The organism is Sphaerospermopsis sp. FACHB-1194 (assembly GCF_014696235.1).
In the GTDB taxonomy this organism is placed as follows: domain Bacteria; phylum Cyanobacteriota; class Cyanobacteriia; order Cyanobacteriales; family Nostocaceae; genus Sphaerospermopsis; species Sphaerospermopsis kisseleviana.
The window spans coordinates 55,687-142,555 of sequence record NZ_JACJPU010000008.1 but is presented as its reverse complement, the minus strand read 5'-3'; the positions used below and the strand labels follow the sequence as shown (position 1 = coordinate 142,555).

General features: G+C 38.2%; 90 protein-coding genes, 1 tRNA gene, 2 pseudogenes and 1 riboswitch (1 of these 94 cut by a window edge). Of the genes and pseudogenes, 45 read left to right on the top strand and 48 right to left on the bottom strand.

Features of this window, described 5'->3' with window-relative positions; all coding sequences use genetic code 11:
• Positions 1-784 (top strand): RNA-guided endonuclease TnpB family protein (locus tag H6F45_RS07415; protein ID WP_190346863.1); only part of this gene is annotated, 784 nt, incomplete at its 5' end.
• On the top strand, positions 778-960 hold the full coding sequence (locus H6F45_RS26180) for a hypothetical protein (RefSeq protein ID WP_199291127.1): 183 nt from the start codon (positions 778-780) through the stop codon (positions 958-960). The genes H6F45_RS07415 and H6F45_RS26180, both read left to right, overlap by 7 nt.
• Before the next feature lie 69 nt (positions 961-1,029).
• Here H6F45_RS26180 and H6F45_RS07405 read toward each other — a convergent pair whose 3' ends face one another.
• Positions 1,030-1,560: a hypothetical protein gene (locus H6F45_RS07405; RefSeq protein WP_137666522.1), complete on the bottom strand. Its 531-nt coding sequence runs from the start codon at positions 1,558-1,560 to the stop codon at positions 1,030-1,032.
• A gap of 106 nt (positions 1,561-1,666) precedes the next feature.
• Here H6F45_RS07405 and H6F45_RS07400 point away from each other — a divergent pair, with 106 nt between their 5' ends.
• From H6F45_RS07400 to H6F45_RS07385, 4 genes are all read left to right on the top strand, one after another.
• Positions 1,667-1,903, top strand: a complete 237-nt coding sequence (locus tag H6F45_RS07400; protein ID WP_096570468.1) for a DNA-directed RNA polymerase subunit omega — start codon at positions 1,667-1,669, stop codon at positions 1,901-1,903.
• A 67-nt stretch (positions 1,904-1,970) separates the two neighbouring features.
• Positions 1,971-2,462: a hypothetical protein gene (locus tag H6F45_RS07395; protein ID WP_190346862.1), complete on the top strand. Its 492-nt coding sequence runs from the start codon at positions 1,971-1,973 to the stop codon at positions 2,460-2,462.
• A 41-nt stretch (positions 2,463-2,503) separates the two neighbouring features.
• Positions 2,504-2,869, top strand: a complete 366-nt coding sequence (locus H6F45_RS07390; protein WP_190346861.1) for a DUF1818 family protein — start codon at positions 2,504-2,506, stop codon at positions 2,867-2,869.
• 141 nt (positions 2,870-3,010) lie between these two features.
• A tRNA-Pro gene (locus tag H6F45_RS07385) sits at positions 3,011-3,084 on the top strand.
• 2 nt (positions 3,085-3,086) lie between these two features.
• Here the strand turns inward: H6F45_RS07385 and H6F45_RS07380 are convergent.
• The 5 genes from H6F45_RS07380 to H6F45_RS07360 form a co-directional block, all read right to left on the bottom strand.
• Positions 3,087-3,659, bottom strand: a complete 573-nt coding sequence (locus H6F45_RS07380; RefSeq protein WP_190346860.1) for a 5-formyltetrahydrofolate cyclo-ligase — start codon at positions 3,657-3,659, stop codon at positions 3,087-3,089.
• Between the two features lie 169 nt (positions 3,660-3,828).
• Entirely contained in the window at positions 3,829-4,773 is a 945-nt protein-coding gene (locus tag H6F45_RS07375; RefSeq protein ID WP_190346859.1) for a GDP-L-fucose synthase, read from the bottom strand.
• 126 nt (positions 4,774-4,899) lie between these two features.
• A complete protein-coding gene (gene gmd / locus H6F45_RS07370; RefSeq protein ID WP_190346858.1) occupies positions 4,900-5,979 on the bottom strand; it encodes a GDP-mannose 4,6-dehydratase in 1,080 nt (359 codons plus the stop codon).
• Positions 5,980-6,419: 440 nt separating this feature from the next.
• A complete protein-coding gene (locus H6F45_RS07365) occupies positions 6,420-7,178 on the bottom strand; it encodes a sugar transferase (protein ID WP_137666546.1) in 759 nt (252 codons plus the stop codon).
• A gap of 112 nt (positions 7,179-7,290) precedes the next feature.
• On the bottom strand, positions 7,291-8,433 hold the full coding sequence (locus H6F45_RS07360; RefSeq protein WP_190346857.1) for a glycosyltransferase: 1,143 nt from the start codon (positions 8,431-8,433) through the stop codon (positions 7,291-7,293).
• 272 nt (positions 8,434-8,705) lie between these two features.
• Between H6F45_RS07360 and H6F45_RS07355 the strand changes: the two genes are divergently transcribed.
• Together H6F45_RS07355 and H6F45_RS07350 are read left to right on the top strand one after the other, a co-directional pair.
• Positions 8,706-8,864, top strand: coding sequence for a hypothetical protein (locus H6F45_RS07355; protein ID WP_190346856.1), 159 nt, complete (start codon positions 8,706-8,708; stop codon positions 8,862-8,864).
• A 55-nt stretch (positions 8,865-8,919) separates the two neighbouring features.
• On the top strand, positions 8,920-9,852 hold the full coding sequence (locus H6F45_RS07350; RefSeq protein WP_190346870.1) for an NAD-dependent epimerase/dehydratase family protein: 933 nt from the start codon (positions 8,920-8,922) through the stop codon (positions 9,850-9,852).
• A 79-nt stretch (positions 9,853-9,931) separates the two neighbouring features.
• Here the strand turns inward: H6F45_RS07350 and H6F45_RS07345 are convergent, their stop codons facing one another.
• The 3 genes from H6F45_RS07345 to H6F45_RS07335 all read right to left on the bottom strand — a co-directional run bounded on the left by H6F45_RS07345 (position 9,932) and on the right by H6F45_RS07335 (position 12,049).
• On the bottom strand, positions 9,932-10,666 hold the full coding sequence (locus H6F45_RS07345; protein WP_137666527.1) for a Uma2 family endonuclease: 735 nt from the start codon (positions 10,664-10,666) through the stop codon (positions 9,932-9,934).
• Between the two features lie 26 nt (positions 10,667-10,692).
• Positions 10,693-11,205, bottom strand: a complete 513-nt coding sequence (gene pgsA / locus H6F45_RS07340) for a CDP-diacylglycerol--glycerol-3-phosphate 3-phosphatidyltransferase (protein WP_137666528.1) — start codon at positions 11,203-11,205, stop codon at positions 10,693-10,695.
• Positions 11,206-11,482: 277 nt separating this feature from the next.
• Entirely contained in the window at positions 11,483-12,049 is a 567-nt protein-coding gene (locus tag H6F45_RS07335) for a Uma2 family endonuclease (protein ID WP_137666529.1), read from the bottom strand.
• Between the two features lie 119 nt (positions 12,050-12,168).
• On the opposite strand from H6F45_RS07335, the gene H6F45_RS07330 reads away from it, so the two are divergent.
• On the top strand, positions 12,169-13,575 hold the full coding sequence (locus H6F45_RS07330; protein ID WP_137666530.1) for an aspartate ammonia-lyase: 1,407 nt from the start codon (positions 12,169-12,171) through the stop codon (positions 13,573-13,575).
• A gap of 193 nt (positions 13,576-13,768) precedes the next feature.
• On the opposite strand, the gene H6F45_RS07325 is transcribed toward H6F45_RS07330, so the two are convergent.
• Positions 13,769-14,482, bottom strand: coding sequence for a hypothetical protein (locus tag H6F45_RS07325; RefSeq protein ID WP_190346855.1), 714 nt, complete (start codon positions 14,480-14,482; stop codon positions 13,769-13,771).
• Between the two features lie 300 nt (positions 14,483-14,782).
• On the opposite strand from H6F45_RS07325, the gene H6F45_RS07320 reads away from it, so the two are divergent.
• From H6F45_RS07320 to H6F45_RS07305, 5 genes are all read left to right on the top strand, one after another.
• Entirely contained in the window at positions 14,783-15,754 is a 972-nt protein-coding gene (locus H6F45_RS07320) for a DUF362 domain-containing protein (RefSeq protein WP_190346854.1), read from the top strand.
• Between the two features lie 456 nt (positions 15,755-16,210).
• A complete protein-coding gene (locus H6F45_RS26440; RefSeq protein ID WP_096570494.1) occupies positions 16,211-16,402 on the top strand; it encodes a hypothetical protein in 192 nt (63 codons plus the stop codon).
• A gap of 202 nt (positions 16,403-16,604) precedes the next feature.
• Positions 16,605-17,117: an inorganic diphosphatase gene (locus H6F45_RS07315; RefSeq protein ID WP_096570496.1), complete on the top strand. Its 513-nt coding sequence runs from the start codon at positions 16,605-16,607 to the stop codon at positions 17,115-17,117.
• A gap of 163 nt (positions 17,118-17,280) precedes the next feature.
• Entirely contained in the window at positions 17,281-17,664 is a 384-nt protein-coding gene (gene panD / locus H6F45_RS07310; protein ID WP_137666533.1) for an aspartate 1-decarboxylase, read from the top strand.
• A gap of 11 nt (positions 17,665-17,675) precedes the next feature.
• On the top strand, positions 17,676-18,596 hold the full coding sequence (locus H6F45_RS07305; RefSeq protein WP_190346853.1) for an MBL fold metallo-hydrolase: 921 nt from the start codon (positions 17,676-17,678) through the stop codon (positions 18,594-18,596).
• Positions 18,597-18,645: 49 nt separating this feature from the next.
• Here the strand turns inward: H6F45_RS07305 and H6F45_RS07300 are convergent, their stop codons facing one another.
• The 7 genes from H6F45_RS07300 to H6F45_RS07270 form a co-directional block, all read right to left on the bottom strand.
• Complete coding sequence (locus H6F45_RS07300; protein WP_187040169.1) at positions 18,646-19,680, bottom strand: anthranilate phosphoribosyltransferase family protein; 1,035 nt, start codon at positions 19,678-19,680, stop codon at positions 18,646-18,648.
• Positions 19,681-19,780: 100 nt separating this feature from the next.
• Positions 19,781-20,722, bottom strand: a complete 942-nt coding sequence (locus H6F45_RS07295) for a LysR family transcriptional regulator (protein WP_096570503.1) — start codon at positions 20,720-20,722, stop codon at positions 19,781-19,783.
• A 194-nt stretch (positions 20,723-20,916) separates the two neighbouring features.
• Entirely contained in the window at positions 20,917-21,360 is a 444-nt protein-coding gene (locus H6F45_RS07290) for a Rieske (2Fe-2S) protein (protein ID WP_137666536.1), read from the bottom strand.
• 72 nt (positions 21,361-21,432) lie between these two features.
• Entirely contained in the window at positions 21,433-21,639 is a 207-nt protein-coding gene (locus H6F45_RS07285) for a type II toxin-antitoxin system HicA family toxin (RefSeq protein WP_137666537.1), read from the bottom strand.
• The gene (locus H6F45_RS07280) at positions 21,636-21,839 is read right to left on the bottom strand and encodes a type II toxin-antitoxin system HicB family antitoxin (protein ID WP_137666538.1); all 204 of its coding nucleotides are present in this window, start codon (positions 21,837-21,839) and stop codon (positions 21,636-21,638) included. The genes H6F45_RS07285 and H6F45_RS07280 overlap by 4 nt, the downstream gene beginning before the upstream one ends.
• Positions 21,840-22,108: 269 nt before the next feature.
• Complete coding sequence (locus H6F45_RS07275) at positions 22,109-22,570, bottom strand: DUF29 domain-containing protein (RefSeq protein ID WP_137666539.1); 462 nt, start codon at positions 22,568-22,570, stop codon at positions 22,109-22,111.
• 43 nt (positions 22,571-22,613) lie between these two features.
• Positions 22,614-22,883, bottom strand: coding sequence for a hypothetical protein (locus tag H6F45_RS07270; protein WP_190346852.1), 270 nt, complete (start codon positions 22,881-22,883; stop codon positions 22,614-22,616).
• 321 nt (positions 22,884-23,204) lie between these two features.
• Here H6F45_RS07270 and H6F45_RS07265 point away from each other — a divergent pair, with 321 nt between their 5' ends.
• The 10 genes from H6F45_RS07265 (at position 23,205) to H6F45_RS07225 (ending at position 35,342) form a co-directional block, all read left to right on the top strand.
• Positions 23,205-24,755: a ferredoxin--nitrite reductase gene (locus H6F45_RS07265; RefSeq protein ID WP_137666540.1), complete on the top strand. Its 1,551-nt coding sequence runs from the start codon at positions 23,205-23,207 to the stop codon at positions 24,753-24,755.
• A 113-nt stretch (positions 24,756-24,868) separates the two neighbouring features.
• Positions 24,869-26,194 (top strand): CmpA/NrtA family ABC transporter substrate-binding protein, encoded by a 1,326-nt coding sequence (locus tag H6F45_RS07260; protein WP_190346851.1) that lies wholly within the window; start codon positions 24,869-24,871, stop codon positions 26,192-26,194.
• Between the two features lie 108 nt (positions 26,195-26,302).
• A complete protein-coding gene (gene ntrB, locus H6F45_RS07255) occupies positions 26,303-27,145 on the top strand; it encodes a nitrate ABC transporter permease (RefSeq protein WP_137666542.1) in 843 nt (280 codons plus the stop codon).
• Positions 27,146-27,245: 100 nt separating this feature from the next.
• Positions 27,246-29,192 (top strand): nitrate ABC transporter ATP-binding protein, encoded by a 1,947-nt coding sequence (locus H6F45_RS07250; protein WP_190346850.1) that lies wholly within the window; start codon positions 27,246-27,248, stop codon positions 29,190-29,192.
• Positions 29,193-29,387: 195 nt separating this feature from the next.
• Entirely contained in the window at positions 29,388-30,230 is an 843-nt protein-coding gene (locus H6F45_RS07245; protein ID WP_137667142.1) for a nitrate ABC transporter ATP-binding protein, read from the top strand.
• Between the two features lie 121 nt (positions 30,231-30,351).
• A complete protein-coding gene (locus H6F45_RS07240) occupies positions 30,352-32,532 on the top strand; it encodes a nitrate reductase (RefSeq protein WP_190346849.1) in 2,181 nt (726 codons plus the stop codon).
• 130 nt (positions 32,533-32,662) lie between these two features.
• Positions 32,663-33,121: a phosphate-starvation-inducible PsiE family protein gene (locus H6F45_RS07235; protein WP_096570529.1), complete on the top strand. Its 459-nt coding sequence runs from the start codon at positions 32,663-32,665 to the stop codon at positions 33,119-33,121.
• Positions 33,122-33,314: 193 nt separating this feature from the next.
• Positions 33,315-33,770, top strand: coding sequence for a nitrate reductase associated protein (locus H6F45_RS07230; protein WP_137667144.1), 456 nt, complete (start codon positions 33,315-33,317; stop codon positions 33,768-33,770).
• Positions 33,771-33,818: 48 nt separating this feature from the next.
• On the top strand, positions 33,819-33,944 hold the full coding sequence (locus H6F45_RS26955; RefSeq protein WP_265586215.1) for a hypothetical protein: 126 nt from the start codon (positions 33,819-33,821) through the stop codon (positions 33,942-33,944).
• Positions 33,945-33,971: 27 nt separating this feature from the next.
• Entirely contained in the window at positions 33,972-35,342 is a 1,371-nt protein-coding gene (locus H6F45_RS07225) for a PrsW family glutamic-type intramembrane protease (protein WP_096570533.1), read from the top strand.
• Positions 35,343-35,777: 435 nt separating this feature from the next.
• Here the strand turns inward: H6F45_RS07225 and H6F45_RS07220 are convergent, their stop codons facing one another.
• From H6F45_RS07220 to H6F45_RS07205, 4 genes are all read right to left on the bottom strand, one after another.
• The gene (locus H6F45_RS07220) at positions 35,778-36,419 is read right to left on the bottom strand and encodes a hypothetical protein (RefSeq protein WP_096570535.1); all 642 of its coding nucleotides are present in this window, start codon (positions 36,417-36,419) and stop codon (positions 35,778-35,780) included.
• Between the two features lie 123 nt (positions 36,420-36,542).
• Entirely contained in the window at positions 36,543-38,132 is a 1,590-nt protein-coding gene (locus H6F45_RS07215) for a CHAT domain-containing protein (protein WP_096570537.1), read from the bottom strand.
• Between the two features lie 191 nt (positions 38,133-38,323).
• Positions 38,324-40,261, bottom strand: coding sequence for a protein phosphatase 2C domain-containing protein (locus tag H6F45_RS07210; RefSeq protein ID WP_190346848.1), 1,938 nt, complete (start codon positions 40,259-40,261; stop codon positions 38,324-38,326).
• A gap of 308 nt (positions 40,262-40,569) precedes the next feature.
• Entirely contained in the window at positions 40,570-40,926 is a 357-nt protein-coding gene (locus tag H6F45_RS07205) for an NAD(P)H-quinone oxidoreductase subunit M (RefSeq protein ID WP_096570541.1), read from the bottom strand.
• Between the two features lie 704 nt (positions 40,927-41,630).
• Here H6F45_RS07205 and H6F45_RS07200 point away from each other — a divergent pair.
• The gene (locus tag H6F45_RS07200; protein WP_096570543.1) at positions 41,631-41,912 is read left to right on the top strand and encodes an Npun_R1517 family heterocyst differentiation transcriptional regulator; all 282 of its coding nucleotides are present in this window, start codon (positions 41,631-41,633) and stop codon (positions 41,910-41,912) included.
• Between the two features lie 362 nt (positions 41,913-42,274).
• Here the strand turns inward: H6F45_RS07200 and H6F45_RS07195 are convergent, their stop codons facing one another.
• Together H6F45_RS07195 and ctpB are read right to left on the bottom strand one after the other, a co-directional pair.
• Positions 42,275-42,970 (bottom strand): response regulator transcription factor, encoded by a 696-nt coding sequence (locus H6F45_RS07195; RefSeq protein WP_137667147.1) that lies wholly within the window; start codon positions 42,968-42,970, stop codon positions 42,275-42,277.
• 846 nt (positions 42,971-43,816) lie between these two features.
• Positions 43,817-45,166, bottom strand: a complete 1,350-nt coding sequence (ctpB, locus tag H6F45_RS07190; protein ID WP_096570547.1) for a carboxyl-terminal processing protease CtpB — start codon at positions 45,164-45,166, stop codon at positions 43,817-43,819.
• 333 nt (positions 45,167-45,499) lie between these two features.
• Here ctpB and H6F45_RS26435 point away from each other — a divergent pair.
• The 5 genes and pseudogenes from H6F45_RS26435 to H6F45_RS07170 all read left to right on the top strand — a co-directional run.
• Positions 45,500-45,706 (top strand): annotated as a pseudogene (locus H6F45_RS26435) (YdcF family protein); the annotation flags it as partial.
• Positions 45,707-45,903: 197 nt separating this feature from the next.
• Positions 45,904-46,045, top strand: a riboswitch (cobalamin riboswitch).
• 21 nt (positions 46,046-46,066) lie between these two features.
• Complete coding sequence (locus H6F45_RS07185; RefSeq protein WP_137667148.1) at positions 46,067-46,846, top strand: energy-coupling factor ABC transporter permease; 780 nt, start codon at positions 46,067-46,069, stop codon at positions 46,844-46,846.
• The gene (locus H6F45_RS07180) at positions 46,833-47,135 is read left to right on the top strand and encodes an energy-coupling factor ABC transporter substrate-binding protein (protein WP_137667149.1); all 303 of its coding nucleotides are present in this window, start codon (positions 46,833-46,835) and stop codon (positions 47,133-47,135) included. Before H6F45_RS07185 ends, H6F45_RS07180 begins: the two co-directional genes overlap by 14 nt.
• Before the next feature lie 9 nt (positions 47,136-47,144).
• The gene (gene cbiQ, locus H6F45_RS07175) at positions 47,145-47,957 is read left to right on the top strand and encodes a cobalt ECF transporter T component CbiQ (RefSeq protein ID WP_137667150.1); all 813 of its coding nucleotides are present in this window, start codon (positions 47,145-47,147) and stop codon (positions 47,955-47,957) included.
• A complete protein-coding gene (locus H6F45_RS07170) occupies positions 47,932-48,753 on the top strand; it encodes an ABC transporter ATP-binding protein (protein ID WP_096570555.1) in 822 nt (273 codons plus the stop codon). Before cbiQ ends, H6F45_RS07170 begins: the two co-directional genes overlap by 26 nt.
• On the opposite strand, the gene H6F45_RS07165 is transcribed toward H6F45_RS07170, so the two are convergent.
• The 9 genes from H6F45_RS07165 to H6F45_RS07125 form a co-directional block, all read right to left on the bottom strand.
• Positions 48,741-49,454 carry a Uma2 family endonuclease gene (locus tag H6F45_RS07165; RefSeq protein ID WP_137667151.1) on the bottom strand — a complete coding sequence of 238 codons (714 nt, stop codon included), beginning with the start codon at positions 49,452-49,454 and terminating at the stop codon, positions 48,741-48,743. The two genes, H6F45_RS07170 and H6F45_RS07165, sit on opposite strands and share 13 nt — an antisense overlap.
• Before the next feature lie 49 nt (positions 49,455-49,503).
• A complete protein-coding gene (gene recJ, locus H6F45_RS07160) occupies positions 49,504-51,822 on the bottom strand; it encodes a single-stranded-DNA-specific exonuclease RecJ (protein WP_190346846.1) in 2,319 nt (772 codons plus the stop codon).
• Positions 51,823-52,097: 275 nt separating this feature from the next.
• Positions 52,098-52,739: a GNAT family N-acetyltransferase gene (locus H6F45_RS07155; RefSeq protein ID WP_096570561.1), complete on the bottom strand. Its 642-nt coding sequence runs from the start codon at positions 52,737-52,739 to the stop codon at positions 52,098-52,100.
• A gap of 122 nt (positions 52,740-52,861) precedes the next feature.
• Positions 52,862-53,686 carry a PD-(D/E)XK nuclease family protein gene (locus H6F45_RS07150; protein ID WP_137667153.1) on the bottom strand — a complete coding sequence of 275 codons (825 nt, stop codon included), beginning with the start codon at positions 53,684-53,686 and terminating at the stop codon, positions 52,862-52,864.
• Positions 53,687-54,051: 365 nt separating this feature from the next.
• Positions 54,052-54,255, bottom strand: a complete 204-nt coding sequence (locus H6F45_RS07145; protein WP_096570563.1) for a hypothetical protein — start codon at positions 54,253-54,255, stop codon at positions 54,052-54,054.
• A gap of 12 nt (positions 54,256-54,267) precedes the next feature.
• Positions 54,268-54,831: a peptide deformylase gene (def, locus tag H6F45_RS07140; protein WP_096570565.1), complete on the bottom strand. Its 564-nt coding sequence runs from the start codon at positions 54,829-54,831 to the stop codon at positions 54,268-54,270.
• Positions 54,832-54,844: 13 nt separating this feature from the next.
• Positions 54,845-55,024, bottom strand: a complete 180-nt coding sequence (locus tag H6F45_RS07135; RefSeq protein ID WP_190346845.1) for a hypothetical protein — start codon at positions 55,022-55,024, stop codon at positions 54,845-54,847.
• 43 nt (positions 55,025-55,067) lie between these two features.
• Complete coding sequence (gene aat, locus H6F45_RS07130) at positions 55,068-55,643, bottom strand: leucyl/phenylalanyl-tRNA--protein transferase (RefSeq protein ID WP_096570567.1); 576 nt, start codon at positions 55,641-55,643, stop codon at positions 55,068-55,070.
• A gap of 12 nt (positions 55,644-55,655) precedes the next feature.
• A complete protein-coding gene (locus H6F45_RS07125; RefSeq protein WP_190346844.1) occupies positions 55,656-55,874 on the bottom strand; it encodes a hypothetical protein in 219 nt (72 codons plus the stop codon).
• A gap of 24 nt (positions 55,875-55,898) precedes the next feature.
• Here H6F45_RS07125 and H6F45_RS07120 point away from each other — a divergent pair, with 24 nt between their 5' ends.
• Entirely contained in the window at positions 55,899-56,228 is a 330-nt protein-coding gene (locus H6F45_RS07120) for a hypothetical protein (RefSeq protein ID WP_096570569.1), read from the top strand.
• Here H6F45_RS07120 and H6F45_RS26950 read toward each other — a convergent pair.
• The 4 genes from H6F45_RS26950 to H6F45_RS07105 all read right to left on the bottom strand — a co-directional run bounded on the left by H6F45_RS26950 (position 56,176) and on the right by H6F45_RS07105 (position 57,950).
• Positions 56,176-56,310 carry a hypothetical protein gene (locus tag H6F45_RS26950; RefSeq protein ID WP_277876965.1) on the bottom strand — a complete coding sequence of 45 codons (135 nt, stop codon included), beginning with the start codon at positions 56,308-56,310 and terminating at the stop codon, positions 56,176-56,178. The genes H6F45_RS07120 and H6F45_RS26950 overlap by 53 nt on opposite strands.
• 33 nt (positions 56,311-56,343) lie before the next feature.
• Entirely contained in the window at positions 56,344-56,646 is a 303-nt protein-coding gene (rpsN, locus tag H6F45_RS07115; RefSeq protein WP_096570571.1) for a 30S ribosomal protein S14, read from the bottom strand.
• A 578-nt stretch (positions 56,647-57,224) separates the two neighbouring features.
• A complete protein-coding gene (locus H6F45_RS07110) occupies positions 57,225-57,707 on the bottom strand; it encodes a DUF3368 domain-containing protein (protein WP_190346843.1) in 483 nt (160 codons plus the stop codon).
• Positions 57,708-57,782: 75 nt separating this feature from the next.
• Positions 57,783-57,950 carry a UPF0175 family protein gene (locus H6F45_RS07105; RefSeq protein ID WP_236104224.1) on the bottom strand — a complete coding sequence of 56 codons (168 nt, stop codon included), beginning with the start codon at positions 57,948-57,950 and terminating at the stop codon, positions 57,783-57,785.
• Between the two features lie 946 nt (positions 57,951-58,896).
• Between H6F45_RS07105 and H6F45_RS07100 the strand changes: the two genes are divergently transcribed.
• The 3 genes from H6F45_RS07100 to H6F45_RS07090 all read left to right on the top strand — a co-directional run bounded on the left by H6F45_RS07100 (position 58,897) and on the right by H6F45_RS07090 (position 60,244).
• On the top strand, positions 58,897-59,094 hold the full coding sequence (locus H6F45_RS07100) for a hypothetical protein (RefSeq protein WP_096570581.1): 198 nt from the start codon (positions 58,897-58,899) through the stop codon (positions 59,092-59,094).
• Between the two features lie 138 nt (positions 59,095-59,232).
• The gene (locus H6F45_RS07095) at positions 59,233-59,694 is read left to right on the top strand and encodes a DUF29 domain-containing protein (RefSeq protein WP_096570583.1); all 462 of its coding nucleotides are present in this window, start codon (positions 59,233-59,235) and stop codon (positions 59,692-59,694) included.
• 70 nt (positions 59,695-59,764) lie between these two features.
• The gene (locus tag H6F45_RS07090; RefSeq protein WP_190346842.1) at positions 59,765-60,244 is read left to right on the top strand and encodes a hypothetical protein; all 480 of its coding nucleotides are present in this window, start codon (positions 59,765-59,767) and stop codon (positions 60,242-60,244) included.
• Between the two features lie 138 nt (positions 60,245-60,382).
• Here H6F45_RS07090 and H6F45_RS07085 read toward each other — a convergent pair whose 3' ends face one another.
• A complete protein-coding gene (locus tag H6F45_RS07085) occupies positions 60,383-62,404 on the bottom strand; it encodes an elongation factor G (RefSeq protein ID WP_190346841.1) in 2,022 nt (673 codons plus the stop codon).
• A 425-nt stretch (positions 62,405-62,829) separates the two neighbouring features.
• Between H6F45_RS07085 and H6F45_RS07080 the strand changes: the two genes are divergently transcribed.
• The 3 genes from H6F45_RS07080 (at position 62,830) to H6F45_RS07070 (ending at position 65,001) form a co-directional block, all read left to right on the top strand.
• Positions 62,830-63,795: a tetratricopeptide repeat protein gene (locus H6F45_RS07080; protein WP_137668942.1), complete on the top strand. Its 966-nt coding sequence runs from the start codon at positions 62,830-62,832 to the stop codon at positions 63,793-63,795.
• Positions 63,796-64,002: 207 nt separating this feature from the next.
• The gene (locus H6F45_RS07075) at positions 64,003-64,554 is read left to right on the top strand and encodes a phosphate-starvation-inducible PsiE family protein (protein ID WP_096570591.1); all 552 of its coding nucleotides are present in this window, start codon (positions 64,003-64,005) and stop codon (positions 64,552-64,554) included.
• Positions 64,555-64,761: 207 nt separating this feature from the next.
• Complete coding sequence (locus H6F45_RS07070; protein WP_096570593.1) at positions 64,762-65,001, top strand: hypothetical protein; 240 nt, start codon at positions 64,762-64,764, stop codon at positions 64,999-65,001.
• Positions 65,002-65,267: 266 nt separating this feature from the next.
• Here the strand turns inward: H6F45_RS07070 and H6F45_RS07065 are convergent, their stop codons facing one another.
• The 3 genes from H6F45_RS07065 to H6F45_RS07055 all read right to left on the bottom strand — a co-directional run bounded on the left by H6F45_RS07065 (position 65,268) and on the right by H6F45_RS07055 (position 69,499).
• Positions 65,268-67,334 carry an NAD(P)H-quinone oxidoreductase subunit 5 gene (locus H6F45_RS07065; RefSeq protein WP_190346840.1) on the bottom strand — a complete coding sequence of 689 codons (2,067 nt, stop codon included), beginning with the start codon at positions 67,332-67,334 and terminating at the stop codon, positions 65,268-65,270.
• 740 nt (positions 67,335-68,074) lie between these two features.
• Positions 68,075-68,461 carry a thioredoxin family protein gene (locus H6F45_RS07060; RefSeq protein WP_096570599.1) on the bottom strand — a complete coding sequence of 129 codons (387 nt, stop codon included), beginning with the start codon at positions 68,459-68,461 and terminating at the stop codon, positions 68,075-68,077.
• A 321-nt stretch (positions 68,462-68,782) separates the two neighbouring features.
• Positions 68,783-69,499 carry an NnrU family protein gene (locus H6F45_RS07055; protein WP_190346869.1) on the bottom strand — a complete coding sequence of 239 codons (717 nt, stop codon included), beginning with the start codon at positions 69,497-69,499 and terminating at the stop codon, positions 68,783-68,785.
• 398 nt (positions 69,500-69,897) lie between these two features.
• Between H6F45_RS07055 and H6F45_RS07050 the strand changes: the two genes are divergently transcribed.
• The 5 genes and pseudogenes from H6F45_RS07050 to H6F45_RS07030 all read left to right on the top strand — a co-directional run.
• Complete coding sequence (locus H6F45_RS07050; RefSeq protein WP_137667102.1) at positions 69,898-70,917, top strand: LysR family transcriptional regulator; 1,020 nt, start codon at positions 69,898-69,900, stop codon at positions 70,915-70,917.
• Positions 70,918-71,009: 92 nt separating this feature from the next.
• Entirely contained in the window at positions 71,010-72,449 is a 1,440-nt protein-coding gene (locus H6F45_RS07045) for a serine/threonine-protein kinase (RefSeq protein WP_190346839.1), read from the top strand.
• 45 nt (positions 72,450-72,494) lie between these two features.
• Positions 72,495-72,743 (top strand): hypothetical protein, encoded by a 249-nt coding sequence (locus H6F45_RS26430; RefSeq protein WP_190346838.1) that lies wholly within the window; start codon positions 72,495-72,497, stop codon positions 72,741-72,743.
• 125 nt (positions 72,744-72,868) lie between these two features.
• Entirely contained in the window at positions 72,869-73,921 is a 1,053-nt protein-coding gene (locus H6F45_RS07035; RefSeq protein ID WP_347237716.1) for an ABC transporter substrate-binding protein, read from the top strand.
• A pseudogene (locus H6F45_RS07030) lies at positions 73,918-74,571 on the top strand (substrate-binding domain-containing protein); the annotation flags it as partial. The gene H6F45_RS07035 and the pseudogene H6F45_RS07030, both read left to right, overlap by 4 nt.
• 71 nt (positions 74,572-74,642) lie before the next feature.
• Here H6F45_RS07030 and H6F45_RS07025 read toward each other — a convergent pair.
• On the bottom strand, positions 74,643-75,362 hold the full coding sequence (locus H6F45_RS07025; protein WP_096572776.1) for a Crp/Fnr family transcriptional regulator: 720 nt from the start codon (positions 75,360-75,362) through the stop codon (positions 74,643-74,645).
• Between the two features lie 296 nt (positions 75,363-75,658).
• Between H6F45_RS07025 and H6F45_RS07020 the strand changes: the two genes are divergently transcribed.
• Positions 75,659-76,546, top strand: a complete 888-nt coding sequence (locus tag H6F45_RS07020) for a DALR anticodon-binding domain-containing protein (protein ID WP_199291090.1) — start codon at positions 75,659-75,661, stop codon at positions 76,544-76,546.
• 570 nt (positions 76,547-77,116) lie between these two features.
• On the opposite strand, the gene H6F45_RS07015 is transcribed toward H6F45_RS07020, so the two are convergent.
• Entirely contained in the window at positions 77,117-77,968 is an 852-nt protein-coding gene (locus tag H6F45_RS07015) for a Cof-type HAD-IIB family hydrolase (RefSeq protein ID WP_190346837.1), read from the bottom strand.
• Between the two features lie 76 nt (positions 77,969-78,044).
• Here H6F45_RS07015 and polA point away from each other — a divergent pair, with 76 nt between their 5' ends.
• Complete coding sequence (polA, locus tag H6F45_RS07010; protein ID WP_190346836.1) at positions 78,045-81,020, top strand: DNA polymerase I; 2,976 nt, start codon at positions 78,045-78,047, stop codon at positions 81,018-81,020.
• Positions 81,021-81,069: 49 nt separating this feature from the next.
• Here polA and H6F45_RS26425 read toward each other — a convergent pair whose 3' ends face one another.
• From H6F45_RS26425 to cofH, 6 genes are all read right to left on the bottom strand, one after another.
• On the bottom strand, positions 81,070-81,174 hold the full coding sequence (locus H6F45_RS26425) for a hypothetical protein (protein WP_242052565.1): 105 nt from the start codon (positions 81,172-81,174) through the stop codon (positions 81,070-81,072).
• A 176-nt stretch (positions 81,175-81,350) separates the two neighbouring features.
• Positions 81,351-81,626, bottom strand: coding sequence for a toxin TumE (gene tumE / locus H6F45_RS07005; RefSeq protein WP_242052564.1), 276 nt, complete (start codon positions 81,624-81,626; stop codon positions 81,351-81,353).
• On the bottom strand, positions 81,616-81,846 hold the full coding sequence (gene tumA, locus H6F45_RS07000; RefSeq protein WP_027401476.1) for an antitoxin TumA: 231 nt from the start codon (positions 81,844-81,846) through the stop codon (positions 81,616-81,618). The genes tumE and tumA overlap by 11 nt, the downstream gene beginning before the upstream one ends.
• Positions 81,847-82,213: 367 nt before the next feature.
• On the bottom strand, positions 82,214-83,713 hold the full coding sequence (locus tag H6F45_RS06995) for a family 10 glycosylhydrolase (protein WP_190346835.1): 1,500 nt from the start codon (positions 83,711-83,713) through the stop codon (positions 82,214-82,216).
• Between the two features lie 392 nt (positions 83,714-84,105).
• The gene (psb27, locus tag H6F45_RS06990; RefSeq protein ID WP_190346867.1) at positions 84,106-84,504 is read right to left on the bottom strand and encodes a photosystem II protein Psb27; all 399 of its coding nucleotides are present in this window, start codon (positions 84,502-84,504) and stop codon (positions 84,106-84,108) included.
• Between the two features lie 124 nt (positions 84,505-84,628).
• A complete protein-coding gene (cofH, locus tag H6F45_RS06985; RefSeq protein ID WP_190346834.1) occupies positions 84,629-85,768 on the bottom strand; it encodes a 7,8-didemethyl-8-hydroxy-5-deazariboflavin synthase subunit CofH in 1,140 nt (379 codons plus the stop codon).
• 410 nt (positions 85,769-86,178) lie between these two features.
• Here cofH and H6F45_RS06980 point away from each other — a divergent pair, with 410 nt between their 5' ends.
• Positions 86,179-86,869: the 5' portion of a glycosyltransferase gene (locus H6F45_RS06980; RefSeq protein ID WP_190346833.1), read on the top strand. Its footprint extends 554 nt past the window's final position; only the first 691 of its 1,245 coding nucleotides appear in the window; the start codon lies at positions 86,179-86,181; its stop codon lies beyond the right edge, outside the window.

Here is an 86,869-nt window from a genome sequence, read left to right as displayed (position 1 = left end):
GGTAAAAGTACCCGTAATTGGTTGGATAAAAACTTATGAAATTCTCCCTACAGGATATAAACCGAAATCTGTCACCATCAGTAAACAAGCTGACAAGTGGTTTATCTCTTGGAAAATAGAAATAGAAACGACTCAAACCCAGAAAAATCAAGAGTTTGTAGGAGTTGATTTAGGAATAAATCATCTAGCAATATTATCAACAGGAGAAGTATTTGATGGAGTAAAAAGTTATAAAAAGTATGAGAAAAAGTTAGCAAGAATGCAATATTTGAACCGTCATAAAAAAGTAGGTTCAAATAACTATAGAAAAGCACAAATCAAAATAGCGAGATTACACCAAAAAATAGCCAATATCAGAAAAGATACATTACACAAAATTACTACCTATATTAGCAAAAACCACGCGGTGATAGGGATAGAAGATTTGAATGTATCTGGGATGTTAGCAAATGGGAAATTATCAAAAGCTATAGCTGATATGGGCTTTTATCAATTCAGAAGGCAGCTAGAATATAAAACACAACTGTATGGTAGTAAGTTAGTAATTGTGGATAGATATTATCCCAGTAGCAAGACTTGCTCAACTTGTGGAGAAAAGAAATCATCACTCTCATTATCTCAAAGAGTGTTTAAATGTGATAGTTGTGGCTTTGAGATTGACAGAGATTTAAACGCTGCGATTAATTTAAAACAAGAAGCGGTCAGATTGATCGTGTTAGCCTGTGGACTAGATAGTGCCGACACTGCTAGGGTGAAACAGGAAGAAAAAGCCAACTTTTGTTAGCATTAGTTAGCTTTTTTGTATCGGTTATTCAAAGTTTATTAGAAGCAGGCGATCGCACTACCTATGCTCAAAGACTCAAAGAAGCAGCAGTAAAACTGGGTAAATCAGTGCGAACAGGAAGGCTTAAAAGCTTACACTTTTTGAACGTTAAAATAGCTAAAACCCTTTGCCTGTAAAGTTTTCAGAGTTATATGGCTAACGCCACGCTACGCTATCAGCAACCCCTAATTATCAATTCTTAATTCTCAATTCTCAATTGGTAAACCCAACTTACTTTGATTGGTCATTTGGATATTACATAGGTCTGGATTTAAATCCAGTTTACAGGTGTAAGTTGCTAACATTTCTTTTTGATAATTGAAAACGCGGATGTTATAACCCAAATTACGAGTATAATTACCCAGACTATGCACAAATCGGTAGCGTTCTAGATAATCTAATAAACTCCAAATTTGCTGATTTACGATCAAGTCTACACGGGCTGATTCATTTTCAGACGCTGGATATGCTATCCAGTTATCTAAAAGTTTATTTTCAGAAATTTCCTTAGCCCACCACAAACTAGGGATCGTTAAACTTTTGGAGTTAATAGTGTTAGCTGTGATGACAGAACCTTGGGGAGTAGTCAATAAATTTAGTTCTAGTGGTGCATCGGAAGGACGGGGTATATTTCCCGCTTGTGAGGGTCGGATGGATAAACTAAAAAAAGTAGTTAGACTCGCGCCGAGTATGAATAACAGAGATTTTTGGGAAGTGATAAAATTCTTTTTAGACATAAGTACAGATCAAAAATTTTTGTGTTATTTATAATATATACAATTCCAATTTCTCAGTTTCTTTTGGTACTGCTAAACTGGGTGAGAATCCTAACAAACACAAATTATGCTCAAGCGTTCCAAGTTCGAGACAACCCAATCTCAAATTATGCACCGTGCCGAGGATCTTATTAGCGCCGCTTCAAATCGCTATCGGATTACTGTGCAAGTAGCTAATCGTGCCAAGCGTCGGCGTTACGAAGATTTTGAAAATAATGAAGATAGCATGATGAAACCTGTACTTAGAGCCATTATTGAGATGTCTGATGAACTAACTCAGCCGGAAATTATCGGCGATTTGTAATTGACATGATGCTGGGAATGGGTCATTAGTTCCCTATTCCCAGTTTTTTTTATCGTAAAATCAATCAATGAAAAAGAAAAAACTTTTATTTTTGCGGTTTCAATCAGGACTGATAATTACAATAATAACTCTGAGTGTATTGATTTTCGGTTCAGGAAACTTCGATTTTCTGAGCATCTCACCTGCTGTAGCCCAGAGAATCAGCCCTAGTGATATTTGGCAGTTAGTGTATCAGCAATTACCCGACCTGTCAAAAGAAAATCAATATATCAGTAAAGAAACTGGCAAGGTGGCTGAAAATAACACCTTAGCTAGTCGGTTGATTCGTTATCACATTTATGTAAAAGGTAGAGTGCCTATATATCGTTTCGATTGGAAACTAACTTTAGCTGACTATTTGAATGCAAATGAAGTTATATATGAAGCTTCCTATCCGGGTAATGATTCCTTAAAGCAAAATCCATTAGAGGGCGATCGCACTGCTATAGCTAAACTCACCCGCAACCAACGTAATAAGCTAGTACAAGTCCTGGTTGATATTTTTAATACTCCAAGGTAGGGGGTGGGGACTGGTGACTGGTGACTAATAACTAATGACTAATGCAAAAGGTAATTAAAAGCGGAACTGGTTGGCGTATAGGTTGGAATCCAGACGCACCAGAATTTAAAGGTTTAGTTGGTACAGATAATTGGGCGGTTGAATTAACCAAGGTTGAATTAGATGATTTTTGTCGCTTATTAAACCAGCTTGTGGATACTATGAAGCATTTAGCGACAGAATTAATGGATGAAGAAAAAATTGCCTGTGAAGCCGAAAGCGATTTATTATGGATGGAGGTAGAAGGTTATCCCCACTCCTATAGTTTACGCTTGATCCTCAACACTGGGCGATGTGCAGAAGGACAATGGGATGCTGATGCAGTACCGGGTTTGGTGGCAGCAGCAGCGATACTGAAAGTTTTTTGAAAAACCCCCTTGCGTTTTCCTTCGACTTTTGATATATTTAGGAAAGTGACTTAATAAAGGTTAGATTCACAATCTAAATTCACAAATTTGGAAAAATCCCCAATCCAAAATCTAAGATCAAGAATCTAAAAGTTAAGTTAACGGGGCGTAGCGCAGCTTGGTAGCGCGCCACTTTGGGGTAGTGGAGGTCGTGGGTTCGAATCCCGCCGCTCCGATTTTATCGGATGTAAATTTGCGATTCAGTAATAACACCTTGTAAACATTTATCCCAATTATCAAAGGGGAGTTGATGGAAATAGGCAAAATCAAAAACTACGCCTATTGTGGGTATGTTAGCCCAAATGGGAGAACTCAACAAACGGTCATAATATCCACCACCATAACCTAAACGATATCCTTGGCGATCGCAAGCTACACTAGGGACAAGAATTAAATCGACTTCTGTAGGATCTATAGTTGGTGCTTCCGGGTGTGGTTCAGTAATACCATAATTACCGGTTTGCAGTATATCATCTGGTTGCCACAAGTGCCAGGATAGAGACTCACCAACACAACGAGGAAAACCCCAACTACGCTGCGAGTCCGTAAACAGTGGACTTAAATCAGGTTCTTGACGAAAGCTGAAATAGGCGAGGATGGTGGTTGCTTGGGTAAATAAAGGCGAACTTTGCAGTTGTGAAGAAATGCGATCGCTCTTTTTTTGCCAATCTTGAACAGTCATAGATTGACGTTTTCTTAGCAAACTACGTCTAAGTTCTGTTTTGTTTAGCTGTGAATCAATGTTTAGCAATGTGCGAACAGGTGACAGGTGACAGGTGAATTGATAATTGATAATTGATAATTGACAATTGTTTCATTCAAGGGTAATTGTCAATTGTCCATTGTTAATTGTCAATTGATGGCATTCCCAGTCAGAGACTGGGAACGAGATAAACGAGATAAAACTGCTAGATTTTTACCTATGCAGCATTTTTGCGCCACCACTCAATCGTATTTTTTAGCCCTTCTTCAAAGCTGAATTGAGCAGTGAAACCAAACGCTTCCTTGGCTTTTTCCGTATCTAAACAACGTCTTGGTTGTCCGTTGGGTTTGTCAGTTTCCCAAACAATCTCCCCTTCATATTCCATTAACTCACAAATCAGAGTAATCAAATCTTTAATAGAGATTTCATAACCTGTACCCAAGTTAACAGGATCAGATTCATTGTAAAACTGAGTACCCATAACAATACCCCGTGCTGCATCTGTAGAATACAAAAATTCACGGGTAGGAGAACCATCACCCCAAACAGGAAGCTGTTTTTCTCCCTTGGTTTGCGCTTCGTGAACTTTGCGGATCAAAGCTGGAATAACATGAGAACTTCTAGGATCAAAGTTATCTTCAGGTCCATATAAGTTCACAGGGAGTAGGTAAATACCATTAAACCCATACTGCTGACGGTAAGATTGCAGTTGGACTAAAAGCGCCTTCTTAGCTACTCCATAAGGTGCGTTAGTCTCTTCTGGATAGCCATTCCACAAGTCTTCTTCTTTAAAAGGGACTGGGGTAAATTTAGGATAAGCGCAGATAGTACCCACACAAACGAACTTTTCTAAACCTGCTTGATAGGCCGCATGAATTAGCTGAGTACCCATGATCAAGTTATCGTAAAATAACTCACCTGGTTTTTCGCGGTTGAGGCCAATTCCACCGACATGAGCAGCTAAGTGAATAACAATATCCTGTTGATTAACTGCGCGTTGGCAATTTTCCCAAACTCGCAAATCACAATCACGCGATCGCGGTACTGTAATTTTCTCACGGTCAGCCCCAGCTTGACACAGTTGGTTTATCACTTGACGGCCTAGAAAACCGGAACCACCAGTGACAAGAATACGTTTATTGTTTAGTTCTAAGCCAGTCATTCAATTTTGGATTTTAGATTTTGGAATAAACAGGGGTTTAGGAGTCAGGAGTTCAGAAGTTCAGGATTTCAGGATTTCAGGATTTCAGAAAAAATATTCCCCAGTCACCTGTCACCTGTCACCTAATTAAAAATGCAGAGATCCTAATTCTTGACGGATAGTAGCAATATCTTGGTTTTTTTGTGACCCATTGCCATTAGGGGAAGTATGCCCAAGGGCTTGTAAGTCAGCTTCTACCATTAAAGAAACAAGTTCTTTGAAGGTTACAGAAGGTTGCCAACCTAACTTTTGTCGTGCTTTTGTAGGATCACCAATTAACAAATCTACTTCTGCTGGTCTGAGATAGCGTTGATCAAATTCAACATAATCTTGCCAGTTGAGATTAACATAACCAAATGCTAATTCCAAAAATTCCCGTACTGAGTGAGTTTCCCCTGTAGCAATAACGTAATCATCGGGCTGATCTTGTTGCAACATCAGCCACATTGCTCTTACGTAATCTTTGGCATAACCCCAATCACGTTTAGCATCTAAATTACCCATATATAAGACTTTTTGCTTATCAGCGACAATACGGGCAACAGCTCTAGTTATTTTTCTAGTAACAAATGTTTCACCCCGACGAGGTGATTCATGGTTAAAAAGAATACCGTTACAAGCAAACAAGTTATAAGATTCTCGATAATTTACAGTTTGCCAGTGAGCATAAACTTTTGCACAAGCGTAGGGACTGCGGGGATAAAAAGGTGTTGTTTCACTTTGGGGGACTGCTTGCACCAAGCCATACATTTCCGAAGAACCGGCTTGATAGAACCGTACTTGAATCCCTGTGCGGTGTTGGTAGTCGCGGATGGCTTCTAATAAACGAAGAGTTCCCATCCCTACAGCATCTACTGTATATTCAGGAGAATCAAAACTAACTCTAACGTGAGATTGAGCGCCTAAATTATAAATTTCTGTGGGTTTAACTTCTTCTAAAATGCGGCGCAGGGTAGTACCATCAGTTAAATCGCCGTAGTGTAGAAATAATCTTACACCTTCTTTATGTGGATCTTCGTAAATATGATCAATGCGATCTGTGTTAAAGGTGGAGGTACGGCGGATAATTCCGTGAACTTCATAACCTTGTTCTAGTAAAAATTCGCTCAAGTAAGAACCATCTTGACCTGTGATACCAGTGATCAACGCTCGTTTTTTTTCTGTCATGCCCAATTATCTCTTGTTATTGAAATTGTAAAATTTACAGGCAATACTAGATGAATTAGCAACTCATTGCTAAAATTGCCTGATTTTAAACATACAAGTCTTAATTGCTATTAAAGCTCGAATGTTAACTACTATACTTAAGAAAAACCATTTTAACAAGTTAGGTTTCCATTATCTATAAAAACAAAGCGGTTAAGTTTGTCTGCCAAGATCCAAAACTTGACCTGAAGGGGTTTCAGGCTTTTTTCTAATAATTTTTCTGAGATTTGCAAAAACCAAATAAACTATAGATTTATCTGAAGAATTAATCAAGTTAACAATAAAAGTTGTAGCATTTTTTGATTAAGCCAGTGGTTTTATTAGGCTGCTGAACTGCTGAGGTGCGGGGCTTGGCATTAGCCATACTCCTGATAGGGGAGTGTGGCGTTAGCCATAGGGCGTTAATAAGCCCCGTTATTTTTAGGCATGATTACCACATTAATGGTTTTCAAGATGATCCATAAATCTAGCCAAAAATTTCTGAATTTAACATAGTGTAGGTCTATTTGGACTCGCCGGGGGTAAGGTATATCATTACGTCCAGATACTTGCCATAATCCAGTAATGCCTGGACGAATGGTTAAAACTTCATTAATATGAGAGCCATATTTGGACAATTCTTCCGCTACTAGGGGGCGAGGACCTACTACACTCATATCTCCTTTTAAAACGTTCCAAAATTGGGGAAATTCATCTAAGCTGGTAATTCGCAGTAAGTGACCAATTTTGGTAATCCGGGGGTCTTTTTTCAGTTTAAAAGTGCTGGTAAATTCTTGACGTAACTCTGGGGAAGTTTCCATCATTTGGGCGAGTATTTCATCCGCATTTGTTACCATTGTGCGGAATTTGATACATTTAAAGGGACGATAGTTTTTACCAACTCGTTCTTGGATATAAAAAATTGGACCTTGTGAGCTTACAGCAATCAGTAAGGCCAAGATTATGTATATCGGGAAAAACAAGATCAAAACCGACAAAGAAAATGCAATATCGAACAGTCGTTTGGCTAACTCTCCGTTTAAACCCTGATCAGATAAACCTCTGGGTTTGATCTTGGGCGGTTTTGATTTTTGACCACGTTTGACTAAAGTATGCGTCGAGGCATTAGCATCTTTACGTGGGTATCGCTTGCCGGAGAGAAGTGAACTCTGGGCAGTCATCATACTCCTTAATAATCCACACCACACATAGTCCCAATCTTAAAGCTAAAAGGCAGTGATTCTGGGGGGAAATTCCCAAAAGCTTGGAAAATAAATACAAAAATCCTGAATATTATTTCAGGGAAGGTCTTTTTTCTTGACACTGATTCAGGAAATCGAGATAACGATCTGCAAAAACCTGTCTCGAAAACTGACTGGCGTGTAATTTTATATACTCAGATTTTAAAAAATCCTGATCGGCTTCAAACTTTTCTACGGCCTCCACCAAAGCTGCTACTGTTTGTTCTTTAAAGAATATACCTGTTCCGGTGTCCATACAAGTGCGAATATCTCGCACGGTTTCTAAAGCACCACCAGCACCATAAGCAATAACAGGAGTACCACAAGCTTGTGCTTCTACTAAGGCAATGCCAAAATCTTCACAAGCTGCATATACAAAAGCTTTGGCACGAGCCATATAGGTTTTTACCATATCCTCAGGTTGCCATCCGAGTATTTGGATATGAGGACTGGCGATCGCTTGCAGTTGTTTCATTTGCGGTCCTGTACCAATCACCACCAATGGTCGTTTGAGTTGATTAAAAGCCTGAACAATCAAGGATACTTGTTTATAAGTCACCAATCGGGAAACGATCAGATAAAAATCCTCTTTTTCAGCGCAGAAGGGCAAGTTTTCGATGTTTACTGGTGGGTAAATGACTTTTGCTTCTCGGCGATAGCAACGCCAAATCCTGCGGGCTGTATGCTGGGAGTTGGCGATGAAGTAATCAACGCGGTTGGCACTCAATACATCCCATTGACGTAAACTATGCAATAAGTATTTTGTGATCCATCCAATTCCACCTTTTCCTAGTTTGCTTTGGTTGAGATAATCAAAGGTCAAGTCCCAAGCATAACGCATTGGACTATGGCAATAACAAATGTGCAGTTGATCTGGAGTGGTGAGGACTCCTTTAGCTACTGCATGGGATGAAGATAAAATTGCCTCATATTGACGCAAATCTAACTGTTCGATTGCTAATGGTAACAATGGTAAATATTTTTGTACCCCTTGACGGGCTAAGGGTAAATGTTGCAGAAAGGTTTTGCCTATCTGACGCTGGTAAAGATAACTTTCTGGGTTGGTAGATTCAAAATCTATTAAGGCATATAAATCAGCATCTACATAATTTAATATTTCCTTGACTACGAGTTCTGAACCTCCTGTGGCTTTGGGTGTTAGCCACTCATGAACTAAGGCATATTTTGAAGACATATTAATTGGGGACTGGGGACTGGGGACTGGGGACTGGTGACTGGGGACTGGTGACTGGGGACTGGTGACTGGGAAAAATATAATTAATTACCTATAGCAATTCGGTTTGATTTATGAATTTACTCGTAGAGACGGGGAAAAGGAAATAGGGAACAGAAAAGAAGTAATAAAGGTTTACTGAGTTTGTTCAAAAATCAAATAGGAGTCCTATATTAGCTATGACCTATTTACAGCAGATTTCATATAAGTGAAGTACGCCAGTAGCGGGCAAGATGCCCGCACCACAAGAGTTTTATGATTCATCGCTTGTTAGACACCGTAAGGGATCTCAGCTAAGTGGACTCGTTGAACTAAGAATCTGCGCTCCTTTAGGAGCGCAGAGTGTCAATACCCAGTCCCCAATTACCAATCACCAGTCACCAATTACCTGATAATCTCAACAATAGGGGTGTTTTGTCACCTGTGTTTATAAGGATTTGGGATTTTATGCGTATTCTGGTTATTGGTGGGACTCGGTTTATCGGTGTCTACTTGACTCAACTGCTGGTAAAAGCTGGCCATGAGGTGGTTTTGTTTAATCGTGGTAATCATCCCGCACCTGATGGTGTAGGACAGATTATAGGCGATCGCACTGACCCAACTCAGTTAAAGGATAAGTTATCACAGGAAAGTTTTGATGTCATTTTTGACAATAATGGTCGGGAACTGGCTGATACTCAACCGTTAGCGGAAATTTTTCATGGTAGGGTGAAGCATTTTGTTTATATGAGTTCGGCTGGGGTATATTTAAAGTCTGATCAAATGCCCCACATTGAAGGTGATGCTGTTGATCCGAAAAGTCGTCACAAAGGTAAGCATGAAACGGAAGCTTACTTACAACAGTTAGGCATTCCTTTTACTTCCATTCGTCCAACTTATATTTACGGACCTCAGAATTATAACCCTTTGGAAAGCTGGTTTTTTGATAGAATTGTCCGCGATCGCCCGATTCCTATTCCTGGAAATGGGATGCACATTACCCAGTTAGGTCATGTTAAGGATCTGGCACAGGCGATGTTACAGGTGATTGGTAATGAAAAAGCCATTGGTGAGATTTATAATGTGTCAGGCGATCGCTTTGTCACTTTTGATGGTTTAGCCCGTGCTTGTGCGATCGCTGCTGGTAAATCTGCCGCTGATCTTAAAATAGTACATTACGATCCCAAAAAGTTTGATTTTGGTAAACGTAAAGCTTTCCCCATGCGGGTACAACACTTTTTTGCATCGGTAAATAAAGCGATGACTGAATTAAATTGGCAACCAGAATATGATTTAATTTCTGGTTTACAAGATTCTTTAAACAATGATTATTTAGCCAGTGGACAAGATAAAACAGAACTTGATTTTTCTGTAGATGATGAGATTTTGAAAGCTGTTTAATTAGGTAATGGGTAATGGGTAATCAATTTCATTTTTACCAATTACCAATTACCAATTACCAATTACCAATTACCTTTCATTACAAATCATCAGGATTAATTCCCAATTCTCGCAACTTCGCTGCTAATTTATCAGACTTTTGTTTTTCCTGTTTCAGAAGTTCCACAGGGGTAGGAATCCATTTTCCTGAGCTATCATACCAGCGTAACCATAAACGTTCAATACCTTCAAAGCTGCCTTGCCAAAGTCCCAAACCTAACTCTATTCCTGGCATCCAAATTTTACCAGAACTCACATCTATTTCTTCATAGCGATCCGCCACTAATTGAAATGCTTGTAATTTATCAGTGTATCTATCAAAAATAATATAATAAGGTACTCTGACAATTCTTTCATACACTTCCCATTTTGTAGGCGGTTGGTTAACTTCTCTCAAAGTTCTGCCTAAATCTTCTTTCTCTGTTTTTGGTGATAATAATTCTACCATGACAAGAGGAGCAATGATTTCTTGCCACATTACATAACTTAAACGTAATTCTCGTTGATCAAACAAACGAGAAACACCAACCACCGCAAACCAATCAGGTCTTTTATACCATAATGGATTACGAGTATCATAATAAAGATTTAAATCTGACGCTACAAATACCTGATCTGGGGGATAATTAGGAGGTAAAAAGGTATCTGTTAACAGTCTCGGTTGTAAAAGATGAAATTCGTCAGGCAACCCTGAATCCTCCACGTACTCACTAGGAAGATCATACATGGTGGGGAGGGTTTCTTGAGCAGGAATTGGTGGATCTGTTTGATACATATTATTTATCCTTGATTTGTTCTTGTTTAGTGTTCTTGTTTTGCTGGTATTAGATAAATTATTCCCGAAATTACTGTTAATATTATAGATACCCAAAAGGCAATCAAAGCCGGAATTTGCCAAGCTGCTGATAAAGGTGCTATGAGTAAAGCTATGGCGATAATTTGACTGACTGTTTTTAATTTACCCCAAATATTCGCACCGCTGATAGTGGTTTGATTAACACGCCAACCTGCTATGGCTAATTCTCTTGCTAATATTATAAATACTCCCCAAGCTGGGATTTTTCCTAGTTCTACTAATACTAATAATGGTGCAAGTACCAAGAGTTTATCTACTAATGGATCTAAGAATTTCCCTAAGTCTGTAATTTGATTTAATTTTCTAGCTAAATATCCATCTAACCAGTCTGTTAATGCTGCTATTAAAAAGATGGTTAAACAGACCCATTTAGCTTGGGGTGTGGGTATATATAATCCGTATAATAAAAATGGTATTCCTAACAGTCTAGAAAAAGTAATTGTGTTTGGTATGTTCATGATTTTTAAAGTTTGTTATTTTTTATTTTTTGGGAGTATCCCAAATGTGTAAGTTTATTTTTCGTTTGAGTTCAAGACTTGAAATAAACGAACCACGAAGGACACGAAAGACACGAAGGTAAGAGGTAAGAAGAGAGTTTTTGGTGTTGCTGCGGTTATTTTTTCAAAATTGGGATGCTCCCTATTTTTTAGTTTTATTACAGGTCTTTTATTAACGAACCGCAAAGTACGCAAAGAACACAAAAAGGTTTTATAAGAAGTCGGGAATATTTTTTATCTATTTTAATTTTAAGCATTCAAATAATTCTCCTAATGTTAAATGTAAATCTTTCATTATTTCGGGAACTGGTAATATGTCTGTTTCATTTTCTAAATAAATTGGTTGTTGGTTTTGGGGATAAATTATGATATTATATTCTTGGGGAATAATTAACCAACCTAAGCTAGTACCATGATTTAAACAATGTAAAATATTTTTGGTGGGTTTGGCTATACTTTGTTCTGGAGAAAGAATTTCAATTGTCCAGTCTGGATGGGTATTAAAAGCATTTTCAATGTTACCTTTTTCATCTACGGGTATTCTATCCCATGCAAATACCGCTATGTCAGGAACTATGGAAAGTCCCCCAAATGTACATCTTAACTCTGGAAATGCTAAAGCAATTTTAGCATCTTCAACTACATTGTTAATCGCATTAACTGTTTTCCCTTGTAATCTGCTATGTTTACCTTGTGGCATGGTTTTTTGAATTATTTCTCCGTTAATATATTCGCTTGCTGGTTTGGTTTCTGGTAGTTGTAAAAATTCTGCTAAAGTTAATTTACGAGTGGGTGTTGTTACCATAATATTTTTACCTTTTAGTATTTAACCCAAGTTTATCCTAAAAAAGATTGCTAAATTAGGCTTTTAGCATCCTCACGTGGGATGATCTGTATTTTCAGATAACCTACGACACACTCACTATGACTAACAATACAGATTTTCGCATTGAACGGGACTCGATGGGCGATCGCCAAATTGCCAACAACGTCTATTATGGTATTCAAACCCAACGCGCTGTTGAAAATTTTCCCATCAGTGGTTTAAAACCTCTACACACCTACGTCAACGCAGGTTTATATATCAAAAAAGCTACCGCTATCGTCAATGGTGAATTAAATTGTATTCCCGCAGATATTAGCAAAGCTATCATTCAAGCAGTTGATGAAATTTTAGCCGGTAAACTCCGTGATCAGTTCGTAGTTGATGTTTACCAAGCAGGTGCAGGAACATCTCACCACATGAACATTAACGAAGTTCTCGCAAACCGCGCTTTAGAAATTTTGGGAGATGAAAAGGGTAATTATAAACGAGTTAGTCCTAATGATCATGTTAACTATGGTCAGTCTACCAACGATGTCATCCCTACCGCTATCCGCATCGGTGGTTTATTAGCACTTTCCCAAACTCTACACCCTGCTTTGGAAATAGCAATTTCTACCTTAGAAGCAAAAGCGGTGGAATTTCACGATATCGTTAAATCAGGAAGAACTCATTTACAGGATGCAGTACCCGTGCGTTTGGGTGAAAACTTCCGCGCTTGGGCGCACATTCTCAGCGAACATCAAAACCGATTATACACCGCTTCCGGTGATTTGATGGTTTTGGGTTTAGGTGGAAGTGCTGCGGGTACAGGAATGAATACCCATCCTGAATACCGGAAACGGGTAGTAGAGACACTTTCCCAACTATTAGAAATACCTTTAGAACCAGCACCCCATTTAATGGCCGCGATGCAAAGTATGGGTGCGTTTGTGAATGTTTCCGGTGCTGTGCGAAATTTAGCTCAGGATCTAGTTAAAATCTCCCATGACCTGCGTTTGATGGACTCTGGACCCAAAACCGGGTTTAAGGAAATTCAACTACCTCCAGTGCAACCAGGTTCTTCCATTATGCCAGGTAAGTATAATCCCGTAATGGCAGAGATGACATCAATGGTATGTTTTCAGGTGATGGGTTATGATCAGGCGATCGCTCTTGGATCACAAGCAGGACAATTAGAATTAAATGTGATGATGCCTCTTATTGCCTATAATTTAATTCACAGCATTGAAATTTTAGGTAATACAATTGCGGCTTTAACTAACAGTTGTATTCAAGGAATTACTGCCAACAAAGAAAGATGTTTAGGTTATGCTGAGGGTAGTTTGGCTTTAGTTACTGCTTTAAATACTCACATCGGTTATCTTAATGCTGCTGCTGTCGCTAAGGAGTCTTTGGAAACAGGAAAGTCTCTCCGTCAAATAGTTTTAGAAAAGGGTTTAATGACTGAGGAAGAATTAGCTGCTGTTTTAGATTTGGAACAAATGAGTGCGATTATACCTTTATAACCAGGTTGGGTTTACCGTGTGGAAACCCAACAAACCCTTGTAAATGTTGGGTTTCGTTCCTCAACCCAACCTACGTTATTTCGTTGTTTTGGGCTTAACCGAAAAGTATTGGGTAGGGGTTTAGCAGTGCTAAACCCCCATATAAGTTGAAGTTTATCATCATTTGTGGGAATCATTTGATATACTCAGCTACCTACTGACCCGCCATCATTTCCAGAACTTGAGGAGGAAGTTCTCGGACTATGCGAAATGGGAAAAGACGAGTTGAGGCGATTTGAGCATATTCAGACGTGAGAAAAGGCGCATATTGACTAGCTTCAGGGGTTAATTGTGCAGCCATGGCGAGGGTAATAGCACAGAGAAATTTACGCACATCTTTAGCTTGTTCGCCAGTAATGTCTCGGCTCAAGATGGGAGTATCGGGAATGTAACTTTGATCTACGGTAAAATCAGGGTCTTTGACACTTAAATGACTAGCCCCAATTACACCCACTAACCATTTTGGGGAACGAATTTTAGCAAAACTCAGGACTTGTTCTGTTAAGGCGGGGGTGGTTTTATCTGCGGAACTGGCGAAAACTAATGTGGGGATTTGTATTTTGGCTAAACCACTATCACCAAACATCAGAGATGATATGGGATTAAGAGCGATCGCCTGTTTCACCCTCCCATCTCGCAATTGATAGGTTTTTTCTGGTAATTCTTGGGCTACACATTGCACCACCTCACCTAAACTCCCTTTGACCAAGTTCCGCTGACACTTTTGTTTGAGGTGATCAATTTGTAACTCACCTCCTGCTAATGCCAAAGCAGTGCCACCTCCAAATGAATGACCCACAACCATGACATTATTAGTTACCAGCTTACCTTGTAAGGGATTATTAGGTGATTGATTGAGTTTTTCCAATTCATCTAGGATAAAACTAATATCACGGGGGCGGTCTAAAAATTCTTGGGGTTCAACTAGTCGTTTTTTACCTTGGTAAGCTGCATTGCTACTAGCTTCATTACTTCCAGGATGTTCTGTGACAAAGCTCGAACTCTAACGATAGCAATACCATCATTACTGACGGTAAAGGCGGAATCTCTCAAAGTACCAATATCAGTAATTATAGTTCACATAGTGTTATATATTGTTTCCCTCTTACCTGAATTTTAGCTAAAAATAGTCTATATTGTGATATAATAAGGCAATTATTAATGAAATATGCAGACACCAAAACCAGCCGTTAGTTTAATTCGGGCTAAATCTTACGAACAAGAGGCTTTAAGAGAATCCTTAACCACGCTATTAGAACCTTTGGGGGGAATAGCAGCTTTTGTGAAAAGGGGCGATCGCGTACTTTTAAAACCTAATTTACTCACCGGTTCTCGTCCTACTAAAGAATGTACCACACGCCCAGAATTAGTCCGCGCTGTGGCTGAAATGGTGATGGAAGTGGGAGGTAAACCATTTTTGGGAGATAGTCCCGCTTTTGGTAGTGCTAAAGGTGTCGCTACAGCTAATGGTTTATTACCAATTTTAGAAGAGTTGAATATTCCTATTGTGGAATTTCACGGTAAACGTTATCAAACTGTGAATGATGATTTTAATCATCTGCTATTATCAAAAGAAGCCATGGAAGCAGATGTTATTATTAACTTACCCAAAGTTAAATCTCATATGCAATTAACTGTAACTTTGGGTGTGAAAAATCTCTTTGGTTGTGTGCCTGGAAAAATGAAAGCTTGGTGGCATTTTGAGGCGGGAAAAGATACCACAAGGTTTGGAGAAATGTTGGTAGAAACTGCTAGGGCAATTAACCCCAATTTAACAATTTTAGATGGTATTGTTGGTCATGAAGGTAATGGTCCTAGTGGTGGTGAACCTCGTGATTTAGGTGTTTTAGCAGCATCGGATAATGTGTTTGCTTTAGATCGGGCAATGTTAGAAATTCTCAAGGTTGATCCTTTACAAGTTCCCACTATCGCAGCTTCTCAAAGATTGGGTATTTGTCCAGAATTAAGTGAAATTGATTTTCCTAATTTAACTCCTGAACTTTTGCAAATAGAAGATTGGCGTTTACCTGATAACTTAATGCCAATTGATTTTGCTATGCCTCGTGTAATTAAATCCACTTTTAGGCATCTTTATATCCGGTTTATTAAAGAACCAATGGATGCTTATGCTAAAGGATAAAAGCTCAAACATATCCTAAATTTTCTCGCTTCTCGTTCCCATACTCTCTATGGGAATGAATTTTCAAAGGCTCTGCCTTTGGTAAAATCAGAGGCCGAGCCTCTATATTGCATTCCCAGTCTGAGACTGGGAACGAGAAAATCTAAAATCTAAAATCTAAAATTGCTGTAAATGCACAATAAAATTAATAATTCTGTGACTACGATCACTAAATCAAGTGATTTTGATGTAGTTAAACGAATTTCCGGAAAATATTAATTACTCCATGAAGAAGCAGATATTTGATATTTCATTTGTAACAAAAATGCCATGTATAAAAAGCTCCTATGCCATTTTTGCAACAGGATAAGTTTCTTTAAAGTTAGCAGCTTGACTTGAGAAAAATAGCTAAAATAGAAATGAAACTCTCTGAAAAAGAGTATAACTACAAGTGATAGGAACAAAAAAATTTTTTGTATGAATTCAAATAGCCAGTCTGCCAAACCTCCCGACACATATTCCCAACGTGTGGCAGACATTGTGGGAACGGCGATCGCACTCGTGACCCTGACCCTACCTGTATTTATCATTTCCCACTATTCTTCACCTATTGTTCCCAATCATCATCCGTCAACCCTGACATACGATTTAGCCAGAAGCAATAAATAACTGTTTCTACATCCAGTTTAGTTGTGCTGTAGCAATTTTAATTTAACCATACATTAGCAGATCCCTGATTTCTCCCAGAAGTCGGGGATCTGTATTTTTTGCCTAAAGCCTTGGGAACAGATGCACAATTGTCCTAAAATCTAACACGGGGAGCCAAACTGCGTGCTACCTGGATTCTCACTATAAGCGAAGGAGTTTTGTTGTGGATTTATCTCTTATTCCTGCCCAACCTAAACCGGGTGTGATTAATGTTTTGATTGAAATAGCAGGTGGGAGTAAAAATAAATACGAATTTGACAAGGATTTAAACGCTTTTGCCCTAGACCGGGTGCTTTATTCTTCGGTAAAATACCCTTATGACTATGGCTTTATACCCAACACCTTAGCTGATGATGGTGATCCTCTGGATGGGATGGTCATAATGGATGAACCAACTTTTCCAGGTTGTATAATTCCTGCAAGACCAATTGGTTTTTTGGAAATGATTGATGGTGGCGATCGCGATGAAAAAATTCTTTGTGTTCCTGCCAAAGATCCACGTTATGCCAATGTAAACTCCCTCAAAGACATCCATCCCCACCGTTTAGAAGAAATTGCTGAATTTTTCCGTTCTTACAAAAATTTGGAGAAAAAGGTAACAGAAATTCTCGGTTGGCAGGATGTAGACAGGGTTGCACCCTTAGTCGAAAAGTGCATCGCTGCTGCTAAAAAATAATAAATGATGGTTAATGGGTAATGGGTAATGGGTAATGGGTAATGGGTAATAAATTCATTCTTCCCAATCACCAATCACCAATTACCAATCACCCATTACCAACCACAAACCTGTTTAATAGAATAAAACTACTCCCGGTTGTTGCGGAACAACCCAAAACGAAATGCAGCGCACTCTCCTTTTGGCTAAAATTCATAACTGTACCCTCACAGGGGCAAATATTAACTATGTGGGTAGTATCAGTATCGATCAAGTTCTTTTAGATAAAGCTGGTATTTTACCCTATGAACAAGTACAAGTAGTGAATAATGCTAATGGCCAGCGTTTTATTACTTATGCAATTTCGGCTCCAGCTAACTCAGGAATCATTGAGTTAAATGGAGCGGCCGCAAGGCTAGGCATTATAGGCGATCGCTTGATTATAATGGCTTACGGGCAGTTTACACTAGAGGAGTTAAAACATTACTCTCCTACGGTTGTCATTGTGGACGAAAAAAACCGGATGTTAGAAGTAAGAAACTACGATGATCTGCTCAGTAAGCTCTAAGTTCAAGGAAAATGTCAAATCTTGAGCGTCCTGATTCCCAAAACTACGTCAATGATCAATTAACTCCTCCGCTCAATCACCCTGCTGGGGAGTTTTGGGTTAAATTTTGGGGTGTACGAGGTTTAATTCCTACCCCAAACAGTCACACCTGCCGCTATGGTAGTAATACTGCTTGTGTAGAAATATACGTAGCAGGAAAACGCTTGATTTTTGATGGAGGTACTGGTTTACGCATTTTGGGAAAAACTTGGCAACAACAACAACAGGTACTAGAAGCCCATTTATTTTTTACCAACTCCCAATCAAATCGTATCCAAGGATTTCCCTTTTTTGCCCCCGCATTTGTTACAGACAACTGCTTCCACATTTACGGTACAGCTGCTTCCAATGGTGCATCAATTAAACAATGCCTCTGTGATCAGATGCTCCAACCTCACTTTCCCTACCCTTTACAAATGATGCAATCAGAGTTGTTGTTTTATAACTTGACTCCTGGTAATGCTGTGGAGTTAGGTGAGGTAAAAATTACAACCGCACTAATTAATAAAACTCAGAGATCAATTGGTTACAGGGTAAATTGGGCAAACCACAGTATTGCCTACGCTACAGATTTACATAATAGTCTTGATATAGAAGAGCAAAACCAGATTTTGCCCATTATTCAAGGTGTTGATTTATTGGTTACTAATGCTACTTATACTCCGCCTACCAATAAAAATCATGAATATGCTGAATTACTCTGGAAAACTCCAGTAGATTTAGCGCAAAGTGCTAATGTGAAAAAATTGATTATATCTCACCATCACCCAGATGATGATGATTATTTTCTGGATAAAATTCAGGATGAAGTTAAGTCTGCTTTTTCTAATGTTTTATTAGCTTGTGAAGGAATGGTGTTATCTGTAGGTGACAGGTTACAGGTTACAGAATAAATATTACTTGTTCCCCATTCTTCATTCTTCATTCTTCATTCTTCATTCTTCATTCAATTACCTCTTGTAGTTTAGCTGCGACTACACCACTGCTAAATAATTCTTTGGCTTTGTCTATACCTGTTTGCATATCTGGAGAAATGCCACAGTGCCATAGGTAAAAGCCTCCATTCCATAAAGTTGTTTGCATCAGTTCGCTGTCATTTCCAGCTAGAACAGACTGCATATCTTTGATGAGTTCTTCGGTTGTACCCAGGGGGACGTTTTTGGGGGTAAAACCATATTCACGGGGTGCAAGGTGTAACCTTTCTATTTCTTGTGTTGTGGAAGATGACACGCCAATAATGGCTGTGCGATCGCGTGGTAAGTCACAACTACCTTCTAAACCTTTGACAAAGGTATATTTTTTTACGCCTTGTAAATCTAAAGCAGTTTGAAACATGGCTTCAGTGGGTGGATGGACAAAACCGGCGATAATGTGAGCATCACCAGCATAAGGACACCAAATTAATTCCATTGTCGCTAATGGTGGCCGTTTTCCTAATTGTTCTCGATATTCCCAAAGAGCGTTAGTGAGGGGAAAGTGGTTAGGTGTGTAAATAAAACCAAGATGAGTTTTATTAAATATTTCTTGGATTTTTTCTAGAGATAAATTAGTCCAATTTAATCCTAAATTTTGCCAAATTTCTATTAAAGGTAAACCGTATTTTGTGGGATAGCGAATTCCTCCGTGCATAATTACAGGTTGTCCCGCAGATGCTAATAATAAAGCTGTAATAATATTAATTGGTGCAGTGCGAGTTCTACCATCATAGGGAATACCTAGTACAATGGGAATTTTATTATTATTAATTGGTTGTAATTTTGGTCCTAGTTCATAATAAGCATCTAACATTCCTGCTAATTCTTCACCTGTGGGACGTTTCATACGGTGAGCAATTAAAAAAGCTCCAATTTGTGCAGGTTTAGCTTCAGCTAATAACATCATTTTCATGGCGGTATAAGCTTCAGTGCGAGTTAAATTTTCTGAAGTATGACTACCGCTACCGACTTTTTGGATAAATTCTTTAAATGTATTAGTCATTAGTTAGGGAATAGGGAATGGGGAATAGGGATTATATTTTGGATTTTGGATTTTCTTCAGTTATTTCCAATCTAAAATCTAAAATCTAAAATCTAAAATATTAAGATGCTGTGCGCTGTTGTTCTAATTTTGGGGGAATGTTATCACTTACTAATTGCCAAAAATGTTGAATAGGAGGAATTTGTAAACGGTCTTGAGTTGTTACCATGACTACGCGACGAGTCAAACTAGAATTATCACCTAAATTACTATTATTGGCTAGGGGACGGACGGCAAGACTAGGATCAAACTTTGCTTCTATTAATGCTGAATAAGGTAATAAAGCTATTAGTTCTCCTTGACGAACTACTCCGCGAAAAGCATCTAAAGTGTTTACTTCTAAAGCTGCGGGTAATTTGATTCCTAGTTTATCAAATCTATCTTGAATTAAACGCTGCATTCCATAACCATCTTTAAATACTACCTGGGGATATTTAATTAATTCATTCCAGGGTATAGATGCAAATTTCGCCAGGGGATGATTTGCTGCTATTAATACTTCTATGGGTTCATCATATAATGTTTGTACGACCATTTCTTTACCAGTGATCAAAAAGCGATTGTGCATGACTATTGCTAAATCTACAAGTCCATCTTTGAGGACTTTGAGAGAGCGATCACTTCCTAATGATGTTACTCTTAATTGCACTTCTGGATAATCATGACAAAACTGTTGTAAAATTGGCGGTAGGTAAGAAGCACAAAGAGAATGAATTGCAGCAATACATAATTCTGGCTGTTTTCCTGCCATTAAATCAGTTAATTCTGAAATTGCTGTATCCCATTCTTGGCAAATTTTCCGCACACGGGGAAGTAAACGTTCACCTCCCAATGTGAGTTTAGCGTGGGTGGTTCTGTGAAACAGTTCTACACCTAAATCTGCTTCTAAACCTTGAATTTGTCTGCTAATTGTAGATTGGGTGACACCACATTTTTTAGCAGCTTGTTGAAAACTGCCAGTTTGGGCGATCGCCAAAAAAGCTTGTAACTGCTCTAAACGCATAGGTAGCAGGAATTACATTCTCAATTTTAATAAACTTAACAAAGTTAACAAGTTGATTACATTATTTTAGTAGATTATGATACAAAATTTTGTAAAAATTTCTGATATTGCAGTCAAAATTCAGTAGGAGTTTAGCATTGCTAAACCCGTACAGAATAAAATCATCTTGATGCTTGATTGAGTAATAAAAATCTTTAGTAAGCTGGTTTAACAAACACAGAATCGTTTTCAATTTTAGCCAGGTAGGTTCTTAGTGGTTTTTCGGCTGGTGCTGCTTGCACTTTACCATCACGGGCAAATTTTGCATCATGACAGGGACAGACAAACTGATTTTTATCTGTTTTCCATGCAACAGTACAACCTTGATGAGTGCAGGTAGGGTTAACAGCAATTAAATTTTTTGCAGCTTTAGATGTACCAACTACCAACACTGCACCTACTGGTGACTCTGGTACTAATAATTGCCCTGTTTTGTCTAAGTCTGCTACAGTACCGATTTTTTGCCAGTCTTTAGCAGCACCCTGAGAAGGGGAAGATGCAGTTGTGGTTGTATCTGTGGTACAAGCTGCGATCGCTACAGGTAAAGAACTTGCTAATAAACCTAAACCTACCCAGTTGAAAAATTCACGACGTTTCATAGATGCTGTAATTTATGGTTTGATTTTTGACTATTGTTTATTATTACTCATAAATTAATTTTTGTCGTGAATTTAATCAAGATAATCAAATAATTCCGCTTGTTTTAATAAATGTCTTAGTAATCCTATTTTAATATCTTTATTGCCATGAATAGGCACAGATATTTTTACATTCATACCCAGTTTACCATAAATATGATGACCTCCTTGGATTCTAATTAATACCCAATCATGTTTTTCCAAGATTTTAGCTAATTCCTTACCCGTCATTGATTTCATATAGCTATTTCTAAAACCTTAGCATTATCTTGTAGTTGAATATCATTGATATCTACTGATAAATAGCCTTCAATAGCTTCATATAAATTTTGTAAAAGTTCCTCAAAAGAATCTCCTTGAGTAGCACAACCTGGAAGAGAAGGAACTTCCGCCCAATATCCGCCTTCTTCTGCTTGATGTACAATGATTTTTAGTTTCATGATTTTACCGTTAATTGATTTGATTATGATTATAGCACAATGTAGTTAAGTTAATTGTAACAGTTAATTTTGATGATAATTTCTCACATATTGCTTAAACATAGGCAACATTGAAAACAATATTTTCTCACCTTTGGTTTTCTCAACTAAATATCTTTTCTGCCAGGATTCTCAACCATTAATAAAATCAGTATAATATCCCCAGCAATTTGTAATTACCAGGGTGGGAAATTAGATAATCTTTGAAAACTCGCCCATTTTAATCATCTTCACTGAAACCAGTTTTCATCTAAGATTTGTTCTAAAGAGCCGATGGGAATAACAGGGAATTTATCAAGGGGAAGTTGAGAACGATCTGATGCTTCTTTTCTAGCATCTTGATAACATTCATCAAATATTTCCAAAATGTAAGGTTTTAAACTAGGACTATCTTTGATTTCATCTTTTATTTGTATTCTAAATGTTCTAATTTCACCTTTCCAATGTCCTTGATTTTGTTCTCTTTCCTGTTCCCAGTATTTGAGTCTTAGTAAATGTACAAGAAGCTTAATTAATAAACTTTTAATTGTTCGCTTCTGACTTCTACCCATAGTTTCTAATTCTTCTAGCAAGTTTTCTAAATCAACAGCAGAAAATTGTCCTGTGCGAAGTTGGTTGATAGTTGTTTTTATCCACAGGTAATAATCTTGATCGTATAGGGTTTGAGTTTTGGGTTGTGTTGATGTAACCATATATTGGTGAGGATTTTGCTATTTATTTTATTGTAGCCTTAATTTAACGACTCAGTTCGGGGGTTAATTCATTTAATGTCCCTGCTACTGCTTCTGTCACCATAATTCCACTACAACGGGACTTCAATTGCTGATAATACATACTATTAAACTCCTCAATTGGTAAGTTTTGCTGAAATAAATTACATAACTCTTTCACCATTTCCTCTGCATTCAATTCTTCCTTAAATAACGAACGTTCTTCCATCAAAATCTTCACAACTTTCTCAATTCTTTCGTTCATAGATTCTTGTTGATTTTGAGTTAATAACATAATCTTTCCTCCATTGAAATCATCATTTATTCCTATTCTATCAAATTTTTAAAGATTACTCTTTATCCTCACTTACACCTATAGAAACCAAGAAGTTATGCAAAAAACGCAACCCCAATATCCGGTTTCTGCATAATTTTAGAAATTTCGTAACACACTATACGAATTGTGATGAAAATTCACCTTAACTTATCAATATCGAATTGCTACAACCACCAACCAGGAAACTACTATCAGTTGTTTTCTTAAAAGTGGAAAGTACAGCACCGATAAGAACACGGATAAACAATTAACTCAGTCCTGTTCCCAAAAAACAACATAATGACAGAAACAGCAACTACCACCGAAAAACTGAATAAATTCGAGAAATTCAAAGCTGAAAAAGACGGACTTGCAGTTAAAGACGAAATCAGCGAATTTGTGAAAATTGGTTGGGAAGCAATGGACGAAAACGACCTCAACCATCGCCTAAAATGGTTAGGTGTATTTTTTCGCCCAGTGACACCCGGAAAATTCATGATGCGGATGCGGATACCTAACGGTATTCTCACCAGCAGTCAAATGTATGTTTTAGCAGAAGTGATACAGCGTTACGGTGACGACGGCAGCGCAGATATCACGACCAGACAAAATATACAACTTCGCGGGATCAATTTTTCAGATATTCCTGACATCTTTAATAAATTTAACACCGTTGGCTTGACCGCCATCCAATCCGGTATGGATAATATCCGTAATATTACAGGTGATCCTGTAGCTGGTTTAGATGCTAACGAGTTGTATGATACCAGAGAATTAGTACAGCAAATTCAAGATATGCTGACTAATAAAGGTGAAGGAAACCCAGAATTTACCAATCTTCCTCGTAAATTTAACATTGCTGTAACTGGAGGAAAAGATAATTCAGTTCACGCAGAAATCAATGATTTAGCATTTGTACCAGCATTTAAAGAAGGATTTGGTTTTAATGTTTTAGTCGGTGGTTTTTTCTCCGGTAAACGTTGTGAAGCAGCTATTCCTTTAAATGCTTGGGTGAAACCCGAAGAAGTAGTTAGTTTATGTAAAGCCATTGTTGAAATATTCCGGGATCATGGTTTACGTCTTAACCGTCAAAAAGCCCGGTTAATGTGGTTAATTGATGAATGGGGTTTAGAAAAATTCCGTTCAGAAGTAGAAAAACGCTGGGGAAAAACATTCACACCCGCAGCACCAAAAGACGAAATTGATTGGGAAAAACGGGATCATATTGGGATTTATCCCCAAAAACAACCAGGATTAAATTATGCAGGTTTAAACATTCCTGTCGGTAGATTATCTGCTGATGATATGTTTCAACTTGCCCGGTTAGCTGAAGTTTATGGCAGTGGCGAAATTAGATTTACAGTTGAACAAAATGCGATTATTCCTAATATTCCCGATTCAGCTTTAAACACATTTTTAACTGAACCATTGTTAAATAAATTTGGTGTTAATCCTGGTTTATTAATGCGAGCAGTGGTATCTTGTACAGGCGCACAATTTTGTAACTTCGCATTAATAGAAACAAAAAATCGTGCCGTTGCCATGAGTAAAGCATTAGAACGGGAATTAATATTATCAAAACCCGTCCGTATTCATTGGACAGGATGCCCAAATTCTTGCGGACAACCCCAAGTAGCAGATATTGGCTTAATGGGTACAAAAGTCCGTAAAAATGGGCAAACAGTAGAAGGTGTTGACATTTATATGGGTGGAAAAGTTGGTAAAGATGCTAAACTAGGAACTTGTGTACAAAAAAGCGTTCCTTGTGAAGATGTACAACCCATATTAAAAGAAATACTCATTCAAAACTTCGGTGCAAAAGTTCGGGAAGAAGCCTTAATTTCCCATTAAATAAACCGAAAAATATAGACATCATTGAAAACCCCAATCAAACCTGGGCAATGATTTTCTATTAGCATAAATCTAAAATCCAAAATCTAAAATCGAACAACTGAGAGTTGAAAATGAGCAATATTTCCCGCAGAAAATTTATTATTACTTCCAGTTTAGCGGCAGCGACTTCCATCATAGCGCACGGTTGTTCATCTAATAACTCTCAGTCAGCAACAACAGATAGTGCAGCTTCTTCCACTGCCCAACTTGCTAACAATTCCACAGTTAGTAATGCTGCAAAAGTAGAAACAACCAAAGCTAAATTAGGATTTATTGCTTTAACTGATGCTGCACCTTTAATTATTGCCAAAGAAAAAGGTTTTTTTGCTAAATATGGCATGACTGATGTAGAAGTTAGCAAACAAAAATCCTGGCCAGTAACACGCGATAACCTGAAAATTGGCTCATCTGGTGGTGGTATTGATGGCGCACATATTCTTACCCCCATGCCTTATTTAATGACCATTAATGATAAAGTCCCAATGTATATATTGGCGCGGCTAAATGTTAATGGTCAAGCGATTTCAGTTGCAGAAAAATTCAAAGATTTAAAAGTTGGTTTACAAAGTAAATCACTCAAAGACGCAGTAAATAAAGCCAAAGCCGATAAAAAATCCATCAAAGTTGCCATAACTTTTCCCGGTGGTACTCATGATTTATGGATTCGTTATTGGTTAGCTGCGGGTGGTATTAATCCTGATCAAGATGTGGTTTTAGAAGCAGTTCCACCACCACAAATGGTAGCTAATATGAAAGTAGGAACTGTTGATACTTTTTGTGTAGGAGAACCTTGGAACGCTCAATTAGTGAGCCAAAAATTAGGTTATACTGCTTTAGTTACAGGTGAATTATGGAATGATCATCCCGAAAAAGCTTTTGCTATGCGAAAAGATTGGGTTGACAAAAATCCTAACGCAGCACAAGCATTATTAATGGCAATTATGGAAGCACAACAATGGTGTGAAAAGCCAGAAAATAAAGAGGAAATGTGTAAAATTTGTGCTGACAGAAAATACTTTAATGTGGCTGTGGCTGACATTTTAGAACGGTCTAAAGGTAATATTGATTATGGTGATGGACGCAAGGAAGAAAACTTTGCCTATCGGATGAAATTCTGGGCTGATAATGCTTCTTATCCTTATAAAAGTCATGATACTTGGTTCTTAACTGAAGAAATTCGTTGGGGTTATTTACCTAAAGATACAAAAATCAAAGAAATGGTTGATCAGGTAAATAGAGAAGATTTATGGAAACAAGCAGCTAAAGCTTTGGGTGTATCTGCTGCGGAAATTCCTACGAGTTCTTCCCGTGGTGTGGAAACATTTTTTGATGGGGTAAAATTTGATCCAGAAAAACCGGAGGAATATTTAAAGAGTTTACAACTTAAGAAAGTTTAAGTAGTAGGGGTAATTCATGAATTACCCCTACCCGTTACCTTTGGTATATTTATTCAATTTTTCAGGTTCACCCAGAGGCGCAGAGAAAAGAGAATTAAGGAGTAAGAAATGGCTGCTAGTGTTGGAAGTCGTAGAGTTAGTAGTAAACAGCAGAAGGTAATTAATAAGTTTTTAGTAAATAAAGTAATACCACCAATCTTTGGTTTATTGATTTTTCTGGTTTTGTGGGAATTACTTTGTTTAATTCCTGGTTTTCAGTTACCTGGTCCGATTGAAACATTTTCTGAAACTTGGGACCCTTTTATTATTCAGCCTTTTTTTGATAATGGTGGCAGTGATAAGGGTTTAGGTTGGCAAATATTGACCAGTTTAGGACGGGTAGCTTTAGGTTTTTCTTTAGCAGCAGTTGTAGGGGTGGTTTTAGGAATATTTATTGGGGTGAATAAGTTTTTATATAATGCTGTAGATCCAATTTTTCAAGTATTAAGAACTATTCCTCCTTTGGCTTGGTTGCCTATTTCTCTCGCTGCTTTTCAACAAGCCAACCCTTCGGCAATTTTCGTAATTTTTATTACTTCAATTTGGCCGATTTTAATTAATACAACTGTGGGTGTACAAAATATTCCCCAAGATTATGTAAATGTGGCTCGCGTTTTACGTTTACGTAAGGACAAATATTTCTTGAGAATTGTGTTTCCGGCAACTGTTCCTTATATTTTCACAGGTTTGAGAATTGGTATTGGTTTATCTTGGTTGGCAATTGTCGCAGCAGAAATGTTAGTTGGTGGTGTGGGTATTGGTTCGTTTATTTGGGATGCCTACAACACGAGTACAGAAACTAATTTGAGTGAGATTATTATTGCGTTAGTTTATGTTGGTTTTGTGGGTTTATTGTTAGATAGAATGGTGGCTTTTATTGCTGATAAAGTTGTGCAAACAGAACACAAATAATTCTCATATCCCCGACTTCTAACATCTATTTATAATTTAATTACACCATGAAAAAGAAGTCGGGGATCTAAATAAACACCAATTACCCATTACTAAACCTATGAAGACTTTTTTAGAAATTGACCACGTAGACAGAATATTTAACCTCCCTAATGGTGGTAAATATATCGCTTTAAAAAATATAGAGTTGAAAATTCGCCAGGGTGAATTTATTTCTTTAATTGGTCATTCTGGTTGTGGTAAGTCCACTTTACTTAATATTATTGCTGGCTTAGATAGAGCTAGTATTGGTGGGGTGACTTTGGAGGGTAGAGAAGTTAGAGAACCTGGTCCAGATCGGATGGTAGTTTTTCAAAATTATTCCTTACTTCCTTGGTTAACTGTAAGAGAAAATATTGCTTTAGCTGTTGATGAAGTACATCAAAATTTACCTTTAAGAGAACGTCGAGAAATAATAGAAGAACATATTGATCTGGTGGGTTTACGACGTGCAGCTAACAAACATCCTAGTGAGTTATCTGGGGGGATGAAACAACGAGTTGCGATCGCCCGTGCTTTAGCTACTCGTCCGAAATTGTTGTTATTAGATGAACCTTTTGGTGCTTTGGATGCGTTAACCAGAGGTAATTTACAAGAACAATTAATGCAAATCTGTAATGAACACAAAATTACCTGTGTAATGGTGACACATGATGTTGATGAAGCTTTATTATTGAGCGATCGCATTATTATGTTAACCAATGGACCAGAAGCACATATTGGGCAAATTTTAGAAGTTCCTATCCCCCGTCCCCGTCAACGTCTGGAAGTAGTTAACCATCCCAGTTATTACAACTTGCGGAACGAAATGATCTACTTCCTCAACCAACAAAAACAAGCAAAAAAACGCCAAAAACAACCCACAGCCCCAGCAATTATTTCTAACAAAAATTTAGAAAAAGTACATTTAGAAATTGGCTATATTCCCCTCACCCAAGCCGCACCTTTAATAATTGCCAAAGAAAAAGGTTTCTTTGCACAATACGGTTTAGAAGTCAACCTTCAAGCCGAAAATAGCTGGAAAGAAATTGCTAAAGGTGTAGCTACAGGTAAACTTGATGCAGCCCAAATGGTAGCAGGAATGCCCCTAGCAATGACATTAGGTGCAGGTGGTAAAACGCCCATTTCAATGGTTACAGCCATGACCCTTTCTCGCAATGGTAGCGCCATTACCTTCAGCAAAGAATTATTTAATAATGGGGTTACAAATTTAGCTGAATTTCACAAAATTATCAACGCTGATCTAGACAAAACCAATACCTTGGGAATTGTTCATCCTGCATCAATGCAGAACTTATTATTACGCTATTGGTTAGCGGCAGGAGGAATTGAACCAGATATAGATGTCAGTTTAATGACAATTTCACCAGAAGAAATGGTGAATGCTTTAAAAGATAAAAAAATTGATGGTTACTGTGTTGGAGAACCTTGGAACACACACGCAATTGCAAAAAATATAGGTTCTATTATTGCCATCACATCAGAACTTTGGAATGGACATCCTGATAAAATTTTAGGAGTGCGAGAAGACTGGGCGCAAGAAAATCCACAAACACATTTAGCATTAATAAAAGCCCTATTAGCAGCCTGTGAATATTGTGACGACACTCGCAACCGGGAAGAAGTTCTCACATTAACTAATTTAGATTTAGATTCTGGTTTAATAGATAATTACCCACAAAATAATCACCATCAAAAACAAACTTCCCATCAATTTTATTTCCATAAAGCCAACTATCCCGACCGTAATGAAATGCTATGGATATTAACCCAATTAGCCCGATGGGGCTTAGTAGCTTTCCCCAAAAACTGGGTAGAAGTCATTGATAGAGTTTGTCGTCCAGATATATTTGGTGCAGCCGCAAGAGAAATGGGCATTTTAGATATTGGACGAGAAGAAACAATTCAACTATTTGATGGCAAAATCTTTAACCCTTCCGAACCAATTGAATATCTCAAAAGTTCGGAAATTAAACGCCAGCTTCGCGTTGAAGAGGTGTTTATGTAAAGAGTACGGGCGAAGCATTCGGAAAATAGGGACACAAATTGATAATTAGTCGCCTAAATGCTGATGCTTCCAGCACGCTTCGCGAACGCCCGTACAGGAGTCAGAATAATTTTATATTTTAGATTGGAGTTGACAAAAATAATCCAAAATCCAAAATCCAAAATTGAATTACCCATTACCTATTAGTAAAAAACCATGACAATATTAAACTTCAATAACAAAACCAACAAACAATCACGACCCCAGAAACAAGAAGACTTTTTAGTAATTGAAGGAGTCAACAAAATTTACCCCACTGCCGAAGGTCCATATACCGTCCTAGATGACATTAACCTGAAAGTACGTGAAGGCGAATTTATTTGTTTAATAGGACATTCCGGTTGTGGAAAATCCACACTTCTCAATATGGTTTCTGGATTTAATAAACCTACAAACGGTGTAATAAGGTTACAAGGTCAACCCATCACTGAACCAGGACCCGACCGGATGATGGTATTTCAAAACTATTGTTTACTACCTTGGTTGAATGTTTTTGATAACGTTTATCTCGCTGTTGATTCCGTATTTCCTAATAAAACCCAAGTCGAAAAACGGGCAATAGTTAGAGAACATTTAGCAATGGTAGGACTAACAGAAGCAGCCCAAAAGAAACCCAATCAAATATCAGGAGGAATGAAACAAAGAGTAGCCATAGCCCGCGCTTTAGCTATTCGTCCCCAAGTCCTGATTTTAGATGAACCATTCGGTGCTTTAGATGCCATCACCAAAGAAGAATTACAAGAAGAACTACTGCAAATTTGGTCAGATCATCAAGTCACAGTTTTAATGATTACCCATGACATTGATGAGGCACTTTTTCTAGCAGATAAATTAGTCATGATGACCAACGGACCAGCAGCAAATATTGGCGAAGTTTTAGAAATTCCCTTCTCTCGTCCTCGTAACCGTCGCCTCATCATGGAAAACCCAGAATATTATCATTTGAGAAATTACGCTTTAGACTTTCTCTATCGTCGTTGCGCCCACATTGAAGAGTAAATTCTTAAATAACTCACGCAAAGACGCAATCTCAGTCAGGAGATCCCGCAGGGTAGAACGCAAAGAAAATGCAAAAACCTCTCTCTGCGTCTCTGCGTGCAATAAAAAAATCCCAAATATTATGAATGAAATTACAAAAACACTTTGCCCTTATTGCGGAGTTGGTTGTGGGTTAGAAGTCACCCCGCCAGCACAACATGGAAAACCTACAAATAGAGACAGCGAAGGAACACCAACTTGGCGAGTTAGAGGAGACAAAAATCATCCGTCAAGTCAAGGAATGGTATGTGTAAAAGGTGCAACAATTACCGAAGCAATTCACAAAAATAGATTACATTATCCCATGTTTAGAAAATCATTAAATCAAGATTTTCAACGCATTACCTGGGACGAAGCCTTGAATATTATCACCCAAAATATTCAAAAAACATTAGTTAATCACGGTGCAGAATCAATCTGTATGTATGGTTCTGGACAATTTCAAACAGAAGATTATTATATTGCCCAAAAATTACTCAAAGGTTGTTTAGGAACTAATAACTTCGATGCTAATTCCCGTCTCTGTATGTCTAGTGCGGTATCTGGGTATATACAAAGTTTTGGCTCTGATGGACCTCCTTGTTGTTATGATGATTTAGAATTAACAGACTGTGCTTTTTTAATAGGAACAAATACCGCAGAATGTCACCCTATTGTATTTAATAGATTAGCTAAATATCATAAAAAAAATCGTCATGTAAAAATGGTAGTTGTAGATCCCCGTCGCACTCCTACCGCCCAAGCAGCAGATTTACATTTAGCTATTCGTCCCGGTACTGATATTGATTTGTTAAATGGAATTGCCCATTTATTAATGAAATGGAATTATTTAGACACAGCTTTTATTGATGATTGTACTAGCAATTTTCCAGATTATGCAGAAGTAATTCGTCATTATTCTCCTGATATTGTTGCCCGTCAATGTGGTATTTATATTGAAGATTTAGAAACGGCTGCAAAATATTGGGGTAAATCAAAATCTGTACTTTCTTTATGGTCAATGGGTGTTAATCAATCTTCTGAAGGTACTGCAAAAGTTAGAACTATTATTAATTTACATTTAATGACTGGACAAGTCGGTAAACCCGGTGCTGGTCCTTTTTCTTTAACAGGTCAACCTAATGCAATGGGAGGTAGAGAAGCAGGAGGTTTATCGCATTTATTACCAGGATATCGGTTAGTAAAAAATGCAGAACATCGCCAAGAAGTTGAGGACTTTTGGTGTTTAGAAAGGGGTAAAATTTCACCTATTCCTGGTTTAACTGCTTGGGATATGATTACAGGTTTAGAATCTGGAAATGTCCAATTATTATGGATAGCTGCAACTAACCCTGCTGTGAGTATGCCAGATTTAGAACGGACTAAAAAAGCGTTATTAAAATCTCCTTTTACTATTTATCAAGATGCTTATTATCCTACGGAAACTGCTAGTTATGCCCATCTTTTATTACCAGCAGCGCAGTGGGGTGAAAAAACTGGAATTATGACTAATTCTGAAAGAAGAGTAACGTTATGTTCAGCTTTTCAAACACCACCAAAAGAAGCAAAACCAGACTGGGAAATTTTCGCAGAAGTGGGCAGAAGATTAGGTTTTCAAGATAAGTTTAACTTTCAAAATTCCGCCGAAGTTTATCACGAATTTGTTCAATTAACTTGTGATCGTCCTTGTGATATGTCTGGTTTAAGTCATGAGTTGTTATCAATAAATGGTCCAACTCATTGGCCTTTTTCTCAGGGTAACAATTCAGAAACTCAACGTTTATATACAAATTTACGTTTTCATACTTCAGATGGTCGCGCTAAGTTTGGTGCATATTATTCTAAAGGTTTAGCTGAACCACCTGATCCTAATTATCCTTTTATCTTAACTACTGGCAGATTATACGGGCATTGGCACACCCAAACCCGCACCGGAAGAATTGATAAAATTAAACAAATGCACCCCGAACCGTTTCTAGAAACTCATCCCCGTGATGCAGAAAAATTAGGTATTGTTGATGGTCAGGTGGTGGAAGTGCGATCGCGTCGTGGTTCAGCTAAGTTTCCTGCTAAAATCACTCAAGCTATATCCCCCGGTACTGTTTTTGTCCCCATGCACTGGGGTAAGCTATGGGCAGATGATGCTGAAGCTAACGCTTTAACTCATTCTGAATCATGTCCTGATTCTTTGCAACCAGAATTAAAAGCTTGTGCTGTGCAGTTAGTTCCAATTTCTGTAGAAATTACCACCAAAAATTATCAGCTTCAGTCTTCACAATGGTAAGCTTCACAATGGTAAACTTCTAAGTAAATTCCTCAAGAACGGCTAATATAGTCCATAATCTATAGTAACGATTATTCTTGATGATTCTTGAAGATTTATTTTGGAGTATCAATTGGAGTGTGAGAAACTAATGAAGAGATTATTTAAGCAAATTAAAGCTTGGACTAGCGACGATAACTTCATGCACGTCATTGAAAACATCGAAGTAATAGTTTCTAAGATTCTCTCCATTTTGATGGTAATAGTTATTTTTGTGGCAATTTCAGATTTAAGTATTTTTCTGTTCAACGAATTATTTAATGCGCCCTATGGTGAATTTAAGAAAGTTGTATTTAAGGTATTTGGTTTATTTTTAAATATTCTCATTGCTTTAGAAATTTTAGAAAATATCACAGCTTATCTCAAAAAGCACGTTTTTCAAGTTGAATTAGTAATTGTTACTTCTTTAATTGCTGTTGCCCGAAAAATTATTATTCTAGATTTAGAAAAAGTCACAGGAATTGATATTATTGGTTTAGGAATTGCTGTACTTGCTCTTTCAATTAGTTATTTAATAATTCGTTCTAGTAGGTCTAATGATCAAAATTAGCTTTCAGCATTTGGCTGTAAGCTAATGCCTAACGGCACGCTACGATAACAGCAGTCAGCAAGATACTAAAAAACACAAATTTCATCTGCAAAATTTTCCTAATCCACACTTATAGGTAAAAGCTGATTACTGATAGCTGATTACTTACATAAAATCCAAAATCCAAAATCTAAAATCCAAAATCTAAAATCCCATGACAGCCGAATTTTTTGAATTTGAAGCAGATTTTGTTGACTCTCTCCGTTGTATACCGATGCAAGTCCGTTACAAATTGGATACCTGTGGTATTAAATTGAAATTGTCTGATTGGCATCAGATGACTACATTAGAACGTGCTAATTTAGTAGAATTACCTTGTGCCAAAGAAACAGAAATTCAATTTTACCAAGATTACCTACAAAAATTAATTTTAGAACATACAGGCAACCAAGCTACTAAATTACCCATTGAACCTCATCCCCCTTGGATGGACATTGCAACTATACCACCCAGTGTTCAGGAAAAAGCACAAGCAATAGGTGTGACTATTACCTTACAAAAGTGGGAAAAGTTAACTCAATTACAAAGGTTCGCTCTCATTAAACTCAGCCGTTCTGGACATGAAAACAACAACTTTCCCAAAGCAATAGCAGAATGTCAGATAACTTAGCCTCCTGACTTCTGACTCCTGACTGCTGTTAATTCAACATTTTGTATTTTGAACTGGAGCAAAGCATCGGTTAGTGAAGCTATAGTTGTATTTATCGGAGGTGCTGCCGTTTCTCAGGCTAAGATTAAGTCTACTACCCAAACATTTGATCGCGTAGCATGGCATAAGCCATGAATTTGTTTAGACACACTCACTAACTCGATGACAGGCAAAAACGCAAGACAGAATGCATTTCTGCGGCTAGTGTCTAGTAATGAAGTAGCTTCCCAGTCAGAATCTCGCTACTCACTGCTTCCGAATCAAGAAATGGTCATTGGACGTGATCCTAGCTGCCAAGTTGTCTTGGATGCCATGATGTACAGGATGGTGTCTCGTCGTCATGCAGTGGTTCGTCCCCTCTCCCTATCACCAGATGGCAGATTTAGCTGGGTGATTTGCGATTTAAACAGTGCCAATGGTACTTTTTTAAATGGTCAACTTTTGGTAGGTTCTCAGGAATTACACCACGGCGATCGCATTTCTTTGGGTGCTGATGGTCCACAATTCATATTTGAGCATGAATTTGTTTCCCAACCAACCGTAATCACAACTAACCAAGGTACAGCAAGAGCCTCTACCAAAAATGGAAAACTGCACTCACAGCATGACTCTGTTAGTTTCACACAGCTATTTCCCATCATTTCCACCGGTAAAGATTTAACTCGCAAAGCTTACCTCATACCAGGAATATTAACAGTAATCTTTGTAGTGTTAATGTTCGGTACTGTAGGTCATCCCCAAGCAAATCAAGTAATTGTTGGCTCTTATATCGCCTCAGCTGCTTATTACTTTGTTTACCAACTTTGCGGTAAACAAAAGCCTTGGTGGGTACTCATAGCTATGGCAGTGAGTACAATGCTAATTTTAGTCAGTCCTTTATTAGATTTTTTTATCTTTGTATTTCGCGTGATTTTGCCTGGTAGTTTACCCTCATCTCAAGATTCTATTACCTTCACCGAATTACTGATCAGAATGTTCTTTGGTGCAGGTTTAATGGAGGAATTACTCAAGGCATTACCAATATTAGCTGCATATTTCATCGGTGATTCAGTACCATCACCTTGGAAAGAACGGATCGGAGTTTGGGAACCACTAGATGGCATTCTTCTGGGAACTGCTTCTGCTGTGGGTTTTACTTTGCTGGAAACTCTTGGCCAATATGTACCAATGATTACACAAAATGTCACTCAACAATCAGGAGTAGGCGCAGGTCAACTGGTGGGTTTACAACTATTAATTCCCCGCATTTTAGGTTCTGTCGCTGGACACATGGCTTATAGCGGCTATTTAGGCTATTTTATCGGGTTAGCTGTCCTCAAACCTTTGATGGGTTGGCAAATTCTCACTGTTGGTTATTTAAGCGCCTCCGCTCTCCATGCTTTATGGAATGCTACTGGTTCTATTAATGCTTTGCTGTTGGTGGTTGTCGGTGTTTTATCTTATGCATTTTTGATGGCCGCAATTCTCAAAGCACGAGCATTATCACCCACGCGATCGCAAAATTTCGCTACTCGCTTCCTCGAACACAAGTAGGGTTTGCGGTTCGCGTAGCGTGCTGTCAGGCATCAAAGTCTTGTCGTGGACGCAGGGAACAGGGAACACTTCGACACTTCGACAAGTTCTGTTACCGCAAGCCCTAGCTAGGGTTTGCTGAAAAAGTTATCTGTGAAGAACCAGTGACAGGTGACAGGTGCTACGCCACGGTGACAGTTTCAAGAGTTGGATAGGAACGATTTTTTCTTTAAGTAGGGTTTGCTGAATAAATGTAAAACCCAGACATAACAAAGGTTACAGGCTGATAAAGAGGAAAAAAGTGCAAGGCTTTTCAAGGGTATACCTGAAAAAGTGTGCATTTTTTTGGATTTCTAGAGATAGTAAAGAAATTTTCAAACCTCCTCCTGACTCCTGACTCCTAACGGAAAGACTTTTTCAGCAAACCCTAGTTAGCTTTTTTGTATCGGCAGAAATTTACGATTCATCTTGTAAATTAGAAAGTTCTTTGAAGGCATAATCAGCAATTGCTAAACTAACTTTCGCCTGTTCTATTTCTGATAAACCTGTCCAATCTCGATTTTCAATATTGCTGATTATAACTGCCAATTTTTGTTGGTCATTACTTCGCATAGCAGGTTCAAAACGACGGGCTAAAACAAATAAGTCTTCTGTGAGCAAATTTGGCAGTAAAGTTTGCACACATTCTACTAATTTCTCACTTGTAGATTGTTCTACATTATTGATAATTTCCGATGCTTTTTGAGCGATAGTATTTAGCCAACTTAAAGGAACAGAAGGAGCAAAAACACTGTGTAAAGCTGATTTTATACATTTAGATGGTTGTTCATCACGGTCAGTTTTAGAATGGTAAACTTGATCCCAAATTTTGTCTAAATTCTGATAAAAATCCTGCGATCGCCTAGTCAGGTCTTCTCCTAGTAAATCATCATATTCAAATTGCTGTTCTAGTTGATGAAAATAAGGTTCTGATTCTTGATCAGCCAGATCCCACGGATAAGTCTCATCTTCAGGTTGTAGTAGTGCTGCTAATAATTCTAAATCTACTGTCGATGGTAAAAATTGACAAGTATCTAACTCATGGATTTTATTAATCATGTTTCACCTCACAATTAATTAGCATTAATTTATTCTTGTTGTCAGCTACAACTGGAATATTCAAATTTCCGCAAAAAATAATTCATTAGTCATGAGTCATTAGTTACTCTTCCCAATCACCAATCACCAATCACTGTTCATATCTTCAATCACAAATTCCCATGTTTCGCCTTTAGCACTGCCAAACTTTAATTTCATACCTGATGTCAGAAGTATTTCTTCACGGAGAATTTGTTGCCAACCATTTGGACTTAAACACCAAGTTGTACCGTAAGTAGAAAAATCTTGCAGGTAATAAGTGGGAACTGATTGAGAACCAGCGATAATATTCCGGCAGAGAATTTCGGCATGGCGTTTAGAAACATAGAGTTCAGGGATAACAATATCATTATCTTTAGTGCGACCAATACGAGTGACACCAGAACGTAGTAACCAAGTTTTACCTTCTGGTGAAAGCGATCGCAAAGAAGCCGTAGGTATTGGGGAATTTATACCAGAAACAGCAGTATCTGGTAATTCCGTAATTCCTTCATCCACACTTTTGATCAAATCACCATGAAAATCTGGATGCAGGTAGAGAACTGGTAAAGTCCAAGCTGGTTGATTAAACTTATATACTGTTAACAGTTCTTGTCTAGCTGCTGCCACTGCTTCATCAATTGGTTTACGAGATCGCAAAGCTTCGGCAAAAGCTTGAATAAAACTGTGACTTTCTTGGTCTGCAATTTCATCCCGCATCGCTAGTACTGCAGGGACACCATGACGAATCAGGACTTCCGCTAAACTACTTGCAGGTATAGCTTGTTGATTAATTGCTGCTGGTTGCGCTCCCCAACAGGCATTAAACACCCCTAATTTTACACCTGTGCGGGTTAATACTTGGGCTAATTCGATGCCATTGAGGGTCAGATCAGGCCCCAAAAATAATAAACCACCATCAGGGTCTGGCATACCATGACCAGCGTAAAAAAAGACGTTGTAGCTTTGGGTTTCTAACTCTTGAATTAACTGTTGTGAAGTGGGTTGCAAGAGTGTCTTCACCAGACAAGCTGATACAGAATTTTTCTGAGATGGACTACATTCTGACAAAATTTTTTCCAGAATAGCAGCTTCTTTTTCCAATTCTAATTTATCATCATGCCCCAAAACCAACAGGACTTTTAAAGCTGGATCTGTTCGTAAATTTGGCAGAGGTTCAACTTCACTAATAGTCCGACTAAATAAAATATCTTGGGAAAGAGATATTGCTGATTGGCCGGGTTCGCGCTGCATAATTTCCCAAGGTAGCGCAATTAGATCAGGGTCACGAATTTCCAATCGCAAGCGCAACCGTTTATTTTGACCCATAGCCATACCGCGACTACGTTCTAGACTACCAAGAATTTGTCCATCGAATACCCAACGCCATAAACTGATGCCTAAATATTGCATCAACCGACTACTGTAGGGACTGGTAGTTTGACCGACCTGGGGTAAATTCAAATCAATTGTCATGTACTTAGCCCCTGGAGATGTCGAAGCCAAAGCAATATCCAGGGGACTATGACCAGCAAACATTTGCTGCCATTCTTGCCAAATTTGACTCAGTTCAGGAGAAAAAACACAGTCACGCAAAACATAACCACTGGGATAGGGAGCTTTAACGACCCAAATGGCGAAATTATCATTTCCAGTATTTACTAGACGAGCGATCGCCAGATTTAGGCAGGACATGGATTTGTGGAAACTAAACTCTAAGAACTAATAATTGACAACAAGTTTTGACAACAAGTTTTGTCTGGAAAGTGAATTTTAATTTTAGTGATCACCAGCATTATGATATCCCATGATGGTGATGAGAATCACTAAGGCGCGGGAGTTTGGTCATCATTTGATGGCGATAAATCTTGTGGGTTTTCTGAGTTTTATGGTGTTGGTGTTTTCGTTGTTGTTGGTTGTGGGGTTGCAGACGGAGTTGATGGGGTAATTGTCGATTGTGGTTCTCGTTGGATTTTGAGCCAATATCCCAGTCCACCGGCTCCTAAAAGCACACCTAAAATAATTAACAACTGTAGCGGTAGTTTGGCAGTACGCCCAGGCTTGGTTTCTGAAATTATTTGAGTTTGCTGGTACTCATTGCCTAAAGCAGTTACATTTGTGGTTCTTGGTGTCAAATCTACTGTTTTGCTGGCTGAACTTGTACTGAGCGAAGTCGAAGTAATAGTCGGAATGTCCGCTTGGAGAATGATATCTGGTTCACAGTATTTGACTTGGTAATGTACTAAAGCGATGGTGACATTATCATGTCCATTTTTAGTGTTGGCAATTTCTATGAGTCGGGCTGCAACATCTTCTATATTTGTATTGCCGCCAAGAATTGGTAAAATTTCCGTTTCCCACAACTCTTCTACTCGATCAAAATCACTCAATCCATCGGAGGTGAGCAAGAAAACAGCATCTTCATCAATGATAAATCGTTGGGACGTAGGATGCAATGAGGCACTCTTGCTCATGCCTAAAGCTTGGATCAAGGAGCCAGAACCACTATGTTGTAATGCTTCGCGATAAATAGCATAGCCCAATCGTACTTCACGAGAAGCTACATCATCATCTAAGGTAACTTGATAGCAACCGTGGCGCGTAATCCAATAAGCACGACTATCACCAATATGAGTAATGTACATTTCATGGCCAATCGGTAAGGCTAGAACTAGAGTAGTTCCCATCCTTTGCCGTCCTTGGCGATGTTCCGTATCATTACGCTGACTAATTTTATCGTTTGCAAGTGCTACTGCTTGTTCTAAATTATTGATGATTCTGAAGGGATCTATGTTTTCATCAGCAACAGAAGTGAGTTGCATCACCTCTTGCTCAATAGTTTCAATGGCTAAATTTGATGCTATGTTGCCTCCCTCATGTCCACCGATACCATCACAAACAATAGCTAAGGCGGTTTGCTGGGGAGGTTTACTCACGAGAACGCCACTAGGTGGGTAACAAGCATCTTCGTTGCGTTGACGAGAAGGTCCTTTATCTGTTTGGGTAATAATTTTAATGTTAGTGCTTGGGATTGGCGAGTTTCGTCCACAGGAGGCGATCCCCAATCCTGTCAGTCCTTGATCTAAAACCGTAATTAATTGTTCAGATGAGTGGATTTCACCATCAATTAAAGCATCAATAATTTGCTTGAGGAATTCAGCTATGGCTGGCTTGGCATTTTTGAGGAGTTGTTGCCAAAATACTCCTAATTGTGACAATGTTGGTGCTGTTTGCTGATCAAAACGCAATTCTAATAACCGCACTAAACCCCCTTCCACTCTGATTAAATAGGGGTCTAATAAGCTAGAACCGACTCCTTCAGTCAAAAGCGGTTGCCACAAATGCGCTATCTGCCACAGCCAATTCATTTGCCGCATTGATGAGGCATCATCCCACGCTGCTGTTAGCTGGCTGCACAGATGTACTTGAGTATATGTACTATCAACTGACAGGGGCGGTTTTTCTAGAACTAAGATTTCTGGTTGAGATTTTCCTTCATGGAGAGAGATGATCCCATACACTTGTGGTATATGCAAGCGGTAAGGTATGAGTCTTAGATAAGCTTTAATGTGGTATAAATTATCTAATTCAGGTATTTGGGGTAGTAAACCAGGTTTGAGATCAAGAATGATTGATTGACCAATGACCAAATAGCGATCGGCTAAAATTTCTCCAGGACTACCCAGGCTCACACTATCTGCCACTGCCCACAGGTAACGCTTGGGTAAGGGTGTGGAGCATCGCTGGCAATACTTGTGGGTCAAGGGATTGGCAGCTTGACAATATTCATTTGGGCAGTAAAGCGTTGCCGCGTCATTTTCCATATTTGTCGAACCGATCAGCGATTGGCAATTTATTCAACAGCATGAGTAGCGGTAATTTAGTCCGCTGATGTTTTTGTACTCAATGATAATAGGAGATTGGGACTGGGGATTGGGGATTGGGAATTATTAACTGGGAACTTTGAACTTTTTCCCTACACCCTGCACCCTGCACCCTTGCCTTTTCTCCTCTTTTTCCAGGATAGCTACCTCTTTGGGGGTAGTTTTGCCATACACCTAATTTGTTGGTGAGTTATAGAGTTATAAATGTAGTTATAAATCTTGTAACTCATCAACAACCACTCTCCATCTTATTTATTGGCGTTAGATGCAACCTGGGGTAGTCCCATGCTGTAGTTAGTAACGCGACTAGAGAGATTGTAGCTAATTTCACCTTTTTGTAGGAGCGATCGCAAAAAATGCTCTAGGTCTGACCCAATCCGACGTAAGTTATAATCTGTTAGGTCTACACCACTGGAAGCTTCTACTAGTTCATCGAACTTACGATAAACTTTTTGTAGTGTGTCTTCATTCCAGTTAAATTCGTTGTCTGGGTCAACATCTAACGTCAAGACGTGATTGCTAGGAACTAGTTCATCTTTTTCCATTTCCGCCGCAAAAATGCGAATATGACGGGTTGTGGACTTGAGCAGCATCGGGTTATCCATAAAAAGGTGTAAGATTTCGGCTAATTACACTGCAACTATTTTAACTGCTCTCCCTCAGCTTAATTGTTTTAACTTACAAGCTTTGAGTTGAAAATATCTTTTTCGACATAGCCAGTAATATTTAGAACCAGTAAGAATTGGAAAAAATTCTGGGCTAAAATAATTTAGTTCAGTGTATATGTGATGATCTACAACCGAATTTCTACAGTTGACAAACTTACTATCTTACCCATTAAATTTTTACAGATCAAAAAGAACACATTGTTGATTTAACCTAAATTGCCTAAAATGTTAACTGGCGGATAACAAAGGGAAAATAATCACCAATTTCCATAAGTAACCTCACTATGATTAGCGTAAAAAGTTGCACAGTTATTGACGTTTCCATAAAGTTGATGTAAAAACTTTGAAAAAGGTTGGACAAGTTCTTACAGAAACTTTATTGTATAGAATCTTAAAAACTGAATAATAGTGTATGAATTAGATATGCCAAAACTACCACGGGAATATCAAAACCTAGACAGTAAAAAACCACTTGGAATAAAAATAGGGGGGAGTGAGAAATTGAACGCAAATTTGATGGATGAGAAAAGCCTCTTACATTCAATCAGTTCTTTGTATTTAAAGGAAATATAAAGAATTTTTTTTCTGGATATTTTAGTTTCTCACCTGTATAAACACCCAGTAAAGGAATCCTCAAAACTATGAACTCCAAAGCATTACCGCGTCAAATCAATAATCTCGAAGTAGGTGTCTATGAGTGCGAAATACATCTCAAGTTCCGTTTGATTGAGGAAAAGAGTCTGTTAGGCGATCGCGAACAGCTTTTGCAGGTGCTACTAGACGCACTCACTGAGGGATCTGATGACTTTTTGGAAACACTACAAGCGTCTGTAAAGGCGCAGGAGGTTTCTGAGTTCAAAGCCTCACCTCAAATGAGACGACAACTGATGCGCTTAAGAAACTTTGTTGATAACAGCCAATAGACAATAGAGAGAAATAAAGTCACTCTACAACACAACCAAGAAGATTATCTATAAGTTCAATTCAGCATCTACATTAACCCCTTGCCAGTTGCACTACCTCAAAACCTGGATGTCTGTTGATTCGCTCATCCCTTGCTCAAATTTTTGGTTAGGGTGGTTGAAAATTTATACTCAGGGAAATTTCACAAAAACTTAGGGTTTCATTTCTATCACAAGAACCCATTTACATTTAGTAGAGTTTGATAGCAAACTCAACCAGGTGCATTGTACCAATCTTACCAATCGTTTTCATTCAATTTGAATCAGAAAGCTGTCTCTGTAAATCCTCTTGATCATGGTGATATTCTTTTTTAGTTTGGCTACTACTGAGCTAGTCCATGTTCTAAAGCAAATCTTACCAATTCTGTACGGCTATTAGTACCTGTTTTACTAAATAACCGGCTGACATATTTTTCGACGTTGCGGACGCTGGTTTCTAAGCGGCGAGCAATTTCTTTGTTCATCAACCCTTGTGCTACTAGGTTTAATACACTTTGCTCTCTGGGGGTTAAATCAATTTTAAATGGAGGTGGAGTCTGGGCAATGGCAGTTCTGGGACTTAACAAATCTTTGATTTTGGAAATTTCATGGGCTAATTTGGCAATGTCCATGTTTTCACTATCTTCTCCTATCGCTGGGGCTTGAGCAGTGCGACGGGTGAGTAAATTTTCTACAATGGCTATTAATTCATCAGGATCAAATGGTTTGGGTAGATAAGCGTCAACACCCGCTTGATATCCTTGAATGCGATCGCCTGTCATGCCTTTAGCAGTTAAAAATACTACTGGTAATGCATGAAACCGTGGATCCTCTCGCAGTTGTTTGAGAAACTGATAGCCATCCACCTGGGGCATCATAATATCAGAAATCACCAAATCAGGTGTATTTTGTTGCATCAATTCCCAACCTTCACGGGCGTTACTGGCAACTTGAACACTAAAGCCGCTTTCTTGTAAATAGTCTTTCACGGCTTCCCGTAACCCTGGTTCATCATCTACCAGTAACAGTTGTGCTGACATTGAAAATTCCCTTAGATTTGCTGTTGATTTACCTTTCTCTAATTTAGCGAAAGTTGGTTAAGATTGGGTACTGGGGATGAGGAAGATTTGAGGCAAGTTATGTTCTAATTGTCTGGTAAATCTGCTTCTCCATTTTGGCACTCTGCGTCCTAAAGGAGCAGATATTCTTGATTCAACGAGTCCACTTAGACTAGATCCCTTGCAGTTTCTCATCCAGAGGTGGTTCTCTCCCCAAGCGTTACTTAGGGAATGCCCTTCCCTAGTTGGATGATGCCAAATTTTGTTTGAGTTTAAATTCTGTGTCGTGTTTCGACTACTTCGACTTACTTCGACTGCGCCCTTCGACACCGCCCTTCGACACCGCCCTTCGACACCGCCCTTCGACACCGCCCTTCGACACCGCTCAGGACAGGCTCAGGACAGGCTCAGGACAGGCTCAGGACAGGCTCAGGACAGGCTCAGTACAAGTGCGCTCAACACAAGTCCAGCTCCCATGTAGACGCGAAGCGCCTTCCCGAAGGGTAGATTTTACCTATTCCTCGCAAGAAACTAGAACTATGGAATAGAACCCACCAATCTTCAGTTGTCAAAGTACAGATTGCCGTTAGGCAGTTAGGTTTTTATACAGGTTGATTACCATTCCTGTTAAAAACAATCTACCATGACTGCCCCTGAAGGGGCAATCCGTTTTATTCAGCAACCCCTATTTATAGTATAAATAATAGCAGATCCCCGACATCTTCAAGAAATCGGGGATCTTATTTTTCAAGTCTTTACTCTTGACTTCTGTAAGTGCAACCACGGGGGGTTTGCCCCTACTGACTCCTGACTTCTGACTCCTTAAAATTAAAATTTCAAATCTTCAGCGCGAATACTCAAAGGTTGAGTATTTTGAGAAGTTTGAGAAGGTGTTGTAGGTTGGGCAAATTTTGTATTAGAGAGAGCTAGAATAGCACGAGCGTATTGTGGGTCATTTAGAGTTCCAATTAAATTGGGATTAGCAGCTAACTGACGCTCCTGTGCTTCCGTTAAATCTAGCTGAATATCTGGTATAATTCCTGTCTTGTTAATATCCGTACCTTTGGGGGTATAGTAGTGGGCAATGGTGACAGCTAACCCAGAACCGTCATTCAGTTCATGGACTGATTGTACCAAGGCTTTACCAAAGGTTTGACTACCTACAACTACCGCCCGGTTATTATCCTTGAGTGCGCCGGTGAGAATTTCACTAGCACTAGCGGAATTACCGTCTACAAGTACAGCTAAGGGTCGATTTGTCAAAGCTGTGCGATTGGCTTTGGTTTCTTCACTATCTCCCACACGGTCTACTGTCTTGACAATGCCACCATTATCTAGCCACATCCGCGCTATTTCAATACTTGCTTGTAATAAACCGCCTGGGTTGCCACGCAAGTCTAAGACAAAGGAATCAGCGTTTTGACGATTCAAGTCACGAATCGCTTTTCGCATCTGATCCGCAGCGTGGCTGCTAAACTCCCTTAACCGAATATAGCCAATGCGACGGCCACCGTCTTGTTTGAGGGTATAATTTACTATGGGAACTTCGATAGTTGCCCTCGTCAGCTTGACATCAAACTGATTTTTTCCCGGTCTTGACAGTCGTAAGGTGATGGCAGTACCCGCTTGACCACGAATCAAATTAGATGCTTCTTCCACTTTCATATTGAGAGTGGGTTTACCGTTAATCGCTACAATTTCATCCCCTGTTTTAATACCTGCTTTCTGGGCTGGAGAATTTTCTAGAGGTTCAACCACTGTCAATCGCTGGTTTTTTTCGTTGATTTCCATGCGAATGCCAATTCCCGTAACCTCTCCAGATGTTTGACGGGTGAGGGCTTCAAATTGCTTGGGATCCATAAACCGCGTGTAAGGATCACCCAATCTTTGCAAGGCTTGGCGGATAGCTACATAAGCTTGTTCATTGGAGGTATATTCTTTGCTTAACAGGCTTTGCCTAATTGCTTGCCAATCTTGTTGATTAAATTTGCCATCAACATATTCCCTATTTACAAGTTGCCATACTTGGTCAACTAACGCTTTTGGACTATCTTGTAAAGCGGCTTGAACACACTTTGTCCAAGCTTGACCAAATAAAGATATAGTAGCAGTTGTAGCGATCGCTCCACCAATCAAGGCTGCTTGGAGCGGTGAGTGACGTTTCGCAGATTGATTCATGTATACAGATGGAATAAATAATTGTATTGTTGACAGTTTAGCAATCAGGCTTTCCTGAAATTTTTAAGTTTTTATACTCTACTTATGAGCTATGCTTAATCTAAGATTAATCCATCATTTTTTCCTTTGTAAATGATGTGGAAATTACGGTCTTTTTATTAATAAATATCGCTGGGATGGAAGTGGTTTTACTGTTAAAGCAGCCACAGCATTTGTGTGAATTTCATCACTCTTTTCTTTTTTCAACTAAGATCCTTTTCCTAAGATAGCGCTTTGTTGACTTGATGGCTGGATTTTTCAATATTAAACAATAAAGCTTTAATTTTCTATGTTATGAAGCACAAACCTACCATCAAATCATTAGTTTCTTGGCTGATGAGATTTAGAAAACTGTGGCGATTGTTACGAAATATTGCTTTTGGGTTGTGTTTGATCCTGCTAAGTTGGCTGACTTTCACTACTATAACCTTAGTTTTTGCTTCTTCACAGCCTGTCGATGCCTTTTTTGTGCTTGGTGGTAGTATTGTCCGGGAAATTTATAAGAAAATCGAGTGAGCCACAACCACCGAAATGAAATTAAAGTATCTCCGCCACGCTCCGATACTTTATTTTACTATGGCTTCGCCTTTAATTTTCGGAGATGTCTAATTGATAATTAGTCGCCCGAATGCTTCGCTCCTACGACTCCTGACTTTTGCTATATTTGCAAAACTTTACTAGCAACTGGCGTTAGTCATGATATTGTTACTCCCATCGGTTCTGATGAGGAGCAGTCATTGGACGCAAGGGGGAAAGTTCGGTGCAAGTCCGGCGCTGTCCCGCAACTGTGAACCATTATTAGGTTAAGTCAGGATGCCCGCCGATGACAATACTTTTACATCAATCTGCGAGGTACAGATTATGTCTCTAAAAAAACGGGGTTGGATGAGTCTAACCCTGATGGGATTTATTAGTTTTTACTTAGTAGTTGGTTTACCTAAACCTGCCTATGCTATGCATATTATGGAAGGTTTTTTACCAGTGCAATGGGCGGTTTTTTGGTGGGTTGTAGCATTACCATTTTTTGTTTTCGGTTTGCGAAGTTTGACTCGCATTACTCAAGCTAACCCAGAATTGAAGTTATTGTTGGGGTTAGCTGGTGCTTTTACTTTTGTCTTGTCAGCGTTAAAAATTCCTTCTGTGACAGGTAGTTGTTCTCACCCCACAGGTACAGGGTTAGGTGCGGTGCTGTTTGGACCTTTGACGATGACAGTTTTAGGAACTTTGGTACTATTGTTCCAAGCTTTGTTACTGGCACATGGTGGTTTGACAACTCTGGGAGCAAATGCTTTTTCAATGGCGATCGCTGGACCGTTTGCCGCTTACTGGATCTATCATCTCATTATTCGGTGTAGTGGTAAACAAAGAATTGCTATATTTTTATCAGCAGCGATCGCTAATTTACTCACCTACATTATTACTTCTATCCAACTGGCTTTAGCTTTTCCTGCACCTGTTGGTGGGTTTATCGCTTCATTTACCAAGTTCGCTGGTATCTTTGCTATTACTCAAGTTCCTTTAGCTATTAGTGAAGGACTGCTAACGGTGTTGGTATGGAATTGGTTACAATCCTATAATCCTCAAGAATTAGAATTGCTAAAGTTAATCAAACGGGAAACTGAAAGTAATGAATCAGTCTAAACAAGATTTTAATAACTGGCTATTAGTCTTAGCTGTATTCGCGTTAGCATTTGCTCCCCTCATATTAGTCAGAAATGCTGATTTTGGTGGTGCCGATGACAAAGCCAAAACCGCCATTAGTCAAATTCAACCCGCATATCAACCTTGGTTTCAATCAATATTTGAACCTCCTAGTGGGGAAGTAGCTAGTTTATTATTTTCTGCTCAAGCTGCCATAGGTGCGGGAGTAATTGGTTATGCTATTGGTTTGTATAAAGGACGTTCTCAACAACAAAAACATGAAGAATAAGTCTACACAATGAGCCTAAAATTAGATACTTTAGCTTATACTAATCAACTGCGACAAATTCCCCCAACACATAAAATCATCTTTGCCTTTACTACGCTGTTACTTGCACTTTTCACCCATCCATTTGTACAAATTTTACTATCATTATGGATGGGTATTTGGACAGTAGTGTATGCTAAAATTCCTCTGAAAATCTATTTGCGGTTGTTAATTTTTGCTAGTTTTTTCTGGTTGACAAGTTTACCAGCATTAACAATTAATATGGTCAACCTCGCTAACTTTTCACAAATTCAAAGAGATTTAATATATGGGTTAAAGTTTGGTACTGTTTATATTTACATTAGTCACAGTGGAAGTATACAAGCTTTAGTAATTTTTTGTCGTGCCTTTGCAGCCATTTCTTGTTTATATTTTCTCATGTTAACTGTGCCATTTACAGAATTATTACAAACGCTACGATACTTAAAATTTCCAGCAATTTTAACCGATTTATTATTATTAATGTATCGGTTTATTTTCATAATTCTAAACACAGCCAATGAATTATGGATAGCACAAAATTCTCGTTGTGGCTACCGCAACTGGAAAATAGGAATGAGAAGTTTAGCAATATTAATAGGACAATTGTTACAGCGTACTTTACAACAATATCATCGTTTTTCTTTGGGATTAGCAGCAAGGGGAATGACAGAAGAATTTAGAGTCTGGCATCCCCAACGTTATCAATTATCTAAACGATATATTATTGAAGCAATTAGTGGCTGTGTAGTCTTAATAGCAATAGAATTAGGATGGAATGCAGGAATATTTACTAGAATTTGAACAAGTATATTACACCTATCCAGGTACACAACAATCAGTTTTAAATGGGTTAAATATAAAAATTCCCTCTGGAAAAAAGTGTGCCTTAATTGGTCAAAATGGTTGTGGTAAAACCACGCTATTTTTATTAGCTAATGGTTTATATAAACCTGAACGGGGAATTATCAAATGGTTGCATGAACCGTTAAGCTATCATAGAAACTATCTGACAAAATTACGGCAAAAAATTGGTTTAGTATTTCAAGATCCAGAACAGCAATTAGTCGCATCTACTGTTGAGGAAGATATATCCTATGGGTTGTGTAATTTGGGTTTATCCCCATCGGAAATTCAAATCAGAGTCGAGAAAATATTAGGTGAATTTGGGCTAAACAGTTTAGCAGAAAAACCCGTACATCATCTTAGCTTAGGGCAGAAAAAACGAGTTTCTATAGCTGATGTCATGGTATTAGAACCTCAACTTTTAATATTAGATGAACCTACAGCATATTTAGATATAAAACACACTCGTAACCTGATGAATACGCTCAAAAAAATTCATGGTAATGGCACAACTTTATTAATGGCTACCCATGATTTAGATTTAGTTTATCGTTGGGCAGATTGGGTTTTTGTTATGGATAAAGGAAGATTGATCTTAGAAGGAACACCAGAAGATGTATTTAGTCAGTATCATCTTTTAGAGGAGTTAGAATTAGGTGTACCATTAATATATGAAATGTTATTTGCAGGGCTATCTGTTGAGGAGAAAGCCGTTTTAGAACGGGTGAAACAACGGATATTTCAGGATATATAACTATTTCCAGCTAATTTTTCTACAAAATCTTGATGTTCTCCTGAACTTAAACCTGTCTGTAAAGTAGCCATTACTTGTGACATATTTCTTGTTACTAATGCGGAAACATTCAGCCATAAACCTGGAAATACTTGACTTTTAATTATTCCTTGTTCATTTGCTACCAGTTCTATATATTCACCATTCTTTAAACTGAACCAACTTACAGTACCTTCAAAAACCTGCCAAACTATATATTCTTCAATTCCATTGCGACGGTAGGCTCTTTTTTTATCATATAAATCTTTGGTAGCACTGCTGGCTGCTACTTCTGCGATTAATTCTGGTGCGCCTTCTATATAACCATCTGCGCCTATATAAGACTTGCCACCACAGGCTGTATCTATTAATAGTACAGCATCGGGTTGAGGTTCGTTGTCTAAATCTAGTCTTACTGTTGCATTGTCACCCAGTCTGACACCAGGTGTAACTATTTTATAAGACCACAACCAACCCATTAAATTAGCATGAGGTTCGGCGTGAGGTTCAAAACGCAGAGGGGAAGCCACGTAAACTACTCCTTCAATTAATTCAGCTTTTTTGAGATTTGGCATAGCACTATAACGGCGCTCAAATTCTGGACGAGTCAGGCGATCGCCACTTTCCAAAGGCGGAATATAATCAGGATAATTATGGACAGTTTTTACAGAAGTGTTAACCATAACTGCAAATAATATTATGGGTAGGTAAATTGATTATATCTTACTGTTATCAAAGTAAACCATTAAAAGCGATCGCCTGAATAGTAGATATAGGAACTGTGGCAAAATATTTTTTTTGAAATTGTTCTTCTTGTAATGCGGCTAAAAATTTATTAACTGCATTTTCAGCCTTAGTTGTATCATTGATAAATTCATTCCACGTAATTTGTAGATAACGATCTTGACGTTCAATAGTAAAACCTAAATATTTCAAAGCCTGAAATCCTAAATATAAACTAGGATCACTAATACCCAGTTTTTCTAATATTTGTACACGGGTAACTAGCTGATTTTTGCGACTGATAAATTTAGCAACTCCTACCAACGTTAACCAAATTTCCTGGGGAGTTTGGTTTTCTGGTTTTGCCCAAGCTAAAGCTAGTTTTTGTTGTTTATAAACCGATTTTCTCAACCAAGCTCTTACATCCTCCCAAGTTGTGGGACAATCTTTAATAATTAATATTGAATCATCTACAGTAAATTCCGAAACATCCTGATTTCGCCAATCTAAAATCATTACTGATTTCTCAGTTTGCACTTCTAAATCAGCACTAGGACGCACAGCAATTAATCTGATTTCATAACGTTTTTTAAAGCTATTAAAATCTATTTCCGCAATACAATCACATTTACCTGTAGGCAATTCTTCTTTATAATGTCCCCACCAAATACCAGGAAAAGGATTTTTACTAGAATCATCTCTAATGTCAAACTCGGTTTTAATATATTGTATTTTCTTACCTTTTAAATCTTGTTGATTTCTATGCCAAGCATTTTCAAACCAACAATTTTTAATGAGTAATTTTGGTACAGGGTTTCCCATTCCACAAGGTTCTAAAAGTTTCAGTTCTAAAAATAATTCTTTCCCTAAATCTGCAACTGTCACCACCACATCAGCTTGGACAGTGGGTGTGAGATTTATTCCCCCTAAAGATTGCCGTAATTTTTGATTAATTGCATCTGTAAATAAGGGGATATTTTCTACAGGTAAACTTAAACCAGCCGCAAATGGATGTCCACCAAAACGATGTAATAAATGGGATTGTTCGTTAACTAATTGATATAAATCCACACCATTAATTGATCTGGCAGAACCCCGCGCCAATTGTGGTTTATTTGGTTCATATTCTCCGCTTTCTGTACTTAATAAAATTGTCGGTTTTCCTGTTTCTTGGGCAATTTGACCTGCTACTAAACCTAACACACCGTTAGCCCATTGTGGATCTTCTAAAACTATGACATTGGTAGTTGATAAATCTAATTGGGAGATTTTTTTTAATACTTGATTTTGTACATCTTTCTGTAAAGATTTGCGTCGGGTATTCGCTAATTCTGTTTCTTCTGCTAGTTCTTGACAACGTTGTATATCACGACTGGTTAATAGTTCTACACAGAAACTAGCATCACCTTTAATCCTACTAACTGCGTTAATTCTAGGACCTAAACCAAAGGAAATATCTGTAGGGCGATCGCCACTTTTCTGGCATAATTCTAATAATCTACCTACCCCTGGTCGTCTTCTTTCAACAACAGGTTTTTTATAATCTGCTTGTAATCTTTCAATTCCTACTTGTGCTAAATAACGGCAATCTCCACTTAATTGCACCAAATCAGCAATTAATCCTACCGCTACTAAATCTAATAAATCTTCTAGGGGACGTTGGGGTACATCGGGCAAAGTTTCATATAATGCTTCCACTAATTTATAAGCAACTGCAACTCCAGAAAGATGAAATAATGGATGTTCTTTTGGTAAGTAACGAGGATTAATAATTGCAGTTACCGGAGGACGTTCAGCAGGTAAAGTATGATGATCTGTGACAATAATATCAATTCCTAATTTTTGGGCATAAATAATTTCATCAATATTTGTACTTCCCGTGTCACAAGTAACGATTAATGTACAACCTTGTTGGGCTAAATTATCAATTCCTGCTAAATTTAAACCATGAGATTCTGTTAACCGATTAGGGATATAATAAGTTAATTGTTCATGTTGAATAAAAAATTGTCCTAAACCATCCCATAAAACCGCAGTTGAGGTAATACCATCTGCGTCAAAGTCTCCCCAAATCGCTATTTTTTCACCAGATATAGCCGCTTTTTTTAAACGGTTAACCGCCAAGTGCATCTCTTGTCCAAATTCAAAAGGACTTGCAGCTTGATAACTTTGGAAATTCACAAAACTGGCTAATTCTAATTCTGTTTTTATTCCTCTTTGCCATAATAATTGTGCAGCAAAAATACCACTTGATAAAGGTGTGTACTGTTTAACTGCTTGGATGAAGCACTCAGGAATTTGTTCTGTTTCTAATAAAATCCACTGCATTGAATTAATTTAAAATAGAGATTGGTGATTGGTGATTATATTTTGGATTTTGGATTTTGGATTTTGGATTTTGGATTTTGGATTTTGGATTTTGGATTGTATTTCATGAATCCAATCTAAAATCTAAAATTCTCCTGACTCCTGACTCCTGTACGGGCGTTCGCGAAGCGTGCTGGAAGCGTCAGCATTCGGGCGAACAATTATCAATTTGATGAAAAGGTTATTTTCCGAATGCTTCGCCCCTACTTCGCCCCTACGACTCCTAACTCCTCTCTTTATTCCTCATTAATCATTAAATCTGTTGATGATTCATTCACTAAGGGATTCATCGCTATTTCCCCAGGAATACCTTCGGATTTTCGAGAACGAATTGTAGTTCGTGTGCGCCTATAACCTGCCCTTTCTGCTTTTTGATGTTCATAATCTATTAGTCTGCCATAATATGGATGTTTACTCAAATTCATTGATAAGAAAATATGTTGGCGAATGTTACCAAAACCTTTTCTATTAAAAAATTTCACTGCTGGAGTATTTGTAGGATCAGTATCTACTAACATAAACCGCGCCCCATCTTCAATCATTCGCGCTACAACTTTATCAACTAATTTATCTGCAACTCCCTGACGTTGAAATTTAGGATTTACTCCTAACCACAAAATGTAACCATAGGTCCAAGATGCTTTACTAATTATTGTCCCTAAAATAAATCCTGCAAGTTCACTTTCTGTTTCCGCAACTAAGCAATATTCTGGATCTGTATTATAAAGTCCTATTACTTCCCATTCATCCCAGGTACGGTATAAATAAGGATATAAATCGCTGGTAAATAGTTCTTCACCTAAGTGGTAAACAGGTGCTATATCATCAATTCCTAATTCCCGAACATAAATTGTATCGTTTTCATCAAAGGTTTTCATAATTTTGTTAATTTTGTTAATTTTGTTAATTTTTTGATTTATTTGATTTAGATTTATTGGATTTATTGGATTTATTTGGTTAATTTTTGCTATATTTCCTGTTCTCTGTTAAGAGTTCCCTGCTATAGTGCTACTTCTTCAATAATATCAAGATTAGGTAGATTATTAATTGCGGGTGCTACTAAAGTTTTTGAGTCATACCTCCGATCAGCAAAGCGATCGCACTGTTTAGCAAACTGACAAAAATTACAAGTTTTAGATTCTTCTACCTGCGGAAATGGTTTACCCTTTTCATAATCATCTAACCAATTTGTTAATTTATTTAATAATTGATGAAGTTGTTTTTCTGTCTGTTTGTGTTTTTTGGTTTCATAGTGAAAAGGAATATTGTTAGATCGGGATTTAGCCTGAACAAACCAGTAAGTCATAGATATATTTTCCAGCAAATAGTTGCTAGTTTCTGCTAAAACATACAGATAAAGTTTGGTTTGCCAATTCTTAGCTAAATCATTTCTTTTTTGTGGTTTTTGATATGTTTTCCAATCAAAGATATGTGCTTTTTCTTGATCTGCAATTAATAAATCATAAACTACTGTCACTAGGTAATTTTGTGTTTGCAAAGTTCGATAATGTTCACTTTCTCGGAAGGTTTGATTATTAATATCAGGTGTTAATATTTCTGGTGCAGTTTCTTTAAAATCTTTCATCCAAGTTTTCAATTTATCATCTGCTTCGAGAAAACTATTAATTGGTAAACCTATTTCTCTCTGCTGCATTAATAGGTGAAAACGACTACCTGCAATCTGATGTTCTTCTTGTTTGGGATCTGTCGGTGTCGTCAGTTTTTCTAAATAATTATACTGGAATTTACGCGGACAGGTTTCTAGTAAGTTGAGGTGTCCTTGCGAAAGTCTTAATAATTTACTATCAGTTGATGTTAATACCATTTTTGCATTTTCTGTTTTCATCAAATTACTTATTATCAATCTATCAATTTTTATTTTTTATTTTTTATTAGAGTCGCGCAACTTTTTATCTTTGGGTCGTTGACTTTTTCTCTGGGGCGCGGTACTATTCTAGTATAATAGAGTGTTGCTAAAATTTTTTAAAAACTTTACATCCCATTGTATTGAAGATACTATATAGCCTACCACCCCCCTAGAAAAAAATCAATCCTCTCTCCTACGGATTTTTCTATATTTTTTTTGTTAAATTAAATTCTTTTAAACCACCAATCACCAATCACCAATCACCAAAAAAAACAAAAGGTAAAAGAATAGTATAAACTCTTACCTTTTTGTATACCTGATGCTTATTTAATATTAGCCCGTGCATCCTTGACTGCCGCAATAAAAAATAAAACAGTCAGGGGAATGCTTAGAGCTAGAATAATGGTAGTAGTTTGGACACCAAAATCAGGTTGTCCAGAACTGAGTTCAAAAACAGAACCAACAGCAGCGATCGCTGTAAAACAAGACCCACCTAAAAATAAACCGCTTTTTGGAGTTAAATACACAACAAGACCACCCTATGCTACTGGTTTTACAGCTTGATACGAGAAGCCATTTTTAGATAGCTCCTGTGCTAAAGTCAAGGAATTATCTACACGATCCACAAAAACCACACCATTGAGGTGATCCATCTCGTGTAAAATACATCTTCCCAGTAAATCACCAGCTTTTAAGGTTTTGGGACGACCATATTCATCTTTATAAGCAATTTCTACAACTTTCGGGCGTTTGACATCCAAAAAAACTTTAGGAATACTTAAACAGCCCTCTTGAGCAATACAAAGCTCACTGCTAACCTGTTTAATCACAGGGTTAATTAATACCAATGGGGGTACTTCTGGTTTATCGGGTTCACAGTCGATGACAATTAGTTGTTTATTAATTCCAACTTGGGGTGCAGCTAAACCAATACCATCTTCGCTGTACATAGTTTGCAGCATATCCCGCACCAGTTGACGAAGTTCATCATCTATTTTTGTTACCCGCTTTGCAGGTTGACGGAGGGCGCGATCGCCTAAATAATGAAGCTTCAAAGGTGGATTTTTTAACTTTTTCTTCTCTACAGCAATATCAGAGGGCATGATTGTCTTGGCTTTATGATGAATGTCTGATTAATTTCATTCTATCGTTATTTGGTTGGTGATTGGTGACTGGTGACTGGTGACTGGTGACTGGGGACTGGGGACTGGTGACTGGTGACTGGTGACTGGGGACTGGGGACTGGGGACTGGGGACTGGGGACTGGTGACTGGTGACTGGTGACTGGGTAATCAATTTGATGTTTCCTAATCAACTATCAACTATCAACTATCAACTATCATTCTAATGAACAAGATGTTTGCAAAGCTTGTCTCAGCAACGTCTCATATTCTTTAGTACCGACGTTATAAGCACCAAATCGGGCTAAATGGGGATTCATCATTTGTGCGTCAAACAATAAAAATTTCCTTTCTCGCAACCTTTCTACTAGCTTCACCATCGCTACTTTAGAACCTTCAGGAATTTTATAAAACATAGATTCACCAATAAAAGCACCTCCAATCACAATCCCTAAAATTCCCCCTGCAAGTTGATCACCGTGCCAGGTTTCAAAACTATAAGCATAACCAGTTTGGTAAAGTAACCAGTAGATTTTTTTTAATTCTTGAGAAATCCAAGTTGTTTCTCGGTTAGCGCATCCATTAACCACACCCATAAAGTCACGGTTAACTGCTACTGTAAACTTTTCTTGGTTGAGAACTCGTTGTAATGACTTGGGATAGTGGAATCTTTCATCTAAGGGAATCAAAGTATGTTCTCTACTTCCATACCATCCCAAGTGATCATGCTCATCAGCCATGAGAAAATATCCTTGAGCATAACCTCGAATAATAGCAGCAACATCATATTCCATAGTTTATGAACATCATAACAAAACCCCCAAAGGAACGCATTTAGCTGTGATTGGACTGCTGCTGCGTTTTTCTCTCTCATCCCAGCTTGAACCATGATTTTGAGATATGGAAAGATTAAAAGCTTGTGTTAAAAGCTTGTTTAACAAGACTTTTACAATCCAAAATCCAAAATCTAAAATCCAAAATCCAAAATCTAAAATCCAAAATGGTATGAGATTACCTTGGTACACAAAATCTATTTAAGATATACAAACATGACTCAGCCAATTCCACCTATTACCCTACCACCTACGGAAAATCCTCAACAAGAAGGCGAATGGTTGCAAAAGCGACTGTTGTTATGGCTAGATACAGAATTTCTTCCCGAACTGGTTAATCAAAAAATTGCCCAACGTGCAGCGCAGATTTTTGTCAGGCAACGCATGGAAGGAGAAGATGATTTAGGATCTCTGGTAATTGCTATTGTTACAGAGATGCAGTCTTTTGATTTTTCTAAAAGCTTTTATGGAGAGTTTGCGATCGCCAACGCCGTTAGCGATCTACTCTTAGACAGTCTGGGAATTGATCGTTGTTGTGGACAATGACAGGTGATTGGGGACTGGGGACTGGGGACTGGGGACTGGGGACTGGGTTATAATTTTTCCTGCTTCCCCTGCTTACTGTCACCTATTCCCTATTCCCTATTCCCTGGGTTAATGACTACCAGCTAGACTTGACAACCCCAGGTAATAAACCTTGGTGCGCCCATTCCCGCAGAACGTTCCGAGATAGTCCAAAATCACGGTAAACTCCTCTGGGGCGACCTGTTAACCAGCAACGGTTTTGACGGCGGCTAGGTGCGCTGTTACGGGGTAGTTGTTGAATTTGGCGGTGAATTTCTAACTTATCTAGGGGAGATTCTGCTGATCTGAACTCTTCTAGCAGGGCTTCCCGTTTTGCAGCGTATTTTTCCACCATTTTAGCGCGTTTCTTCTCGCGCTCAATCATGCTCTTTTTAGCCATAAAATATCTAATCTATTAAAAGGCAGCGTTTTCTATTCTACACTGCTATATAAAACCTAGACAAAACTAGACTTTACTTTCTACTTCAACGGGAGCATGGGAGCAGTTATCCCTCAGTAGACTTTCACGCCTTAGCCAGACGCGATTGTGTTCCAATTAAGTTTCTGAAAAAGACTACCACCATCATTGCTTGGTTTTCGCGTCGGCAATAGTCTCAATTCAATACTTGATATCACCGTATTATATATCAAGTAGTTGATTTTTTCCTAAAAATATATTGATTTTTGTCAATATAAGTATAGTTTTGTCTATGAAATTGTCAACTTAGGACTTGCTCTCTGGGTCTGGAACGTCTCTATCAAAGCAAAAAAATCCGTCGTTTGCTAATTATCATTTTTTTGGTGTTTTTCCGCAATAGAGGTAGTAAATCTTCTTGACACGGACCGAAAACCCTGTTACGCTAATCTCGACGAGGAAGAACTATCTTGTGTGCATAAACAGGTTGTGTCAAGTTTTGTCAAATCATGAAATTAACAATAACTTCATCTTCAACTTTATTTTCTGAGCTTGTGCGATCGCTATTCTCCTGCAATTGATAAAATTTCTGCACACAACTGTTTACGAATCCAGAAGCCATTAGCAGTCAAATCATCTAATATCGGTTTTACTAGCGGAATAATCCCTTTTTGTTTAGCAGCTAGTACAATACCTAATAGTCCAGTAACCTGCAATCGGGACTTGATAGCCTCATTTCTGCCTTTTCGCTCATCAATAATTAGTCTATCAGCATTTAACTCTACAGTAAGAGCGATCGCTTCTGCTTCTCCAGGATCTAAAATTTTTTGTAGGGTGTCAACTAAATCAACGTTGGTAACAGATATAACTTGAATCCAATCAACAGTTTGCAGTGCTAGTGTACCTGGATCTGTACAACCACAAGCAACAATTTCCTGATAGACTCTTGGGGGAATAAAAAGATTACCATATAGTTGCTGCAACAAAGTTAACTGACCAATTGCAGCTAAGTTACTGATAGGAGATGTATTACTAACAATCATCATAGCCAATTGTTAGCTTCCAAACTCTTGACATCCTCTCTCAGTTCAGCAATATCATAATGAAGAGGAATTTTGCGACTAGTTAAGCAATCGCTGAAACTCAAGCTGATTCATACCGACAAAATTACTCGCTTGTCCTAAAGTAAACCGTTCTTGTGTAAACAGCAAGATAGCTATTTCCTGAATTAATTCCTTGTCAGACATTTGAATTGTCTGCAAGACATCATCTGTAATCACCACACTCATCTTTTTACCTCTTCAACTTCTTGAAGTTATCCTCAAATTTCTACTACACAGCAGCAATATATATCTAAGTTTAGTCTAATTTTAATTTATTGCTAAGTCGCGTAAGTAATAAAAGCGATCTTTTGTCCAATCATCTTCTTTAATTCTTCCTAAGAGGATGTTTGAAAAGTCTAACTTAGGCGATTAAAAATCACATCTACACAGACAAAACCTGCCTATGCAAGTTTCAAATCCTTAATTTTTCGTTAGTCCACGCAGGTGGACTTTGTTTGTGTAGTAGCGAATTATATTCGCCGAAAACTTTTAAGACAACCTCTAAGTAACCTGTTAATGGTGATGATAGTTCTATTAATATTTCTATATCATTAACTGATAGAAAATTACCTTTTGCTGACTTCCTCCCAAATCCCACAACGCAAGCAGCAAGCGAGTTTTAGCGTAACTTACCTGTAAATCCTTAGTCTTTGAACTCATGGTGATGTGTGTTAAATAACTGCAAATATTATAATAGTGATTGTAATTTTTATGTCACCACAACCAAAAAATTGTTTATTTTCTCGATATTTCTTATAAATTGCTCAAAATTTCTACACAAAAAGCAACAGAGAATTTACGTAACTTATAAAAAAATAAAAATAAAAGTAGGTTGGGTTGACGCAAAGCACCCGAACATAATCACCAACAAAATAACGTATAATTAAAATAACGTATAATTAAAGGCTACAACATATAAAAACGAAAATAAAATTTTAACTGATGGGAAAACTAAACTTTCTTAATGTGGTATTTTGCCATAAATGCAAGATAATGATGTAATTTTTACATAAAATAATTAAACTAGTGACAAAAATAACAGATGATGAAAATGACATTGTTTGTTACTGCTATTCCCCACTACAATATACCCAATGTAGTGGGTTTTATCTGATATTCAGGTTTTTGAACTATGTCAGACTCCAAAGACGCGCAACCAATGTCATGTAAGAGTATTTGTAAAGACTGTGCTTTTTTTGTCCAGGAGGAATGCACTCACCCTGATGAATTAGGGGTTAATTGTGCTACTGTCATTTTTTGTAATTCTTTTACTCCAGCAGTAGAAGTTGATAGTCCTTGTGTGACTTTTGGTAATGATGATGAATATTAATGAAAGACGGAAGGTAGAAACTTCCTGATAGCATTTCCAGTCAGGAGAATGGGAACGAGGAAAAGTAGGAATTATTATATAATTACTTAAAGAAGCTACCAAAAAATCTCACAATTTCTTTGCGGAGGTTTCCAGCAGATGAAAGCAATTCAACCTACAAACCTTGCTAGTTCAAATCTTTATAATGAAGATTTTTATTTATGGATAGAAACTACAGCTAAACAATTAAAAAATGGTAACTTTGCAGAAATTGATTTAGAGAATTTAATTGAAGAGATCGAAAGCATGGGAAGAAGTGAAAAAAGAGCATTAAAAAGTAACTTATTAATTTTATTAATGCACCTTCTCAAATATAAATATCAACCAGATAAACGCAGTAATAGTTGGTTATCTACTATTTTTGAACATAGACGCAGATTGAAAGAAGAATTAACTGAAAGTCCCAGTTTAAAAAAATATTTTTCTGAAGTATTTAGCGAATGTTATCAAGATGCGAGAAAACTAGCATCCTTAGAAACAGGTTTATCAGTTGATACTTTTCCTGTAGACTGTCCTTTTACTACAGATGAAATTTTAAATCAAGATTATTTACCAGAATAAACTTGATGCAAGTAATCAGCTATCAGTAATCAGCTATCAGCTTTCATCTATAGATAGAAAAAACAAAAATATGTCAATAAATGATGTGCTTGCAGACTTTGAGGGTGATGATTTTGTTTCTCCAAGACTTATATGTGCTACTTATACTTTTAACCAACAAGGTACTTCACTTTATTATTATACCTATGGTCAAGATTCGCAAGGATTTGACGCTGGGTTAAAGTTAGATTTTTTTGCTGATAAAGTCCGGTTTACAAACTTTAAAAAACCACATCCAGTAAAAAAGTATGAACCATATTTTGATAAATTTATTGATGGATGTTCTTGTAGTTACGATGAAATACAGCAAAAATTTACATTATCAAGTTCTATAACAATAGAGACATTAAACATCATGGCACAACATTGGATGATTTCAGTTGATAAATTTATAAATACTTTATTAGTTGCCTATTATTTGTTGTGGGATGCTGAAGATAATGATTGGATTAATAGTTCTTTCTGGGAATGTGGAGATTTCAAAGGTGTTTTACCTTATCCAAAACGTTGATTTTATTATATTTTCTAATAAACTTTTTTATCTTATCTTCTCCTCTTCCTTTGCGTCTTTGCGTCTTTGCGTGAGAAAAAAAGGAAGGTAGAACCTTCCTAATAACATTCCCAGTCAGAGACTGGGAACGAGAATTGACTATTTACCGTTTTTAATTAAAACCCGTTCGGCAATTTTATCCGGTACTTCTTGCAGGTGGTCATATTCCCAATGGAAAGAACCAACACCCAAGGTAAGCGATCGCAATTCTACAATAAAATCGTGCATTTCTGCTTGGGGTAAGTATGCAGAAACATTATCCCATCCTGACCAATCTTGTCTACCTTCATAACCCAAAATTTGTCCCCGTCTACCACTTAAAAGTTGTAAAACTTTAGAGGTAAACTCACTAGGAGTATTCACATCTACCTTTAAAATTGGTTCTAAAAGGGTAGGTTGTGCTTGGGGTACTCCTGTTTGCATTGCGAGACGTGCAGCTTGTTTAAAAGCTTGTTCTGAACTATCAACGGTGTGATAAGAACCATTAGTTAATGTCACCGCAACATCAACCATCGGGAAACCTAAAGGACCATGTGCAAGAAATTCTTTCACTCCCATTTCTACCCCAGGAATATATTGTTTAGGAACAACACCACCAACAATTGTTTCCCGGAAATTGAAACCTTCTCCCCTTGCTAATGGTTGAATGTCTAAATAAACATCTCCAAATTGTCCATGTCCACCACTTTGATGTTTATAACGTCCATGAACTGCGTTTACTGGTTTGCGGATAGTTTCTTTGTAAGGAATTTGGGGAAGATGGGTAGACATGGGTAAGTTATATTTGCGTCGCAGTCTATCTAACGCAACTTGCAAATGTATCTCACCTTGTCCCCACAAAATTACTTCGTGGGTGTCTCCATGTTGTTCCCAAGCTAAAGCAGGATCTTCTTCTAATAACTTAGTAATAGCAGCACTAAGTTTGACTTCATCATTACGTTTTTCGGGTGTTATAGCTAACGCAAAAACTGGTTCTAATTCTGCTGCTTTTGGTAATTGTTTAATGTGGGAATTGGTAGAAATTGTATCTCCGGTTTTAATTCCTTCTAACCTAGAAATAGCAACAATTTCTCCAGCTACAGCTTCGTTAATTTGCTGTTGTTGTTGTCCCATTAAACGGTAAATTCCACCAGCACGAATACCATTTAAAACAATACCATCTGTTAACGTTCCTTGCCAGACTCGCACTAAGGAAAGTTTGCCACCTTGGGGAGTATAAAAGGTTTTGAGAACTTGCGCTAAAGGAGTATCACTAATTTTTTCTAAACGCCGTTCCATTGTGGTTTCTGGTGCTGGTGCTTCCCTTAATATTGCTTCTAATAAAGGTCTCACACCATAATCTTGTTCTGCAATTCCAAAGAAAACTGGTACTACTAAATCAGCACCTAGTTCTAGTTTTAAATCTTTGAGAATTTCTTCTTGGGGTGGTTCGATATCTTCTAATAATTCTTCCAGTAAATGATCATCAAAATCAGCCAAAGTTTCTAACATTTCTGCTCTCGCTTGATGTTCTTCGGCTTTTAATGCTTCTGGAAATGGGATGGAATCAGCAGCAGCACCAGCATGATATTGATAAGCTTTTTCACTTACCATATCAATAAATCCTGTGAGTTCTTCCCCTTGCATAATGGGGAATTGATGCAGCACTAAAGGACGACTAGAAACGGCTTTGAGGGCGTTTAATGTTTCTAGAACATGAATATTTGCCCGATCCATTTTATTCACAAATACGATGTGGGGAATTTCCCAATCATCGAGAAATTTGAATAATGGGGCTAAAGTTAAAACTCGATCTTTGATGGGTTCGCAAACAACAATTGCTGCATCAATTCCCATTAAAGCATTATAAGTTTCTTGGACAAATTCTACTGAACCAGGACAGTCTATAAAGGTGAAGCGTGTATTTTCGTATTCTGTACAAGCTGTGGAAACTTCTACACTCATGCGGCGATCGCGTGCTTCATTAGCACTATCTCCAACTGTGTTAACATCTTTAATGTTACCTTTGCGAGAAATTGCTCCGGTGACAAATAACAAACTTTCTAATAATGTGGTTTTGCCACTGGAATAGGGTCCAACAATTGCTACATTCCGCGAACCGGATTTTACTTTTTCGCTCATAAACCCTCCTTTACGGTGATTCCCTCAACCGTATTATGTATTTTTCAGGAGTAATTTTTTTAGCTTTCAGCAGTCAGCTTTCAGCTTTCAGCTTTTTAACAGCTATACTCAAAATTGTTATTGGCTTATTTCACTGATTTATCAAACATTATGACTACTGTACGGGCAAAGTAGGCGCGAAGCATTCGGAAAATAGCCTTTTCATAAAATTGATAATTAGTCGCCCGAATGCTTCGCCTCTACGACTCCTGACTCCTGACTTTTTTATTATCCATCTTTTAAGCTCGGTGCAAAAAAATTGTAGTTTATCGTAAGATTAAGATTAAGTAATATTAAGCTATGCTAATTTATATACCAATTATAAAATATTTGTTAAAAAATAGGTTCATACTCAATATTTAGTGACAATATTATTCGGCTAATTTATGACTATTTCCTTAAAAAAATATCCTTTTATTGGCATTGTTACTTTACTGGTACTAGATATCAATATTAAGCCAGTATTTTCCACTTCTCCCCATTTCCCCATTTCCCCATCTGCTGTCACCTGTCACCTGTCACCTGTCACCTGTCACCTATTAGCTCAAACTCCTCGTCAAATTGCTTTAGACTGGTTAAATAGGGGTTTACAAGCTATTCAAAGGGGAAAAATACAAGAAGCTATTAACGCTTTTCGTCAAGCAACACAATTAGATCCGACTTTAGCAGCAGCGCATTATAATTTAGGGTTAGCACTGCGACAAACTGGAAAGTTACAACCAGCAGCGGACGCATTTTATCAAGCTACGCAAGCCGATCCACAGTTTGCATTAGCTTTTGCAAATTTAGGTAGTGCTTTGTTAGAAGGGAATAATTTACAGTTAGCAAATGATTATTTACAACGAGCTTTACAACTAGATCCAAAATTGGGTTTTGCTCATTATAACTTAGGATTGATACGAGAAATTAAAAAAGATTGGGATGGGGCGATCGCCTCTTTTCAACAAGCGATCATACATAGTCCAAATTCTCCAGAACCTTCCTATCATTTAGGACTTTGTTATTTACAAAAAGGTAGAATTGAACTAGCAAAATCAGCATTTACCGCTGCAATAACTATCAATCCCAGATATGCAGAAGCTCATTATAATTTAGGTTCAATTTTATTTAATCAAGGCAAATTTAAGGAAGCATTAGCAGCATTTAGAAAATCCACCCAAGCAAATGCAAATTATGCCGATGCTTATTATGGTGCAGGATTAGTATTTGTACAATTGAAACAATATCCAGAAGCCGTAAAACTAATCAAATATGCGAGAGATTTGTATAAAAATCAAGGTAATACTCAATGGGTGAATAATGCCGACAAATTGTTAACACAAATACAAAAATTAAATAACAAACCACGCTGAGGCAGAAAACATTAATGTTACGTAAAAATAGGAATATTGGTAAGAGTTCAGAATTGAGTCAGTAGGGGTTTAGCAATGCTAAACCCTAACAGTAGTCAGAATATTTGATCAATTATCAACCAATGATTTTTGGTGTAACCCTAAAAAGCTGACTGCTGATAGCTGATAGCTGATAGCTTACTGACTGCCATTGGAATGTAAACAGTCATGCAAAAACGCTTCAAGAGTAGATTTTTATTTTGCGATCGCTGGTTAGATCGCTATGCAATAGTGCGTAACATGGAGGCTTTTCAAGACCTCATAGTGATGGTATTATGTTTAGCCTTATTTGCGGTAATGTTGATACAATTGTGGGGGATAGTTATTGCCATCATTAATTCATTAGACTACAAAGAATTGACATCAAAAATACTATTTGTGTTAATTCTCGTGGAATTATTTCGACTACTCATAGTTTACTTACAAGAACATAGTATTTCCGTAGGTGTAGCCGTGGAGGTGGCAATAGTTTCCGTACTGCGGGAAGTAGTTGTTCATGGTACGTTAGATATTTCCGGCACACAAACAGCAGCAATTTGTAGCTTATTACTCATTTTGGGGGGACTATTATTAGTATGTGCGAAAACACCCCACATGGACTGCATGAGTGCAAACACAAAATATTGTCCTATCGTGCATCAAGAGAATAGAGAAATACAAAACAAATTCGTATTTCAGTATTCCGATGAATATGAGGATAACCCACCTCTGTCAAAGTAAATATAGCAGTGGATAGATCCCCAACTTCTTGAAGAAGTCGGGGATCTGGGTATGACGTTTTTTAAAGTTGAGTTACTTAAAACCTTGTTCAATTATTAACTGAATACTTCTATCTAAAGGTAATAATTTTGTCCACTTTGAGATAGATGAATATAACTTAAATAATCTGTATAAATTCAATAAATAGTTAAATAAAGGAGCAAAAAAATGACTGCTACCCAGACCAAAACTCAAGAACCAATTAGTAATTTAGAATACGACTTTATCACAGTATTGCATAACAAAGCAGCAGCAGTGCAAGCTTACGAACGTTACATTCAAGATGCACAAGAAGCAAATTCTCAACCTTGTGTAGAACTATTCCAAAAATTGCGTCAGTCAGAAATTGACGGAGCGCACGAAATTCGTGAACATCTGCAACAAGTGATGGCAAAAGGAAAGATGTAATTTTGTAGGGTGCGTTAGATCCCATAGCAGTTAATGTACATTAACCCTATTGTTGCGAGCCTAACACACCCTAAAAACTAGATAGGAATCTGGATCAGGAGAAATATCAGTTAAGCGAAAAGTATCACTCACTTCTTTAATAAAATTCCTTCCTCTTCCCCTCTTCCCTTCGCGTTCTTCGCGTTCTTCGTGGTTCAATAACTTTGCGCCTTTGCGTCTTTGCGTGCAAAAAAAAATAGGGGCAGGAAAACCCACCCCCATAAAAATTAAGTCACACCAAAAACGATCACCAAGCCCAGAACAGCCCCAAAAACAATTAAGGCATAGAACTGAACCCGACCGCTTTCCAGGTACTTCAAACCTTCACCACTAACAAGAGTAAAGAAACCAGTCAAATTAACCGCACCATCAACAACGCGGAAATCAACTTCCATCACTTGTCGAGCAACACGACGCAAACCAAGGACAAATACCTGATGATAAATATCGTCAAAATACCATTTATTCAACGATAACTCATACAGAGATTTGATCTTAGAAGCGATCGCACTGGGGTCAATTTTCCGAGCCAAATACATCAGCACGGCTAAAGTAATACCCACCACAGAAATAGCCACAGAACTACCCGCCATCACATAAAACTCATGGGGGTCAAATTCCGCAGCTTTTTCCATTACTTCAGCTAAGGTTTCATTAGGAGAGTAGATAAACTGCTCAAAATAATTAGCGTAGGGAGTACCCACCAAACCGATCAAAATAGAAGGAACAGCCAAAACCAACAGAGGTAGAGTCATTGTCCAAGGAGACTCATGAGGTGAACTGCTGTGGTGTCCGTGACCATGACTTTCTAACTCACCTTTTTTCATTGCTCCTGGTCCAAAATTAGGTTGTAATTCCAAACCTAACTTAGCAGCAGCAGCATCTTTGAGAATGGTTTTGATTTTCTCATCATTACCCCGGAATTTGCCTTCAAATGTCGAGAAATACATTCTAAACATATAAAAAGCAGTAATACCCGCTGTCACCCAACCAATAAACCATAACAGGGGGTTAGCAGCAAAAGCCGCACCGAGAATTTCATCCTTAGACCAGAAACCAGCAAAGGGAGGAATACCGGAAATTGCTAAACAACCAATAAAGAAAGTAAACCCGGTAGCGGGCATATATTTCCGCAGTCCACCCATTAAGCGCATATCTTGAGCCAGTACCGCATCATGGCCAACCACTGCTTCCATACCGTGAATAACTGAACCTGAACCCAAGAACAGCATCGCTTTAAAGTAAGCATGGGTCATCAGGTGGAATAAACCCGCACTGTAAGCGCCTACACCCATTGCCATCACCATGTAACCAAGTTGGGAAATGGTGGAGTAAGCGAGTCCTTTTTTGATGTCGTTTTGGGTAATAGCGATAGTCGCGCCCAAAAATGCTGTAAATGCCCCAGTAAAAGCGATCACGTTCATTGCTACGGGGACGTGTTCAAATACTGGGTACATCCGCGCTATTAGGAATACACCAGCCGCCACCATTGTTGCTGCGTGGATCAGGGCGGAAATAGGTGTAGGACCTTCCATTGCGTCTGGTAGCCAGACATGGAGGGGGAACTGGGCAGACTTGGCAACTGGACCGAGGAAGACCAAAATGGCGAAGAGGATAGCCAGGAAATTGCTGATAGAACCAGATTCTACTAATTCACCCAGGCGATCGCCCATGATTGTAAAATCAAAGCTGCCTGTTGCCCAAAATAGACCCAAAATACCTAGCAGTAAACCAAAGTCACCAACGCGGTTAGTTACAAAAGCCTTTTGACAAGCATCCGCCGCCGCCTTGCGATCGTACCAAAAACCAACGAGGAGGTAGGAACACATCCCTACCAATTCCCAAAAGATATAAATTTGTACTAGGTTGGGACTAACCACCAACCCTAACATGGAAGAGCCGAATAAACTGAGATAGGCGTAAAACCGGACATAACCAGGGTCATGCGCCATGTAGCCATCAGTGTAAATCATCACCAAAAAGGCTACAGTTGTCACAACCACTAGCATCATAGCTGTGAGATTGTCAATTGTGTAGCCCATCGTCAAGTGAAAATTACCTGCTGCTGCCCATTCAAAGGTACGCAGATAAGGTGCATGACCTTGGTATTGACTCCACAGCAGAGCCATAGACAGCCCCATAGCTGCGCCCATCAGGGAGATAATAACCACAGCGTTTAGCTGTCGCAGGCGGTTTGTTACCTGATTTAACGAGATTAACCCTAGACCTACCAGCATTGCTCCTAATAGGGGTAATACTGGAATAATCCAGGCATACTGATAGATTACTTCCATCACTCACGCCTACTTTGAAAAGTATTGACAAATTAAGGACAATGCTGTAAGAATATTCTTCTTAGGCTAAATTGTCCAGGTCGGAACTCCTAATAATTGTAAGATAACGCCAATAGTCATTAAAAATATAGTCAAGTATTTACAGCTTTCAGAAGATTAGACCTGAAGCACAAGGTTTGCTGAAAAAGTCTTGTCGTGGAGACAGGGTACAGGAAACTCTTAACAGGGAACAGTTTTAGCTATCTGTTGGTAACAAATTTTTGGATTTCTTCAAGCCAAAATGCAGGGTTTTTTAGGTCTCAGCTTCAAAAATCTTGCATTTATTGAAAATTAAAATCGCTAAAACTCTTTTCCACTCCAGGTTTTACATTTATAGAACTTACGCAGAAACCAGGTTTCTTGACGATTGATGCGTAAGTCCAGATTTATTCAGCAAGCCCTAAATATATTCACTTTTTCCGAAAGAAAATATAATAACCCTTCTCAGAATATCTGAGAAGGGTTATTAATTTTGTTAAGTTTGTTAAGGATAATTTAATATTTGAATCATGGAAAAAATTGGGGATGAAGTAATGTTGATATAGGTAAGCTGGCGTTAACAATTGTCGTTGTGACAAGGTAGGAGGCAGGGCAAGAAGAAGCAAGGGGGCAGGGAGCAGGGGGCAGGGAGCAGGGAGCAGGGAGCAGGGGAAAATTATTTGTATTTTCCCAATCACCAATCACCAATCACCAATCACCAATTAAGCAGAGCGGCACTCTAAATCAGGCATGGTTGTTATACTCAAGGTGTTATGGTTAGTCATGCAACTGAGTTGAATTTCTTCCAGTGCTTGACGTAAATCATCTCTGCTGCGGAAACCCTCAAGGCGTTGTCTGATCACACCTTTTTCAATTAGTAGTAAAGTTGGTAGTGATTTGAGACGATAGGTGGTAGATAGCTTGAAATTTTGATCAGCGTTAACCGCTACAAGTTTAATTCCGTTGTCGCACTGAGCTTGAAATTGCAGCAACAATGGGTGAATGATGCGACACAAGCCACACCAAGGAGCCTCGAAATTAACTAACACAGGAATTGGAGATTCTAAAACTTCTTGAGTAAATGTCCGCTCACTGACCGACAACACCATGACGCCTCTTGATTTATAAGGTTTTTATATCAAAGTAACCACCACTGATGTGAGTTGGCAAGTCAGTATCATTAGGAGTTGCTGACAAAAAAGCCAGCGCGATCAAATTCACGGTAGCTTTTTTGATGTTCAACTTCTGATTGCCGTTTCCTCCCGAAGAAAGTCAAGCGACCAGCAAATCCCAATATTCAATCTCAAACCGACTGAGGAAACCCACACTGACAGTTGGTTTATTTCATATTACATTGATTTAGTGGTATTTGATAAGCGGGAATTTTGATGAAATTAGTATTTTATATTGATATTGGGGATCACTTAAAACTACCATGATATGCTACTGGTGGCTACGATTAATAGGGGATGAGACCACCAGAGTAAGGCTACAAAAATGGCAACTCCCAAGTAAGCTGGACGAATAAATTCTTGCCATTTCAGAGCTTGACGACCATCAAAAACTGCTTGAAAGGGAATAATTGAAGTGCGTTGTTTGACTACTTCAAAAGCTTCTCCATAGCGTTTGCTCAAACGGCGATCGCCATGCCAAACTCCAAATAAGTGATGTAGCACTAAACCCAAAGATGTAACAACAGTGAAGGTTGTACCTAGCCACAGAGTATGGGCAATACACCAAATAACTTGACCCACCATTTGCGGATGACGGGTAATACGAATGATACCTGTTTCATAAAGATGGACTTGGGGCTTTTGAATAGCCGCAATTTCTAGTAGATTGAAGGTAGCAGGATATAAAAATAAAAAGGAAATTGCTGATAGTACCCAAACTACTGGTTTCACACCCGGTATATCCTGTACTTGCCACAGTTGCCAACCATCATAACGGTGATTAAAAAAGTAAGTAATTAAGATCACTGCTAAGGGTAAACTAACTAATGCAAACAAAATGCGATACAACCTTGGTCCGATGTATTTTTCAGCCCAAGGACGCAAAGCAGCACCTCCGCTGTGGGCGATCGCAAAAACTAACTGTAACCCCAGCATCACAAGATGACTGCTGGTGAACCAAGGACTAGACATCATAGACACAACTCAATTTCCGATGAAAAATTCAAAATTGAAAATAAAAGCAGCTAATATTGGTAATTATCTTGACTAATAATCACTAGATGGTAAAAGCCAAGACAGTTGATTGCACCCTTAACAGTTTATACACAAGAGGATTTTTTGCAAGATGTTGTGTTAATTTCTTTTTCGGATCACGTTTTTAAATGTCATATTTAAATGTCATAGCAGTTTTCCGGATCATTAGGAGCAGTGTATATTTTGGAATCTTTGTCAAACAAGAGTTTTCCAAAGCTGACTACTGACTACTGACTGCTGACAGCTATTACAATGCCATAAATCATGCCTAGCCCAAAAGCTATAGACCTTGATTTATTTTTAAAGCTGCTCCTTCCCAAGTTTGTGGGTTAAGCCTTATGTCTGACCTTCCTTTCACTTTAGATCAGTTACGCATTCTCAAAGCGATCGCACAAGAAGGGAGCTTCAAACGCGCCGCTGATAGTCTTTACGTCTCTCAACCAGCAGTGAGTTTACAGGTGCAAAATCTGGAACGCCAACTGGATGTCCCCTTATTTGATCGGGGTGGAAGACGCGCTCAGTTAACCGAAGCTGGACATCTACTCCTTAGCTACGGTGAAAAAATTCTCAGTCTGTGTCAAGAAACTTGTCGCGCTATTGAGGATTTACAAAATCTCCAAGGTGGTACTCTAATTGTCGGTGCTTCTCAAACTACTGGTACTTATTTGTTACCGCGGATGATTGGGATGTTTCGTCAAAAATATCCCGATGTGGCGGTACAACTTCACGTCCACTCTACCCGTCGTACCGCTTGGAGTGTAGCTAACGGACAAGTTGATTTAGCTATCATCGGTGGTGAAATTCCCTCTGAACTAGCTGAATCTTTGGACATCGTTCCCTACGCAGAGGATGAACTGGCGCTGATTTTACCTACATTCCATCCCTTTGCTAAACTCGATACCATTCAAAAAGAAGACCTATATAAATTACAATTCATTGCTCTTGACTCCCAATCTACTATCCGCAAAGTCATTGATCAGGTACTAGCACGCTGTGATATTGATACCAGACGTTTTAAATTTGAAATGGAACTAAATTCCATTGAAGCAATTAAAAATGCTGTGCAATCAGGTTTGGGGGCGGCTTTTGTCTCTACTTCGGCGATCGCTAAAGAATTACAAATGGGTGTGCTACACTGTACCCCCATTGAAGGTGTGGTTGTCAAACGCACTCTTTGGTTGATTGTTAATCCTAATCGCTATCGCTCTAAAGCCGCAGAAGCCTTTAGTCAGGAAATTTTACCCCAGTTTGCTACCCCTGGATGGGATGGAGATGCGTTAAAATTATCACAAAAAAATCTGATGTTAAGTACATTAGAAATAGATACATCAACGTCTATTTCATCTGATCCAGAGTAAATTTTTTGTCAGTAGTCAGTAGTCAGTAGTCAAAAGTGTAGATAGCTAATGACTAATGACTAATGACTGGTGACTCATGACTAACAACTAACATGGAAGTTTACTGCACTCGTCCCAACTGCCCCAGGCCAATCAATCATTTCGCGGATTTAGATGATGTTACAACTTTAAAAACAACCCAGCAAAAATACTGCATTAGTTGTGGTATGCCACTACTTTTAGATGGTCGCTATGTACCTACTCAGTTACTGGGTAAGGGAGGTTTTGGTGCCGCTTTTTTGGCACGCGATCGCCGTATTCCGGGAATGCGCTCCTGTGTGGTTAAGCAATTCCAACCTGCTGGGAATTTAACACCTACTCAACTACAACTAGCACAACAACTCTTTGAAAGAGAAGCAGAAGTTTTAGCGCAAATAGGCAATGAACATGAGCAAATTCCTGACTTATTTGCTTTCTTCCCTGTCTCTGTCTCCAGTTTACCACCAGGAAAACAAGAGCAGTTTTTTTACCTCGTTCAAGAATATATTGATGGACAAAATCTAGAAGAAGAATTACTCCAAGAAGGGAAATTTTCAGAAATCGGAGTTACACAAATACTCACGGAAATTCTCCCAGTTCTCACTTTTATCCACGATAAAGGCATTATTCACAGAGATATTAAACCCTCTAATATTATGCGTCGTCGGGATGGTAAATTATTCTTGTTAGATTTTGGTGCTGTAAAACAAGTTGCTAATGTTCCTGGTGCTTCTACTGCTTCTACGGGAATCTATTCTCTGGGTTTTGCACCACCAGAACAAATGTCAGGAAATCAAGTATTTCCTTCTACAGATTTATACGCTTTAGCTGTGACTGTGATTACTTTATTAACAGGAAAGGAAGCTGGTACACTTTTTGATTCCTATACTAATCAGTGGAAATGGCGCACCCAAGCTACTGTTAATGACAACTTAGCTGATATTTTAGACAAAATGCTGCTCCCTGCGGCTAGTCAACGCTTTCAGTCAGCAGCAGAAGTTTTACAAGCTCTTTCTCCACCTGCTCCTAGTGTAATTCCTACAGCTTCACCTCCACAAATACAAACACCTCCATCAGTACCACAGGGACAAAAAATACAACCACATCCATCAACCCAACCTCCAACACCAATACCACCACCACTAAAACCAATTTCACTACAACCAAAATTTGCTACTTGGGAATTATTAGCTGGGGCAGCTTTTAGCGGATTTCAAGGAGCATTAATAGCGATCGCCCTTTTCAGCTTACTCAAAAACCCGATCATCACTATGGCTATTTCTGTTGTGATTTTGAGTGGTTTAATTTTTGCTCAAACTCAACGCTGGTTGGAAAAATTTGACTTATTAATTATCCCCGCAATTACTTTGGCAATTATATTTTTTATCCCCTTTTTACATGGTGGTATTGTTATTCAGAATGTGGTTATTTTAGCATTTGCTTCAGCTTTAATAGCTATTGCGGTAACATCAATATTTCGTTTGATTTATAAATTAATATCTTCAATAATTTAGATAGTTTGGTTTTTCAAAAGTCACTTAAAAACAAAGGAGTCAATTATGTTACAAAAAGAAGTTAAAGTATTACTATTATCCTTATTATTGACAAGCGGTGTACTAGGAATTGGTATATGGTTATTTTTAGGGCGAATTTTGCCAATAACTAGTGTGAACACATTAGAAAATAATCAGAAAAAAACAATAATAATCAATCAGAAACATCAGTTAAAGAAAGGATTAGTTTTGGGGAAAAAATATTTAGGACTGGTGAAGCTTCTGCATTTAAAACAGATGGGGCTAAAGCAATAGCTAATAAAAATTATCAACAAGCGATCGCCAAATTTACAGCATCTTTAAAATTCCAACCCAATGATCCAGAAGCACTAATATATCTGAATAACGCGCGGATTGGATCTAGCAAAAACTATACAATTGTGGCAACAATACCATTAGCCAATAATCCTAATACTGGTACTGGATTAGAAATACTACGAGGTATCGCTCAAGCCCAAGAGGAAATTAATAGTCAAGGAAAAATTAACGGAGCTTACTTAAAAGTCGGCATAGCTAACGATGATGATAAACCAGAAATATCTAAAGAAATTGCTAGTCACTTAGTCAAAAACCCAGAAGTATTAGGTGCAATCTGCTGTAGTAGTAGTAATGCAACATTAACGGCAGGTAAAGTTTATGATTCTGGAAAACTTGTTGCTATTTCCCCTAATAGCAGTTCTGTGAAAATTACCAACTTTAGCCCCTACATTTTTAGAACAGTTCCCAGTCATTTGATAACTACTAGAACCTTAGCAAATTACATGGTGAAAAACTTACAGAAGAAAAAAGCAGCAGTTTTCTTTAATTCTCAAAGTGATTATAGTCAGTCTCTAAAATCAGAGTTTGTTGCCTCTATTTTATTGGAAGGTGGAGAAGTATCTCAAGAATTTGATTTATCCAAAGCCGATTTTAGTGCTGCTTCCAGTGTGAAACAGGCAACTGAACAAGGGGCGCAAGTATTAATGTTAGCCGCTAACACAGGAATTGTAGACAAAGCATTGCAAGTAGTTCAGGTAAATCAACAGCGTCTAAAATTACTGGCTGGTAATGGTGTGTATACACTAAAAACCTTAGAAATTGGTAGAGAACAAGCAGTAGGAATGGTATTAGCAGTTCCCTGGCATATTCAAGGTAATCCCAAATCGGAATTTCCCAAAACATCCCGAAAATTATGGGGTGCTGATGTGAGTTGGCGTACTGCCCTAGCCTATGATGCTACAAAAGCCTTGATTGCTGCCTTAGGAAAAGATCCCACCCGTTCTGGTATTCAAAAAACTCTTGTATCTCCTGGATTTTCTGCTACAGGTGCTGGTGGGGAAATTCGCTTTTTACCATCAGGAGATAGAAACACCTCAGTCCAACTTGTAAAAATAGTCCCTGGTAGTCGATCTCGTACTGGCTATGACTTTGAGCCAATATCACCAAGAAATTAAATCAAGAATTAAACCGCGCTCAACAACGTGGATTCAAACTCAATCAAATTCCTGTAGCGATTGATGGGTTAGCTGTAGCCGTAAACCCGAACCTAAATATCCCAGGATTGACAATAGACCAGCTAAAATCCATCTACACAGGCAAGATTAATAATTGGAATCAAGTGGGTGGACTAAATCTACCAATTAAGGCATTTACACGCCGTGTTAGTGATGGTGGCACCGTTGAACTTTTTGTCCAAGACATTTTGGGTGGTCAAACTTTCAGTTCCCAAGTAGAGTTTGTCTTTACGACCACCCAAGCCTTAAAAAAGGCGGCTGATAGTCCTGGTGGCATCTATTACGCTTCTGCTCCGGAGGTTGTTCCTCAATGTTCTATTAGACCCTTACCTTTGGGACGCACGCCTGGGGAATACATTCCTCCTTATCAAGAACCATTGATTCTCCCTAATCAATGTCCTGAAAAACGGAATCAATTGAACATTCAGGCTTTTCAATCAGGAAAATACCCGATTACCCGGAATCTGTTTGTAGTGGTTAAACAGAATGGTCAAACTGGGGAGCAAGTCGGCGTTGCTTATGCTAACTTACTGCTAACAGAGCAGGGACAGGAACTAATTACCCAAACTGGGTTTGTTAAAATCCGCTGACACCTGCTAGTCATCGCTTCTAAAATTTCCAGAACCAGATTAAACACTTCACTTGGCTTGGTGAAAGTGTTTTAGCTCGCTCTGTTAATTGACTCTGCTGGCAAGCAAATCAGATTATCCCCTTGGGTGAGGATGAGTCCACGTTGACGCAATTTACCCATCAAGCGAGTAACGGTGACGCGGGTAGAACCAATGGCGCTACCAATTTGGGCATGGGTGAGAGGGAAAGGTAGGCAATAGCCGCGAATAACATCGGGATCGGTTTCGCTCATTGCTGGTTCTCCATATTCCTCAATTAACAAGGTGAGGAAACCTAGCAGTCGGTCAATTGTACGTCGTTGTCCTAAAGCACTTAGCCACAATAGCTTGCGCTGATGTTGATATCTAAAGGCATCCATGACTTCACGACGGAAGTGAGGCCAGTTATCCAAATCATGCCAGTACATCCACAGCACCGCAGTTTGGTCAACGTGGGCGTAAGCTTGGAGTGTAAAGGGGGACTGAGCGACGATTTCAAATGGTTGTCCTGCGCCCACAAAACCCAAAAAGGCTTCTTCAGGGGTTCTGTTAATGCGTCGAGATGTTAGCTGGCTGGCAGTAGCACTTACTTGGGCTGTTCCTACCATGCGGATTGCACCTCTCTGCACTAAATACAGCAATCCGGGTCTGGCGGGAATGCGCTCATCTTTGCTGAAGGTGCGGCAGCGGTAGTGTTCTTGCGCCCAGTCAAGAATTCGTTGCCAAGTTAAGAAAGGCCGTGATGCCTCGGAAAAAGAGGATTGAGATTGCATAGTTAACAAAGAGCGTTCGGCTAAAAACAAAGACTAAATAAAAAGGTGCAAGGAGTGTCTTTGTGTTAACAGGGTAGGCTGAACACCCAACAGTGTCAGCCATCCAAAGTGTAGAAAGCGAATTTTGCCCTCTACTCTTTTGTTATACTTCTTACTGTACAATGAGGGTAGTAAAGTTTACTAATCATTCATTGATTATTCACGAAATTTTATCCTACTCTCATTTTTCTTTACTTAGACTAAACTTCTATCTAAAGGTGGATGGAACAGGATAAAATCGTGATAACCGCAAAAGTTTGCTAAATAACTACGTGCAACATTGGCTACTATTTAAGAAGTATACCTCAATTAAACAAATAGTCTATATCCATTTAATAAATTTCCTCAGTGTTTATACCAAGGATGAGAAAATTCTATGGATAAAAAAGGGAAAACTGCCTCTATATCAAGGCACAGATGGTAAAAAAATTTTATATATTTCTAGTGTAGCTTTGCAACTTGCCTCATCTGATAATTCAAAAGTAACAGGTATTATCAGGGCGATTGCTGCTCATTTGGTAGCTTATGGTGAGCTTTTTCACGTTAAAGTTGTTCCTCCTGCTTTGATTCATATAGAACTGATTGATTCTACTTTGGCAGTTTGGTTACATAATCTAACAGTCGGTGAAACTAGCTTAGAAGGAATTGGAGGTGGGGGAGATGGGGAGACGGGAAGATGGCCAGATGGTGAGAATTACAACAATAAATTGTTTAAAATTCAATATGCCCATGCACGCTGCTGTTCATTATTGAGATTAGCTGATCGAGAGGGATTGATTCAACTGATAGATAATAGTACAGAAGTGCTAGGTTTGCTGTCTACCCAACCGATACCCTGGCTAGACTGTGATCAAAAATTGCGTCTTTATCAAGGGGATGAGGTGCGTCTGATGCACCTGTTGGTAAAAATGGTAGATGATTTGGTATTCCCTGATTCTAACACTTCAGTTAATTGGATGACAACTGCACTGAAATTGAGCGAAGCTTTTGAAAGTTTCTGGTGTAATTGTCGCATCTGGGGGGAAGTGAAAATTAATTCATTGGAGTTAGCTCAGGCTAGGTTAGGATTGCTGATTGTTACCCAGTTGGTTTTAAGGTCTGTATTAGAAAGTAAATTGGGAGTTTTTGCGCCTGTGGAGTTGTGATTGGGGACTGTTGACTGGGGAGCGTTGACTGGGGAGAATAAGATATTACTTCTTGCCTCATGACTCCTAACTCCGGTCTGGGCGAAGCATTCGAGCGAAGAATTATTAATTTTGATCACAGGTTATTTTCCTGTAAGGGCGAAGCATTCGAGCGAAGAATTATTAATTTTGATCACAGGTTATTTTCCTGTAAGGGCGAAGCATTCGAGCGAAAAATTATTAATTTTGATCACAGGTTATTTTCCTGTAAGGGCGAAGCATTCGAGCGAAAAATTATTAATTTTGATCACAGGTTATTTTCCGAATGCTTCGCCCCTACGACTCCTGAACTCCTGTGACTGCAATTGAAAAAATTTGACTATAGGTATTGACGCGATCTGTCTCCTGGGATATATTAGCTGGTGTGTGAGGAGCGAACCAGCAAGGACACCGAGACGAAACACGGCCAGTCGTCGGTGTCCTTTCTGATGTTTGGGTAGGATTCAGGATTCAGGAGTCAGGAGTCAGGAGTCAGAAAGTAGGGGAGGAAAGATTTTTCTTAGTCACCAGTCACCAGTCCCCAGTTACCTGTTAAAGTAAGAATTTTTCTATGGCGATCGCTACTCCATCATGTTCTACACTGGCTGTCACCCACGTTGCTATCGCTTGTACTGGTTCTGGTGCGCTTCCCATTGCGACACCTATTCCCGCATATTCCAACATTTCTACATCATTAAAGTTATCCCCAATAGTCATTACTTGACTGCTTTCTATTCCTAACATTTCTTCTGCAAGGTAACGGACAGCAGTACCTTTGTTAACAAAAGGATTTGCTACTTCTAGGAAAGTTGCGACAGAAGTTGTCATGTATAATTCTGCGGGTGTGTATTGTAAACGTAAATCACCCATCATTTTTCTAATCAAATCTACTTTATTACATAAGGCTAAAACCTTAGTCGGGATGTTATCAGTTAATACTTGCCGCAAATCACCCACAGGAAGAGGAATAACACCACAGCGTTGAGAATAGTCTGCTGTATCTGTAGTTATTTCTCGCACGTAGAGTTGATCATTAATATAGAAATGGACTGAAAGGAGCGATCGCCATTGTGGTTGTTCAAAGTAATCTAATAATTGATAAGCAATTTCCTTGGTTACAGTTAAATGACGGTGCAGTTTACCACTATTGGGATCTTGAATCCAAGCACCCTGATAAGCTACCAATGGTAAATTAGACTGAATATCTTGATGAAAGCGCAAAGCTGAACAATACATTCTACCCGTAGCTATAGCTACTTGAATACCTTTAGCTTGGACTGCTTTAATAGCTTGCTGTACAGTGTCACTGACTTGGTTGTCATGGCCAGCGATCGTACCATCTATATCTAGTACCAGTAGCTTAATATCTTTTTTATTTTCAGCCTGATTGTTGATAGATGTCATAAGATGAGCAGATACATTATTTAATAATCGTCCCAGTAAGAGAGTAACAGGCGATCAGCAATAGTTAAAATAGGCTATGTTCCCAAACTCGACTAATTCAGTGATTTCAGATTCTGCAACTACAACCAATCCTACTATTATCCTTGTAGATGGACATTCTTTAGCTTTTCGTTCCTACTTCGCTTTTGCTAAAGGTAGAGATGGCGGGCTGCGTACAAAAACAGGTATTCCTACCAGCGTATGTTTTGGTTTTATTAAATGTTTATTAGAAGTATTAAAAAGCGAAAATCCACAAGCAATAGCAGTAGCGTTTGATTTAGCAGCGCCTACATTTCGCCATGAAGCAGATGATAATTATAAAGCGGGAAGAGCAGAAACACCGGAAGATTTTATTCCCGATGTAGAAAACCTGAATGATTTATTAACAGCTTTAAATATACCGATTATTACACAACCAGGTTATGAAGCAGATGATGTATTAGGAACTTTAGCCGAAAAAGCTGCTGCTGCTGGTTATCGAGTGAAGATTTTATCAGGAGATAGGGATTTATTTCAACTAATTGATGAAAAAAAAGGGATTACAGTTTTAAATTTTAGTCCTGAAGCTTTAAAACGTTCTACCAATAGTATCACGGAATTTCAAGCAGCACAAGTTCAAGAAAAGTTAGGTGTTTTCCCTACACAAATTGTAGATTTTAAAGCCCTTTGCGGGGATAAATCTGATAATATTCCTGGAGTTAAAGGAATTGGGGAAAAAACAGCAGTAAAATTATTAAATACTTATCATTCTTTAGATGAAATTTACGCTAAAATAGATGAAATAACAGGTGCAAATCATCAAAAATTAATTGCAGGTAAAGAAGATGCACTGCATTCTCAATATTTAGCCAAAATAGTTGTAGATGTACCTTTAGAAGTTAATTTAGAAGATTGTCATTTAAAGGGTTTTGATACTGCTAATTTAATTCCCATTTTAGAGAAATTAGAATTTAAGAAATTCTTAGAACAAATCAACGAACTCCAAGCAAAATTCGGGGGAGAAGTTACAGAAACCAAAACCGAAACTATCAAAAATAACCAGATTAATATTGCATCTGAAGAAGATAATGAAGTATGGTTTTTTAGTGCGGAAGATACAGCGAATGCTGAAAAATATCATCATGAAAAAATGCCAATTCGGATTATTGATACAACAGAAAAATTAGAAGAATTAGTGAGCATTTTAGAAAAATGTACTAACCCAGAAAAACCCGTTGCGTGGGATACAGAAACTACAGATTTAGAACCAAGAGATGCAGCTTTAGTAGGAATCGGTTGTTGTTGGGGAACAGGAGAAAATGAAGTTGCTTATATTCCCGTTGGTCATAAAATAGGCAATAGTGGCAATAATTTACAGTTAGATGTAGTATTATCAAAACTACGTCCAATTTTAGAAAATGCAGATTATCCGAAAACATTTCAAAATGCCAAATTTGATAGATTAATTTTCAAATGTCAGGGAATTAATTTAACAGGGGTGGTATTTGATACTATGTTAGCAAGTTATTTGCTAAATCCCGATAATACCCATAATTTAAGTGATTTATCTTTAAGATATTTGGGATTACAACTCACAGAATATAATGATATTGTACCCAAAGCAGGGAAAAAAGAAATACAAAAAACTATTGCTGATATTGGCATAAATACAGTAGCATATTATTGTGGAACTCAAGTTTATGCCACATTTCAATTAGTTGATAAATTGCGAAATGAATTAAATCAAATACCAGCATTAGAGAAATTATTGCTAGAGGTAGAACAACCCCTAGAAACAGTTTTAGCAGAAATGGAATATACAGGGGTGAGAATTAATTCCGGTTATTTACAAGAATTGTCTCAGTTGTTAGAATCAGATTTAGCAGTTTTAGAAACAAAAGCAACAGAAATTGCGGGAGAAACATTTAATTTAGGTTCTCCTAAACAATTGAGTTATATTTTGTTTGATAAACTTGCTTTAAGTACCAAATATTCCCGCAAAATTCAAACTGGTTATTCTACCGATGCTGCAACTTTAGAAAAACTCCAAGAAGTTGATACCACAGGTTTGGTTGATGCGATTATTGAATATCGAACTTTATCAAAATTAAAATCTACCTATGTAGATGCTTTACCAGCATTAGTACATCCCAAAAGTCAACGGTTACATACTGATTTTAATCAAACTGTAACTGCAACAGGTAGGTTATCTTCTTCTAATCCTAATTTACAAAATATTCCCATTCGTACCGCTTTTAGTAGACAAATTAGAAAAGCGTTTTTACCCCAATCTGGTTGGTTAATGGTTGCTGCTGACTATTCACAAATTGAGTTAAGAATTTTAGCACATTTGAGTCAAGAACCTGTATTAATTCAAGCTTATCAAAATAACGAGGATATTCATACAGTAACAGCAAAATTAGTCTTTGAAAAAGATGAAGTGACATCAGAAGAAAGACGTTTTGCGAAAACAATTAATTTTGGTGTAATTTACGGAATGGGTTATTTAAAATTTTCCCGTTCTACAGGTGTGGATAAGAATACTGCAAATGAATTTATTAAGAGATTTAATGAACGATATCCCCAAGTATTTAAATATTTGGAGGGTGTAAAAAAACAAGCTATTTCTCAAGGATATGTAGAAACAATTTTGGGAAGAAGACGTTATTTTGATTTTACTACTAAAACCTTGAAAGAGTTAAGAGGTAGAAATTTAGAAGATATTGATTTGAGTAAGTTGAAAAATTTGGGTGCTTATGATGCGGGGTTATTGCGTTCTGCTGCAAATGCACCAATTCAAGGTTCGAGTGCGGATATTATTAAAATTGCAATGGTTAGAATACATGAAGTTTTAAGAAGATATCAAGCGCGGTTGTTGTTACAGGTACATGATGAATTAGTGTTTGAAGTTCCTCCCCAAGAATGGGAAGAATTGCAATTACAAATTAAGTCGGTGATGGAAAATGCGGTGAGTTTAAGTGTTCCTTTGGTTGTTGATGTGCGTGCGGGTGATAATTGGATGGAGACGAAGTAGTGTTGCAGCCGTAAAACAAATATCTGAACATTATTGCTATATAGTATTCCTACTTTAAAAACTCCATCACTTCTTGTAGAACATCAGCTATATGTGGCTTTTCGCAAGCAATTACATTGCCAAAAAGATGTTTATGGTGGGGGAAACTAGGCAAGTTGGGAAAGTGTGGTGTACTGTCATAACGAAAAATTAGACTATTTTGCTCATCTTGAACCCACCTTCCGCACCCTAAACTGTCACACAACGAAAAATGGTCATTTGGGGATTTGAGATTGGCGATCGCTACCTAAACTTTAGACCATTTTGTATTAAAATTATCCTCAAAGGTCTTCAAAAATCCGAAATTACCGATTGTGACACTGGGGGGTGCGGAATGTGGGCTTGAAAGTGATAGCGGTAATCAACATATTCAATCTGATTATTTACAACAACAAATGCTTCACTAACTGCTAGTAAATATTTAATTGCAAAACGTATTCTAATACGGAGATTAGCACGCTCTGGCGTTAAAATTACCGCACTATACTCCTCAATATATACGTTAGAGCAATTAATTAAAAGTTGCTCAACTTCATCTAAATACCCTTGGATAATTTTACGCGACATCTTGGAGTTTGCTGGTTATTTCTTGGTGTAAAGCTAGATAATGCTGATAATTTCCTGCCCATTCGACAAACACTTCATCATCAGAAGTTTCTCCCTGGCTATATTTGGCAAAAAAATCTTCTGAACTCATTTGGTACTTGATTTCATAAACATTTAACTGTTTGGTAAGGGCAATCAACGCATCTAGTGGAGATGTATATTCGATAACTTGTTTACGCATTTATTTATCTGTTTAATTTAGTTAACTTAATTATAAGAGTTTGTTTGAAAAGTGTCTTATAGTGTATCAAATATCTTTACTACTATTTTACAAAAGGTGAAGGGGTAGCAATGTGATAAAAATGACGGTATACCAATCTTAAAACATTCTCTAAGGACAAAGAAAGCATTTCGTTAATTATACAGACTCTATTTTCCAAAACAAAATTTTAACGCTTCGCTACGCTGAAAAAAGTAAAAAAGAAAAAGTGCAAAGGGAAAAAGAAGAAAAGTATAAAAGGCTACTGAAGAATCCTCCCAACCTCACAGACTACACGAAAACCAATATTTGGGCTATATGATTAATTCCTATTCAAATAGACGTAATATCACTGAGATTTACAAAATTTCCGCTGGCCATCTAGTTCTGGATGTTGCCAAGAATAGGCAAAATGACTAACTGCATTAATTTGAGGTGCAAATCTCCTTAAAGCTGCCATTTGTTGTTCTAAAGATGGACGGCCTGTTATTGGTTCTCCCCATTTACCAGCTAAAGCAGGAATAACTTTTGTACCTGGTTGCGCCATACTTAAAACTCTTTGCAATTGGTCCATAATACAATTAGCATTTCCACAAGTCGCATAGGACATAGGATGCCATTCTAAAGTATTAGGAAATCTATCCCAAGGTTGTAAACGGGAATCATAACCTTTTCCTATTGTTTGATTACCTTCTGGGAAAAATACTACTCCCGCTGGAATATTATTTTGTGTGGCTGGATAACTAGCTAGGGCAACAAAATCTAATATACCTTGCATGGCGTGAGCAACTGCCAAAAGCCATAAATCTGTTTGTAAAATTGGTTGTTTATCGTTTGCTGTGAGTAATGATTTTTCTGCAACTGGAGGAATACGACCTTCCCACATTGGTTCATCTTCTTGGGGATAAAGTTGATCAACTTCTCCTATATCTCCTGCTGTGATGTATCCTTTACTTAAAAACCGGCGAATTAATTCTAGTCCTTTATTATTTTTGGCACGACGCAATAAAGCTTCTTGAATTGCCGGAGTAAATAACCATAAATCGCCAACTTTTGTAGCTATGGAATCAGTTCCAGCTTGTCGGGGATAGCGTACATAGTCTAATAATAAGCCATCAGGACGACGACGCATTATTTCTTGTACCATGCGGTAAAAATCGGTTTTTGCTTGGGTGTTATAGGGGTCTACAAATACTTGGGAACGGTTATCTACAACTTCTATGCTAGTTTGACCTTTTCCATTACGAGCGATCGCATCTTTTCTACTCTCAATTTGACCATAAGTGTAGCCAAAATTTATTGTAAACATCCAAGCATAAACTTTTAATCCTCTTGCTTGTCCTTTTTTAATTCCTTCAGCTAATAAATCGACTTTTTCTTTACCAGGAGTGCGAACTACAGATGGCCAAACTGTGGGATTATTTGCTACTGGTAACAATACCTGTCCATCATAAAATGCTTCTAAATAAACTTGGTTATAGCCACTATTGACTATATGATCCATTATCTGATCAATTGCTCCTGGCTGAGAGTCACAGGGATACAAACGTAACCAGATAGCTTGAGTTTGTGGCCAATTTTGACGGCGACAATTTTGTAATTCTTCTGCGTGTTCTTTGAGGATTCTGTGATAACGACTTTGAGCGTCTTTATTGCCTTTAATGGCTGATAAACGTAGTTCTTCTTTTTGTTTAACTGCTTTTGGTGATAATTGACATAACTCCATTACTTGTGCTGCTGCTGGTTGAGTGCTAAAGTTAGGAATTAACATACTACTGCTAAACAAAACAGCAAATAGACTGCGACGCAATAATCTTGGTGTGGGAAAGTTGAAAGGAGTTTTGTACATATTTCTTAATTAACCTTAATTGATCTATCTTTTGCTAAATTTCTTACTTAATTAATGTATGGCAACAGGAAAAATTTATTTAAGGAGTCGTAGGGGCGAAGCATTCGGACAATAACCTGTGATCAAAATTGATAATTTATCGGCCGAATGCTTCGCCCTTACAGGAAAATTGTGATCACAATTGATAATTTATCACCCGAATGCTGATGCTTCCAGCACGCTTCGCAAACGCTCTTACAGGACAATAACCTGTGATCAAAATTGATAATTTATCGCCTGAATGCTTCGCCCGTATAGGAGAAATATTCATGAATCTAGAGAAATTTTTGCATAAAAAGCAGGCCAAGCCTGCTATTAAGAATATTTGCAAATTATCAACTTTTGCCTAATAATTAACCACCACGGTTAACGACCGCTTCAACACGAGCAAATTCTTGTTCTAGGCGATTTTTCAGCTTTTCAGGTATGGGACGGTTAGGGTAGGAACTGTAATGTCCAGCTAAAGCGTTCAGGGCGGTTCTCATGGTTGTAAAGGAACTCAAGCCAGAAACGGCATTGGATCTTTGATAACGTGCAGAAAAGTCATTGATTTTTTGACGTGCTTCTGCTTGTATTGCTGCTTTATTAGGATCATCTGGTGATAATTCTACGGCTTGTTTTAAGACTTTGACTACGGCCAAGGTGTCTTGACGATAATCTCCGGTTAAGCCGTCTGGACTGCCAGAACAACCCATTAAACCGATGGTGACTACTAAAAGTAGTGCCAGCAGACGCGACCAATAATGCTTCATATCCATTAATTAAATACGTAAATCACAGTCCATCGTATCAGGGAATAGGGGACTGGTGACTGGTGACTGGTGACTGGGTAATGGGTAATTACTTATATTTTTTATTTTTCCCAATCACCAATCCCTAATCACCAATCACCTCATATAAAGTATTCCGTTGTTGATAAGGTCTGTTGAGGGAGGCGATCGCATTTTCCAGGGTTTCTACTTCCATGCACGTACCACCAATAGCCCCGGCCATTGTGGTAATGTGTTCTTCCATCAAAGTACCGCCAATATCGTTACAACCCCAAGTTAAGGCTTCTGTCGCCCCAGCTAACCCTAATTTTACCCAACTTGGTTGATGGTTAGGTATGCAGTTTCCTAAGAATATCCTTGCTACCGCAGTGAGTAAAAGTGCATCTGCTAATACTGGTTGATCTCTTCCTACTCGACGACGTAAGGATTTAGGTGCTTCTTGACCCACAAAGGGTAATAAAATAAATTCTGTAATTTTGGCTGGGTATCCTTTTTCTAAGGCTGTTTGTTGCAGCGATCGCAATTTTTCTAAATGTCCTATTTGCTGTTCCGGTGTTTCAATATGCCCCGATAACATGGTACTCGTAGTTGGTACACCTAATTTGTGCGCTGTACTGACAATTTCTAACCAAGTTGCAGTATCTATTTTTTCAGGACATAATACTTTTCTCACTTGATCATCTAACACCTCGGCTGCTGTTCCTGGCATTGAACCCACACCCGCATCACGTAAAGCTTCTATGACATGAGTATAGGAAATTCCGTCAACTCTAGCAATAAACTGGATTTCCTGGGGCGAAAAGGCGTGTAAATGTAGCTGGGGAAACTCTTGTTTAATGGTTTCTACCAATTTAATGTAATAAGGTAAGGATTTACCGTTAATTTGTGCTTGTGGGTTTAATCCCCCTTGCATACAGATTTCTGTAGCCCCTCGACGCACTGCATCTGTAGATTTTTCTAAAATCTGCGCCCAATCTAACCAGTAAGCATCCGTATCACCATCATCCCTTCTGAATGCACAAAAACTACAGTGCTGTTCACAAATGTTAGTAAAATTAATGTTACGGTTGATTACGTAAGTAACAGTCTCACCAGCTTGTTTTTGTCGCAGTTTGTCAGCAGTTTCCCGAATAGTATTTACAGATTCCTGGTCAGTTTGGTTTAATAAAACTACTGCCTCAGATGGTGATATATTAAACCCTAGCAAGGAACACTCAAGAATAGAATCCAAGGTTATATTAGTCACAGCTATTTAAAATTTTATTAATGTATGAATGGAATGAATTAAAAGCTAACTTACTATTTTAATGCTTTGGCTATATGTTAAATTGGTTTTTAAGAGGTTTTCTAAAAAGTTGAGGGCTAACGCTATAGGCGAATATAAATCGCTACCACACAAACAAAATTCACCAGTAAACTAAGGAAAAATTAGGGGTTTCAAACCTGTATAGGTAGCTTTGGCTGTGTAGATGTAATTTCTCATCACCCAAGTGAGACTTTTTAAACATCCTCCAAACGTCTGTTTTATTGTGCATGAGTACCTTTTATCTACCTAAATAAATAATTTCAGATATCAAACCGGATGCCTATAGTTTTTGCAAATAAAATAAATAAAATAATTAATTTTTTAGACTAAAATATTTGAAATTTTAATTTATGGACTTCGATGCCTCTCATTCCCTATTAAACGTTCCTACTGGTTTATTAAAGATTGCGGAACATCCACCTAGTGATGTTGTAGCTAGAAACAATGATCTTCTCCTATCTCTGGTAATTCCTACTTACAAAGAGCGTGATAATATCGAGAATATCATCAATATCCTCACTGGTTTACTAGATGCAGCGATACCTAATAATTATGAATTAATTGTAGTTGATGATGACAGCCCGGACCTCACCTGGCAGGTAGCACAATCTTTGATACTTGATTATCCGCAGTTGCGGGTAATGCGTCGTCAAGACGAAAGGGGGCTTTCTTCAGCGGTAGTTAGAGGTTGGCAAGCCGCTAAAGGTCGTGTTTTGGGTGTGATTGATGGAGATTTGCAGCATCCACCAGAAGTATTATTACAACTATTACAAAAAATAGAACAAGGGGCGGATTTGGCTTTAGCTAGTCGTCACGTTGAGGGTGGTGGTGTCAGTAGTTGGAGTGTGGTGAGGCGGTTTTTATCCCGTGGGGCGCAGGTTTTAGGGTTGATTATTTTACCAGGGGTATTGGGTAGAGTTACTGACCCGATGAGTGGTTATTTTATGGTGCGTCGAAGTGCGATCGCTGGTGCTACGATGAATCCTGTGGGGTATAAAATTCTTTTGGAGGTGATCGGTAGAGGTAACGTTAGAGAAATTG

Bases quoted from the DNA above. Each gene is read 5' to 3' on its own strand.
- H6F45_RS07405 (WP_137666522.1), bottom strand. From the start codon at position 1,560: ATGTCTAAAAAGAATTTTATCACTTCCCAAAAATCTCTGTTATTCATA.
- H6F45_RS07400 (WP_096570468.1), top strand. From the start codon at position 1,667: ATGCTCAAGCGTTCCAAGTTCGAGACAACCCAATCTCAAATTATGCAC.
- H6F45_RS07395 (WP_190346862.1), top strand. From the start codon at position 1,971: ATGAAAAAGAAAAAACTTTTATTTTTGCGGTTTCAATCAGGACTGATA.
- H6F45_RS07390 (WP_190346861.1), top strand. From the start codon at position 2,504: ATGCAAAAGGTAATTAAAAGCGGAACTGGTTGGCGTATAGGTTGGAAT.
- H6F45_RS07375 (WP_190346859.1), bottom strand. From the start codon at position 4,773: ATGACTGGCTTAGAACTAAACAATAAACGTATTCTTGTCACTGGTGGT.
- gmd (WP_190346858.1), bottom strand. From the start codon at position 5,979: ATGACAGAAAAAAAACGAGCGTTGATCACTGGTATCACAGGTCAAGAT.
- H6F45_RS07365 (WP_137666546.1), bottom strand. From the start codon at position 7,178: ATGACTGCCCAGAGTTCACTTCTCTCCGGCAAGCGATACCCACGTAAA.
- H6F45_RS07360 (WP_190346857.1), bottom strand. From the start codon at position 8,433: ATGTCTTCAAAATATGCCTTAGTTCATGAGTGGCTAACACCCAAAGCC.
- H6F45_RS07355 (WP_190346856.1), top strand. From the start codon at position 8,706: ATGCCCGCACCACAAGAGTTTTATGATTCATCGCTTGTTAGACACCGT.
- H6F45_RS07350 (WP_190346870.1), top strand. From the start codon at position 8,920: ATGCGTATTCTGGTTATTGGTGGGACTCGGTTTATCGGTGTCTACTTG.
- H6F45_RS07345 (WP_137666527.1), bottom strand. From the start codon at position 10,666: ATGTATCAAACAGATCCACCAATTCCTGCTCAAGAAACCCTCCCCACC.
- pgsA (WP_137666528.1), bottom strand. From the start codon at position 11,205: ATGAACATACCAAACACAATTACTTTTTCTAGACTGTTAGGAATACCA.
- H6F45_RS07335 (WP_137666529.1), bottom strand. From the start codon at position 12,049: ATGGTAACAACACCCACTCGTAAATTAACTTTAGCAGAATTTTTACAA.
- H6F45_RS07330 (WP_137666530.1), top strand. From the start codon at position 12,169: ATGACTAACAATACAGATTTTCGCATTGAACGGGACTCGATGGGCGAT.
- H6F45_RS07320 (WP_190346854.1), top strand. From the start codon at position 14,783: ATGCAGACACCAAAACCAGCCGTTAGTTTAATTCGGGCTAAATCTTAC.
- H6F45_RS26440 (WP_096570494.1), top strand. From the start codon at position 16,211: ATGAATTCAAATAGCCAGTCTGCCAAACCTCCCGACACATATTCCCAA.
- panD (WP_137666533.1), top strand. From the start codon at position 17,281: ATGCAGCGCACTCTCCTTTTGGCTAAAATTCATAACTGTACCCTCACA.
- H6F45_RS07305 (WP_190346853.1), top strand. From the start codon at position 17,676: ATGTCAAATCTTGAGCGTCCTGATTCCCAAAACTACGTCAATGATCAA.
- H6F45_RS07300 (WP_187040169.1), bottom strand. From the start codon at position 19,680: ATGACTAATACATTTAAAGAATTTATCCAAAAAGTCGGTAGCGGTAGT.
- H6F45_RS07295 (WP_096570503.1), bottom strand. From the start codon at position 20,722: ATGCGTTTAGAGCAGTTACAAGCTTTTTTGGCGATCGCCCAAACTGGC.
- H6F45_RS07290 (WP_137666536.1), bottom strand. From the start codon at position 21,360: ATGAAACGTCGTGAATTTTTCAACTGGGTAGGTTTAGGTTTATTAGCA.
- H6F45_RS07285 (WP_137666537.1), bottom strand. From the start codon at position 21,639: ATGAAATCAATGACGGGTAAGGAATTAGCTAAAATCTTGGAAAAACAT.
- H6F45_RS07280 (WP_137666538.1), bottom strand. From the start codon at position 21,839: ATGAAACTAAAAATCATTGTACATCAAGCAGAAGAAGGCGGATATTGG.
- H6F45_RS07275 (WP_137666539.1), bottom strand. From the start codon at position 22,570: ATGGTTACATCAACACAACCCAAAACTCAAACCCTATACGATCAAGAT.
- H6F45_RS07270 (WP_190346852.1), bottom strand. From the start codon at position 22,883: ATGTTATTAACTCAAAATCAACAAGAATCTATGAACGAAAGAATTGAG.
- H6F45_RS07265 (WP_137666540.1), top strand. From the start codon at position 23,205: ATGACAGAAACAGCAACTACCACCGAAAAACTGAATAAATTCGAGAAA.
- H6F45_RS07260 (WP_190346851.1), top strand. From the start codon at position 24,869: ATGAGCAATATTTCCCGCAGAAAATTTATTATTACTTCCAGTTTAGCG.
- ntrB (WP_137666542.1), top strand. From the start codon at position 26,303: ATGGCTGCTAGTGTTGGAAGTCGTAGAGTTAGTAGTAAACAGCAGAAG.
- H6F45_RS07250 (WP_190346850.1), top strand. From the start codon at position 27,246: ATGAAGACTTTTTTAGAAATTGACCACGTAGACAGAATATTTAACCTC.
- H6F45_RS07245 (WP_137667142.1), top strand. From the start codon at position 29,388: ATGACAATATTAAACTTCAATAACAAAACCAACAAACAATCACGACCC.
- H6F45_RS07240 (WP_190346849.1), top strand. From the start codon at position 30,352: ATGAATGAAATTACAAAAACACTTTGCCCTTATTGCGGAGTTGGTTGT.
- H6F45_RS07235 (WP_096570529.1), top strand. From the start codon at position 32,663: ATGAAGAGATTATTTAAGCAAATTAAAGCTTGGACTAGCGACGATAAC.
- H6F45_RS07230 (WP_137667144.1), top strand. From the start codon at position 33,315: ATGACAGCCGAATTTTTTGAATTTGAAGCAGATTTTGTTGACTCTCTC.
- H6F45_RS07225 (WP_096570533.1), top strand. From the start codon at position 33,972: ATGACAGGCAAAAACGCAAGACAGAATGCATTTCTGCGGCTAGTGTCT.
- H6F45_RS07220 (WP_096570535.1), bottom strand. From the start codon at position 36,419: ATGATTAATAAAATCCATGAGTTAGATACTTGTCAATTTTTACCATCG.
- H6F45_RS07215 (WP_096570537.1), bottom strand. From the start codon at position 38,132: ATGTCCTGCCTAAATCTGGCGATCGCTCGTCTAGTAAATACTGGAAAT.
- H6F45_RS07210 (WP_190346848.1), bottom strand. From the start codon at position 40,261: ATGGAAAATGACGCGGCAACGCTTTACTGCCCAAATGAATATTGTCAA.
- H6F45_RS07205 (WP_096570541.1), bottom strand. From the start codon at position 40,926: ATGGATAACCCGATGCTGCTCAAGTCCACAACCCGTCATATTCGCATT.
- H6F45_RS07200 (WP_096570543.1), top strand. From the start codon at position 41,631: ATGAACTCCAAAGCATTACCGCGTCAAATCAATAATCTCGAAGTAGGT.
- H6F45_RS07195 (WP_137667147.1), bottom strand. From the start codon at position 42,970: ATGTCAGCACAACTGTTACTGGTAGATGATGAACCAGGGTTACGGGAA.
- ctpB (WP_096570547.1), bottom strand. From the start codon at position 45,166: ATGAATCAATCTGCGAAACGTCACTCACCGCTCCAAGCAGCCTTGATT.
- H6F45_RS07185 (WP_137667148.1), top strand. From the start codon at position 46,067: ATGTCTCTAAAAAAACGGGGTTGGATGAGTCTAACCCTGATGGGATTT.
- H6F45_RS07180 (WP_137667149.1), top strand. From the start codon at position 46,833: ATGAATCAGTCTAAACAAGATTTTAATAACTGGCTATTAGTCTTAGCT.
- cbiQ (WP_137667150.1), top strand. From the start codon at position 47,145: ATGAGCCTAAAATTAGATACTTTAGCTTATACTAATCAACTGCGACAA.
- H6F45_RS07170 (WP_096570555.1), top strand. From the start codon at position 47,932: ATGCAGGAATATTTACTAGAATTTGAACAAGTATATTACACCTATCCA.
- H6F45_RS07165 (WP_137667151.1), bottom strand. From the start codon at position 49,454: ATGGTTAACACTTCTGTAAAAACTGTCCATAATTATCCTGATTATATT.
- recJ (WP_190346846.1), bottom strand. From the start codon at position 51,822: ATGCAGTGGATTTTATTAGAAACAGAACAAATTCCTGAGTGCTTCATC.
- H6F45_RS07155 (WP_096570561.1), bottom strand. From the start codon at position 52,739: ATGAAAACCTTTGATGAAAACGATACAATTTATGTTCGGGAATTAGGA.
- H6F45_RS07150 (WP_137667153.1), bottom strand. From the start codon at position 53,686: ATGGTATTAACATCAACTGATAGTAAATTATTAAGACTTTCGCAAGGA.
- def (WP_096570565.1), bottom strand. From the start codon at position 54,831: ATGCCCTCTGATATTGCTGTAGAGAAGAAAAAGTTAAAAAATCCACCT.
- aat (WP_096570567.1), bottom strand. From the start codon at position 55,643: ATGGAATATGATGTTGCTGCTATTATTCGAGGTTATGCTCAAGGATAT.
- H6F45_RS07120 (WP_096570569.1), top strand. From the start codon at position 55,899: ATGACTCAGCCAATTCCACCTATTACCCTACCACCTACGGAAAATCCT.
- rpsN (WP_096570571.1), bottom strand. From the start codon at position 56,646: ATGGCTAAAAAGAGCATGATTGAGCGCGAGAAGAAACGCGCTAAAATG.
- H6F45_RS07110 (WP_190346843.1), bottom strand. From the start codon at position 57,707: ATGATGATTGTTAGTAATACATCTCCTATCAGTAACTTAGCTGCAATT.
- H6F45_RS07105 (WP_236104224.1), bottom strand. From the start codon at position 57,950: ATGAGTGTGGTGATTACAGATGATGTCTTGCAGACAATTCAAATGTCT.
- H6F45_RS07100 (WP_096570581.1), top strand. From the start codon at position 58,897: ATGTCAGACTCCAAAGACGCGCAACCAATGTCATGTAAGAGTATTTGT.
- H6F45_RS07095 (WP_096570583.1), top strand. From the start codon at position 59,233: ATGAAAGCAATTCAACCTACAAACCTTGCTAGTTCAAATCTTTATAAT.
- H6F45_RS07090 (WP_190346842.1), top strand. From the start codon at position 59,765: ATGTCAATAAATGATGTGCTTGCAGACTTTGAGGGTGATGATTTTGTT.
- H6F45_RS07085 (WP_190346841.1), bottom strand. From the start codon at position 62,404: ATGAGCGAAAAAGTAAAATCCGGTTCGCGGAATGTAGCAATTGTTGGA.
- H6F45_RS07080 (WP_137668942.1), top strand. From the start codon at position 62,830: ATGACTATTTCCTTAAAAAAATATCCTTTTATTGGCATTGTTACTTTA.
- H6F45_RS07075 (WP_096570591.1), top strand. From the start codon at position 64,003: ATGCAAAAACGCTTCAAGAGTAGATTTTTATTTTGCGATCGCTGGTTA.
- H6F45_RS07070 (WP_096570593.1), top strand. From the start codon at position 64,762: ATGACTGCTACCCAGACCAAAACTCAAGAACCAATTAGTAATTTAGAA.
- H6F45_RS07065 (WP_190346840.1), bottom strand. From the start codon at position 67,334: ATGGAAGTAATCTATCAGTATGCCTGGATTATTCCAGTATTACCCCTA.
- H6F45_RS07060 (WP_096570599.1), bottom strand. From the start codon at position 68,461: ATGGTGTTGTCGGTCAGTGAGCGGACATTTACTCAAGAAGTTTTAGAA.
- H6F45_RS07055 (WP_190346869.1), bottom strand. From the start codon at position 69,499: ATGATGTCTAGTCCTTGGTTCACCAGCAGTCATCTTGTGATGCTGGGG.
- H6F45_RS07050 (WP_137667102.1), top strand. From the start codon at position 69,898: ATGTCTGACCTTCCTTTCACTTTAGATCAGTTACGCATTCTCAAAGCG.
- H6F45_RS07045 (WP_190346839.1), top strand. From the start codon at position 71,010: ATGGAAGTTTACTGCACTCGTCCCAACTGCCCCAGGCCAATCAATCAT.
- H6F45_RS26430 (WP_190346838.1), top strand. From the start codon at position 72,495: ATGTTACAAAAAGAAGTTAAAGTATTACTATTATCCTTATTATTGACA.
- H6F45_RS07025 (WP_096572776.1), bottom strand. From the start codon at position 75,362: ATGCAATCTCAATCCTCTTTTTCCGAGGCATCACGGCCTTTCTTAACT.
- H6F45_RS07015 (WP_190346837.1), bottom strand. From the start codon at position 77,968: ATGACATCTATCAACAATCAGGCTGAAAATAAAAAAGATATTAAGCTA.
- polA (WP_190346836.1), top strand. From the start codon at position 78,045: ATGTTCCCAAACTCGACTAATTCAGTGATTTCAGATTCTGCAACTACA.
- tumE (WP_242052564.1), bottom strand. From the start codon at position 81,626: ATGTCGCGTAAAATTATCCAAGGGTATTTAGATGAAGTTGAGCAACTT.
- tumA (WP_027401476.1), bottom strand. From the start codon at position 81,846: ATGCGTAAACAAGTTATCGAATATACATCTCCACTAGATGCGTTGATT.
- H6F45_RS06995 (WP_190346835.1), bottom strand. From the start codon at position 83,713: ATGTACAAAACTCCTTTCAACTTTCCCACACCAAGATTATTGCGTCGC.
- psb27 (WP_190346867.1), bottom strand. From the start codon at position 84,504: ATGAAGCATTATTGGTCGCGTCTGCTGGCACTACTTTTAGTAGTCACC.